This window comes from Stenotrophomonas sp. GSD10, assembly GCF_056172695.1.
The window spans coordinates 3,316,227-3,431,569 of the sequence record NZ_JAOCMC010000002.1; the positions used below are offsets into that span (position 1 = coordinate 3,316,227).

A 115,343-nucleotide genomic window follows, 5' to 3' on the forward strand; every position below is an offset into this window, starting at 1 on the left:
CGGGCAGAACGACCGACTTATCGCCGGCGTTGAGCGTGACCTGATCAAGATCGGACACTGTGTGCGCTCCTTCATGGGAAGGCGCCTGCCCAAGCGCATTGGTCAGGCACGTGAATGACGTCCACGACCTGTGTCGTGGATCACGCCATTATCGCACAGCAGCATTTGCCCGGCGCTAGACAGAAGTCGTAGACGACAGGCGGCCAGAACCCGGCCGTCGAGCGGCCCGGATCGGCAAAAGCGCTGTCACACGGACGCAGTGTTCCGTCCATCCAAACGCCCGTTGGGCAGGCGTTGGGGAAAAACAAACGGCCGCGCAGAGCGCGGCCGTCGGTTCCAAGCGGGATCGACAGATCAGCGCGCGTAGCGCTTCTGGAACTTGTCGATACGGCCCGAGGTGTCGATGACCTTGTGCTTGCCCGTGTAGAACGGGTGCGAAGCCGAGGAAATTTCAACCTTGACCAGCGGGTATTCGTTGCCGTCTTCCCACTGGATGGTTTCCTTCGTCGCCATGGTCGAGCGGGTCAGGATCTTGAAATCGGAGGTGACGTCATGGAAGACGACGTCGCGGTAGTTCGGATGGATATCGGCCTTCATGGGCTCACACCGTAAATGGGCTGGTGGTCAAGAGCGGCATTATAAGCACCGGTTGCCGCCTGGGGCAACCGGTGCCGGCAGATCGACGTCAGTCGGCGCCCAGGGCCTGGCGCACCAGGGCCTCGAAACGCCCCTGGTCGTAGGCCATCAGCAGATCGCAGTTGTCCGGCTGGCCGGTCTGGCGGTTCCAGTCGACGATGGTGGCGCCGCGGCTGAACGTACCGTTCAGTTCCACGTTCAGCGGCCGCGATTCAACCTGCAGCTGCCCTTCCGGGTTCAGCGCCCAAGCCATGGCCACGGCATCGGCGGTGTACCAGCGGCCGCCCTTGGCGTCTTCCGACAGCGCGCGGGTCTTGCGCGAGATCAGCTCGTAGAAGCGGGCGCGATCGGAATCGGCCTGCAGCCACTGCTCGGCCTGCTCCAGCGGCAGGCCGTGGGCGACGGTGGCCTCCCAGTCCGACACCAGCAGGTGCTTGAACGAGGTGAACACCACGTGCGCCGCTTCCGGGTCGAAGGCGATGTTGAATTCGGCCGCCGGGGTGATGTTGCCGTGGCAGGTGACCGCCCCGCCCATCACCACGATGCGCTTGATGCGCTGGGGCAGGGTCGGGTCCAGCTTCAGCGCCAGCGCCAGGTTGGTCAGCGGGCCGAGCATCACCAGCATCAGTTCGCCGGCGTGTTCGTGCGACAGGCGCAGGATGGCCAGCGCGGCATGCTCGGCCTCGGCCTGGCGGCTGGGCGGCGGCAGGTCCACGTCACCATAGCCATCACGGCCATGCACGTGGGCGGCGTCGACGGAGGGATGCAACAGCGGATCCGGGCTGCCGGCGAACACCGGCACGTCGGTGCGGCCGACGATGTCGCAGAGCTTGAGGGCGTTGCGGACGGTGTATTCAAGGCCGACATTGCCGGCGGCGATGGTCAGGGCGACCACGTCATGCCGTTCATCGGCAAAGGCCATCAGCAGGGCCAGGGCGTCGTCCACACCGGGGTCGGTGTCGATCAACAGGGGGATCTTGTGGGTCATCGTTGCCGTCTTCAGATCGGCAACGAAGTGTGGACCGGGATGATGACCGTTGCAAGTACGGGGGTTCTGGCAGGGCGGCGCCCTGCACCCGCCGAATCAACGGCACACGCCAGAGCAACGGCAGAAGCTGGTTTCCAGGGGGATGGCGGGGTGGATCCGGTTGCGGGGGACGCCGCAAGTACGTCCCTGTAGGCTTGGCCGCGGCATCCATGCTGCGGACACCCCCGCAACCGGACCCACCCCGCCTTCGAAGGTTTCCGCGGCTGTTGGCGGGTGTCGACCTTGGTCGACACATCCAGGCAATGCGTGGATGAACATGGAAATGATCGAAAAGACTTTCTGTAGCGTCGAGCCATGCTCGACTCCCGCGCGCAGCGCGAACGGCAGCCGAGCGCAGGCTCGGCTCTACAGTAGATCCATGCAATGCGTGGATGAGCATGCCGGGAATGGGGTCAGAGCCCTTTGCTGCGCATAGGAATCCGACCCCGAGCCTTACGCCGAGGCGTAACGCACGGCGGTGCCGATCCAGCGCTGCACCACGCGGTCGGCCAGCGCCGGTTGCTGGGCCAGCAGCCGTTCGGCCAGGTCGTGCACGCCGGGCAGCAGGCCGGCGTCGCGGGCCAGGTCGGCAATGCGGAAGCCGGCCAGGCCGGTCTGCCGCGTACCCAGCAGTTCGCCGGGGCCGCGCAGTTCCAGATCCTTTTCGGCGATGACGAAGCCATCGTTGGTTTCGCGCATGGTCTGCAACCGCTCGCGCGCCATCTGCGAAAGCGGCGCCTGGTACAGCAGCACGCAGCGCGACACCGCCGAACCACGGCCCACGCGGCCGCGCAGCTGGTGCAGCTGGGCCAAGCCGAGGCGCTCGGCGTTCTCGATCACCATCAGCGAGGCATTCGGTACGTCCACGCCCACTTCAATGACCGTGGTCGCGACCAGCAGGTCGATCTCGCCGGCCTTGAACGCCACCATCGTCGCCAGCTTCTCCGCAGCCTTCAGGCGGCCATGCACCAGGCCCACACGCACGCCCGGCAGCAGCGCCTGCAGCGATTCGTAGGTGGCCTGCGCCGGCGTGGCATCCAGTTCTTCGCTTTCCTCGATGAGCGTGCACACCCAGTACACCTGCCGGCCTTCCTGGCAGGCCAAGGCGATGCGCTCGATCAGCTCCGGGCGGCGGTCGTTGTTCAGCGCCACGGTCTGCACCGGGGTACGCCCCGGCGGCAGTTCGTCGATGGCCGAGACATCCAGGTCTGCGTACTCGGACATCGCCAGCGTGCGCGGAATCGGCGTGGCGGTCATCACCAGCTGGTGCGGCACGCTGTTGCCACCTGCGCCCTTGTCGCGCAGGGCCAACCGCTGATGCACGCCGAAGCGGTGCTGCTCGTCGACGATGGCCAGGGCCAGGTCCTGGAACACCACCGCCTCCTGCATCAGCGCGTGGGTGCCGACCACCACCTGCGCTTCGCCGCTGGCAACCTGTTCCATCACCTTGGCGCGCGCCTTGCCGGTGACCTTGCCGGCCAGCCACGCGATGCGCACGCCCAACGGTTCCAGCCAGCCGCGCAGGTTGTTGAGATGTTGTTCGGCCAGCAGCTCGGTGGGCGCGGCCAACGCGACCTGCTTGCCCTGTTCCACCGCCAGCATGGCAGCCAGCGCGGCGACCACGGTCTTGCCCGAACCGACGTCGCCCTGCACCAGCCGCAGCATCGGGCTGGGGCGGGCGAGGTCTTCGCGGATCTGCTTGAACACGCGCGTCTGTGCGCCGGTCAGCGCGAACGGCAGCTGCTTCAGCAGCGCCTTGGCCAGCTTGCCCGGACCGGCCAACGGCGGTGCATGGTGCGCCTGCAACGCGATGCGCTGGCGACGCAGGCTGAGGTGGTGGGCCAGCAGTTCTTCCATCGCCAGGCGGCGCTGCGCGGGGTGCGTGCCGCCGGCCAGCGCGGCCAGATCGGCATCCGGTGGCGGCCGGTGCACGGTCAGCAGCGCGCTGCGCAGCGACGGCAGGCCGAGGCCATCAAGCCAGCCGCTGGGCAGCAGTTCCAGCGTGCTTTCCTCGGGCAGCCGGTCCAGCGCCTGGCCGATCAGTTTGCGCATGGTCATCGGGCCGACGCCTTCGACGGTGGGATACACCGGGTCGAGGCGATCGCCGAGTTCGGGATCGTCGTTGCGGCCCAGCACCTGGTAGCTGGGGTGGACGATTTCCAGGCCCAGATGGCCCGGCTTGGGCGTGCCGAAGCAGCGCAGCCGGTTGCCGACCGCGAACTGGCCGACCTGCTGCTGGCGGAAGTGGAAGAAGCGCAGCACCAGCGTGCCCTGCCCTTCATCTTCCACCGCCACCTTCAGCATCGGCCGGTAGCGCATGCCGCGCTCGACCGCGACCACCCGTACTTCCACCTGCGCCGGAACGCCGTTGCGCAGGTCCTCGATGCGGGTCAGCCGGGTGCGGTCTTCATAGCGCAGCGGCAGGTGCAGCCAGAGATCCTGCAGGGTGGCCAGGCCACGCGCCTGCAGTTTGGCGGCCACGGCCGGGCCCACGCCAGCGAGCATCGCCAGGGATGCTTCGCCGGACGGTGACAGGACCGGGGTGACCGCCGCCTTGCGTGCCACGTGGCGGTCAGTCGATGACCATCACCGCGTCGACCTCGAAGTTGGCGCCCTTCGGCAGGCCCGAGACTTCGATGGTGGAACGGGCCGGGTACGGAGCCTGGAAGTAGTCCTGCATGACCGCATTGACCTTGGCGAACTCGCCCAGATCGGTCAGGTACAGGCCCAGGCGCACGACCTTGTCCAGCGAGCCGCCAGCCGCTTCGGCCACCGCCTTGAGGTTGTCGAAGGCGCGACGGGCCTGCGCTTCGACGTCGCCAGCGCCGACGATGTCGCCGGTGGCCGGGTCGAGCGGGATCTGGCCAGAGAAGTACACGGTGTTGCCGGCGCGCACGGCCTGCGAGTACGGGCCGATGGCGGCGGGAGCCTTTTCGGTGTTGATGATCTGGCGGGACATGGGTCGCTCCGGTGCGTTGGGGGAAACAGAGCGGTGATTGTACCGGCTGGGCGCGATGTCGGCTGGGGTCGCGTGCGCGGAACATCAGCCACGCATGGCGTGGATCTACCGCTGCATGAACCGCACGATGGCTCGGTAGTGCCGGCCGCTGGCCGGCAACCTCATGAACGTCGGAAGCACCGCGACGTTGCCGGCCAGCGGCCGGCACTACCGGTTGTGCGCAGGATCTACTGGCGGCGCACCGACTGCACGACCGACAGGCGGCGCAGGCGCCGCATCACTTCGGCCAGGTGGTTGCGGTCGCGTACCTGGATGTTGAACGCCAGCACGGCAGCGTTGAAGTCGCGGTCAAGGTAGTCCACGCGTTCGATGTTGGAGTGGCTCTGCGCGATGGCGGCGGCCAGCTGCGCCAGCACGCCGGTGCCGTTCTCCACTTCCACCACCAGCGAGGTGTCGTAGTCGCCGGAGACGGTGGTGTCCCAGCCGATCGGCACCCAGCGCTCGGGTGACTTGCGCAGCTCGGCCAGGTTCGGGCAGTCCATGCGGTGCACCACGATGCCCTTGCCGGCGGTGTGGTAGCCCATGATCTCGTCACCGGGAATCGGCTGGCAGCAGCCGGCGAAGGTGACCACGCCACGCTCGCTGCCATTGATGAGGATCTTTTCCTGCGAGTGGTGGCGCGAATGCGGGCCACCGCGCAGTTCGGCGTAGGCCATCAATGCCTGCGCGGCCTGGGTCGGCATCCAGTTGCCCAGCGCGACCTCGGCCAGCAGTGCCTCCAGGCGCGGGAAGCGGTGTTCGGTGAGGAACGCATCCAGGCGCCCCTTGGGCAGCCGCTCCAGCGATGAATCCATCGCTTCCAGCGCACGGTCGAGCATGCGGTGGCCCAGCTGCACGGCGTCTTCGTGCTCCAGCTGCTTGAGCTGGTGGCGGATGGCGGTGCGCGCCTTGCTGGTGACCACGAATTCCAGCCACTGCGGTTTCGGCGTGGCCGAACGCGCGGTGATGATCTCCACCGACTGCCCCGACACCAGCTTGGTGCGCAGCGGCACCAGCTTCTTGTCCACGCGCGAGGCCACCGCCATGTTGCCGACGTCGGTATGCACGGCGTAGGCAAAGTCGAGCGCGGTGGAGTTGCGCGGCAGGGCCAGGATCTTGCCCTTCGGGGTGAACAGGTAGACCTCGTCCGGGAACAGATCGACCTTGACGTTGTCGAGGAACTCCAGCGAGGAACCGGCGGCGCGCTGCGAATCGATCAGCTCGACGATCCAGGCGTGGGCGCGGCTCTGCGCGCTGTTGGGCGAATCACCACCGAACTTGTAGGTCCAGTGCGCGGCCACGCCACGCTCGGCGATCAGGTCCATTTCCTCGGTGCGGATCTGCACTTCGATGGGCGAACCGTAGGGCCCGAACAGCACGGTGTGCAGCGACTGGTAACCGTTGGCCTTGGGAATGGCGATGAAATCGCGGAAGCGGCCGTCCAGTGGCTTGAAGGTGGCGTGCACCGAACCCAGCGCGTGGTAGCAGCTGGGCACGCTGCGCACGACCAGGCGGAAGCCGAACACGTCCATCACCTGGTCGAAGGATTTGTTCTCGTCGCGCATCTTGTTGTAGATGCTCCACGGGGTCTTGATGCGGCTGACCAGGCGGTGCTCGATGCCCTCCTTGGCCAGGCGCTGCGACAGCTGCACTTCCACCTGCGCCATCGCCTCGCGGCGGACCACCGGCTGGCTGCGGATGTGTTTTTCGATGATGGCGTGGCGCCACGGGTACAGCGCCTTGAAGCCGAGGTTCTGCAGCTCGCTCTTGACCAGGCTCATGCCCAGGCGCTGGGCGATGGGCGCGTAGATCTCCAGCGTCTCGCGGGCGATGCGGCCGCGTGCTTCGCGGCTCTGCGCGCCCAGCGTGCGCATGTTGTGCAGGCGGTCGGCCAGCTTGATCATGATCACGCGCAGGTCGCGTGACATCGCCAGCAGCATCTTGCGGAAACTCTCGGCGGCCGCTTCCTGGCGGTCTCGGAACTTCAGCTTGTCCAGCTTGGTCACGCCGTCGACCAGTTCGGCCACGGCCTCGCCAAACTCGGCGGCCAGCGCCTCGCGGGTCAGCGGGGTGTCTTCGATGGTGTCGTGCAGGATCGCGGCGATCAGCGCTTCCACGTCCAGGCCCAGCTCGGCCAGCACCTGCGCCACCGCCACCGGATGGGTGATATAGGGCTCGCCCGACTTGCGCGTCTGCCCGGCATGCGCGGCGGCTCCGACTTCCCAGGCGCGGCGCAGCAGCGGCAGCTGCTCCGGCGGCAGGTAGTGGGCGGCGCGTTCAAGCTGGAGGACGTAGTCGGGTACGGCGGCAGCGGGGACTGCGGCGACCTTGGCAGTGGGGCCTGGGTTCATGCCCGAAGCCTATTCCAGCGCGACGTTTACGGCAAATCCTGAATGCGAAACAGCCCGCACGGGGCGGGCTGTTCGGCGATCCAGCAATGACGTTGATCGATGCGATCAATCGTCGTTCTTGGACATGTCTTCGTCGGCGACCACTTCGGCGGCGGCCCACTCCAGCGCTTCGCGCTCGGCGCGCTCACGCTCGGCCTTCTCGACTTCGTCGATCAGCGCGTTGTCGATCTTGCGGGCGGCGATTTCGCGCAGCGCCAGCACGGTCGGCTTGTCCTCGGTCTCGCTGTTGTCCAGCGTGGCCTGCACGCCGTTGGCGAGCTGGCGGGCACGCTTGGAAGCCATCATGACCAGTTCGAAACGGTTGTTAACGACTTCCAGGCAATCTTCTACGGTGATGCGGGCCATACGGGCTCCCGGCGACCGGTCGGCCGCTCAGTCGAATGAGGGAAAGGGGACGGAGTGTACTGGCAGGGGCTGGACAAAATCAAGCCAACCCCCACCCGATTCTTTTGGAATCAGTCAGTTGCACCCGGATCGGGGGTCAACAGCGCCTGGATCAGGCCGGCATGGCGGACCTTCTGGGCCTCCCGGCGCAGGCGGCTGGCGGTGAAGATGGCGCACAGCTCGTCCACCGCGGTGTCGAACACCTCGTTGACGATGACGTAGTCGAACTCGTTGAAGTGCAGCATTTCATCGCGGGCCGCGCCCAGGCGCTGGGCGATGACCGCCTCGCTGTCCTGGCCACGCTTGCGCATGCGGTCCTGCAGCGCCTGCTTGGACGGCGGCAGGATGAACACGGTGACCGTACCCGGCACCAGCTGGCGCACCTGCTGGGCGCCCTGCCAATCGATCTCCAGCAGCACGTCCTGGCCGGCGGCCAGCTGCGGCTCCACCGACTGCCGGGCGGTGCCCTTCCAGTCGCCGTGCACCCAGGCATGCTCGAAGAAGTCGCCGTCGGCGATCATTTCCTCGAACTTCTCCGCAGAGACGAAATGGTAGTGCTGGCCGTTCACTTCACCGGGGCGCATCGCGCGCGAGGTGAAGGAGATCGACAGGGCGATCTGCGGATCACGCGCCAGGGTGGCGTTGACGATGCTGCTCTTGCCGGCGCCGGACGGGGCGGCAACGATGTACAGCGTGCCGCGCGCGATGGCGGCCGACGGATTCGACGGGGCGCTCATGCGGGGGATCCAACGGGTTGATTTCGCAAAGTTTTTCCTCGGTGTTCCAGATCCGGCGCGGAGGATCGCGCCAGGATGGCGGGGGCTGCGCGGAACATCCTGGAACCAGGCCCCGCAGACGCTTCCCCGGGGTGCGGGCACGCAACTTTACCAGAGCGGCCCCTTCCCGCGCCCGTCCTGCGGGCGCCGGCCCTTGTGCCACATGGGCATCCGGGGGCCTGTGCTATAACCGGGCCGTACCTACCGACAGCCGGGTGGTCTGCGTGCCGCCCCGCCATCCAAGGAGAACGGCATGCCCTCGATGAGTCGCCGCCAGTTCCTGAAGGTCACCGGGACAACCCTGGTGGGCTCCAGCCTGGCCCTGATGGGCTTCGCGCCCGGCATCGCGCTCGCGGAGGTCAGGCAGTACAAGCTGACCCGCGCGACCGAGACCCGCAACACCTGCACGTACTGCTCGGTGGCCTGCGGCATCCTGATGTACAGCCTCGGCGATGGCGCCAAGAACGCCGAGCCGAGCATCTTCCATATCGAGGGCGACCCGGACCATCCGGTGAACCGCGGCACGCTGTGCCCGAAGGGTGCCGGCTTGGCCGACATCATCCACAGCAAATCGCGCCTGCTCTACCCCGAGTACCGCGCACCGGGCTCGAACGAGTGGAAGCGGCTGAGCTGGGACGATGCACTGGACCGTATCGCGCGGCTGATGAAGGAAGACCGCGACGCCAACTTCGTGCAGAAGAACGAGGCCGGGCAGACGGTCAACCGCTGGCTGACCACCGGCATGCTGGCGGCCTCGGCCACCAGCAATGAAACGGCGGTGCTGACCCACAAGGTCGTGCGCTCCCTCGGCATGCTGGCATTCGACAACCAGGCACGTGTCTGACACGGCCCGACGGTGGCAGGTCTTGCCCCGACGCTAGGCCGTGGTGCGATGACGAATCACTGGGTCGACATCAAGAATGCCGACCTGATCCTGATCATGGGTGGCAATGCCGCCGAGGCGCATCCGTGCGGGTTCAAATGGGTAACCGAGGCCAAGGCACACAACAAGGCTCGCCTGATCGTGGTCGACCCCGTTTCAACCGCTCGGCCGCGGTGGCCGACGTGTACGCGCCGATCCGTACCGGCACCGACATCGTGTTCCTGGGCGGCCTGATCAACTACCTGTTGACCGAGGACCGCATCCAGCACGAGTACGTGCTGAACTACACCGACATGTCGTTCCTGGTGAAGGACGAATTCGCCTTCAAGGACGGCCTGTATTCGGGCTACAACGCCGAGAAGCGCAGCTACGACCGTTCCAGCTGGGACTACGTGTACGGCGATGATGGCTTCGTGCGCAGCGACCCGACGCTGAAGGACCCGCGCTGCGTCTACACCCTGCTCAAGCAGCACTATGCGCGCTACACCGTGGAGATGGTCGAGCGCATCTGCGGTACGCCGGCCGACAGCATCCGCCAGATCTGGGACATGATCGCGTCCACCGCCGGCAAGGACAAGGCGATGACCATCCTGTACGCGCTGGGCTGGACGCAGCACTCGATCGGTGCGCAGAACGTGCGTGCCGGCACCATGGTGCAGCTGCTGCTGGGCAACATCGGCGTGGCCGGTGGCGGCATGAACGCACTGCGCGGGCATTCCAACATCCAGGGCCTGACCGACATCGGCCTGATGTCCGACCTGCTGCCCGGCTACCTGACGTTGCCGAAACAGGACGAGCAGGACTATGACGCCTACATCGCCAAGCGCACGCAGAAGCCGCTGCGCGCCAACCAGATGTCGTTCTGGCAGAACTACCCCAAGTTCCACGTCAGCCTGATGAAGTCGTGGTGGGGTGATGCCGCCACCGCCGACAACAACTGGTGCTTCGATTACCTGCCCAAGCTCGACAAGCCGTACGACATGCTGCAGGCGTACGAGCTGATGAACGAAGGCAAGATCCACGGCTACATCTGCCAGGGCTTCAATCCACTGGCTTCGGCGCCGAACAAGGGCAAGCTGATCAGCGCGTTCTCCAAGCTGAAGTTCATGGTCAGCATGGACCCGCTGGAAACCGAGACCATCGCGTTCTGGCAGAACCACGGTGCGCTGAACGATGTCGACCCGAGCGCGATCCAGACCGAGGTGTTCCGCCTGCCGACCACCTCGTTCGCCGAGGAGAACGGCGCGGTGGTGAATTCCTCGCGCTGGCTGCAGTGGCACTGGAAGGGCGCCAACCCGCCGGGCGAAGCGCGCAGCGACATCGAGATCATGTCCGAGCTGTTCCATCGCATCAAGGCGCTGTACCAGAAGGACGGCGGCGCCTGGTGGGAGCCGGTGCGCGACCTGGCCTGGAAGTACGCCAACCCCGAGGTACCGACGCCGGAAGAGCTGGCGATGGAGTACAACGGCAAGGCGCTGGTGGATGTATTCGACCCGAAGGACCCGACCAAGCTGGTGCGCAAGGCCGGCGAGCAGCTGGCCGCGTTCGGCGACCTGCGCGACGACGGCAGCACGTCCTCCGGCTGCTGGATCTACATCGGTGCCTGGGGCCCGACCGGCAACATGATGGCGCGGCGTGACAACAGTGACCCGACTGGCATCGGCAATACTCTCGGCTGGGCCTGGGCATGGCCGGCCAACCGGCGCGTCATGTACAACCGCGCTTCGTGCGACGTGGCCGGGCGGCCGTTCGATCCGCGGCGCACCCTGCTGGCCTGGAACGGCAAGAACTGGGGCAGCGTGGACGTACCGGACTTCAAGGCCGACGAGGACCCGGCCGGTGGCATGGGCCCATTCATCATGAACCCGGAAGGCATCGCCCGCTTCTTCGCCAAGGCCGGCATGGCCGAAGGCCCGTTCCCGGAGCACTACGAGCCGTTCGACACCCCGCTGCGCAGCAACCCGCTCAGCCCCGGCCAGGCACAGACGCTGAACAACCCGGCCGCCCGCGTGTTCGCCAGCGACCGTGCGCAGATCGGTTCGCCGGACGAGTTCCCGCATGTGGCCACCACTTACCGCCTGACCGAGCATTTCCACTTCTGGACCAAGCACGGCAAGCTCAACGCCATCATCCAGCCCGAGCAGTTCGTCGAGATCGGCGCCGCCCTGGCCGACGAGCTGGGCATCAACAACGGCAGCCGCGTGCGCGTGAGCTCCAAGCGCGGCCATATCGAAGCCGTGGCGATGGTGACCAAGCGCATCAAGGCCCTGCAGATCGATGGCAAGACCGTGCACCAGGTGGGTATACCGATCCACTGGGGTTTCCTCGGTGCAGCCAAGCCCGGCTACATCGCCAATACGCTGACCAACGCCATCGGTGACGGCAACTCGCAGACGCCCGAATCGAAGTGCATCCTGGTCAAGGTCGAGAAGGTGTAGGAGACACGCCATGTCACTGCAATCGCTGGACATCATCCGCCGCTCGGCCACCACCACGCCCTCGCCACAGGCGCGCAGCGCCCACACCGGGCAGGTCGCCAAGCTGATCGACGTGAGCAAGTGCATCGGCTGCAAGGCCTGCCAGGTCGCCTGCATGGAGTGGAACGACCTGCGCGACGAGGTCGGCAGCTGCGTCGGCAGCTATGACAACCCACCGGACCTGAGCGACCAGTCGTGGACGGTGATGAAGTTCCGCGAGTACGAGGATGAGAAGGGCAAGCTGGAGTGGCTGATCCGCAAGGAAGGCTGCATGCACTGCAGCGATCCCGGCTGCCTGAAGGCCTGCCCATCACCCGGCGCGATCATCCAGTATGCCAACGGCATCGTCGACTTCCAGGAAGAGCACTGCATCGGCTGCGGCTACTGCGTGACCGGCTGCCCGTTCGATGTGCCGCGCATCTCCAAGAAGGACCACAAGGCCTACAAGTGCACGCTGTGCTCGGACCGGGTGGCGGTCGGCCAGGAACCGGCCTGCGTGAAGACCTGCCCGACCGGCGCGATCACCTTCGGCAGCAAGCAGGCGATGACCGAGCATGCCGCCGGCCGCGTCGAAGACCTGAAATCGCGCGGTTACGAGAACGCCGGCCTGTACGACCCGCAGGGCGTCGGCGGCACCCACGTGATGTACGTGCTGCAGCACGTGGACAAACCGGAACTGTACGCCGACCTGCCCAAGGACCCGCGGATCAGCCCGATGGTGGAGATCTGGAAAGGCGTGGCCAAGCCGCTGGGCGTGCTGGCGATCGCTGCCACCGCCTTTGCCGGCTTCCTGCATTACATCGGCATCGGCCGCAATACGGTCAATGACGAGGAAGAAGAGGAAGCCGAACACGAGGCGAAGAAGATCGAAGAGGAGCAGCGGCCATGAAGTACGCACCGCACCCGCGGCAGATCATCCGCTACCGCGCGCCAACCCGCATCAACCACTGGATCGTGGCGATCTGCTTCGTGCTGACGGCACTGTCCGGGCTGGCCCTGTTCCACCCTGCCCTGTTTCCGTTGACCCAACTGTTCGGCGGCGGACCGTGGACGCGCATCCTGCACCCGTTCGTCGGCCTGGCCATGGTGGTGGGCTTTGCCCTGCTGGCCTTGCGCATGTGGCGCGACAACTTCCTCAGCGCCGATGACCGCGCGTGGATGCGCGGCATGCGCGACGTGTTGCGCAACGAGGACGAGAAGCTGCCACCGGTGGGCCGCTTCAATGCCGGGCAGAAGCTGCTGTTCTGGGCCATCATCGGCTGCCTGTCGGCGCTGCTGTTGACCGGCTTTGTGATCTGGCGGCAGTACTTCAGCCACTTCTTCCCGATCGGGGTGATCCGCTTCTCGGTGCTTGCCCACGCGCTGTTCGGCTGGGTGCTGATCTGCGCGATCGTGGTGCACATCTATGCGGCGATCTGGATCAAGGGCTCGGTGCGGGCGATGACCCAGGGCAAAGTGACCTACGGCTGGGCGTACAAGCACCACCGGCAGTGGTTCCGCGACATCCTGCGCGGGCGCCGGGAACAGGGTTAGCAGCAGGGCCTGCGGCCCTGCACCTGCTTCAAGCCAAGGCAACAGCAGCTATCCGTGCGATGGCGGGGTCTAATGGTGGGTGCCGACCATTGGTCGGCACTGATCGAATCCCGACCAACGGTCGGGATCCACCTCTGTAGAGTCGAGCCATGCTCGACTGCTTTGGCATTGGCACGCTGGACGCCAGCGCCGACAACGGCGAGGATGGAGCCTGGTTCTTCCGGCTGGCCCTGCATGGCGCAACGCATCCTTGAACCCGGTGAGATCGAGACGCTCGCCTCGCGCGACGTCCCCCGCATCATCCTGCCCGATCCGGCATCGCTGTTCACCGATCGCGCGGCACGCCTGCGCAGCCTGGCCGAGCACAGTGCCATCGGCGGTTACCTGCAGCTGCTGGCGGCGCTGGCCGATGCCCAGCAGGCCCTGCTGGTTGAAGTGACGCCACAGCAGCGCGAGGCATTGCAGGCACAGGCGCGCGCACAACAGTCAAGCGCCGCCGCCGGCGCCGGCATGCCGTTGCGGCCGGCCAATACACTTCAGCTCGATGATGGCTGGCGTGACTGGCTGCGCACGCTGTGCCAGCACTGCGCCGATGAAGCCGGGCTGCCGGCAGAAACTCGGCAGGAGCTGCAGCGTGTCGCCGCTGCCGATGACCGCTGGCTCGATGCGCAGGCCCATGCGGTGCTGGAGCGGGATGACGCACCGTCGGTGGATGCGGTGGCTGCGTTGCTGGTGATGAATGCACTGCAGGTGTACTGGGCCGTGCTGGCCGCCAGCTTCCGCGCCACCGATCTGAAACCACTGGCCGACGCGCCCGGCCTGTGCCCGCTGTGCGGCACCCTGCCGGTGGCCAGCATGGTGCAGGCACGCCCGCCCTACGCGTCCTACCGCTACCTGTCATGCTCGCTGTGCGCCTGCCAGTGGCACTACGTGCGAGTGCAGTGCAGCCAGTGTGGTGCCGCCGGCAAGGACATCGCCTATCGCGCGCTGGCCGATGTGGACGGCGACAGCGGCGAGGCTGTGCGTGAGAGCGCGGTTCGCGCCGAGACCTGCGACCACTGCCACAGTTACCGCAAGATCCTGTATCTGGAGAAGGACCCGCAGCTGGACCCGGTGGCAGACGACCTGGCGACGCTGGCGCTGGATATCCTGCTGGGCGAGGAAGGCTATGCGCGTGCCAGCCAGAACCCGCTGCTGTGGCAGGCCGACGGCGACTGAACCGATGCCACGCACCCGCCCTGCCCCGGCATCCTCGGCCGCGCTGCCTTCACTGGATCGGCTGCTGCGCCTGCCGGCGCTGTCGGCACTGATCGATGGCCACGGCCGCAGCCGCATCACCCAGCTGCTGCGCTCGCAGGTGCAGACGCTGCGCGAACGCATCAGCGCCGGTGCGCTTTCGGCCGAGCAACTGCAGCAGGCAACCGAGGGCCCGGCACTGGTGGCGGCGCTCGAGGCGGTACTGGCTGCCGATGCACGCCAGGGCCTGCAGCCGATGTTCAACCTGACCGGCACCGTGCTGCATACCAACCTGGGTCGCGCCCTGCTGCCGGAGGTCGCGGTGCACGCGGTCACCCGCGCAATGACCGCGCCGGTCGATCTTGAGTTCGACCTCGACCGCGGCCGCCGTGGCGACCGCGATGCACGGGTGCAGGCACTGATCTGCGAACTCACCGGCGCTGAAGCCGCCACCGTGGTCAACAACAATGCCGCGGCGGTATTGCTGCTGCTCAACAGCCTGGCCAACCGCCGCGAAGTGGTGGTGTCACGCGGTGAACTGGTGGAGATCGGCGGTGCCTTCCGTATCCCCGATGTGATGCGCAGTGCCGGTGCACGGCTGCGCGAAGTGGGCACCACCAACCGTACCCACCCGGCCGATTTCGCCGGCGCCATCAACGCGCGTACCGCGCTGCTGATGGAGGTGCATGCCAGCAACTACGCCATCACCGGGTTCACTGCCAAGGTCGACACTGCGGCGATGGCCACCATTGCCCACGGGCACGGCCTGCCGCTGGTGGTGGATCTGGGCAGTGGCAGCCTGTGCGACCTGGCCGCCTTCGGCCTGCCATCCGAACCGACGGTGCAGGACGCGCTGGCCGCCGGTGCCGATCTGGTCTCGTTCAGCGGCGACAAGCTGCTGGGCGGGCCGCAGGCGGGCATCATCGCCGGCCGCGCCGACCTGATCGCGCGGATCAACCGCAACCCGCTCAAGCGCGCACTGCGAATGGACAAGATGAGCCTGGCTGCGCTGGAAGCGGTGCTGGCGCTGTACCGCGAACCTGAGCACCTGGCGCAGCGCCTGCCGACCCTGCGGACGCTGGCGCGCACGCAGCCGGACATCGATGCGCAGGCACAACGCCTGCTGCCATCAATGCGCACAGCGCTGCCAGCCGGCTACTGCATCGAAGCGGCGCCGATGCACAGCCAGATCGGCAGCGGCGCGCAGCCGCTGGCGCAGCTGGCCAGCGCGGGATTGCGCATCACCTGTACGCGACGCGGAGGACTGGACCGTTTCGCCAAGCACCTGCGCCAACTACCGCAGCCGGTGCTGGGCCGCATCGCCGATGACGCGCTGTGGCTGGATCTGCGCTGCCTGGAGGACGCAGAAGAAGCCGATTTCCTCGCCCAGTGGAGCGCGCTGCAGGCATGATCGTCGGCACTGCCGGGCACATCGACCATGGCAAGACCCGCCTGGTACGGGCATTGACCGGCATCGAGACCGATCGCCTGCCGGACGAACGCACGCGCGGCGTTTCCATTGAGCTCGGCTACGCCTATGTGCCGGTCGATGCGACCGCCACACTGGGCTTCGTCGACGTCCCGGGCCATGAGCGCTTCGTGCACACCATGGTGGCCGGCGCCACCGGCATCGACGTTGCCCTGCTGGTGGTCGCCGCCGACGACGGCGTGATGCCGCAGACCCGTGAGCACCTCGCGATCCTGCAGATGCTGGGCGTGGATCGCGGTGCGGTGGCACTGACCAAGATCGACCGGGTGGATGCGGCGCGCATTGCCCAGGTGGAGATCCAGATCGCGGCACTGCTGGCGCGTACGCCACTGCAGGCTGCACCCATGTTCGCCTGCAACAGCCTGGATGCCGATGATGCGGGTGTCGCGGCACTGCGCTCCCACCTGCACGCGTGGGCCGCTGGCACCGACAGCGCGCACCCGGCTGAACGGCAAGGCGAACTGTTCCGCATGCCGGTGGACCGCGTGTTCTCGCTGGCGGGCCACGGCACGCTGGTGACCGGTGCGGTGCACGGCGGTGTGACCGGGGTCGGCGCACACCTGCAGCTGATGCCGGCCGGCAACGAGGTTCGCGTACGCAGCATCCATGCGCAGAACCAGGCCAGTGAACAGGCCATGGCGGGGCAACGCTGCGCATTGAACCTGGCGTCCATCGCCCGCGATGCGATCGACCGCGGCGACTGGATCGCCGATCCGCGCGCGCTGCTGGCCACCACCCGCGTCGATGTGCGCCTGCGGCTGCCTGCGCGGGCGGCGCCGTTGCGCGATTGGACACCGTTGCACATCCATTGGGGAACGATGCACCGGCAGGCCCATGTGGTGCTGCTGGAAGACGACGATCACGGCAACGGGCAGCTCGTGCAGCTGGTGTTCGACGCGCCGGTCTGCGCGATGTGCGGTGATCGCTTCATTGCCCGTGATTCAGCCGCCACCCGCACGCTGGGCGGTGGCATCGTGCTCGATCCGGATCCGCCACTACGGCGCCGGCGAAGCCCCGCGCGGCTGGCCTGGTTGGGGGCGCTGGAGCAGCTGGCGGCCGGGGCCGGCATCGGCCCGCTGCTGCTGCAGGCGCCCGCCGGTGTTTCCGTCGCCGCCCTGCAACGCTACTGCCGGCGTGCGATCGAGCAGATCGAACTGCCCGGGGACGCACGGCGCATTGCGACCCGCGAGGACACCGTCATCATTCTTGCCGCGCACTGGCAGACGCTGCGCGATCAGGTGGTCAGCTCGCTGCGCGATTGGCATGAACGGCGCCCGGACGAGCCCGGTGTCGACAGCGGCCGCCTGCAGCGCAGCACCCTGCCCGCGCTGGCGGTGAGCCTCTGGAACGCGCTGCTGCAGGACCTGCTCGACGATGGCAGCGTGCAGCGCGTGGGCGCCTGGTGGCGCCTGCCCGGGCACGACCATGCGCCACCGGAGCGCGAACGTGTACTGCTGCAACGGGTGCTGCCGCGGCTGCATGCCGGCGGCTTCGATCCGCCCTGGGTGCGTACCGTGGCCACTGATCTCGGCCTCGCCGAGGATGAGCTGCGCGCCGTTCTGCGCCGGGCGGCGGCACGCGGCGACCTGTTCCAGATCGTGCCGGACCTGTTCTATGCACCGGCGCGTATCGCCGAACTGGCCGCCATCCTCGCGCAGCTGTCGCACGCCACCGGCACGGTGGACGCGGCGGCGTTCCGCGATGCCATCGGCCTGGGTCGCAAGCGCAGCATCCAGATCTTGGAGTTCTTCAATCGCGTTGGCTACACTCGACGCGTCGGTGACCACCATCGGCCGCGCGGCGACCTGCAGTGGAACGCCCCGCACGGTTGAGCGCAGCGGCATCGCCGTACTTTCGGAAGGCATGCGCATCCGGGCATGCGGCTGGGCTTCAAACCCAGTAGGGGGCGTCGATCGCTCCCTGGTAGGTTCGACTCCTGCTGCCTTCCGCCATTCGTGTTTCCGCAGGAGATGCCGGCATGGCCACGCATGCGCAGTCCCCCACCGCTTCCACGGCCGAGGCCCCGCCGCGCCTGACCGCGCTGGCCCATGGCGGCGGCTGCGGCTGCAAGATCGCACCGGGCGTGCTGTCTGAACTGCTGCGCGGTGTTCCAGCACTTCCCGCACCGGCTGAACTGCTGGTCGGCCGTGAGACCAGCGATGACGCAGCGGTGTACCGGCTGAATGACGGCCAGGCGATCGTCGCCACCACCGATTTCTTCATGCCGATTGTCGATGACCCGTTCGACTTCGGCCGCATCGCCGCCACCAACGCGCTGTCGGACCTGTACGCGATGGGTGCGCGCCCGTTGTTCGCGCTGGCCATCGTCGGCATGCCGATCAACACGCTGCCGCAGGACACCATCCGCGCCATCCTGCAGGGCGGGGAACGCGCCTGCGCCGACGCCGGCATCGTGGTCGCCGGCGGCCACAGCATCGACGCGGTGGAACCCATCTACGGCCTGGCCGCGATCGGTGTGCTCGATCCGCAGCGACTCAAGCGCAATGCCGATGCCCGCGCCGGCGATGTACTGGTGCTGGGCAAGCCGCTGGGCGTGGGCGTGTACTCGTCGGCGCTGAAGAAGGAACGGCTCGATGCCGAGGGCTATCGGCAGATGCTTGATTCGACCACACGGCTCAACACCGTCGGCGTAGCGCTGGCGGCGCTGGACGGCGTGCGCGCGATGACCGACGTGACCGGCTTCGGCCTGCTCGGGCACCTGCTGGAAGTGTGTCGCGCCAGTGGTGTTTCCGCTGACGTGGACAGTGCCCAGGTGCCGCTGCTGCCACAGACCCTGGAGTTGCTGCAGCGCGGCTGCGTAACCGGTGCCTCCAGCCGCAACTGGGCCTCGTATGGCGCCGACGTGCGCTTCGCCGAGGGCCTGGCCGCCCATTGGCAGCCGCTGCTGACCGACCCGCAGACCAGCGGCGGCCTGCTGGTGTCGTGCGCCCCGGAGGCGGTGGATGCGGTGCTGGCCTGCTTCCACGAAGCGGGGTTCGGCCAGGCGGCCGTAGTCGGGCGGTTGAGCGAAGGAACGCCGGGCGTCCGCGTGGTCTGAAGCGAGGAAGGGCGCCCCAAGGCGCCCCTCCAGCATCACTCGATGTTCTGCACCTGCTCGCGGATCTGGTCGATCAGCACCTTCAGCTCCACCGCGGCATTGGAGGTACGGCTGTCCACCGACTTCGAGCCCAGCGTGTTGGCTTCGCGGTTGAACTCCTGCAGCAGGAAGTCCAGGCGGCGGCCGACCGGCTCGCGCTGCTTGAGCACGCGGCGGATCTCGGCGATGTGGCTGCCGAGGCGGTCCAGTTCTTCATCCACGTCCAGCTTCTGCAGCCACAGCACCAGCTCCTGCTCGGCGCGGCCGGGATCGACCGGGTGCGGCAGATCGGCCAGGCGGGCGGCCAGCTTGGCGCGCTGGCCGTCGCGAATGGCCGGAATCAGCGTGCGCACTTCGGTGGCGATGCGTTCGATGCCGTCCACGCGTTCGGCGATGGCGGCGGCCAGCTTGCCGCCTTCGCGTTCACGCGCCTCGATGAAGCCATCCAGCACCTGGTCCATCAGGGCCAGGGCCTCGGCCTGCAGGGCGGGCGCATCGGTGGCCTCGCCGCGGGTCACGCCCGGCAGCTGGAGCAGATCGGTGAAGCTGACCTGCAGGTTGGGGAAATCGGAGGTCAGGCGGTGCGCCAGGCGCCCCAGCTGGCCGAGCAGGGCCTCGTCCACCTGCAGGTTGGCAGCGGCCTCCGGTGCGCGCAGGCGCATCACCAGATCCAGCTTGCCGCGGCTCAGGCGTGCCGCGATGCGCTCGCGCAGCTGCGGCTCCAGCGCCCGCAGTTCCTCGGGCAGGCGGGTGCCGACCTCCAGGAAGCGGTGGTTGACCGAGCGCAGCTCGCAGCCCAGCGTGCCCCACGGGGTGACGCGCTCGCCGCCGGCATAGGCGGTCATGCTTCGAATCATGGAATGTGTCCGGTGCGTGCAAAGGGGAATGGTACCCTAGCGCCCTCACCTGAGCCCCCTTGCCCGCCCCGTGAAGGCCGCGGGCATGGCGGCGTACTCCCCTGCCCTTACGGAACCCGCACCATGTCCGATTCCCGCCCCAGCGGCCGCCAGCCCGACCAGCTCCGCCCGGTCGTCATCCAACGCGGCTTCACCCGCCACGCCGAAGGTTCGGTGCTGGTGTGCTTCGGTGAAACCCGCGTGCTGTGCACCGCCAGCGTCGAGAACCGCGTGCCGGGCTTCCTGCGTGGCAAGGGCGAAGGCTGGGTGACCGCCGAGTACGGCATGCTGCCGCGCGCCACCCACACCCGCAGCGACCGTGAAGCGGCCCGCGGCAAGCAGGGCGGCCGTACGCTGGAAATCCAGCGTCTGATCGGCCGCAGCCTGCGCGCCTGCGTGGACCGCAATGCCCTGGGCGAACGCACCATCACCCTGGACTGCGACGTGCTGCAGGCCGACGGTGGCACCCGCACCGCCGCCATCACCGGCGCCTACGTGGCCCTGGTCGATGCGGTGAACGTGCTGATCAAGCGCGGCGAGATCAAGCGCAACCCGATCCTGGGTGCGGTGGCGGCGGTGTCGGTGGGCGTGTACCGCGGCACTCCGGTGCTGGACCTGGACTACGCCGAAGACAGCGACTGCGACACCGACATGAACGTGGTGATGAACGACGGCGGCGGCTTCATCGAACTGCAGGGCACCGCTGAAGGCCACGCCTTCCGTCGCGACGAGCTGGACGCGCTGCTGGGCCTGGCCGAAAAGGGCGTAGCCGAACTGCTGGCCGCACAGCAGGCGGCGCTGTCGGCATGAACCGCCGCATCGCCCTGACCACCCTGGTGGTGGCCGACTATGACGAAGCGATCGCCTGGTACACCGGCAAGCTCGGCTTCACGCTGCTGGAAGACCTCGACCAGGGCACCAAGCGCTGGGTGGTGGTCGGCCCAACCGATGGCAGCGCGGCCGCCCTGCTGCTGGCGCGCGCCAGCAACGACGAACAGCGCAGCCGCATCGGCAACCAGACCGGTGGCCGCGTCGGCTTCTTCCTCAACACCGACGACTTCCACCGCGACCACGCGGCGATGCAGGCTGCCGGGATCGAGTTCCTGGAAGCGCCGCGCGAAGAGCCCTACGCCACGGTCGCGGTGTTCCGCGATCTGTATGGCAACACCTGGGACCTGCTGGAGCCCCGCACATGAAGAAACTGGTTCTGGCCAGCCACAACGCCGGCAAGCTGGTGGAGATGCAGGAGATCCTCGCCGACCTGCCGCTGCAGATCACCTCGGCTGCCGAACTGGGCCTGGGCGATGTCGAGGAAACCGGCCTGACCTTCGTCGAGAACGCGCTGCTGAAGGCGCGCGCGGCCTGCGAAGCGACCGGCCTGCCGGCGCTGGCCGATGATTCGGGCCTGATCGTCGATGCCCTCGGCGGCGCACCGGGCCTGTACAGCGCGCGCTATGCCGGCCACCCGACCAATGCCGCAGCCAACAACGCCAAGCTGCTCGATGCCATGGCCGAGGTGCCCGATGGCCAGCGCAGCGCGCGCTTCTATGCGGTCATCGTGCTGCTGCGCCACGCCACCGACCCGCAGCCGCTGATCTGCGAAGGCCGTTGGGAAGGCCAGATCATCCGCGAGCTGCGCGGCACGAATGGTTTCGGCTACAACCCGGTGTTTCTGGACACCACCCACGGCCTGACCGCCGCGGAAATGGAGCCGGCGCTGAAGAACGCCATCAGCCACCGTGCCCTCGCCCTGCAGCAGCTCAAGCAGCAGCTGGCGACGCTGTACTGACGCCACCTGATCGAACCAGGGAAGCCGGCCAGCGGCCGGCACTACCGATGAAGCCCATGCCGCACGCCCACGACCACTGCAACCACCTGCCCGGCGAAGCCTGCTCCGCTGACCACGACACGCCGCCGCGGCTGGTGCCGCCACCGCTGTCGCTGTACGTGCACCTGCCGTGGTGCGTGCGCAAATGCCCGTACTGCGATTTCAATTCGCACCAGGCCAAGGGCGAACTGCCGTTCGACGCCTACATCGACGCGTTGCTGCGCGACCTCGACCAGGACCTGCCACTGGTCTGGGGCCGGGTGGTGCACAGCGTGTTCTTCGGTGGCGGCACGCCCAGCCTGTTCCCGCCCGAAGCGATCGATCGCTTCCTGCAGCAGGCCAGTGCGCGCCTGCGCTTCGCGCCCAATGCCGAGATCACTCTGGAGACCAACCCGGGCACCGCCGAGCACGGTCGCTTCGACCGCTACCGTGCGGCCGGCGTGAACCGCCTCAGCTTCGGCATCCAGAGTTTCGACGACGCGATGCTCAAGCGCCTGGGCCGCATCCACGACAGCGGCGAAGCCGAGCGCGCAGTGAAGATGGCGCAGGACGCGGGCTACGACAACTTCAACATCGACCTGATGTACGCGCTGCCGGAACAGACCCTGGCCGGTGCCGAGGCCGACCTGGAGCGCGCCTTCGCGCTGCAACCCGCACACATCTCGCATTACCAGCTGACCCTGGAACCGAACACGGTGTTCTTCGCACGGCCGCCGCAGGGCATTCCCGATGAAGACAACGCCTGGGACATGCAGGAACACTGCCAGGCGCTGCTGGCCCAGGCCGGTTTCAGCCAGTACGAGGTCAGCGCCTATGCCCGCCCCGGCCGGCAGAGCGCGCACAACCTGAACTACTGGCGCTTTGGCGATTACCTGGGCATCGGTGCCGGCGCGCACGGCAAGATCAGTTCCGGCGCCGAGGAACACGTGCTGCGGCGCTGGAAGCTGAAGCACCCGCAGGCCTACCTGGACAGCGCCGGCACGCCCGCCTCGTTCGGCGGCGATGACGTGATCGCGCCCGCGCGACTGCCGTTCGAGTACATGCTGAATCTGCTGCGCCTGCACGAAGGCTTCAGCCTGCGCGATTTCGAGTCGCGTACCGGCCTGCCACGCAGCGTGCTGAACACAGCGCTGGCCGAGGCTGTTCAGCGCGGGTGGCTGGAGGTGACCGATGGCCATGTACAGCCGACCGAACTGGGCCGCCGCTTCACCAACGACGTGGTGAGCCTGTTCCTGGAGGAATGAGCCCTCGCCGTAACGGGTCGTGCCGGCCGCTGGCCGGCAATCGCGCATCCGAAGACCGTTCACGTTCACCCTAAAGTAGCGCCGGCCTCGGCCGACACGGTAGATTCACCAGATCGATCCGCGGGAATCCGGGTACCGCCTGCCGATGTCAGCTGTCTTCTCCCTTACCTCCGCCGACAAGAACCGCCTGGCCGCCGCCGAGCTGCCACCGCGGGTGCGCGATCTGCTGGGCGCGCTGATCGGCCTGTGCCGGCAGGCACTGGCCGCGCCCCTGATCCTGACCGTCGAAGCATTGGAACAGACCCTGCTGCACGACGCCGACCGCGCCCGCAATCCGGCGCAGCAGGCCGACCTGATGGCCCAGCGCGGCCAGCTGCACGCCTTCGCCGGCCACTTCCCGGATCGCGTGCTGGATGCCCTGGCCGAATCGCTGGCACGGCTGCGCGAGCCGGCCCGCGCCGTCGCGGCTGCCACGCCCGCGCCGGCACTGCCAGGCATGCAGGGCCTGTCGCTGGTCGCCGAGCACGATGTGGATCGCGACCTGCTGCTGACCGAAATGGTACGCCGTGAAACCCAGCGCTCGACCAACGCGCTGAATCTGCTGGGCCAACGCCTGGGCGTGCTGGCTGCCGCACCGGCATTCGAAACGGACACCTTGCCGCTGGCACCGCAGGCGCTGTGCCTGATCGTGCGCCGGCTGGCCGAACAGGATGCGCTTGGCGCGGAGATCCAGCTGGCGCTGTACCGAAGCTTCGAGCGCCAGGTGCTGGAGCGCCTGGGCGATGTGCTGGATCGCGCCAACGCCCTGCTGGCCCAGCACGGCATCCTGCCGGGGCTGGTCTACACCCCTTATCTGGCGCGCTCCTCCAGCACACGGCGGATCATCACCCAGTCGGTGGGCGGCGGTCGCGCCACGCAGCCGGCCCGGCAAGCGGCCGCACCGCTGACCGGCTGGAACGGCTCCGCCCCGGCCGGCTCGTGGTCGCATCTGGTACAGGACACCGTCAACGACGCTGGCGGTGCCGCTGCCGTCGGCCTGACCGCCTCCACCGGCGGTGCCCTGCATGAGCTGTTGCAGCAGGCCCGCCACGCAACGGCCGCCCCGATTGAAACCGGGGCCGTTCCCAGCGCCGCCGTCGACGCGGTGCTCGCTCGCCTGCAGGCGCAGTCCAGTGCCGCCACCGGCGTGGCCGACCTGCAGGCAGCGGTGGTCGCCCAGCTGCGCAGCGAGCATGGCGCCCAGGCCCAGCTGGGCAGCCACGACCGCGACAACCTCGACCTGCTGCGCATGCTGATGCAGCAGGTGCAGCAGCGGCAGCGCCCCGACCCGGTACCGGCCGCCCTGCTGGCGCGCCTGCAGGTTCCGCTGGCCCGGGCGGCAATGGCCGACCCCGGCTTCTTCGTGCGCGACGAACACCCCGCGCGCGAACTGCTCAACCAGATCGCCGAAGTCGGTGCGCACTGGCTGGCCGACGATGACGTCGACCCACAGCTGCTGCAACGCATGGCGCAGAGCGTGCAGGGTCTGCTCGCCCAGGATGCGCGATCGCCGGAGGCATTCGCCGCTGCCAACGAAGACGTGCAGCAGCACCAGCGCGCCGCAGCGCACCGCGCCGAGCTGGCCGAGCGCCGCCATGTCGAAGCGGCCCGCGGCAAGGAACGCCTGGAGCTGGCACGCCGCCAGGCCAACGCACAGATCGACCAGTGCTGTGATGCACAGCAGCCCCCTCGTTTCGTGCAGTCCCTGCTGCGCCAGGCCTGGGCCGATGCGCTGACCCTGACCCGCCTGCGGCATGGCGACGATTCGCCGCAGTGGCAGGAACGCCTGCAACAGACCGAACGCATCGCGGCGGTCACCGCCCAGGCCGTCGATGCCGCCGATGGCACCGATGCCGCGCTGGCCGCCGATGTGGAAGCCGCACTGGTCCAGGTCGGGTACCACGCCGAGGAGGCGGCCGCCGTTGCACGGCGCCTGGCCACACCCGGCGGCGAAGACGAAACGACCTCACGCACCGAACTCAGTGCCCGCCTGAAGGCGCGTGCGCGCCTGGGCGAGCACGCCGCCGGTACTGACCATGTCGCCAACCCACCACCGCTTCCCCGCAGCAGCGCGGAAGAAGCGGCCTACCAGCAGCTCTCCAGCCTGCCGTTCGGCAGCTGGTTCGACATCGATAGCGGCGACGGCAGCGTGCGACGGCAGCGCCTGTCCTGGTACAGCCTGCTGACCGGCCATGCCCTGTTCGTCAATCCGCGCGGACAGAAGATCGCCGAGACCGACCTGGACACACTCGCGCGGCAGCTCAGCGCCGGCCACGCACAGCTGGTGACCGAAGACCGTGGCCGGCTGGTGGACCGTGCCTGGCAGGCCAGCCTCAGCGCCCTGCGCGCGCTGGCTGGCGGCCGCCGCAAGGAGACGCACGCATGAACCCGCTGCCACAGGACACCCGTCGCGCCCCGCGCCGCCAGGTCTCGGATCTGGTGCCGGTCACCGACCAGATGCGCGACTGCGTGGTGGGCCGGCTTGGCAATGTTTCCGAGACCGGCATGCTGATGCTGGCCAGTACGCCATTGCGCGAGGACGCGCTGTACCAGCTGCGCTTCCCGCTGCCGATGGGCGACGGTCGCCATGAAGCCATCGACGTGGGCGTGCACCTGCTGTGGAGCGAACCGGCACATGCGCCGGGTCAAAGCTGGACCGGCTTCCGCTTCCTCACCCTGTCGCGCGAGCATCGGCAGCTGCTGCGCCAGTGGGTGGGCGAGGACAGCGACGAAGGGCCGCTTTCGACGGCCTGAGTGCCGGTTCCGGCACAGCGGTTTTTCGCGGTATGCGGCAGAATCTAGGGCCGTTTTCCGTGTCGAGCCACCGCAATGATCCAGCAAGACCCCGGCGCCCTGTATCCCGACCACCTGGCCGTGCTGTGCCGACGCGCCGAACAGGCGCTGGCCCGCGGCGGATTCGATCACCTGGTGGTGCCCAGCGGCACCCTGCACTACCAGGTGTTCGACGATCGCGATTATCCGTATGCGGTGAACCCGCAGTTCAAGGCCTGGCTGCCGCTCACCCGCGTGCCCAACAGCTGGATCGTGTTCACCCCGGGCAAGCGTCCGGCAGTGATCTTCCACCAGCCCTTCGACTACTGGCACGTGGTGCCGGACGCGCCCAGCGGCTGGTGGGTGGACCACTTCGACATCCACATCATCCGCAAGCCCGAAGAGGCGCTGGCGTTGCTGCCGGCCGATCCGGCGCGCTGCGCGATCCTCGGCGAACCGCAGAGCGCGCTGGGTGCGTTCGTGCCCAACAACCCTGCGCCGGTGGTGAACTACCTGGAATGGCACCGCGCCTGCAAGACGCCGTATGAAATCGCGCTGATGCGCCAGGCACAGGTGCTGGGCGTGCGCGGCCACCGCGCCGCCGAGGCCGCCTTCCGCAATGGCGCCGACGAGTTCAGCATCCACATGGCGTACTGCCAGGCCGTGGGCCAGGATGCCAATGAGCTGCCGTACGGCAACATCGTCGCACTGAACGAACACGCCGCGGTGCTGCATTACACCGAACTGGGCCGCAAGGCGCCGCAGCCGCTGCGCAGTTTCCTGATCGACGCCGGCGCCAGCGCCCACGGTTACGCCAGCGACATCACCCGCACCTATGCCGCACAGGGTCACGACGAGTTTGCTGCGATGATCGCCGCCGTCGATGCCGCCCAGCAGCAGATGTGCACCGCGGTGCGCCCGGGCTTCGACTACAAGCAGCTGCATGTGGATGCACATCTTTCGCTGATGGGCGTGCTGAAGGACTTCGGCGTGATCAACGTCTCGCCGCAGACCGCGCTGGAGACCGGCGTCAGTGCCGCATTCTTCCCGCACGGCATCGGCCACCTGATCGGCCTGCAGGTACATGACGTGGCAGGCTTTGCGGCCAGCGACGAAGGTGGCCGCATCGAGCGCCCGGCCGGCCACCCGTACCTGCGCCTGACCCGCGTGCTGGAGCCGGGCATGGTGGTGACCATCGAACCGGGCCTGTACTTCATCGACATGCTGTTGAACGAAGTGAAGGACGCCGGTCATGGCGATGCGATCAACTGGGACCGCGTGGACTTCTTCCGTCCCTACGGCGGCATCCGCATCGAAGACGAAGTGCTGTGCACCGAAGGCGAAGCGGACAACCTGACCCGGCCGGTGTTTGCTGCGGCGAACGGCTGAGCCCCTCGTGGTTGGATGCTGAATTCAGAATGCCGCGCTTGGCGGGGCGGGTGGGCCATGCAGGGGACGCTGCAAGTACGTCCCTGTAAGCTCGATGGCGCCAGCCATGGCGCCAACGCCCCTGCATGGCCCACCCGCCCCACCTTTGACAGTTTCCTGCCGCGTCCAACCACGGAAAAGAAAAAGAAAAGCAAAAGCGGATCGCTTGCTGCGCTCGCTCCGTGTCGACCAAGGTCGACACCTACCAACAGCCGCGCGTCCCAACAACCGCCGTTACCAACAGCGGCGTGAACCTGTCGAAGGCGGGGCACTGTGGGTTTGCGGGGTGTGAGCCGCATGGATGCGGCGACCAAGCCTACAGGGACGTACTTGCGGCGTCCCCGCAAACCCACAGTGCCCCGCCACCCCACGGATAGCCCGTTGTTGTTGTTGTTGCTGTTGCTCTGGCGTGCAGCGGGTGCAGGGCTGCAAGCCCTGCAGAACACCCTTACTCCGCCATCACCGCTTCGATCTCATCGGCGCTGCGCGCCAGCCCTCGGTCAGCACCCGATGGCCATCATCGGTAATCAGCACGTCATCCTCAGTGCGGATGCCGATACCGCGCCAGCGCGGTTCCACCGTCGTGTCATCCACGCCGATGTACAGCCCCGGCTCGATGGTGAAGGCCATGCCCGGCTCCAGCAGACGCGAATCACCGGCCAGGCGGTAGTCGCCCACGTCGTGCACGTCCATGCCGATCCAGTGCCCGGTCTTGTGCCGATAGAAGCGCTGGTACAGGCCTTCGGACAGGTTCTTTTCCAGCGTGCCCTTCAGCAGGCCCAGCCGCAGCAGCCCCTCGGTGAGCGTCTGCACGGCGGCCAGGTGACCGGCCTCGTACGCCACCCCGGCTTGGCCTGGGCCAGCGCCGCGGCCTGCGCGTCACCGACCAGATCGTGCAGCGCGCGCTGTTCGGCACTGAAGCGGCCGTTCACCGGGAAGGTGCGGGTGATGTCGCTGGCGTAGCCACGGTACTCGGCACCGGCATCGATCAGCACCAGTTCGCCATCACGCGAACGCGCGTTGTTGTCGCGGTAATGCAGGATGCAGGCGTTGCGGCCGGCGCCGACAATGCTGCAGTAAGCGGGCACCGCATCGTTGGCGCGGAACACGCGCTCCAGCTCGGCCTGCAGTTCGTATTCGTGAATGCCCGCCTTCGCCGCCTTCATCGCCGCCAGATGCGCGCGTACGCTGATCTGCGCGGCGTGCTGCATCAGCGCCACTTCCGCGCCGGACTTGAACAGGCGCTGCTCGTGCAGCAGGTGGCCCAGCTCCAGGAACTCGTGCGGCGGCTGCGCACCGTGGCGCACCTGCGAACGCACGCGGTTGACCCAGCCGATCAGCTTCAGGTCGAAGTCGGCATCGCGGCCGAAGTGGTAGTAGACCCGCGAACGGCCCTCCAGCAGGCCCGGCAGGATGTCGTCCAGATCGTCGATCGGGTAGGCATCGTCCATGCCGTACTGCGCCACCGCGCCCTCCTGGCCTGCGCGGCTGCCATCCCAGGCCTCGCGCTCGGCATCCCGCTCGCGGCAGAACAGGATGGCCTCGCCGTGGCGGCGGCCGGGAATCAGCACCAGCACCGCTTCCGGTTCCGGGAAGCCGCTCAGGTACTGGAAGTCCGAATCCTGCCGGTACGGGAAATGGGTATCCAGGCTGCGCACCTTCTCGGCCGCGGCCGGCAGCACCAGGATCGCGTCCTCGCCAGCCATGTCCATCAGCTGGCGGCGGCGACGCTTGTACTCGCCGGCCGCGATGCCGGTGCGCTGCTTGATATCCATCAGTTCAGGCGCTGCCGATGGCGCGCGGCCAGCACCACATCGCCGTGCAGCAGCAGCACCGCCACGCGGATGAATTCCTCGATCTCCGACAGGGCTTCGTCGTCATCCTCGCCACCGGCCTCGAAATCCTCGCTGGAGGCACGCGCCAGGCTGGCCATGTCGGTCAGCGCTTCCTCGCCCTCTTCGGACAGGGTCGGGCGGTTGCCACCACTGCCCAGGCCGAAGCCGCCGAGGAACGAACGGGTCCAGCTGAACATGGCATCGGCCTGCGCGGACACGTCATCGTTGTCGGTCAGCAGCAGCTCGAAGGCGAAATCGCGGTCTTCCAGCTGCTTGATGGTGGCCTGCAGCAGCTGCCCCAGCACGCTGTCGGCGGCCACCGGCGGCAGGTTGTCGTCGGCCAGCACCCGCGCCGGCCAGTCGTTGCCGGGGGCACCACCGGCGGCCAGCCAGCCGCACAGTGCGCCATGCAGTTCGGCAGCAGTGGCGCCCAGGCCCAGTTCCTGGCTGGCGCGGGAAACGTCGTCGACGGAGGGAAGTTCGGTCATCGTGCGGCTCGTTCGGAAAGGAAACCCGGAGCGCGCACGCGCGCGCCCGTCAGACCCGGTAGTGTAGCAACCCGACGGCATCCTCCCCGTGGCCGTCCAGCCTTGCTGCGACAGCGCTTGACCGCCCTCACCCCGCTTGCCTATCGTGCCCGCATGGAACCCGCCGATCCCCTCGCCCAGCTGCAGGACTTCGCCGCCCGCGTGGAAGCGTTGCTTGAACGCAACCAGCGCCTGGCCGAGGAGAACCGCAGCCTGCGCCACCAGCAGGAACAGCTGGTGGCCGAGCGTTCGACGCTGCTGGCCAAGAACGAACAGGCGCGCTCGCGGGTGGAAGCGATGATCAGCCGGCTCAAATCCCTGGAGCAGCACACATGAGCGCCGAACCGGTCAGTGTCCGCATCCTCGATCGTGAATACACGGTGGGCGTCGGCAGCGATGAACGCGACAGTCTGATGGCCGCCGCGCGCCTGCTCGATGCGCGCATGCGCGAGATCCGTGGCAGCAACCGCATGGCTGCCGTCGATCGCGTCGCCGTTCTGGCTGCATTGAACCTGGCCCACGAACTGCAACTGCTGCGCGACGAGAACGCCCGCCAGGCGGTGGCCCTGCAGCAGACCCTGGCCGACCTGAACCGGCGCCTGGACCGCGCCATCGACGGCACCCCTAGAACAGGGGACGGAGGGGATTAGGGCGCATTCGCCCCTTCCGTGCTGAAAACGCCTTGATTCCCTCCGTCCCCTTTTCTGAATTGGCACGCACTGTTGCCGACGAACGGCCTATCCAGAATCTGCGCGCTGGCTATAATGGCCACGCGTTCTCTGCGGTACTCGACGGCATGTGCAAACATTCGCCTTGTCCCTTAAGAACGACACCGGGAGCGCGACAGCGCCGGGAGTGCAGGTCCGCCTTGTAGCGGGAAGCCCGATGGTTCTCCAGCGTTCCCACTTGAGCCCCCGGGTTCAAGGTCGTTTCGCATGCATCGACATTGCGGAGAATGCAATATTCCAACAAGGGCGGCGTCTTCGGGCGTCGCCCTTGTTCTTTGCGGCACAATGGTGGCTGTTCCTTGCCGCACGCTGCCATGACCGACCCGCGCCAGGCCCTGCGCCACGACCTGCGGCAACGCCGCCGTGACCTCTCCGCCGGCGAGCGTATCGCCGCCGCCGAATCCCTTGCCGATGCCCTGCTGGCGCTGCCATTCGCCCCGCGCGAAGGCGCCGTCGCCGGCTACTGGGCGCTGGATGGCGAAATCGCCCTGCACCGCTGGCAGCTGCAGTTGCCCGAAGGCGTCAGCTACTGCCTGCCGGTGCTGGCCGGCGACGTGCTGCGCTTCGCGCCGTGGCGGCCCGGGCAGCCGCTGACCAGCAACCGCTATGGCATTCCCGAACCGGACGTGGCGCTGGCAGACACCCTGGAACCGGCACAGATGGCCCTGGTGGTGACCCCGCTGGTGGGCTTCGACGCGCAGTGCCGGCGGCTGGGCATGGGGGGCGGCTGGTATGATCGCAGCTTCGCCTTCCGCCACGATCGGCCGGCACCGCCCTGGCTGGTCGGTGCTGCCTTCGCGGTGCAGCAGGTCGAGTCCTTGCCGGTGGCGTCGTGGGACGTGCCGGTGGATGCGATCTGCACCGAAGACGGCACCCTGCTCCCCTCCGCTGCCCCCGTGAACGCATGACCGCCCGCAAGCGCTACTGGCTGATGAAGTCCGAACCGGACGCCTTCTCCATCGATGACCTGGCCAAGGTCAAGGTCGAACCCTGGAACGGGGTGCGCAACTACCAGGCGCGCAATTTCATGCGCGACGGCATGCAGGTCGGCGACGGTATCCTGTTCTACCACTCCAATACCAAGGTGCCGGGCATCGTCGGCCTGGCCACGGTGGCCAGCACGGCCTATCCCGACGATACCCAGTTCGACCCGACATCCGACTACCACGACCCCAAGAGCACGCGCGAGAACCCGCGCTGGATGCTGGTGGACGTGGCCTTCGACCGCAAGCTCAAGCAGGTGATCGCGCTGGACGAGATCAAGCTGCACGCCGACGAACTGGGCGAAGGCTTCCCGCTGGTTGCCAAGGGCAACCGCCTGTCGGTGTTCCCGGTGACCGCCGCGCAGTGGAAGCTGCTGCTGTCGCTGGAAAAGAAATCCTGATTCCCTGCCTGAGAGTTCTTCCCATGTCCGAAGCCAAGCGCCTGGCCGCCGAGAAAGCCATCGAGTACGTCGAAGACGGCATGATCGTCGGTGTCGGCACCGGTTCCACCGTGGCCTATTTCATCGATGCCCTGGCCCGTATCCAGCATCGCATCAAGGGAGCGGTGTCCAGCTCCGAGCAGAGCACCGCGCGCCTGAAGCAGCACGGTATCGAGGTGATCGAGTTGAACCACAGCGGCAACCTGTCGCTGTACGTGGACGGCGCCGACGAGTGCGATCCGGCCAAGTGCCTGATCAAGGGTGGCGGCGCCGCGCTGACCCGCGAGAAGATCATCGCCGAGGCCAGCGAGCGCTTCATCTGCATCGTCGACCCGAGCAAGCAGGTGCCGGTGCTGGGCAAGTTCCCGCTGCCGGTGGAAGTGATCCCGATGGCACGCAGCCTGGTCGCACGCCAGATCCGCGACATGACCGGCGGCCAGCCGACCTGGCGCGAAGGCGTGGTCACCGACAACGGCAACCAGATCCTGGATATCCACAATCTGGAAATCACCGACCCGGAAAAGCTGGAGCGCGAGCTCAACCAGCTGCCGGGCGTGGTCTGCGTCGGCCTGTTCGCGCGTCGCCGCGCCGATGTGGTGATCGTCGGCGGCGAGCCGCCGATCGTGCTCTGACCCTTCTGAAGGATCCTGACGATGTCGCTGTTGCGTTCGCTGCTGATGCTTCCATTGCTGGCGCTGGCCGGCTGCGCCACCGATGCAGCCCGCCACTGGGTCGAGCTCGATGGCGCCCGTTACCAGGTCGAGCTGGCCACCAATGACGAGACCCGCGCGCGCGGGCTGATGTTCCGCGACCAGATGGCGGCCGACCACGGCATGCTGTTCATCCACGACCGCGAGGAAATGCAGGCGTACTGGATGAAGAACACCAAGATCGCGCTGGACATCCTGTACTTCGACAACGAACGCAAGCTGGTCAGCCAGCAGCGCGACGTGCCACCCTGCTCTGCCGGCGACATGTGCCCGCCCTACCCCAGCGGCGGCCCGGCGCGGTACGTGCTGGAGCTCAACGCCGGCCAGGCCGAGAAGCTCAAGCTCAAGGACGGCACCGCGTTGACCTTCGGCCCGGGCATCGAGTAACAGGGTTCTGCCGGGCTGCGCCCGGCACCCGTGGTAGTGCCGGCCGCTGGCCGGCAATCCAACCCGACCGGGGTCAGATCCCTTTCGCAAGCGAAAGGGATCTGACCCTGAATTTTTCACGCGACACTGCTTGAAACCGTCTGCGAATGACGCCAGTCTGTGGTCATGCAGGACCGGATCACACTCCCCGACTGGGATGCACTGGCCGACCTCGAAGACGAGGCGCTGCCGTTGTTGCCGACCGCGCTGCTGATCGCGCGCGATGAATACCCCGATCTGCAGCCGTCCACCTACGACGCGCTGATCCAGAGCCATGTCGATCACCTCCGCTCGGAAGTGGAGAGCATCGACAACAGTCCGTTGAAGATGGCCGCGATCAACCGCCACCTGTTTGACGAACTGGGCTACAGCGGCGACCACGACGAGTACTACGACCCGCGCAACAGCTACCTCAACCAGGTGTTCGAACGACGCCTGGGCAACCCGATCTCGCTGGCACTGGTGCAGATGGAAGTGTCGCGACGGCTGGGCATCCCGCTCGATGGCGTGTCTTTCCCCGGCCATTTCCTGGTGCGCCTGCCGGTCGACGACGGCGTGCTGGTGATGGACCCGTTCAACGGTGGCCGCCCCCTGGATGTGGACGAACTGCGCGAGCGGGCCAAGTCACACCTGGGCGGGCAGATGCCCGATGACCAGGTGCTGGCGCAGATCCTCGACCCGGCTCCCTCACGCGCGATCCTGATGCGCATGCTGCGCAACCTGCACGGCGTGTATGCCGAAGCGGGAGAATGGGACCGCGCCGCGCGCAGTGCCGACCGCCTGCTGAAGCTGGCCCCGGACCAGCACGACGCCCTGCGCGACCGCGGCCTGGCCTACCTGCAGCTGGAGTACCTGGCCGGCGCCCGCCATGACCTGGGGCAGTACCTCAAGCGCAATCCCGAGGCCAGCGACGCGCAGTGGCTGCGCGAGAAGCTGATCGACCTCGGCGGACCGATGCCGCGGCTGCATTGATTTACCGGTGTGCGGACCAACGGTCCACACCGGCGTTGAGTAGAGTCGAGCTTGCTCGACTGACGTGCCTCAATCGACCTCGACCATCTCGAAATCGGCCTTGCTCACCCCACAATCGGGGCAGGTCCAGGTCTCGGGAATGTCCTCCCAGCGCGTGCCCGGCGCGATGCCCTCTTCCGGCAGGCCGTCCGCTTCGCGGTACAGAAAGCCGCAGACCACGCACATCCAGGTACGCAAGGTGGTGGGGGTGGCATCGCTCATCGGATAATCGGGGCTGGATTCACGGGCCGCCATTGTCCCATCGCGGCCCACGCACCGGTAGCCATCGATGACTTCTGCTTCCCCGGCGCCCCGCGGCGTCTACCTGATCACCCCGGACGAGCCGGATACCGCGCGCCTGCTGGCCCGCACCGCGCCGCTGCTGGCCGCCGGCGCCACCTGGCTGCAGTACCGCAACAAGACCGCCAGCGATGCCCTGCGGCAGGAACAGGCGACGGCGCTGCAAGGCCTGTGCGCACACTACGGCGCGCCGCTGATCATCAACGACGACCCGGCGCTGGCCCAGGCCGTGGGCGCGGCTGGCGTGCATCTGGGCGGCACCGACGGCGACATTCCCAGCGCGCGCGCCCTGCTCGGGCCCGACGCCATCATCGGCGCCTCCTGCTACGACCAGCTGGCCAATGCCGAAAGGGCCGTGGCCGCCGGTGCCAGCTACGTGGCCTTCGGCGCGTTCTTCCCGACCACCACCAAGGTCACCACCAGCCGTGCCCATACCGATCTGCTGCGGCAAAGCGCCGCACTGGGCGTGCCGCGGGTGGCGATCGGCGGGCTGACCCCGGACAATGTCGGTCCCATCATCGAAGCCGGCGCCGACCTGGTGGCCGTGGTCAGCGGCATCTACGCCGCACCGGACCCGGTCGCAACGCAGTGCGCCTTCCTCACCCAGTTCGCGTAATGCCCAGGAAAGCCCCATGAACCACGACCAGTCCCACGCCCTGTTCTCCCGCGCCCAGCAGCTGCTGCCCGGCGGCGTCAATTCCCCGGTGCGCGCGTTCAAGTCGGTGGGCGGTGAGCCGTTCTTCGTCGAGCGCGCCGACGGTGCCTACCTGTACGACGTCGACGGCAACCGCTACATCGACTACGTGGGTTCCTGGGGCCCGATGATCGTCGGCCACAACCACCCGGCCGTGCGCCAGGCGGTGAAGAAGGCGATCGACAACGGCCTGTCCTTCGGCGCGCCGTGCGCGGCCGAAGTGACCATGGCCGAGACCATTACCCGGCTGGTGCCATCGTGCGAAATGGTACGCATGGTCAATTCGGGCACCGAAGCCACGCTGTCGGCGATCCGCCTGGCGCGCGGTGCCACCGGCCGCAACCGCATCGTCAAGTTCGAAGGCTGCTACCACGGCCACGGCGACTCGTTCCTGGTCAAGGCTGGCAGCGGCATGCTGACCCTGGGCGTGCCGACCTCGCCGGGTGTGCCGGCCGGCCTGAGCGAACTGACCCTGACCCTGCCCTACAACGATTTCGAAGCGGCCACTGCACTGTTCGAGCAACAGGGCGAGGACATCGCCGGCCTGATCATCGAACCGGTGGTCGGCAACGCCAACTGCATTCCGCCGCGCGAAGGCTACCTGCAGCACCTGCGTGAACTGTGCACGAAGCACGGCGCGCTGCTGATCTTCGACGAAGTGATGACCGGCTTCCGCGTGGCTCTGGGCGGCGCGCAGGCGCACTACGGCATCACCCCGGACCTGACCACCTTCGGCAAGATCATCGGCGGCGGCATGCCGGTGGGTGCCTATGGCGGCCGCCGCGAACTGATGCAGCAGATCGCCCCGGCCGGCCCGATCTACCAGGCCGGCACGCTGAGCGGCAATCCGGTGGCGATGGCCGCCGGCCTGGCGATGCTGGAGCTGATCCAGCAGCCAGGCTTCCACGCCGATCTGGCCGAGCGCACCGCGCGCCTGTGTGCGGGCCTGGAAGCGGCTGCCGCCGACGCTGGCGTGGCGGTGACCACCACCCGCGTGGGCGCGATGTTCGGCCTGTTCTTCACCAGTGAAAAGGTGGAGACCTATGCGCAGGCCACCGCCTGTGACATTCCCGCCTTCAACCGCTTCTTCCACGCCATGCTGGAACAGGGCGTGTTCCTGGCACCGTCGGCGTACGAGGCCGGCTTCCTGTCCAGCGCACACGACGATGCGGTGATCGAAGCCACGCTGACCGCTGCGCGCGTCGCCTTCAAGGCTGCCAAGGGCTGAGCCCACGCCCGGTAGGTGCCAACCTTGGTTGGCACTGCCGCATCTGGTAGGTGCCAACCTTGGTTGGCACTGCCGCATCTGGTAGGTGCCAACCTTGGTTGGCACTGCCGCATCTGGTAGGTGCCAACCTTGGTTGGCACAGAGCCGTCGAGCATGGCTCGACGCTACAAACGGCATCAACCGAAGACGAACTTGCCCTTCATCATTGCGAAGTGGCCGGGGAACGAGCAGAAGAAGGTGTAATCCCCGCCCTTCTGCAGACCCTGCGTAGAGAAGCGCACGCGCGTGGTCTCGCCACCACCAATCACCCTGGTGTGCGCCAGCACGCGCTTGTCGGCCTTCGGCAGATAGCTGTCGGCCAGGGTCATGCGCATGCCGGCCATCGCCACCGGCTGGTAATCGGCAGTGCGGGTCAGCACCCAGTTGTGCCCCATCGCGGTGGCGGCCAGCTTGCCGGTGTGGCGCAGGGTCAGGTCCACCGCCGTGCAATCGGCGGCAACCTTGATCTCGCGGCTGCTGAAACTCATCTGGTCAGTGCTGTCGATGCTCACCGCACACACCCGCGCCAGCGCCGACGGCGCCAGCATCAGCGCGCCCAGTCCCACTGCGATCATCCAAGCCTTCATCGTTGTATCTCCTGCCGGTTCAAGCGCCATTCTAGGCAGGTGCCCGCAACCTGCGCTGCGACCGTCTGTCGCACGCCCGCTCCAGGGTTTCCGCGCCCGCATGCCGATGGCATGCTCGGCCAATGCAGATCGATCTGTTGCTGCTGGATGTGGATGGCGTGCTGGTGCGGTACCAGCGCGCGCAGCGCGTGCTGCAGCTTGCGCACGCGCTGGACGTGCCGACGCAGGCGGTGCAGGCCGCGCTCTACGACAGTGGGCTGGAGGCCGCGCATGACGACGGCACGCTGGATGGCCCCGCCTATCTGGAGCGGCTGGGCCAACAACTGGGCAGGAGCGTGGATGTGCCCGCCTGGATCGCCGCCCGCCAGGCCGCCAGCCACCCGCAGCAGGCGGTGCTGCACCGGCTGGAACGACTGCCGCTGCCGATGGCGGTGCTGACCAACAACGGCGCGTTGATGAAACAGGCGTTGCCCGCCCTGCTGCCGGAGCTGTTCCCTGCCCTGCAGGACCGCGTGTTCTGCAGTGCCGATTTCGGCCTGCGCAAGCCGGTACCGGAGGTGTTCCTGCGCACGCTGGAAACACTGGGCGTGGCGCCTGCACACACGCTGTTCGTCGATGACCTGTTTGCCAACGTGCGCGGCGCACGTGCCGCCGGCCTGCACGCGGAAACCGTGCGCGACGGCCGTGGGCTGGGCAAGGTGTTGAAGCGCTATCGGATTGCGTGAACCACTGTAGAGCCGAGCCCATGCTCGGCTGCTGTTGCCTGACGTCGCGATGAGCCGAGCATGGGCTCGGCGCTACAGCGATACCGCGGCAACGAGGTCAGAGCCCTCTCCGCAGGAGAGGGCTCCGACCCCAGCACCAGGGCTTCAGCGCGCCGCGACGAACGCGGCAATCGCCGCGCGCAGGCGCTTGAGGCCTTCGGCCACTTCTTCGTCGGTGATGTTCAGCGAGGGCACGAAGCGCAGCACGTCCGGGCCGGCCTGCAGGGTCAGCAGGCCCTGCTCGGCCGCCTGGTCGAGGATCGCACCGGCCTGGCCGGCGAAGTCCTTGCTCAGCACCGCACCCAGCATCAGGCCGCGACCACGCACCTCGCTGAACACGCCGAACTCGTCGTTGATGCGCGCGAAGCCATCGCGCAGTGCCTTCGACTGGCGGCTGACGTTGGCGGCGATCTCCGCCGAGGCCAGCTTGCGCAGCGCCACGCGGGCCACCGCAGCGGCCAGCGGGTTGCCGCCGAAGGTGGTGCCGTGCGCGCCGAACTGCATGGTCTCGGCCACCTTCGGGCCGGCCAGCATCGCGCCGATCGGGAAGCCACCGCCGAGCGCCTTGGCCAGGGTGACCATGTCCGGCACCACGTCATCCTGCCAGTGCGCGAACAGCGTGCCGGTACGGCCCATGCCGGCCTGGATCTCGTCCAGCACCAGCAGCGCGTTGTGCTGGTCGCACAGCTCGCGCACGCGCTTGAGGAAACCGGACTTGGCCGGCATCACGCCGCCCTCGCCCTGGATCGGCTCCAGCATCACCGCCGCCACGTCGCCGGCGGCCATCGCGGTTTCCAGCTGCACTTCATCGTTGAAATCGATGTAGCGGAAGCCACCGGGCAGCGGCTCGTAGCCTTCCTGATACTTCGGCTGGGCAGTGGCGGTCACCGCGCCCATCGTGCGGCCGTGGAAGCTGCCGCGGAAGGTGATGATGACGCGCTTGTCGGCCGGGCGGCCCTGGCTGGAGGCCCACTTGCGGACCATCTTGATCGCCACTTCGTTGGCTTCGGCGCCGGAATTGCACAGGAACACGCGCTCGGCGAAACGGCTGGCCTTGACCAGCTCCTCGGCCAAGTGCAGCGGCGGTGCGCTGTAGAACACGTTGCTGGTGTGCCAGAGCTTGCCGGCCTGTTCGACCAGCGCGGCCACCAGGTCCGGATCGTTGTGACCCAGGCCGCACACGGCGATGCCGGCGGCCAGGTCGATGAATTCACGGCCCTGGCTGTCCCACACGCGGGCGCCCTGGCCTCGCTCCAGAACCACCTGGCGGGGCTTGTAGACCGGCAGGTAGTAGTGCGAAAGGGAGATCAGCGGATCGGTCGCGGCGGTCATGGCAGTCGGCAAGGTTCAGGAATGCCCATTCTCGCGCCGGAACCCCTGCGGCACAATGCGCCCATGCGACCGTTTTCCGCCCCCAGCTGAACCCCGCCACCGAGACCGGCTGGCGCCGTCGGTGGTTCGACATCATCTACCGCCATGACTCGCGGCCCTCGCGCAATTTCGACCTGATCCTGGTGGTGGCCATCGTCGCCAGCATCCTGGTGGTGATGATCGACAGCGTGCAGCACCTGCATGCCGAATGGTCCACCGGGCTGTACATCCTGGAATGGGGCTTCACGATCATCTTCACCGCCGAGTACCTGCTGCGGCTGGCGGTGGTCCGGCGACCGCTGCGCTATGCGGTGAGCATCTGGGGCATCATCGATCTGCTGTCGATCCTGCCCGCCTACCTGTCGTTGTTCGTGCCCGGCGCGCAGAGCCTGCTGGTGGTGCGCGCGCTGCGCATCCTGCGCGTGTTCCGCATCCTCAAGCTGACCCGCTACATCGAAGAAAGCGGCGTGCTGATGACCTCGCTGTGGCGCAGCCGACGCAAGGTGCTGGTGTTTCTGTTCACGGTGATCACCATCACCATCATCGCCGGTGCGCTGATGTATGTGATCGAAGGGCCAGAGCACGGCTTCACCAATATTCCGGCCAGCATGTACTGGGCGGTGGTGACCATGGCCACGGTCGGCTTCGGCGACATCGTGCCGCAGACCGTGCTCGGCCGCTTCGTCACCTCGGTGCTGATCCTGATCGGCTACAGCATCATCGCCGTACCCACGGGCATCTACACCGCCGAACTGGCCAGCACCATGCGCGAAGCCGAGCTGGCCGCGCGCCGTGATGCTCGCGGCTGCCCGCATTGCGGGCTGGAAGGCCACGAGCCGGACGCACGGCATTGCCGCAAATGTGGCGGCCAGCTACCGGACCCGTTCAACCATTGAGGCGCATGCCGGCCAGTGGCCGGCACTACCCCTGATGGATCCACGCAGTGCGTGGAGGGCTGCCACCGCTCAACGCAGGCGGTTGCTGGTGGACACCAGATCGTTGTAGGCGTCCAGCAGGGTGGATTGCGCACCTTCCGGAGCCGAGGTGTCCCAGCTGCCGGAGGCCTTGCGCTCGGCAGCCAGCCCTTCGGCGGTGATCGGCTTGCCCTGCTGCAGGCGCTCCACGCCGCGTCCGGCCGTGCGCACCAGCTTGTCCGCTGAACGCTGCACGTGGCCCCACATCGGGTCGTCCTTGCCCACCCCGGAGTTCTGGATTTCCGTCACCAGCGCCTGGTAATCGGCCAGCTGCGTGCGCAGCGCCGCCAGGTCCGGTGCGTCGCCCTGGAAGGCCATGGCCAGCTGCTTGCCATCGCCCAGCAGGCGCAGGTGGTAGTAGGCCAGCGAACGGCCTTCGCTCTGCTCGATCTGCTTCAGCTGTTCCGCGCGACGATCGTTCTCGTTCTTCTCCAGTGCCGCATCCAGTGCCTCGCTGGCCTTGAAGAACCCGGCATAGGCCTGCATCAACGGCGCGTGCTGGCTGCGCAGGCCCTCACCGCCATCGCGGCGATAGTCCTCACGGGTGAAGTAGCCGTCGGCGCGTTCGATCAGCGCGTACAGCGACTGGAACGCCTGCTGGTAGTCACGCGCCGGTGCATCCAGCGCGGTAGATGGAGTCTTTGCCAGCGCATCGGTCAGCGCCTGGCCGCAGTATTCCACGCGGTGCGACAGCACCTTTCCCGGTGAGCGCGGCTGCGTTTCCTTGCCGGTCGGACCGGCTTCGGGATCCTTCATCCAGCCGGTGTAGGTCTGGAAGCCTTCGTGGATGGGCTGTTCAACGCCGTTGTAGCACTCGATGTAGGCGTTGACCTTCTCCAGGCCAGGATCGGCCGCCGCCCGTCCCGGCACTTTGTCACAACCGGCCATACCGGCCAGCGTGCCGAGCAGAAGAAGGGGAAGCAGGCGTGCAGAAGCGTTCAAATCGATTCCTTGCAGAAAGAGGCGGCAGATATCCTCGCGCATGACGTAAGCACCCGCATCGGCGGCCTGGGGAAGGCCTCGCCGTTCGGGAGTGTGCGATGCGATGCGTCGCAATCGACCTGTTCGATTGCGACACAAATGACGCGATGGAGGCTGCGGTTACTGGCGGTTGCTCTGGAAGACCAGCGTGTTGTACTCCTGCATCAGCTTGCTGGCCGAACCGCGCGGGGCCATCGAAGGCGAGTCCAGCATGCGCCGCTCGAAATCGCTGTAGGGCGTCTTGCTGCTGACCCGCTGCAGGCGCTCCTTGCCTTCCCGACGGAAGTTCTCGGCTTCGCGCTCGAAGCTGTTCCAGTCCAGCTTGCCCGGTTCCTGATCGGCCACCTTGGCATGCGCTTCGTCGGAAATGCGGTTGAATGCGTCCAGTCGTTCACGGGCCTTGGCCGGATCAAAGTCGTCCTCGCTCATCAGCTCCACGATCGCCTTCGCTTCCAGCATCATCGCCAGGCGGTAGTACTCGCGCGTGCGCCCCTCGGCCTGTTCCAGCACCTTGAGCTGCTCGCGCTGGGCCGCGTCGTTCTGGCGCTCCAGCTCGGCATTGAACGCTTCGCTGGCGACCGCGAACGCCTTGAAGGCCGCCATCAACGGCGCGTGCATCTGCTTGCCCTTGGCAAACTGGTCGTCCTCGTAGTCCTGCCGATCGTAATAGTCGTGGGCGTCCTTGCTGACCGGCACCAGCGCCTTCAGCGACTGCTGATAGCGGCCCGCGGCCGCATCGAGATCGGCCAGTGCCGGCTTGGCCGCAATCGCCTCGGTCACCGGGGCGTCGCAGCGCTTCATGTCGTAATCGCTGATCTCCGACGGGCCGTAGACCTGCGTCTCGCGCCCGGTCGGGCCGGCATCGACATCCTTGATCCAGCGCGTGTACGACTCGATGCTGCGGTGCGTCTTCGAATCGAGTGCGTTGAAGCACTCGATGTAGGCGTTGAGTTTGGCGGTCAGCTGCTGCTGCGTATCGGACGGCGTCGCGCCGGTGTCCGGCTTGGCGGCCGGTCCGCTTTCACCCGCCGTTGCGGGCGACTTGCCGCCGCAGGCGGTCAGGATCAACGACAGCGAAGCGGCCAGCGCCGCGGTGGAAAGCGTACGTGTCATGTGCTCACATCCTTGTTGAAAACGGTTACATCCAAACATTCTAGCGCAGCGGGCCGAAGGCCGCAGCCCTCGGCCCGTGTTCAACGCTGCGCTCAGTCCAGGAACAGGTCCGGCAGCAATGGCCGCGACGGATCCACCGCATAGCCGGCAAGATCGGTGATGCCGGCCTGCGCCAGCACGTCATCGTCGATCAGGAACTGGCCGTGGAAGCCCGCCGCCTCGCGCACCAGCACTGCATGTGCGGCGTCGGCCATGATCTGCGGCGTACGGCAACCGGCCGCGTCCACGCCGGGAATCATGTTGATCGCATCGGTTGCAATCACCGTGCGCGGCCACAATGCGTTGACCGCCACGCCCTGCGGGCCGAATTCCGCGGCCAGGCCCAGGGTGACGAAGCTCATGCCCATCTTGGCCAGCGTGTAGCCGGTGTGCGGCGCCCACCACTTCGGTTCCAGGCTGGGCGGCGGTGCCAGGGTGAGGATGTGCGGGTTCGGCGCCTGCAGCAGATACGGCAGGCAGGCCTGCGCGCACAGGAAGCTGCCACGCGCGTTGACCTGCTGCATCAGGTCGAAGCGCTTCATCGGCGTTTCCAGCGTGCCGCGCAGCCAGATGGCACTGGCGTTGTTGACCAGGATGTCGATGCCGCCAAAGGTATCCACGGTGGCCGCCACCGCCGCCTGCACCTGCTCTTCCTCGCGGATGTCGCACTTCAGGGCCAGACCCTGGCCACCGGCGGCCGTCACGGCTTCGGCCGCGCTATGGATGGTGCCGGGCAGCTTCGGATTGGGCACCGACGACTTCGCCGCGATGGCGACGTTGGCGCCGTCGCGCGCAGCGCGCAACGCGATGGCCAGGCCGATGCCACGCGAGGCACCGGTGATGAAAAGGGTTTTGCCCTGCAGACTGCCCACGTTCCACACTCCAGCGTATGCAATGAGCCGCTAGTATGCCGCGCCGACGCGGAGTTCACCCGGCGTTGACGATACTCGGGCCTCCCGTCAACGCACGAGGTCCACGCCATGCGCCGTTCCCGCCTGCTGCTGCCTGCCCTGGGGCTTGCCCTGCTGACCGCCTGCCAGGGCCGTTCGCCGGAACCTGGCAAGGAGCCGCCCGCCGGTGACGCCTCCAGCGCGCAGCAGGCTGCCGCCGACGGCAAGATGCGCTGGAGCGAAGCGGTGGTGTGGGATGGCGACCTCAATGCCTGCCGCCAGGGCGAGAGCGCAGCCACCCGCGACTGCCTGCGTGATGCGATGCGTGCCGGTGGCGCCAGCGCCGAAGCGATCACCGCCGCCGAGCAGCTGTCCAGTGGCGGCGAACTGGCCTATGTGACTGCCTGGCACGAGAACGAAGGGCTGGGCGTGGCCACCGTGGAGTATCCGTTCCGCGCCAACACCAACGAAGGCACGCGCCTGGTCGATGCCGGCGGCAAGCGCATCGATGTGGATGCCGTGCAGCTGGACGACACCCTGCGTGCCGACCCGGGCGTGCAGGAACTGCTGAAGGCCAACCCGCAGGCCACACCGTTCGCGCCGGCCCAGTCGGCGGGGGCAACACCGCTGGAGAACGGCGGCATCCGCCTGCTGTACCGCACCCCGCTGCGCGATTGCCACGCCTGCCCGGATGTGGGCCAGTTGCAGATCGCCTACGACTTCGATGCCAAGCGCAACTTCATCGGCCAGCAGGTGGTGCCGGCGACGCCGTAAGGTCACCGGCCACGTCGTAGCGTCGAGCTTGCTCGACGGCCTCGGGCATTCGTCGAGCAAGCTCGACGCTACCAAGCCAAGGGCACGTGGTGCCGGCGACGCCGTAAGGTCACCGGCCTCTGTAGAGCCGAGCCATGCTCGGCTCATTGAATGCAGCCGAGCATGGCTCGGCTCTACAACACGGTGCTGCCCCGCGCATCCACGCATGGCGTGGATCTACCGATAGCTGCGCACCTGCTTCTGCAGCAGATGCGGCACGATCAACCGGTGTACCGGGGCGACGGGCAACATGTACACGCGCCCGAATGCATTGTGGGTATGCACCACCGTCGCCACTTCCAGCACGTCGCCCTGCCATTGCAGTGCCAGCTGCACGCGCAGATGGCGATCATCGTCTTCCAGCACGATGGCATCGACGTCCAGCGACTGCAGGGTGAAGATGCCCAGCCGCTGACCGGGTTGAGGATCGGCAACAACCTGCACCGCACGCAACGAGCCCAGATGCTTCATGCCCAGCAGCCGCATGCCGTGGTTGCGCAGCGCCATCAATCCGTCGAACCAGCCGGGAATGGTCGCCGCCATATCGCGATAGGCCTGCAATGCCGTGCGTCCATCGCGCCGCGTCGTCGCCTGGCAGGCGTGCACGAAGTCGGCGCCGGCCAGCTGTGGGCGCAGCACGCTGCCCGCACTCGGCGAGCCAGTCACCACCTGCGCATGGCTCACGGCTTCGGCCCCTGACCTTCGTTGTCTTCCCAATGCAGGATGCGCCGGGTCACAAAGCGGTAGACCGGCTTGCCCGTGGCGAACCACAGCTCGCGCACCCACGAGGTGCGCTTGAGCACGCGCTTTTCCACCGGCGTGAGTGATTCGCGGCAGTACATGCGCTTGTGCTTGAGCAGGTGGCGCAGGTCCTCGCGGGCCAGCAGGCGCATCCAGCGCGAACGCGGATGGCCGATCACCGCCAGCTGGAAATCGATCAGCGCTGGACGACCGTCTTCGGTGACCAGCCAGTTGGCTTCCTTGGCCAGGTCGTTGTGCGCCACACCGCGCCGATGCAGTTGCTGCAGCAGCCGACGTGCGGAACGGAACCAGGCCAGGTCGCCGCGCGGCGGGCGCTGGTACATGGCATCGCCGGCCATGAAGCTGCGGTCCAGGTGGCGGCCATCCCAGGCCAGCAGTTGTGGCACGTCGGCCATGCCGTGGATATGGCGCAGCGCGCGGGCCTCACGACGCGCCAGCCACCAGGCTGGCAGCCGCAGCCACAGCGGGGTGGCGCCCAGATCACGACGTACGAAGGGGCCTTCAGTCCCGTTCACAAGCAGGATGCGACCGAAGCTGTCGGCCTTCAGGGCGTGCGGTGGCGTGTCTGGCGAATGCGGCATGTGCCCATTCTAGGCGATGGCGCTGGTTGCAAACGGTCACGAAGGGGCTGGGAACCAGTCACCTTTGCGCCCCTATAATCGGGCAATGGACTCTTCATGGATCGACGCCACGCTCGCGTGGATTGCCGCTCACCCCGTATTGGCGGGTGCTGTCATCTTCCTCATCGCCTTCTGCGATGCGGTCATCATTCTCGGCGCCATCGTGCCGGCGCTGCCGTTGCTGTTCGCGGTGGGCGTGTTCATCGGCCTGGGCCAGATCTCCGGGCCGTATGCGGTGGCCGCAGCAGCGCTGGGCGCCTTTGCCGGCGACGGTATCAGTTACTGGATCGGCCGCCGCTGGGGCGACCGCCTGCGTGGCGTGTGGCCGTTCAGCCGCTACCCGCAGCTGCTCGACCGCGGCGAGAACCTGTTCCGCCGCAATGCCTTCAAGAGCATCCTGGTGGCGCGCTATGTCGGCGCGATCCGACCGTTCGTACCGGCCATCGCCGGCATGATGAAGATGCCGGCCAGCCGCTACGTGCAGGCCAGCGGCATTGCCAGCATTTCCTGGGCGGTGCTGTTCCTGGCGCCGGGCTGGATCCTCGGCGAGGCGTATGATGCGGTCGCCGCCGTCGCCGGGCGGCTGGTGGTGGTGGTCGGCCTGCTGGTGGTGATCCTGGGCCTGGTCTGGGCCATCGTGCTGTACGGCTACCGCTGGTCGGCCGCGCGCATGGACAACTGGCTGGCGCGCCTGCTGGACTGGTCCAACCGCCACCCGACACTGGGCCGCTACACGGTGGGCGTGCTGGACCCGAAACGCCGCGAGTCGGTGCCGCTGGCGATGCTGGCGCTGATGCTGCTGTTGCTGGGCTGGGGCTGGTTCGCGCTGCTGACCGTGGTGGTCGCGCACGGTGAACCGTTGGCGGTCGATCTGCTGGTGCACCAGGCCATGCTGGCGCTGCGCAACCCGCTGGCCGATTACCCGATGGCCGCGCTGGCGTCACTGGGTGCCTGGCAGGTACTGCTGCCGGCCACGGCGGCAGCGATGGGCTACCTGATCTGGCGCCGGCGCTGGATGGCGGCCGCGCATTGGCTGGCCGCGCTTGCCTTCGGCCTGGCGCTGACCATGCTGCTGGGTGCCACCGTGGACGTGGTGCGCCCGCTCGATGCCAGCAGCGGCTTCGGCTTCCCGTCGGTGTCGGTGACCATGGCCACCATCACCTTCGGCTTCTTCGCGGTGCTGATCGCGCGCGAGATGCCCGGTCGTACCCGCGTCTGGCCGTACCTGGTGTCGGGCATCGTGGTCAGCCTGATCGGCTTCGCCCGCCTGTACCTGGGCGCGCACTGGCTGAGCGATGTGATCGGCGGCATGCTGTTCGGCACGTTCTGGCTGCTGGTGCTGGGCATCGCCTACCGCCGCCGCTTCAACCGCTCGTTCTGGGTGAAGCCGGTCGCGTGGCTGTTCTACGGCGTCTTTGCGGTGGCGGCGATGTGGTACGCACCGCGCAACATCCCGGTGAAGCTGGAACGCTTCGAGCCGACCCTGCCGGCCCCGCAGGCGGTTGACCTGCAGGCGTGGTGGCAACGCGACTGGGCGCAGCTGCCGGCGCGCCGCAACGAGTTCGACGATGACCAGCGCTGGCCGCTGGACGTGCAGGTGGCCGGCCCGCTGGCCCCGTTGCAGGCGCAGCTGGAAGCGCGCGGCTGGAAGCGGCAGGAACAGGCCGGCTGGCAGGAAGCGCTGCTGATGCTGGACAAGAACACCGGCGCCGACGAACTGCCGGTATTGCCGGCCACGCTGGACACCCGTGTGGAAGCACTGCTGATGGTGCGCCAGGGCGCCAGGCCGGACGAACGTTATGTGCTGCGCCTGTGGCCGGCCCCGGTGCAGCTGCAGCCGGGCGCCACACCGTTGTGGCTGGGCAGCGCGCAGACGCTGCGCTACGAGCGTCACTTCCAGTGGATCGGCATGTGGCACCCGGTGCGCGGCGTGGATCCGGCGATGAACGCGGTGAAGGAGGCTGTGCAGGGCCTGCCGCAGCGCGAGGACGTGCACAGCGAAACCGGCTTGCCGGTGCTTCGCTTGAAGACCACACCGCCCTGATGATGCCGTGCTCTGGTCATCGCCAACCTTGGTTGGCGTTCACCGGTTACGGCATCCAGCCCAGCAACTGCTGCAGACGCTGGTGCGGGTCATCCAGCTGCAGCAGCTGCAACCGCTGCTGCTCGCTCAGCGGCAGCAGTTCGGCCAACCGCCAGCCGACCCAGCTGGCCTGGTCCAGCAGCGCCGGGGTGGCCGGCGCATAGGCCTCGCCGGCCTGTTCGATGATGTGCCCCAGCACCGTGGCCAGCAGCGCATGCTGCGGTCGCAGTTCGTCGTCAGGGTCCTGCTCGCACCACCGCACGTCGGCCACCACCAGCCCGTTGTCGCGCACGCGGGTACGTTCGACGTGGAAACGACGCGTACCACGCAGGCGCAACTGCAGCACGCCATCGGCACCGACATCGAAATCTTCGATGCGCACCTGCACGCCGTAGGCCGCCGGCGTTGCCGGAGCCCCTGCTTCCTGGCCGTCGAGGATCAGGCAGACGCCAAAGCCTTCGCCGCTGCGGCCGCTGTCGCGGACCAGATCCAGATAGCGCCGCTCGAACACGCGCAGGCCCACCACCGCCCCCGGTACCAGCGTGGTGTGCAGCGGAAACAGCGGCAGCGATCCGTCGGTGCTCATCGGGCCTGCAGCGCCGCCAGGAAGCGGCGCGGTGCGCCGTCGAAGCCGCCGTTGGACATGAACACCACATGGTCGCCGCGGCGTGCGCTCGATTGCAGCTGCGCCAGCAGCGCGTCGGTATCCGGCACCGCATGGGCTTGGCCGCGTACCGCTGCGATCACCGCCGCCGCATCCCAGGCCAATTCCGGACGGTGCAGGAACACCACTTCGTCGGCCAGCGCCAGCGACGGCGCCAGCGCCTGCGCATGCGCGCCCAGCCGCATCGAATTGCTGCGCGGCTCCATCGCGACCACGATGCGCGCATCGCCGACCTTGGCACGCAGGCCTTCCAGCGTGGTGGCAATCGCGGTCGGGTGATGGGCGAAATCGTCGTAGACGGTGATGCCGTCATGGCTGCCGATCACTTCCATGCGCCGCTTGACGCTGCGGAAGCGTGCCAACGCCGGGATCACCTCGGCCGGCGCCACCCCCACCGCATGCGCGGCAGCCAGCGCAGCCAGGCCGTTGAGCACATTGTGCCGGCCCAGCAGTGACCACTGCACGTCACCCAGCGCCTGCCCACGATGGTGCACGCGGAATGCGCTGCCATCGGCGGCCAGCAGTTCGGCATGCCATTCCAGCGACGGGTCGAAGCCGAAACGCTCGACCGGGGTCCAGCAGCCCATCGCCAGCACCTCGGCCAAGTGCGGGTCCTCACCGTTGACGATCAGGCGGCCACGCGCCGGCACCGTGCGCACCAGATGATGGAACTGGCGCTGGATCGCGGCCACGTCCGGGAAGATGTCGGCGTGGTCGTACTCAAGGTTGTTGAGGATCGCCACCAGCGGCCGGTAGTGCACGAACTTGCTGCGCTTGTCGAAGAAGGCGGTGTCGTATTCATCGGCCTCGACCACGAACTCGCGCCCCTGGCCCAGGCGTGCGGAAACGCCGAAGTCCTCGGCCACGCCGCCGATCAGGAAGCCCGGCGAACGCCCGGCGCTTTCCAGCAGCCAGGTGAGGATGGTGGTGGTGGTGGTCTTGCCGTGGGTGCCGGCCACGGCCAAGGTGTCGCGGCCCGGCAGCACCTGTTCGGACAGCCACTGCGCACCGGAAATATAGCGCTGGCCGGCGTCGAGCACCGCTTCCACGGCCGGATTGCCGCGCGACAGTGCGTTGCCGATCACCACCTGGTCGGTCCCGGCCGGCACGCTGTCGGCGCGGTAGCCCTGGTCCAGGCTGATGCCCAGCTGCTCCAGCTGGGTCGACATCGGCGGATAGATGGCCTGGTCGCTGCCACTGACCGGATGGCCCAGTTCCCGCGCCAGGGCGGCCACGCCACCCATGAAGGTGCCGGCGATTGCAAGGATATGTACGCTGCTCATGACCGAGGATTGTGACCGATGACGGCTGTATAGGGCCAATGTCTGCTCAGGGGTAAGACAACCCCTACAACGGATGTGAGAAAACTCCAATCTTCTGTCAGGGAATTCCCGATAGCGATGTTCTGTGAACCCGGACACAATTCGAACTGCCAGCCGCAGTACCCGAACCGGTCCTACTCCCCAAGAGGCCATCCCCAAGGGAGCTCATGCTGCGGGGCCCTGAGCAAGCCCTTCGCTGGCGCCTATGAAACGACACAGGCCTGATCCTCGCGGACCAGGCCTGTGTTTTTGCGCCCGAGGGGCCGGCAGCGTGTGCCGGCCCGGCCGGATCAGGCCTTGATCGCCGCCAGGATGCGGGCTTCGATCTCGTCCAGTTCGCCCACGCCATCGACGCGGGCCAGGGTGCCACGGCCGGCATAGAAATCGACCACCGGGGCGGTCTGGTCGTTGTAGACCTGCAGGCGCTGACGCACCGATTCCGGATTGTCGTCTGCGCGGCCCTGCTCCTTGGCGCGACCGGCGATGCGGTCGACCAGCAGCTCGGTGGCCACGTCCAGCTGCACCACCGCGTCCAGCGGCTGGCCGATCTTGGCCAGCAGGCCGTCCATCGCATTGGCCTGGGCCACATTGCGCGGGTAGCCATCGAGGATGAAGCCCTTGGCGACATCGGCCTGGGTCAGGCGCGACTCCAGCATGCCCAGCAGGATGTCATCGGACACCAGGTTGCCGGCATCCATCACCGTCTTGGCCTGCTTGCCCAGCTCCGTGCCCGCGGCGATTTCCGCGCGCAGCATGTCACCGGTCGAAATGTGGGCGATCCCCAGCTTTTCCTTCAGGCGCGTCGCCTGTGTCCCCTTGCCCGAACCGGGCGGTCCCAACAGAACCAATCGCATTGACCTGACTCCAACATGTTGAAAACAAAGAAGGTTCGCGTCCCGGACGGACCGGTATCGCTGCACCGCAATAGCGCCACTTTACCGCATCCGGGTAATGTCCCTGCAATGTCCCCTCCCCGAGCAGGTAGAAGCATGCGCAACGGTACTCTTCTCTACGCCCAGTCCGGCGGTGTCACCGCGGTCATCAACGCCACCGCAGCGGCAGTGATCGAGCAGGCCCGGGCCAAGGGCATCAAGGTGCTGGCCGCCCGCAACGGCATTCTCGGCGCGCTGCGCGAGGAGCTGATCGACACCAGCAGGGAGAGCGCCGCCGCGATCCGCGCCCTGGCCCATACCCCGGGCGGCGCGTTCGGCTCGTGCCGGGTCAAGCTGAAATCGCTGGACGCCGACCGCGCCCGCTACGACCGCCTGCTGGAGGTGCTGCGCGCGCATGACGTGCGCTGGTTCCTCTACAACGGTGGCAACGACTCGGCCGACACCGCGCTGAAAGTCTCGCAGCTGGCCAAGGCCTCCGGCTACGACCTGACCTGCATCGGCGTACCCAAGACCATCGACAACGACCTGGCAGTGACCGACACCTGCCCCGGCTTCGGCTCGGCGGCCAAGTACACCGCCGTGTCGGTGCGCGAGGCGGCGCTGGATGTGGCGGCGATGGCCGAAACCTCCACCCGCGTCTTCATCTACGAGGCAATGGGCCGCCACGCCGGCTGGCTGGCCGCGGCCGCCGGCCTGGCCGGCAATGGCGACGACGAAGCCCCGCACATCATCCTGTTGCCCGAGCGCGCCTACGACGAGGCGGTGTTCCTGGCCAAGGTGAAGACGGTGGTCGAGCGCGTCGGCTACTGCGTGGTGGTGGCCTCGGAGGGCATCGCCACTGCCGATGGCCGCTTCGTCGCCGACGCCGGCGGCGGCAAGGACTCGTTCGGCCACTCGCAGCTGGGTGGCGTGGCCGCGCACCTGGCCGGCCGGGTCAAGGATCAGCTGGGCCTGAAGGTACATTGGGCCCTGCCCGATTACCTGCAGCGCTCGGCCCGTCACCTGGCCAGCAGGACCGACTGGGAACAGGCGCAGGCGGTGGGCAAGGCCGCCGTGCAGCTGGCGCTGAAGGGCCAGAACGGGGTGATGCCGGTGATCGTGCGCAGCAGTGATGCACCGTACCGCTGGAAGATCGAAGCGGCGCCGCTGTCGAAGATCGCCAACCACGAGAAGAAGATGCCGGCCGGCTTCATCCGCCGCGATGGCTTCGGCATCACCGCCAAGGCCCGTGCCTACCTCTCACCGCTGATCAAGGGCGAAGCCCCGCTGCCCTATGGCGCCGACGGCCTGCCCAAGTACGTCACGCTGAAGAACGTGGCCGTGAAGCAGAAGCTGCCACCGTTCGAGGGCTGACCCGAAAAGGGGGACGGAGGAACATCATGGCACTGCGTGTTGTTCGACTCGGTACGCCGCGCGCCGCTGACGAGGGCCTGCGCATCGGCACGGTGCGGCGGCCGCCACGTGGCGTGCCGCGCAGCGAGTTCGCCCGGCAGGACTGGTACGACGTCTGGTTCCCGACCCTGTCACCCAGCGTGGAACTGGTGAAGCAGGCGCAGGCGGCGCAAAGCGCGGCCCAGTGGGACGCCTTCTTCCGACGCTACAAGACCGAAATGAAGGCGCCGGCTGCGGCGCACGCGCTGGACCTGCTGGCCGCACTGTCGCAGCACAGCGACCTCAGTGTGGGGTGCTACTGTGAGGATGAGGCGCACTGCCACCGCAAGGCGCTGCGCGAGCTGCTGGTCGCACGTGGGGCGACGCTGGTCGAATGATGGCAGGGTTGCCGGCCAGCGACCGGCACCACCCGGTGCCGTGCCCGATGGCCTCAATTGCAGGCCTTGCCTTCCACCTGCAACTGCGCGGCGAACATCGTCACCTTCGGGATCTGGCCGGCCGCCGCCTGCTTCTTTGCTTCTTCCAGGTAGATCCGCGACTGGCCCTGGCCGTCCAGGGCCTGGCTGTTGTTCACCGGCAGGCGCCAGACGCGCACCACGGCCTGCTGTGCCGGGCACGCAGCGTTGGGCACACGGATCACGTCATTGAGCTTCCAGCCCTTGTCGGCGCTCGGCTGTGCCTTGGCGTAGTCGACGAAGCGTGCGCGCGGCTGGCACTGTTCACTGGTGCGCACGGCAGAGAAGCGATAGGGCTCGGCGGCTTGGCCGGTGAACGCCCCTTCCAGGCGGGCGCAGGCCTCGGGAATCTGCCGCAGGGTGTGCACCGCGCCCACCGCCTGCGGTGCACCGACGGCACGTTGCAGTTCCGGGGTTTCGGCCGCCAGCGCCGGCAATGCAGGGGCCAGCACGGCGATCATCAACAGGGGAAGGCGCATGGGAGTTCTCCTACGGGACTGTGCGCAGGCTTGCAGAGCGTGGCTTAACGGGGTGCAAAGGCGGGCGTCACGCTTGGCAGCAATGAGCAGTCGAGCAAGCTCGACTCTACGGGGCGGTGAACGCATACTGCGGGCACCAGGGAATGCTGAACACCGCCATACGTCGGACGACCGCCAAGGTCGGTACGGGTTGGTTCCAAGCTGCAGCCCGTCGTCCCCCTCGTGGTGCCGTTCATCGCCACTGGATGCCTACATCCATTCTGCGGAGGGGTCTAATGCTGGAACGTCACGGGCTGTCACTGGCGCTGGGCTGCGCCATCCTCGCAATCCTGTTCGGAATCGTCTCGGCGCGCTGGATCCTGCGCCAACCCACCGGCAATGAACGCATGGTCGCCATCGCCACCGCGATCCAGGAAGGTGCGCGTGCCTACCTCAACCGCCAGTACCTGACCATCGGCGTGGCCGGCGTGGTGCTGTTCGTGCTGGTCGGCATCTTCCTGAGCTGGTACACCGCGATTGGTTTTGCGGTCGGCGCGGTGCTGTCCGGCGCGGCCGGCTACATCGGCATGAATGTCTCGGTACGCGCCAACGTGCGCACCGCCGAGGCCGCGCGCAACGGCATCAGCGCGGCAATGGACGTGGCGTTCCGCGGCGGCGCGATCACCGGCATGCTGGTGGTCGGGCTGGGCCTGCTGGGCGTGGCCGGTTACTACGCGCTGCTGCTGCGCATGGGCCTGCCGATGGAACAGGCATTGCACGCGCTGGTCGGGCTGGCCTTCGGTTCATCGCTGATCTCGATCTTCGCGCGTCTGGGCGGTGGCATCTTCACCAAGGGCGCCGATGTGGGCGCCGACCTGGTCGGCAAGGTCGAAGCCGGCATTCCCGAGGATGATCCGCGCAACCCGGCGGTGATCGCCGACAACGTCGGTGACAACGTCGGCGACTGCGCCGGCATGGCCGCCGATCTGTTCGAGACCTATGCGGTCACCGTCATCGCAACGATGCTGCTGGGCAGCCTGATGCTGGCCGAAGCCGGTGCCAATGCGGTGCTGTATCCGCTGGTGCTGGGCGGGGTCTCGATCATCGCCTCGATCATCGGCGCGCTGTTCGTCAAGGTGCAGCCGGGCGGCTCGATCATGGGCGCGCTGTACAAGGGCGTGATCGTCTCCGGCGTTCTGGCCGCCATCGCGTTCTACCCGATCACCACCGGGCTGATGAGCGACAACGTGCACGGGCCGATGGCGCTGTACGGCTGCGCGCTGATCGGCCTGGTACTGACCGGCCTGATCGTGTGGATCACCGAGTACTACACCGGCACCCAGTACAAGCCGGTGCAGCACGTGGCGCAGGCCTCGACCACCGGTCACGGCACCAACATCATCGCCGGCCTCGGCATCTCGATGAAGTCCACCGCGCTGCCGGTGGTGGCGGTGTGCGCGGCGATCTGGGGTGCATTCGCGCTGGGTGGCCTGTACGGCATCGCCATTGCCGCCACCGCAATGCTGTCGATGGCCGGCATGATCGTTGCCCTCGATGCGTATGGGCCGATCACCGACAACGCCGGTGGCATCGCCGAGATGGCCGAGCTGCCCTCGGAGATCCGCGACATCACCGACCCGCTCGATGCGGTGGGCAACACCACCAAGGCGGTCACCAAGGGCTATGCGATCGGCTCGGCGGCGCTGGCCGCGCTGGTGCTGTTCGCCGACTACACCCACAACCTGCAGGCCGCGCACCCGGGCCAGGAGTTCCGCTTCGACCTCAGCGACCATACGGTGATCATCGGCCTGCTGATCGGCGGCCTGATTCCCTATCTGTTCGGTGCGATGGCGATGGAAGCGGTCGGCCGCGCCGCAGGTGCGGTGGTGGAGGAAGTGCGCCGCCAGTTCCGCGAGATCCCCGGCATCATGCAGGGCACCGGCAAGCCGCAGTACGACAAGGCGGTGGACATGCTGACCCGCTCGGCGATCCGCGAAATGATCGTGCCCTCGCTGCTGCCGGTGGCGGTGCCGGTGGTGGTCGGCCTGCTGCTGGGGCCACGTGCACTCGGCGGCCTGCTGATCGGCACCATCGTCACCGGCCTGTTCGTGGCCATTTCGATGACCACCGGCGGCGGCGCCTGGGACAACGCCAAGAAGTACATCGAGGATGGCCACTTCGGCGGCAAGGGCAGCGAGGCGCACAAGGCCGCGGTGACCGGCGATACCGTCGGTGACCCGTACAAGGACACGGCCGGCCCGGCGATCAACCCGCTGATCAAGATCATCAACATCGTGGCGCTGCTGCTGGTGCCGCTGCTGTAATCCACGGCATGCGCAAACCCGTAGAGTCGAGCTTGCTCGACTGCTTCTGGCCCGCACCGCAAGAGCAGTCGAGCAAGCTCGACTCTACGGCTTCGGCCGGTCACCTGCCGCGCAGGAAAAACGACACCGGCACCATCACTTCCACCGGGTCGCCGGCCACTTCGGCCGGCGGCGCCGGCACCGGGTTGGCGCGCTGCACGGTGTCCAGCGTCTCCTGGTCAAGCAGCGCGAAGCCGCTGCTCCGGCCCAGCGTCAAGGCGGAGACCACGCCATCTCGCGCCACCGCAAAGCGCACGTAGACCACACCCTGCTGGCGCAGCCGCTCGGCCTGGCGCGGATAGCGGCGATGCTTCTGCAGATGCCCCAGCAGGCGGCCTTCCCAGGTCGCCTCGGCACGGCTGCGCTCGCCGGCCGTGGTCTGCGGCGCGGTATAGCGCGTAGCCACATCGGCGGCGACCTGCGGCGGCGCGCTGGTCTGCGCGACATTGGCCTCGGCGGTGTCCGGCGAAGGCACCGGCTCAGGCGTACGCGGCGGCGCCAGTTCGCCCTGTGGCTGCACAGGTACCTTGGGCTGTTCGCGCGGTGCCGGCGTGGGCGCCTGCCGCTGCTGTTGCTGCTGCAGCGGCCCGGTCGCCACCTCGCGCGGCGGCACCGGCGGCGCCTGTGCCATCGGTGCCAACTCCAGCATCAATGCAGCGGGCGGCGCGGCCGCAGCCGGCGCAGGCGCACGTGCCGCCCACCAGCATGCCGCACCAATCAACAGCGCATGCACCAGCAGCACGATCGCCAGGCTGGTCGCCCAGCGCCGCAGTCCGCTCATCGTGTGCCCTGCTCCAGGCCGACCAGCGCCACCTTCAGGTAGCCGGCCGCGCGCAGCGCATCCAACGTGGCCATCAGCTCACCGTAAGGCACGCGGGTATCGGCGCGCAGGAACAGGCGCTGTGCGGTATCGCCATGGGTAGCGGCCTGCAACGCCGCCGCCAGCCCGTCGCGCGCCACCGCCTGCTCGCCCACGCGCAGCGACAGATCGGCCTGCACGGTCACATACACCGGCGCCTGCTCCGGCGGCGTGGCGCTGGCGCTGCTGGCCGGCAGCTGCACCGGCACTGACACCGTGGCCAGCGGCGCAGCCACCATGAAGATGATCAGAAGCACCAGCATCACGTCGATGAAGGGCGTGACGTTGATCTCGTGGGCTTCTTCCGGCGTGTCGTCGCGGTCCGATGCAGTCCTGATCGCCATTGTCGCGCCTCAGTGCACCGCACGCAGCGGTGTCGCTGCGCTACGCGGAATGGCACGATCAAGATCGCGCGAGACCAGCTGCTGTACCGCGGCCGACAGATCGCCGAGCAGGCCACGCAGACCGGCCAGCACGCGGCTGAAGTGGTTGTAGACCAGCACCGCCGGAATCGCTGCGACCAGGCCCAGCGCGGTCGCCAGCAGGGCCTCGGCAATGCCCGGCGCAACCACGGCGAGGTTGGTGGTGTTGCTGTGGGCAATGCCGATGAAGCTGTTCATGATGCCCCAGACCGTGCCGAACAGGCCGACGAACGGGGCCACCGCACCGATGCTGGCGAGCACACCGATGCCGCGCCGCTGTACGCGTGCGGTTTCCAGTTCGATGCGGTCCAGGCGGGAGGCCACGCGCTCCTTGATGCCCTCGCAACTGTCCAGCCCCTGCGACAGGCGCAGTTCGCTACGCGCTGCCTCCAGCATCGCCAGCGCGCTGCCCTGCTGCAGGCTTGCCGCTTCGCTCTGTACCGGCAACTGTGCGGACTGCAGCAACAGCGCGCGCGCCGCACGCAACTGCCGCGCCTGCCGGGCCAGATCCCAGCCCTTGGCCAGCAGCACGGTCCAGGTGGCCAGCGATGCCAGCGCGAGGGCGATCATCACCGCCTTCACCACCACGTCGGCGGCCAGGTACATGCCCCACGGGGTCAGTGCGGGGGCGGCCACGGGGGCCAGGTCAGCAGGCAGCATCATCTCGGGTTCCATCAGCATCAGGGGATGCGCCACGGCGACGGGCCGCGCGCGCATCGTTGAGATCGTCCACTTCCACCAGCGGCGTGGGTTCAACGCGCGGTGCAGGGCGACTGAGCACATAGCCGGCGCTGACCGCGAAGAACAGGCCCACGCCCAGCAGCAGGCGCCACGACGGATGCGCGCCCCAGCAGAACAGGGCGAAGCCCACCGCCATGCCGGCGCTGGCGAACGCCTTGCCCTTGCGCGACACCGCGCCCTGTTCGCGCCACAGCCGCAGCGACGGGCCGTAGCGCGGATGCGCCAGCAGGCGCTGCTCGAACTTCGGCGAACTGCGCGCGAAGCAGCCCACCGCCAGGATCAGGAAGATCGTGGTGGGCATCACCGGCAGCAGTGCGCCGATCACGCCGAGGCCGACCATCACCCAGCCCAGTGCGAACCAGAGCCAGCGCATCAGCGGCGCGCCTGCACGCGACGGGCGTGCATCAGTCGAACTCGACTTCAACGTGACCGTGCACACTCCGGAAGGCGGCATCGGCGGCCTCGATCACCTGCTGCTCCTGCTCGGCGTCCAGCGGCACGGCATCCAGCGCGGCGGTGAACTCACGCCAGTGGCGTGCGGCGCCATCCGGATGAGCAGCAAGGTGGCGTGCGCCGAAATCGCGGTCCAGGCCGAGCTTGTTGGCCATCTTGTACAGCACGGTGCCGCCAAGATTGGAGCCTTCGGCCACGTACAACCAGCCCAGGGCGGCCGGCAACGGCAGGTCAGTGGGCAGGGCGGTGATATCCGCGCCCGGCACGGTCTGCTCCAGGTCCTGCAGGTCGCGCGCGACCTGGGTCAGGCGACGGCGCTCGGCCAGGTCCGGCAGCAGGGCATCCAGTGCCGGGTTGGCATACAGCGCGTCGATGCTGCGGTGGAAGCGGTACTGCACGCGCAGGAAACGGGCGAAGTTGCTGCGGTCGGCGAAGATGTCGCCGGCCATGATGCGCTTGTCCAGCGCACCGTGGCTGTCGCGGGTGGCGGCCTTGAGCCGCAGGCTGCGGCTGTCTTCGGGAGCGATATGTGCGTTCATGGGGGAATGCCAGGAGGGTCGTCCTGCTGTAGACGTTCCGCGTGGGGCTTTCCCCAAGGCCGTGTGCGCCGATAATGGGCACCCCCTTCTTCCGCCAGGAACCGATGATGATCACCACCGAACCGCGCATGACCAACCTGTTCCTGCAGCTGGGTCTGGATGCCAGTGCCGAGGGCATCGCCCGTTTCATCGGCGAACACCAGCTGGCCACCGATGTGGAGGTGGTCGAGGCCCCCTACTGGAACGATGCCCAGCGCCAGTTCCTGTCTGAATCGCTGCAGGCCGATGCGGCGTGGAGCACCGTGGTGGATGAGCTGAACGAGGCGCTGCACGAAGATGCGGTGAAGGCCGCGACCGGGTTGTGACCCGATGGGGTCAGAGCCCTTTCCCGTGGAAAGGGATCCGACCCCACCGCTCATCCGCGACCGATCAGTACTTCCAGGTCAGTGCCAGGCGCGCGGTGCGGCCCGGTGCCGGCATCACGCCCAGGGCGAGCGGATCCAGGTAGTAGCGGTCAGTCAGGTTGTCCACGCCCGCTTCCACCGACCACTGGTCGTTGAAGTTCCAGCTGGCGAACAGGTCGACCAGCGTGTTCGGACGGTACAGCTGCTGGATCGCCGACAGGCCCACGTTCCATTCCTTGTCCAGCTTGCTGATCGGGCCTGCGTTGTGGACCACGCGGGTACCGAAGGTCAGGCGCTCGTCGAACAGGCGCGCGCCCAGGGTCAGGTTGACCATGTAGCGCGGCGGGTTCTGCGTGTTGGTGTACGAGCCCTCGAAGCCGCCATCCACGCAGTTGGGCGTGTTGGCCAGCTCCGCGTTCCTGCGCTCCACGCCATAGGCTCGGCGCTCGGCAGCGATGTCCGGCGCGCAGGTCTTGGCCTTGAAGTAGTAGTGCGCGGACAGATCGGCGAACAGCTTTCCGCTGTCATAGCTGGACTGGAACTCCATGCCCGAGACCTTGAACCGATCGACGTTGCGGATCAGGCCGGCCGACAGCGTGCGGTAGTCGCGGGTGATCAGATCGTCGATACGGGTATCGAAGTAGGCCAGCTTCAAGGCCAGGCGGTCGCCTGCGGTGAACAGGTCGTAGCGGATCGTGCTGGCACCGATCTCCCAGCTGTGCGCGGTTTCCGGCTTCAGTTCGCCCACCGGCTTGGCGGCGGTGAACAGGCCCAGCGTGGTCTCGAACAGGCTCGGCAGCTTGGTGCCTTCGGCGTACTTCACGTAGACCATGGTGTCTTCGCTGAAGCGGTAGGCCACGCTGGCGGTCGGTGAGAAGGCGCTGTCGCGACGCCGGATCGGCTGCGACCAGGTCCAGCTGACCGGCACTTCCAGATCCTGCGGCGCATCGGCATCGAAGAAGTTCCAGCCGCCGATGTCGGCCACCGTGCCCTTCTTGTACGGCGAAGCCAGCAGCGATTGCTGGGTGAAGTTGCCGTTGGCGTCCGGGTACCAGTTCAGCAGCGCGATGCGCTTGGCCCGCCATGACGGCAGCGCCGGATTGCCATTGAGCAGCTCGGTGTAGCGGTACTGGCCCTGCACGGCGAACGCATCGGCAGTGGCCAGGCGGTTGCGGTCGTGCACGTCCACGCGGTTCCAGCGGCCACCGGCCAGCAGCTCCCAGTGTTCGTCAGGCTGCCACTTCAGCGAAGCCACCGCGCTGTATTCCTTGCGTTCGGCGTTGCGCAGGAAACGGTTGTTGACCAGATCATCGTGCATGACCGGGCCGGAACGGCCGGGTGCGATGTCCTCGTCGCTGTAGGACAGGCCGTAGTCCAGCGTGAACGCACCGGCACGGGTATCGAACCGCGAGGTGTTGCTGGCATCCACGCCGAAGCGCTTCTGCCGCAGCGGGTTGCGGTAGGCGTCCTTGTAACCGGGGTCGCCACTGAAGCTGGGGGCGTCGTACCACTCGGTGCGGCGGTCGAAGTACCACGGGGTGATGCCGGTGAGGCTGTTGTACATCACGCTGTCGGCATCGGTGTACCAGGCATTGACGCGCAGATCGACCCACTCGCTGTCCGGATTGAAGCGATAGCGCAGGCTGTAGCTGTCCATGTCGACATGGCCCGGATCCCACTGCGGGATGCGGTCGCGGTCGACGCGGATGATCTGCGAGGCCATGATCTCGCCGGCCGTGCCTTCATAGCGGCGATAGCCCGCCTCCAGGGTCTGCGCGTCATCGATGCGCCAGGTGCCCTTGAGCAGCGTCGACTTCGAGCGCGAGGAGGTGTTGAACACTTCGGTGCGCGGCGGATTCAGTGGCGCCAGCGTGCGCCGCGTCTGCGGGAAGTCGTCGTAGCCGTGCTTGCCCGAGAAATAGTTGCCGTTGTCGCGGTAAGCGTAGGCGGCGACCAGATCGAAACGGTCCCAATGCCCGGCGCCGGCCACGTTGAAGAACTGGCTGCCGGTGGCGCTGCGATCGCTGCGCGGCGCGGCACTGTAGTCCGGCAGGTTGTTGGCACTGGCGTTGGCCAGGCCACCGCGCACGCGCACGCCGAAATCGCGGCCTTCGCGCAGCACGTCACCTACCTTGAGCGTTTCCATCTCCACGACACCACCGATGCCGCCGGAGGCGTTGGCCTGCAGGCTCGGGCCCTTGGTGATGGTCAGGCTGGAGATCAGGTCCGGATCGAGGTAGCTGCGCTGGGATTGGCCGGCATAGCCGCGATAGGTATCCATGCTGGACTGGCCGCCGTCGATGATCACCGGTACGCGGCTCTGGCCCTGGATGCCACGGATGTTGACGTCGAAGCCGTTGCCCACGCGCGGATCGCCGGCGGTGACACCGGCCACGCCCTTGATGATGTCGCCGTTGGAGGTGCCGCGGAAACGCTCCAGCTGCGTGCGGTTGAGCGTGGTGGTGGAACCGACGCTGCGGTAGCTGTCGAGCAGGCGTGCCTCGTCGCTGCCGGTGCCGGGATCGACGCGGTCGCCGGCGACGCTCAACGTATCGGTCACGATCACGCCGCTGTCGGCCTGCACCGGCGTCGCCGCTTCCAAGGTGACCGCGTCTGCGCTGACCCGGCGCACCGCCAGGCCACTCCCCTGCAGCAGCTGCTGCAGCGCCGCGCTGGCCGACAGGCTGCCACTGACTGCCCGCGAGGTCACGCCTGCGGCCAGGGTGGCCGGATATACGACCTGCACGCCGGACTGGCGCATGTAGCTGCGCAGCGCCTCATCCAACGGCTGCGCCGGAATCTCGAAACGCTGCACGGCAGCGTGCTCGCCGGTAGCGCTCTGCGCCCACACCGACGGTGCGGCGCTGGCAAGGCCGGCGGCGAGCAGGGCAATGCACAGGCGGGACGGGCGCAGCGCGCGGCCCGGACGATGGGAATCGAACATGGGGGAACCTGTCAGGTAATCGGTGCCGCAGGCGCGGCGTCATCCGCAGGAAGTGCGGACACGGCGACGTACGTGGCGGCGGCGGGTACGTTCGCGGGGTAAGACGGGTGGACCGGCCAGAACCCCAAGAGGAATTTCCGATCGCGGTGGGTGCCGACCGTTGGTCGGCACAATGGGATCACCGCGATGATCATCCACGCATGGCGCGGATCTACTGGACGATGGCGACACCGAACGGCAAGCGGGTGACCTGCAACCCGGCGGTTGCTGCCAGCGCATCCAGCGCCTGTTCCGGGCGATCGATGCGCAGCGCGGCACTCACCGCCGGCAGCCGCGACAGATCGCCGCGCACGAAGGTCGGGCCGGCACGGTAGCGGCCGACCTGTTGCACAGCGTCGGCGACACTGGCCTGCTCCAGCAGCAGCTCGCCCTGCCGCCACGCACCCACGCTGTCAGCCGCCACGTCGGCCAGGCGCGTCACTGCGCTGTGCTCGCCATAGGCCGCACGCTGGCCCGCCTTCAGATAGGTCCAGCCGCCATCGGCCGGGCTGGCCACGCGCACCCTGCCCTGCCCGACCTGGGTTTCCACCCGATCATCGCCGCGGGCCACGCTGAAGGCGGTGGAAATGTCTTCAACCACGCCGTTGCCGGCCTGCACGCTGAATCGCCGCTGCGCATCCGGACTGACCTCGAACCAGACACGACCGCGCAGCAGCTCCACCTGCCGCGCACCTGCATCGAAGCGCACGGCGATCGCGCTGTCGGCATCGAGTACCGCGCGGCTGCCGTCGGGCAGCTGCACGCTCTGTACGACGTGCGTGCTGCGATGGTCGGCCTGCAGGCGCAACCAGGCTTCCGGCCAGGCCACCAGCATCGCCAGCGCGGCCGCCGCCGCCATCGCCCAGCGCAGGCGTTGCGGCCGACGCCGCACGGGGGCCGCCCGCGGGCGCGGGCCGACACTGCGCCACAGCGCGCGTTCGTGCTCGAACGCGCGGCGATGGCCCGGCTGTGCCAGCCAGCGCTCGAACGCCTGCATGCGCGCATCGCTGTGGTCGCCCGAGGCCAACCACGCGATCCACTCCCGGGCCTGTTCGGCCAGGACATCATCATTGGCGGCGGGCAGCGTGTTCGGCGGGCTCATCGGCTGGCGGACAGGCGCATTCAAGCGCGGGCGGGAGAACTAGACCGCATCCACGGTCCAGTGATCAAGACGTTTCAGCGAGGCCCAGCCCCAAGCCGGGGCGATCATCGACCGCTGCGTGCCCACGCCAGTCGTTGCAGCGCGGTGCGTACATGGTTTTCGATCGTGGTCACCGACACACCCAGGCGGCGTGCGATCTCGGCCTGGGTCAGGCCCTGCAGGCGGTTGAGCCGGAAGATGGTGCGGGTGGGTTCGGGCAGATGGCTGGCGGCATCCAGCACACGCTGCAGCTCGTCCTGGGCCATGGCCTGCTCCTCGGTCGAGATCACCTCGTCCGGGCCCCACAGGTAGTGGTCGGCCAGCAGTCGATTGCGGCGGGTGGATTCGCGGCCGTGGTCGGTGGCCAGATTGGCCGCCAGCCGGTACAGATAGGCGCGTGGATTGTCGATGGCCTGGCTGTCGTCGACCCCGCGGGCCTTGAACCAGACCGCCTGGATCACGTCCTCGGCGCCGTTGTCGCCGCCGAGGATCCGCTGAACGCGGCGCAGCAACGCCGGCCGCTCGCGGATCAGCAGTTCGGTGAGGGTGACGGCATTGGAGGACATGCGCGGAGCCGGGGACGGACGGGAGGCGCCGCGCATGCTACTCCGTTAATGCGAATCAGTCACGTTTGCATTGACGCCACAGACGCTACAGGCAATCGACCAGCGCGTCGTATGCGTTCTGCCCGGTACCCGGCAATGACGCATGCAGGGCGTCATCCGCGGAACCCGCCTCCCACACCTCCAGCAGCTGGCTCAGCGGGGTTCCGGGCGCCACCGGCAGCACACAGGCATAGCTGCCCAGATCGACGTCGATCCGGCCGATGTTGCGCACCCAGGTATCACTGCCGGCAAAGGTCCAGACGCAGCTGCCGACCACGCCGGTATCGCGCTGCACCGAGCAGCGCAGGCGCATCGCCCACAGGTTGTAGTACTGCCCCTCGCAGAAGGTGTCGCCGCAGACATTGTCGAAGCCGTGCACCAGGCGACGCTCGGCGGCCAGAAAACGCTCATGGCCCATGGCAGAGGTGGGGTAATCACGCGCGTCCACGAACCCAGGACCCGCCTGCGCAGCCCCGGCGACCAGAAGCAGCAGCGCGACCCGCAGGGTTGATTCGAGGATGATCCGCATCAGCCTGCCCTCCCCTGCGGCCGCAGGCAGCCGGGCAGCACCTCGAACAGCCCGTGGTCGAGGCCGGGCAGCGGTGCGGTCAGGCCGCCGGGGGCCTCCAGCGCGGCATGGAACGCCTCGACGGGCACGCCGGGCTGCAATGCCAACTGACAGGTCCAGCGCCCGTTGTCGACCTGTATCTGCCCGCTGTCGGCGTGCACCGAAAGCTCGCTGGCGGCGATCACCCAGACGCAGCGCTGCACGGTGCCGCGATGGGCCAGCACGGCGCAGCGGAACTCCATCACCCGGTAGTTGCTGTAGTCGCCCTCGCACCAGGTATCGGCGCAGATCGCGTTGAACTCGCGTGTCAGGGCCGCTTCCAGACCGTAGGCCCGGTCCCAGTTGGCCTCCGGCTGCGGGTAGTCGATCAGGTCCACATGTGGCCCGCGTGCGAGGCCGGGTAACGGGACAAGCAGTGCGATGGCGGCACAGCACAAGGTCTTCCAGCGCATGACAGGACTCCTTGGGGATGAGTCATCAGCCTGCGCCGCGCCATCCGGCATCCCCATCGGGAAAGCCCCTGCCGACCGGTGGTCCAGCACCGCGACGGGCGGTGGGTACACTGCCCCTGCACGGCGCCCGGCAAAGGCATAAAATGGGGGCTATCCGTCTATATCCCCACCTGGAGCACACCATGGGCCTGGAACTCGTCTCGCCCGGCAAGAACCCGCCGGAAGAAATCAACGTCATCATCGAGATCCCGAAGGACTCGGAGCCGGTGAAGTACGAAGTGGACAAGGAAACCGGCGCGATCTTCGTCGACCGCATCCTGTCCACCCCGATGCGCTACCCGTGCAACTACGGCTATGTGCCGAGCACCCTGTGTGGCGACGGTGACCCGGCCGACGTGCTGGTGGTGCTGCCGCTGCCGCTGGTGCCGGGTTCGGTGGTGCGCTGCCGTCCGGTCGGCGTGCTGAAGATGAGCGACGAGGCCGGCAGCGACGAGAAGATCCTGGCGGTGCCGGTGTCGAAGATCTTCAGTGGCTACGCCCACGTCGAAGACATCGCCCAGGTCTCCAGCCACTGGCTGGAGCGCATCGGCCACTTCTTCGAGCACTACAAGGACCTGGAAAAGGGCAAGTGGGTGAAGCTCGATGGTTGGGGCGGCGCCGCCGAGGCCAAGCAGATCCTGGTCGAGGCGCACCAGCGCCATCTGGACAGCAAGGCCTGAGCCTGAACCGGATCGCTCCGGCAGGCCCTGCCGGAGCGATGCGGGTCACGTTTCATGACGACGGCACATCACTCTTGCCGCCGTATTAGGTAAATTGCGTCACTTCACACGTCGTCGACATCCATCGTCGAGACAGCCAGGGGAATGTGTCGTGCGTATTCTGCTTGTTGGGGATGCAGCCAGCCTGCCGGCTGAGCTGACCGAATTCATTGCCGATCTTGGGGAAGACTGGCAACCGCTGACCGCCACCGATGGCCACAGCGCGATGAGCGTGGTGGCTGCACAGGGCGTTGACGCGGTGATCGTCTGCCCGCAGCTGCCCGATCTCAATGCCACCACGCTGCTGGGCCAGATCCGGACCTTGCGCCCGGAGACCATCCGCATCGCGCTGATCGATGCCCAGCACGGCAACCGGCCACCGCCGGCACGCCTGATCGGCGTCGCCCACCGCTTCCTGCCGCTGCCGCTGGCGCCGGAAGTGCTGCTGGAAGCACTGACCAGCCTGGAAGAACTGCGCGAAGTGCTGGACAGCCCGCGCCTGCGCGATGCCATCGGTCGCATCGAGAAGCTGCCCTCGCCGCCGCACCTGTACCTGAGCCTGACCCAGGCGCTGGAACATGACGACGATGCCGACAGCGCCGACGTGGCCAAGCTGGTCGCTGCCGATCCGGCGATCGCGGCCAAGGTGCTGCAGCTGTCCAATTCGGCGTTCTTCAGCCAGGGCCGCACCATCGCCGACCTGCGTACCGCGGTGACCCGCCTGGGCCTGTCCACCCTGCGCGACCTGGTCCTGGCCAGCGAAGTATTCTCGGCACCGACGCTGTCAGCGGCCGAGCGCAATTCGTTGCAGCAGCGTGCCCTGCTCGCCTCGCGGCTGGCGGCACGGTTGCTGCCCGAATCCAGCGCCGAGCTGGGCGCGACCGCCGCGCTGCTGGCCGACATCGGCCTGCTGCTGCCGGGCGTGCGCAACGAGCGCAGCGAACCCTCGCTGGCCGGCGATACCCGCCCCGGACACGCCGAGGCCGGCGCCTACCTGCTGGGCCTGTGGGGCCTGCCGATGCCGATCATCGAAGCGGTGGCATTCCATCTGCAGCCGCAGCGCGCCAACACGCGCAGCTTCTGGGTGACCGGCGCGGTTCACGTGGCGCTGGCGCTGGTCAACGGCGATCCGGTGGATGAGGACTACCTGCAGCGCGCAGGCGTACTGAACCGGCTGCCACAGTGGCGCGAGCATGCCAACGCGCTGATGGGCCTGGTGCCCAGCGACGCCTGAGCGGCGGCCCAACCGGCACGGACAATCGCAGGGCGCATCCGTCGGGTGCGCCCTTTTTGTGGCCCGCGCACGCGCAATCCTGCAAAGAAAGAGGGCGGACCTTGCGGTCCGCCCTCCTTGTGTTGCTACCGCACTTCGATGGATCAGAAGCGCTGGGTGTACTTCATGTACAGGAAGCGACCCACATCGAAGCCGCCGTAGTAGGCGAACGCCGAGTTCGGAGCCGAGTACTGCAGCGAACCCTTGTGGTCGAACACATTGTTCGCGCCCAGGGCGACAGTTGCATCCCACGGCGCCTTCCAGCTGACCTGCAGGTCGTGGAAGGTGTTGGAACCGGTGTGACGCAGCGGATCGCTCTCGCCGTTGGCCATGTGGTTCGGGGCATCGCACCAGCCGTCGTCCAGCGAGATGCAGCTTTCCTTCATGCCGGAGTAGTAGCGCGCGGTGTAGTTGACACCGAAGTCGCCGTACTGCCAGTTCACGCCCAGGTTCGAACGGACGCGGAACAGGCCCGGCTCGCTGACGCGGCCGATCATGATGTTGTTGCCGGCGCTGTTCTGGCCCTGCTCGTCGTACTTGGAGGTGTAGCTGGTGGTCCAGTCGATGCTGAACTGACCGATGGCCAGTTCCGGCAGGCGGTACTTGACGCCCAGGTCGTAACCTTCGGTCTTCATCTTGCCGAGGTTGGCGGTACCGTAGGTGATCGCACTGACGTGGCCGTCAGCCGCACGGGTCACGCTCGAGCAGCGATCGGCGTTGCCCAGCACGTAGCAGTCACGCAGGATGCGGTCGACGCTGTCAGCGATGATCATGTCGCTGATTTCGTACTTGTACCAATCCAGCGACAGGTCCAGGCCCTGCACCCAACGCGGGCTCCACACCAGGCCGAAGGTGGTGCTCTTGGAGGTTTCCGGCTTCAGGTTCGGGTTGGCACCGGAGATGAACTGGTCACCCGACTGGCACGGCAGGGTCGAGCATTCCTTGCCACCCTGGCCCAGCTGCACGTAGTTGGCCGGCACGCCTGCGCCGGAGCACGCGGCGTTGCCTGCAACGCTGCCCGGAGCCTTCACGCCGCACGGATCGATGTACGACTCGAAGCTCGAGCTCAGGCCACCGTACAGGTCGCTGATGGTCGGGGCACGGAAGCCCTCGGCGTAGGTACCGCGGACCAGCAGTTCATCCATCGGGCGCCAGGTCAGGCCGAACTTGCTGTTGGTGGTGCCACCGAAGTTGCTGTAGTCCGAATAACGGCTGGCAACGTTCAGGGTCAGTTCCTTGGCGAAGGCCATGTCGGCCAGCAGCGGCACGTTCAGTTCGAGGTAGACCTCGTTCAGATCGTACTCACCACGGGTCGGCTTCTGGCCCAGGCCGGTGGACTGGCCCGACTGCGCGAAGGCGTCCGGCACGTAGCTGCCTTCTTCCTTGCGGTGCTCGACACCCAGGGCGAAGCCCAGGTCACCGGCCGGCAGGGTCACGATCGCGCCCGACAGGTTGGCGGTGAAGCTGGTGGTCTTGGTCACACCACGGGTGGTGAAGGTCGGGAACAGGAAGTCCTGCAGCTCCTGGTTCGCCAGCGAACCCTGACCGTCAACGCCGTACGGCAGCAGCGGGTTCCACGGACGGCAGTCGCCCAGGATCGGGTTGGCCGCGGTACCGCAACGGGCAACGCCGCCGGCATCGATGAACGACGGGCCCAGGGCCTGGCGTGCACCGATCAGGCTCATGTCACCACGGTTGCTCTTGATCGACTCGTTGCGGTTCCACAGCGCGCCGACATCCCAATCGAAGGTCTTGCCGCCCAGCTCGAAGAAGCCGGTCAGGGTCGGGGCGAAGCGCAGGGTCTTCAGCTGGCTGTCAGTGGTACGCGGCACTTCCCACAGGCGACGGCGGAAGCTGAGGTCCTGGCCGACCGGGTTGAAGGCGCTGGCGGCCGACAACGGGGTCTTGATCGAATTGGACGCGGACTGGTACGGGTAACCGGCGATCTGCTGGAACGTCTGACGCTCGTTGTAGAGCACGTCGGTGTTCAGGCTGATCGAATCGGTGAAGTCGTAGGTGCCGTTGATGTAGACCGACTTGCGCTTCACACCGGTGAGCAGGGTCATCTGCTCGTTCGAGTTGGCGAACTCGTCTTCGGTGATGGCGTGGTAGTCGTTCGGGTTCTTCGGATTGCCACCCGGGTTCAGGGTCTGCCACACGGCGCTCGACTTGGTGCAGTCGTACAGCTTCGGGTTGCACCAGCTGCCGTTCTGGCTGATCGGGCTCCAGTCAGCCGAGGTCGAGTTCGGACCCAGCGAGCCGTCACGGCTGTACCAGCGGTCCTTGGCCCACACCGGGTCCTGCTTGGAGTACTCGGCCGACAGGGTCAGGCTGCCGCGCTCGCCGCGGGCACCGAGGGTCATCGAGTAGGTTTCGGTGTCGCCGTCGCCCTTGCCGTACTGGCCGACGTAGACGTTGGCTTCGCCGCCGTCGAAGTTCTTGCGGGTGATCACGTTGACCACGCCGGCAATGGCGTCGGAACCGTAGATCGACGAAGCGCCGTCCTTCAGGATCTCGATGCGCTCAACGGCCGACATCGGGATCTGGCTCAGGTCCTGCAGGCCCGAGGTCGAAGCGCCCAGGCGCTTGCCGTTCATCAGCACCAGGGTGCGCTCGGCGCCCAGGTTGCGGATGTCGACGTAGTAGCCGCCCACGTTCTCGCCCGAAGCCAGCGATTCCGAACGCGAGATGGCCGGGGAGCCGGCCGAGGTCAGGTTGTTCAGCACGTCGGCGACGCTCGAGAAGCCCTGCTTTTCCAGGGATTCACGGGTCATCGTCAGGATCGGCTGCTGGGTTTCCACCGAGGCGCCGCGGATGCGCGAGCCGGTGACCGAAATACGGTCCAGATCGGTGGTGCCCTTTGCTTCCTGGGCGGAAGCAAAGGCCGGCGCCAGCGCCAGCGCAATGCCGGCCGGCAGCAAGCCGAACCGCACTGCGGGATTACGAACGTTCATCAATCTCTCCAAGGTACGTGTTAGCAGCGTGTTAAAACACCCCAGCACGTTACGATTGCGTTGCAGCGCTGTATTTGCGCGAACCAACCAGAGACTTTGCAGATTGTGGCGGGAGCAAGCCGCCGTTCTCCCTGAAGCGCGATGCGGACTGCCCGTAGCGGGCGCGGAACGCACGCGCGAAGCTGCAGCAGTTGTCGAAACCGCTGGCGGCAGCGACCTCGCCGACCATCATGTCGGTGTCACGCAGCAGATCGGCGGCGCGCTCAAGGCGCAACCGTGCCGAAAGCGACTGCGGGCTTTCCTCGTACAGGCTCTGGAACGTCTTGGAGAGATACCAGCTGGAGAAGTTGGTCAGCTCGGCCAGTTCGCCGATGCGCACCACGCGGTGACTGTTGCCCTCCAGGTACAGGCGGGCGCGCTGCATGCGGCCGAACACCTGCCGCTTGCGGCTGCGCGAGCGCCCCGGGCAACGCTGCACGTTGTCGGCCAGGCCACGCTGCAGGCCAGCCAGATGCAGCAGCAACGGGCGCAGTGCCTGTGCCGGCATGCCGCTGGCCAGCGCATCGCGCCACAGCCGCAGCGCCACGCGGGCATCACTGCGGTCCATGCGACCGCGACCGGCATACAGACCGCAGTCGGCCATCTCGGCCAGCACCCGAAGCGCCTCGACGTTCAGGTTCAGGCCGATGCACAGCCCATTGCGACCGGCCTGCACCAACGGACGTGATTCCTTCTCGAAGGCGATCCACTCGCCCTGGCGCAGGCGGAAACGTCCCTCCTTGGCCTCGACCCACGAACTGCCGCGCACCTGCATCCAGACAGTGAAGCTGGTGCCGGCGGTCTGCAGGCTGCCCAGTCGGGCCACGCCCAGGCAGGTCGGCGCGGCATCGTCGAGCGCGCGGTCCAGGGAGACGGTTTGGCCACGATCGGCCAGCGAGAGTTGACGCATGGGGGCACCACGGATTTGCCTAGTACAGGCCTCCGTTTTGCCAAATCAGGCGGGTCCGCGTCAGGAAAGTCGGACGAGATCGCCACGAATTCGCGACGAGATCGCGACGAAGAAATTACGAAGGTCCATTTCCCTTGAACAACAACAACTTGGAGAAGGCAGGAAACAGCGCCGGGGCACGTTCGGGCAAACGCATCACGCCGATGTCGGCGCCGTCACTGACCGCCATCGCCACAAACAGGTCATGTCCGTCAGCGCTGGCGCTGAGCCCGTTGCCTGCGCTGAGCCGCTGCGTGTCCAGGCAGTGCTCGGGTTGCTCGTGACCGGCCTGGATCCGTATCAACGTGGTGCCACAGGCAGTGGACGTGCCGAGATAGCCGATCGCATTGCTGCCGGCCACCGTCCAGGCCCGGTAGCGCCAGCGGCTGGGCCGGTCATCACTGATCTGCTGCACGCTGGCTGGCGACAACGCCGCATCGGCCGACCACAGGCCACTGGCGGCCAGGCGGGTGAACAGCACCCGTCCGGTGCTGCGGTCGAAGCGCGCCTGCGAAACGCCATCGACACTGCCCAGGCGGCGCCATGGCTGCACGCTGCGGTCGTACAGGCTCAGCCGGATGCGGCGGTCGGCATCGCGTTCGACCACCAGCAGCTGCTCCGGCGTCGCGCCATACAGGGCCTGCAGCGGCTGCTCGCCGGGCACCGGCAACGGCTGCAGGCGTTCGTCGCGCGGGGCGATCTCGTAGACCACGGTCCTGCCGTGCTCATCGCGGCCCACCACCAGCAACTGGCGGCTGTCGGCCGACCAGTCCGGTGCCTGCCGCGCTTCCGGACGCAGCCCTTCGATCGGTCGCAGCGAGTCGGGGCGCTGCATGTCGGCCCACCACAGGGCGAAGCTGCCGGAACGATCGGAGGTGAACACCAGCTGGCGCCCGTCCGGTGCCGCCATCGGCTGGCCATCGCGGCCGCTGGAGGCGAACAGGCGTTCGGGTTCGCCATTGCCCTGCATCGGCACCTTGAACACGCCGAACTGCGCGCGGCGGTGAACGAAGGCGAGCATGCCGCCACGGCGCGACACGGCCGGCCACTGCGCATCATCCAGGCCCGCATCGCGCAGCGTGCGGCGCTCCACATCCAGGTAATAGAGCCGGGCTTCGCTGTCGACGCGGCGGCCAAACACGATGGTGCGGCCATCGTCCAGCCAGGCCCACCCGCGCAGCTCGGCCGCTTCGTTGGTGAGGCGCTCGGGTGTTCCGCCATTGGCCGGCACGCGCCACAGATCGCCCAGCTGCGGGTTGCGCACGAACACCAGCCACTGCCCGTCCGGCGAATAGCGTGGCGCGTAGTCGAAATCATCCTGGTCCACGCCGTAGTCCAGCGCGCGCCACTGCCCGCTGCCAAGGTCCAGCACGCGGATGCCACGATGCGCATAGCGCCCGACCATGCTGCCGAACACCAGGCCACGGCCATCGGGCGTCCAGTCGAAGCTGAGCAGTTCGGTGCCATCGCAGCGCGTGGCCTGGCGCAGTGCGCCACCGGTGGCGCTGGCTACCAGCACCTGGCAGCCGCCATCGGCGGAGAACCGCGCAAAGGCGATCTCACGCCCATCCGGCGACCAGTTCGGGAAACGATCGACCGCGCCGGCCGGCGGCACCAGCAGCTGGCGTGCGGGTGCATTGCCCGAAGTCTGCACCTTGATCGCACCGCCGCCATTGCCGTCTTCGTTGGCGCCTTCGTAGGCCACCAGCGAGCCGTCGGGCGACAGCGTGGGATAGGTTTCAAAGCCACTTGTCGCGGTGATCAGCCGATAGGGACGCTGCGGGCTGCCGATCACCCGCGTGCCGTTCTCCACGGCGGCGTCCACCGGCGAACTGCTGGCCGGCGTGCGCCGCAACAGCAGCGCGGTCATTACCACCAGCGCCACCAGCATCACCACGCCCAGCGCCAGCAGCACACGACGACGCACATGGCGCCAGCGGCGGCGCGACACCTCTGCCGGCATGGCAGCGGCGGTGATCACTGCCGGCGCGTCCTCCGCCTCGTCATCAGCCAGCGCCGGCGCCGGCGTCTGGACGTCGTCCAGCACCTGCACCGGCATCAGCAGGCGATAGCCGGTCTTGGCGATGGTCTCGATGTAGGCCTGGCCGTTGTCTTCGTCGTGGCTGAACGCTTTGCGCAGCTGGGTAACGGCCTGGGTCAGCACGTCGTTGGTCGGCAGCGTGTCCGGCCACACCTCGGCGAACAGTTCATCGCGGGTGACCACACGGCCCGGCTGCCGCAGCAGCACGCGCAGTACGCCCAGCGCCTTCGGCGTGAGCCGACGCGGCCGGCGTGCGCCGACCACCTCAACCTCACGCGAGGACAGAGTGACGATGCACTCGCCTATCCGGATCCGATCGAATCCGGGGGCTGGATTTCGCTGCTGTTCATTTTCTGCTACACAGTAGAGACAGGTTCCGGGCAGCGTTTGCCTTTGAAACCGCTCCCGTTCCGGGAACAGCGAAAAGCCAGACTCCGCACAAAGCATCGGCGCATACCGCAAAAACAATTGAGCGCGCGAATACTAGCCTATGCCGGTTACCTCGCCTATCGCGTGGTCGACATCAGGCTCTCTCTCGCCGACGCATTCACATAATTTGCAGCACCATTCGCGCCCTTCCGGGCGCGAAATTTTTATCTGGCGTTCATTTTCAGACACGCCTCAGCATGGTCAGTCCGACCAGTCGCGAAACCACCAAAGCTACGTACATCACGCCTGAAAACTGCTCCAGCATGACCAGCGCGCGGGCCTGTGGATGCAGCGGCACGACATCGCTCAACCCCACTCCAGACAACAAGCTGAAGCTCAGATAAAGCAACTCCATCCAGCTGCGCTGCGGACCCTCGCTGGCACCGTGGAAGCTGCCCGGGTACCACTGCTGGCAGACCGAAAACGAAAACGCGAAGGCCCAGGCCAACAGGGTGAAGGTGGCCCCGGCAGCGAACAGTTCATCGCGGGTGACCTTGTGGTCCTGCAGCATGTACGCAATGAGCGCACCTGCCGTATAGAAATACAGCAGGCTTTCCAGCAGCTGGGCGGTGGTCACCAGCGCGCTGCGCTCCAGCAGCGCCCCCGCCAACGAAAACACCACGGCGGGGATCGCCAGCAGCAGGGCCAGCCAGCTTCCCAACGGGCTGCGCTGCACCACCCACAGCGCCAGGCCCAGCACCGCCATGCCGAACATGCCCAGCGCGGCACGTCCGCCGGCGGTGTCGTCCAGCGCCGGATACAGCACCACCGCCAGCAGTTGCGCCGCCAGCAGCCAGGCCGAAGGGTGGCGGCGGGCAATGGCCAGCCAACGCGTGGTCACGGCAACAGGCATGGCGTCCTTTCCTCTGGCAACGATGGGCCGAGCATAGCGGTGACCGGCGTGAGGAACGGTCATGCCGGCCAGTGGCCGACACGACCGGCCACGCGTCAGCCCTGGTGGTAGACCTCGGCGCCCGAAGCGCGGAACTCGGCGGACTTTTCCTTCATGCCGGCCTCGGCGTAGTCGCGCACATCCTGGGTGATCTTCATCGAGCAGAAGTGCGGGCCGCACATCGAACAGAAGTGGGCCAGCTTGTGCGCATCCTTGGGCAGGGTCTCGTCATGGAACTCCTTGGCCTTCTCCGGATCCAGGCCAAGGTGGAACTGGTCCTCCCAACGGAACTCGAAGCGTGCCTTGCTCAGGGCGTTGTCGCGCACCTGTGCGCCCGGGTGGCCCTTGGCCAGATCCGCCGCGTGCGCGGCAATGCGGTAGGCCATGATGCCGTCGCGCACATCCTGGCGGTTGGGCAGGCCCAGGTGCTCCTTCGGCGTGACGTAGCAGAGCATGGCGGTGCCGAACCAGCCGATCATCGCCGCACCGATCGCACTGGTGATGTGGTCATAGCCGGGCGCGATATCGGTGGTCAGTGGACCGAGCGTGTAGAACGGCGCTTCGCCGCACTCGCGCAGCTGCTTGTCCATGTTCTCCTTGATCAACTGCATCGGCACGTGGCCGGGGCCTTCGATCATGGTCTGCACATCGTGCTTCCAGGCGATCTTCGTCAATTCGCCCAGCGTCTCCAGCTCGCCGAACTGTGCTGCGTCGTTGGCATCGGCAATGCAGCCCGGGCGCAGGCCGTCGCCCAGCGAGAAGGTCACGTCATAGGCCTTCATGATTTCGCAGATCTCTTCGAAATGCGTGTAGAGGAAGTTCTCCTTGTGGTGCGCCAGGCACCACTTGGCCATGATCGAACCGCCGCGGCTGACGATGCCGGTCACGCGCTTGGCGGTGAGCGGCACATAGCGCAGTAGCACGCCGGCGTGGATGGTGAAGTAGTCCACGCCCTGCTCGGCCTGCTCGATCAGGGTGTCGCGGAAGATCTCCCAGGTCAGCGCTTCGGCGCGGCCATCGACCTTCTCCAGCGCCTGGTAGATCGGCACGGTGCCGATCGCCACCGGCGAGTTGCGGATGATCCATTCGCGCGTTTCGTGGATGTGCCTGCCGGTGGACAGGTCCATCACCGTGTCGCCACCCCAGCGGATCGCCCACACCAGTTTCTCCACTTCCTCGGCAATGCCCGAGGACACGGCGCTGTTGCCGATGTTGGCGTTGATCTTGGTGAGGAAGTTGCGGCCGATGATCATCGGCTCGCTTTCCGGATGGTTGATGTTGTTGGGCAGCACCGCGCGGCCGCGTGCGATCTCGTCGCGCACGAATTCGGGGGTGATGATCTTCTGGATCGACGCACCGAAGGCCTCGCCCGGGTGCTGCTGCAGCAGGGCTGCATCACGGATCGCGTCCAGGCGCTGGTTCTCGCGGATGGCGACGAACTCCATTTCCGGGGTGATGATGCCGCGCCGCGCATAGTGCATCTGGGTGACGTTGGCGCCGGCACGCGCACGTCGCGGCAGGCTGCGCGCGGGGAAGCGCACGGCATCGAGCTTCGGGTCGTGTTCGCGATCGCGCCCGAAAGAAGAGCTGAGGCCATCGAGCTGTTCGGTGTCCCCGCGTTCCTCGATCCACGCACGGCGCACTGCCGGCAGGCCCGCGGAAAGATCGATGCGGGCCTGCGGATCGGTGTACGGGCCCGAGGTGTCGTAGACGGTGACCGGTGCATTCTCTTCGCCGCCGAACAGCGTGGGCGTGCGGGTCAGCGCGATCTCGCGCATCGGCACCTGCAGGTCCGGGCGCGAACCGGGCACATGGATCTTGCGCGAACCGGGGATGGGCCGGGTCACGGATTCGGAGAGTTGCTGGGCCTGTTGCTGCAGGGCGGAGAGCTGTGCGTTCATCGGGCATCGTCCAGGAAGGTCAGGGACGAAGCGGCGGCGCACTGCGCGCGCGCACGGACGGTCCTTGGGCGGAGTCCGGGCACGGCTGCATTGCAAAGCTTCCCTACGCCGGTATGAGCCGGATCAGGTTCCAAGGGACTGTCTCAACCGTGGCCACAAGGCCCGGTACCCCCGCTTCTTGCTGCGCATTAGAGCATAGACCGCCCGCCTCCGGGTTCAGATCCGCTTTCCGGCGGAAAGCGGATCTGACCCCAATCGTCATTCGTTAACAGAACCGTGACGTCGCGTTCAGTAACGTGCACGCCCATCGCGTCGCTGAGATCGATGCGTTCCACGCCGCCTTCGCGGCCCCTGCCCGGCGCGTGCTGCATGCCGCCGGCCATTCGCTGCAAGCTCTGCTCGCTCCCCTCAATCCCCTTGATCGGAGAAGCTCCTTCATGGTGTTTCGCGTTTCCATCGCACTGGTTCTGCTGCTGGTGCTGCTGGCCGGCATCGCGCCCGGCCCCTTCAATACCGTTGTGCAGTCCATGCTGGCCGAGGTCATCCGCAGTGTCGGCTGGCTGTACCTGCTGGTGGTGTTCCTGGCACTGGTGTTCCTGATGTACCTGGCCTTCGGCCGCTTCGGCAACCTGCGCATCGGCGGCGAAGACGCCGAACCCGAATTCTCGCGTGCCAGCTGGATGTCGATGCTGTTCGCGGCCGGCATGGGCATCGGCCTGGTGTTCTGGGGCGCAGCCGAGCCGATCTCGCATTTCAGCAAACCACCGGAAGGACTGGCACCGGAAAGCATGGACGCCGCGCGCGCCTCGATGCGCTACGCGTTCTTCCACTGGGGCCTGCATCCGTGGGCGATCTATGCGCTGATCGGCCTGGCGATGGCGTGGTTCCAGTTCAACCGCAATGGCCGCGGCCTGGTCAGTGACATGCTGCAGCCGATCATCGGCCGCCACCATCGCGGCTGGATCGGGCGCGTGGTCAACATCGCCGCGGTGGTTGCCACCGCGATCGGTGTCGCCACCACGCTCGGCTTCGGCACCATCCAGATTGCCGCCGGCATGGAGCGTGTGTTCGGCCTGCACGCAGGGCCGCCACTGCAGCTGGTGATCATCGCGGTGGCATTCGTGCTGTACATGGCGTCCACGCTCAGCGGCGTCGACCGCGGCGTCAAATGGTTGTCCAACGTCAACCTGGCATTGGCCGCCGTACTGTTGCTGCTGGTGCTGGTGCTCGGCCCGACCGGCGCGATCTTCAACACCTTCACCACCACGCTGGGCTCCTACCTCAACCAGCTGGTGACGATGAGCCTGCGCATGTCGCCGTTCTCGTCCAGCACCTGGGTGGCCGACTGGACGATCTTCTACTGGGCCTGGTGGATTTCCTGGGCCCCGTTTGTCGGTTCGTTCATCGCGCGCATCTCGCGCGGACGCAGCGTGCGCGAGTTCGTCATCGGCGTGGTGCTGGCGCCGACCCTGCTGGGCTTCTTCTGGTTCTCGGTGTTCGGTGGCACGGCCATCTGGATGCAGATCTTCGGCCACGCCGATCTGGTGCAGGCGTTGGGCAACGGCTACGAGACGGTGTTGTTCACGCTGTTCGACAGCATGCCGCTGCCGTTGCTGCTGTCGTCCATCGCACTGGTGCTGCTGATGATCTTCTTCGTGACCTCGGCCGATTCGGCGGTGCTGGTGTTGGCCAGCATGTCCACCGACGAGGCGGGTGATCCTCCACCCAGGCGCAAGCTGGCCTGGGGCGTGGGCGTGGCGTTGATCGCCGGCGCATTGCTGCTGGCCGGCGGGCTGGACGCGTTGCAGGGCATGATCACGATTGCAGCACTACCGTTTGCGTTGCTGATGGTGCTGGTGATGGTGTCGCTGTACCGAGTGCTGGACCAGGAGTACACGCGCGAGCGGCGGCAGGCACAGCGCCAGCGGCACATGATCGATGCGTGGATCGCGCGCGAGATGGCGGCGCAGGAAGAGACCCAGGCGGAGGCGGCGCGCGCGCAGGATCGGGATTGAGGGTGTTTTGCAGCCTGCGGCTGCACCGCTTTTTTCAGGCAAGTGCAACGACAAGAGCAGAAGCGGCTCTGGGTTTCAGCTGGTTGGGCGGGACGGTGTGGGTGGGCAGGACACGCCGTAAACCCATCCATGGGGGCTCGTTGGCGCCATCCATGGCGCCAACGGTCCTGCCCACCCACACCGCCCCACCCCCGACAGATTCCCGGTGACGGTTGGTCCATCCACGCAATGCGTGGATGAGGTGTATCGGAAAACAAGAAGGGGTCGGATCCGTTTTCCTTCGGAAAACGGATCCGACCCCAACCCACAGCGCGCGGCTGTTGCTGTTGCTGTTGCTTTTGATCTTCTTCTTTCTCTTCCTGCGGTGGCGGCCGCAGGAAACTGTCAGGGGCCGGGCGGGTGGGCTGGGCGGGGGTGTCAGCCGCATGGATGCGGCTGCCAAGCCTCCAGGGACGGATTCACGGCGTCCCCCGCACAGCCCACCCGCCCGGCCCAATCACATGATCCCGCTTTCCGGAACCCACCGCAGAGGGGGCTCAGCCCGGTGGCCGGGAAACTCAGTACCCCGCCGCCTGCCCATCCTTGCGGCTCTCCGACGCGCCGTAATACACGCCCGTCTCCGGATCACGCATGATCGCCTGGTACCCGCCATACGGGCCGTCGGCGAACACGATGCGATGCCCCTTGCGCATCAGCGCACGCACCGTCTCATACGGGAAGCCGGTTTCCAGATTCACTTCGCCACCGTCGGTCATCGCCGTGGCCTGCCCGGTCGGTTCGGTGGAACCTTCATGCTGGATGCGCGGCGCATCGCCGGCTTCCTGCAGGTTCATGCCGAAATCCACCAGGTTCATCACGATCTGCGCATGCCCCTGCGGCTGCATCGCACCGCCCATCACGCCGAAGCTGGCGTACGGCTTGCCGCCCTTGGTGATGAACGCCGGGATGATGGTCTGGAACGGGCGCTTGCCCGGCGCGTAGCCGTTGGGATGGTTCTTCTGCAGCACGAACATCTCGCCGCGGTCCTGCAGGATGAAACCCAGTCCCGGCGGCGCCATGCCGCTGCCCATGCCACGGTAGTTGGACTGGATCAGCGACACCATCATGCCGTCGGCGTCGGCCACGGTCATGTAGATCGTGTCGCCCTCTTCCAGCTGTTTCGGCGTGCCCGGCTGCACTTCCTTCAACGCCTTGTCCATCGAGATCAGCGCGCGACGCTGCGCCGCGTACTCTTTGGAAATCAGTTTCTGCACCGGCGCCGGCTGGAACGCCATGTCGGCGTAGAAGCGCGCGCGGTCGGCGAACGCCAGCTTCTTCGCTTCCACGAACAGGTGCACGTGCTCGGGTGAGCCGAATGGAATCTTCGAGAAGTCGTAGCCTTCCAGCACATTGAGGATCTGCAGCGCGGCGATGCCCTGGCTGTTCGGTGGCAGTTCCCACACGTCGTAGCCACGATAGTTGCTGCTGACCGGCTCCACCCACTCACCGTGGTGGTCGACCATGTCCTGGTAACTCAGGTAACCGCCGTTGGCCTTGAAGTAGTCGCCGATGGTGTGGGCGATATCGCCCTTGTAGAAGGCGTCGCGGCCGCCGTCGGCGATCTTCTGCAGCGTGCTGGCCAGGTTCGGGTTCTTCCACATCTCGCCCTTGCGCGGGGCGTGGCCGTTGATCGTGAACTGTTCCTTGAAGCCCGGGTACTGCGACAGCTTGGGCACCGAGCGGTCCCAGTAGTAGGCGATCACCTCGGCCACCGGGTGGCCTTCGCGGGCGTAGCGGATGGCCGGCGCAAGGTTGTCGGCCATCGGCTTGCGGCCGAAACGCTCGTGCAGTGCGAACCAGCCATCGACCGCGCCGGGCACCGACACCGGCAGCGGGCCGGTGGCCGGGATCTCCTTCAGGCCACGGCGCTGGAACTCGGCCAGGGTCAGCGACTTCGGCGAGCGGCCCGAGCCGTTGTAGCCGTAGAGCTTCTGCGTCTTCGGGTCCCACACGATGGCGAACAGATCGCCGCCGATGCCATTGCCGGTCGGCTCCATCAGGCCCAGCGCGGCGTTGGCGGCGATCGCTGCGTCGACCGCCGAGCCACCGCCCTTCATTACGTCCAGTGCGATCTGGGTGGCCAGCGGCTGCGAGGTGGCGGCCATTGCATGCGGGGCGATCACCTCCGAGCGGGTGGCAAAGGTCTGGCCGGTGATGCGGTCTGCGGCGAAGGACAGCGCCGGCAGGGCAACGAGCACGGCGGCGGCGAGCAGGGAACGGGCAAGGCGACGGGACACGGCAGGTTCCGATGGAAGGGTGGTCCCCGATCTTCGCCGCTGCGGCTGCCACGCGGTATCGGGCAGAGGTCATGGGCGAGGGTCTTTCGCTGGATGCGGACCAAGGTCCGCATCCACCAAGGCGAGAACCACCCAAAATTCGCGCAAAAAGCACCCGGGAAAGACTGAATTCGGGTTCACCGAAACAATTTCAGCGGCAACCATCCTTGTGCCGCAGGCGATTTCGCCGGATGCACGCGAAACCGTAAAAATTTCCTCGACAAGGGTTGACACCGGCGAAATGGCTGTGTTTCTCTCGATCACATGTTGCATCACAACACGCCACCGCGAACCCACACCGAAGCCGCCGACACCGGCGCCGCCTCGCTGCGTTCGATTCTTGTGCTCGTACTTATTACCCAACCTACAGGTGCGGGACGAGCCAGCGTGTAAGCAACAAACACACCGGAACTCATCAAAAACCCGCACCCGCCCCGGTGCGGGTTTTTTCATTTCAGGACCTGGTTTCAGACGCAACCACCATGCACACCGCCCCTCGCAAAACCCGGACCCCCACCGCCACGATGCCTCGTGGTGCCTGTGCCTGTGCGATGCGCGGCGCCTCCTCCACCGCTTTCCCTGACCGGCCGGCACGTCACCTCGACGACCGGCCGTTCTTTTTCTTCCCACCGCAAGGAACCTCCCCCATGAGCACCAACGACCTGCCCCAGACCAAGATCGCCGTCATCGGCTACGGCAGCCAGGGCCGCGCCCACGCACTGAACCTGCGCGAATCCGGCTTCGACGTGGTGGTAGGCCTGCGTCCGGGCGGCCCCACCGAGGTCAAGGCGCAGGCCGATGGCTTCACCGTCAAGGCCCCGGCCGACGCAGTGAAGGATGCCGACCTGGTTGCCGTGCTGACCCCGGACATGGTGCAGAAGAAGCTGTACGACGACGTGCTGGCGCCGAACATGAAGCAGGGCGCGGTGCTGCTGTTCGCGCACGGCCTGAACGTGCACTTCGACATGATCAAGCCGCGCGAAGATCTCGACGTGGTACTGGTCGCACCGAAGGGGCCGGGCGCGCTGGTCCGCCGCGAGTATGAAATCGGCCGCGGCGTGCCGTGCATCTGGGCGGTCTACCAGGACAAGAGTGGCAAGGCGGCCGACTACGCCCTGGCCTATGCCGGTGGCCTCGGCGGCGCCCGCGCCAACCTGATCCAGACCACCTTCAAGGAAGAAACCGAAACCGATCTGTTCGGCGAGCAGGCGGTGCTGTGCGGCGGCGCTTCGGCGCTTGTGCAGGCCGGTTTCGAGACCCTGGTCGAAGCGGGCTACCAGCCGGAGATCGCCTACTACGAAGTGCTGCACGAACTGAAGCTGATCGTGGACCTGTTCTACGAAGGCGGCATCTCGCGCATGCTGGAATTCATCTCCGAAACCGCGCAGTACGGTGACTACGTGAGCGGCCCGCGGGTGATCGACGCCGGCACCAAGGCGCGCATGAAGGAAGTCCTGAAGGACATCCAGGACGGCACCTTCACCAAGAACTGGGTGGCCGAATACGAAGCGGGCCTGCCGAACTACAACAAGTTCAAGCAGGCCGACCTGGAACACCCGATCGAGAAGGTAGGCAAGGAACTGCGCGCCAAGATGGTCTGGTTGCAAGGACAGGCCGCGTAACCACGCGGCCTCCCCCACCCGCTCTGCAAGGTTCCCCCCATGAACTCTTCCACACACCGCAGCGCGCCGCCCAACGGCGCGCGCTGGCTGACCCAGGCGCTGGAGGCCGAGGGTGTCCGTACGCTGTTCGGCTATCCCGGCGGCACCATCATGCCGTTCTACGACGCGCTGGTGGATTCGTCGCTGAAGCACATCCTGGTGCGCCACGAGCAGGGTGCAGCGCTGGCGGCCAATGGCTTCGCCCGCGCCAGCAACCAGGTGGGCGTCTGCGTGGCCACCTCCGGCCCGGGCGCCTCCAATCTGGTGACCGGCATTGCCGATGCGATGCTGGATTCGGTGCCGATGGTCTGCATCACCGGCCAGGTCGGCACCCCGCTGCTGGGCACCGATGCCTTCCAGGAGCTGGATGTGTTCGGCCTGACGATGCCGATCGTCAAGCACAGCTGGCTGGTGCGCAGCGTCGATGACCTGCCGCGCGTGGTGGCCGATGCCTTCCGCATCGCCCGCGAAGGCCGCCCCGGCCCGGTGCTGATCGATCTGCCCAAGGACGTGCAGCTGGCCGATGCCAGCCATCTGCCAGCACACGTGCCGAGCAGCGTCGAACCGCCGCCGGCGCCGGCCGACAACGCCATCGCCGACGCCATCGCCGCACTGGCCGCAGCCGAAAAGCCGGTGGTCTACGCCGGTGGTGGCATCGCGCTGGGTGATGCGGTGCAGGACCTGCGTGACTTCGTTGAAGCCAGCGCCATCCCCACCGTGATGACCCTGCGTGGCCTGGGTGCACTGCCCCCGCAGCACCCGCAGTCGCTGGGCATGCTGGGCATGCACGGCACCCGCGCGGCCAACATGGCGGTGCAGGAAAGCGATCTGCTGCTGGTGCTGGGTGCGCGCTTCGATGACCGTGCCACCGGCAAGCTGGCCGAGTTCGCACCGTTCGCCCGCGTCGTCCACATCGACGCCGACGCCTACGAGATCTCCAAGCTGCGCAGCGCCGATGTCGCCGTGCCCGGCAATGTCGGCCATGCCATCCGCGCCCTGCGTGCGGCCTTCCCCTCCCCAAGGCTCACCAGGACGCATGGCGCAGGCGCTGTGCGCAACATCGCGATCGCTTCGCCGCCCGCTACGACGCACCGGGCCAGCACATCTACGCGCCGGCCCTGCTGAAGCGCCTGAGCGAGCTGGCTCCGGCCGATGCAGTGATCGCCTGCGATGTCGGCCAGCACCAGATGTGGGTGGCCCAGCATTGCCGCTTCAACCACCCGCGCAACCATCTGACCAGCGGCGCGCTGGGCACCATGGGCTTCGGCCTGCCGGCGGCGATGGGTGCGCAGTTCGCCTGCCCCGACCGCACCGTGGTGCTGGTGTCCGGCGATGGCAGCTTCATGATGAACGTGCAGGAGCTGGCGACCATCGCCCGCTGCCGCCTGCCGGTGAAGATCGTGCTGCTGGACAACAGTTCGCTGGGCATGGTGCGGCAGTGGCAGGAACTGTTCTTTGCCGAGCGCTACAGCGAGATCGACCTGTCCGACAACCCGGACTTCGTGGCATTGGCGCAGGTGTTCGGCATTGCCGCCACCCGCATCGAGGCACGCGATGACGTGGAGGGTGGACTGGCCGCGCTGCTGGCCGAACCGGGCCCGGCGCTGCTGCACGTGGCCATCGACGCCCGCGCCAACGTGTGGCCGCTGGTGCCGCCCAACACAGCCAACAGCACCATGCTGGAAAGCAACCCTGCCCATGCCCGCCAGGAGACCCCCAATGCAATACCGGCTTGACCTGGTGCTGCACCCTGCCGAAGGCGCGCTGCTGCGCGTGATCGGCATGGCCGAGCGTCGCGGCTTCGCGCCGCGCGCGATCAGCGGCGCGCCGGTAGCCGCCGACGATGGCCGCTGGCACCTGCAGCTGGTGGTGGATGGCCAGCGCCCGGCTGAAACGCTGTGCCGGCAGATCGAGAAGATCTACGACTGCGTGTCCGTGCAGGTCACCGCGGTGGAAGGAGTATCGCCATGAACACCCGTACCGTAATGACCACGGTGCCGGTACGGAGGCGTCTTCTTCGCCGCCCGTGCCCGCATGCGGTGGTCGCCCGCACCCCGCCGGTGGCCCATGCCGGCCGCTGATACCAGCCAGGAAAGCGATGTCGGCGACGTAAGCGTCGCCGATGTCCTGGCCGCGCAGGCCCGCCTGCGCCGCTTCCTGCCGCCCACCCCGCTGCACCATGCCGAGCGTTTCGGCACCTGGCTGAAGCTGGAGAACCTGCAGCGCACCGGTTCCTACAAGGTGCGCGGCGCGCTGAACGCACTGCTGGCCGGCCGCGAGCGCGGCGACACCCGGCCGGTGATCTGCGCCTCGGCCGGCAACCACGCCCAGGGCGTGGCCTGGTCCGCCTACCGCCTGGATGTGCCGGCCATCACCGTGATGCCGCATGGCGCGCCGGCCACCAAGATCGCCGGCGTTGCCCACTGGGGCGCCACCGTACGCCAGCACGGCAACAGCTATGACGAGGCCTATGCCTTCGCCGTGGAACTGGCACAGCGCCATGGCTACCGTTTCCTGTCCGCGTTCGACGATGCCGATGTGATCGCCGGCCAGGGCACGGTCGGCATCGAGCTGGCCGCGCACGCCCCGGACGTGGTGATCGTGCCGATCGGCGGCGGCGGACTGGCCTCCGGCGTCGCGCTGGCACTGAAATCGCAGGGTGTGCGCGTGATCGGTGCACAGGTGGAAGGCGTCGACTCGATGGCGCGCGCGATCCGCGGTGATCTGCGCGACATTGCCCCCGCAGCCTCGCTGGCCGACGGCGTGCGGGTAAAGATTCCCGGCTTCCTGACCCGCCGTCTATGCAGCTCGCTGCTGGACGATGTGGTGATCGTGCGCGAAGCCGAATTGCGCGAAACCCTGGTCCGGCTGGCGCTGGAAGAACACATCATCGCCGAGGGCGCCGGTGCGCTGGCGCTGGCGGCCGGCCGTCGCGTTGCCGGCCGGCGCAAATGCGCGGTGGTATCCGGCGGCAACATCGATGCCGGCGTACTGGCCGGCCTGCTCACCGATATCCGTCCGCGCCCGCCGCGCAAACCGCGGCGACGGCGCAGTGAAACTCCGCGCTCGCCCGGCAAGGCCAGCGCCGCTGCTTCCCCCACGTCTTCCCCTTCCCCCTGCAAGCCGCAACGCCCGCTGTCGAGGAGATTTCCCTGTGACCACCATCGAACGAATTACCACCCCGCGCATCCGCATCTTCGACACCACCCTGCGTGACGGCGAGCAGTCCCCCGGCTGCAGCATGAGCCCGCCGCAGAAGCTGGTGATGGCGCGTGCGCTGGACGAACTGGGCGTGGACATCATCGAGACCGGCTTCCCGGCCAGCTCGCAGTCCGACCGCGAAGCGATGGCCCTGATCGGCCGTGAGCTGCGCCGCCCCAGCCTGAGCCTGGCGGTGCTGTCGCGCTGCCTGCAGGCCGACATCGAAACCTCGGCGCGTGCCCTGGAAGCCGCAGCCAACCCGCGCCTGCACGTGTTCCTGTCCACCAGCCCGCTGCACCGCGAACACAAGCTGCGCATGACCCGCGAGCAGGTACTGGAGTCGGTACGCAAGCACGTCACCCTGGCGCGCTCGTACATCGATGACGTGGAGTTCTCGGCCGAAGACGCCACCCGCACCGAGCTGGACTACCTGATCGAAGTTTCGCGCGTGGCAATCGCCGCCGGCGCCACCACCATCAATCTGCCCGACACCGTGGGCTTCACCACGCCGGAAGAGATCCGCGCGATGTTCCAGCAGGTCATCGCTGGCGTGGCCGATGTGCCCAACGCAGCCAACGTGATCTTCAGTGCGCACTGCCACAACGACCTGGGCCTGGCCGTGGCCAACTCGCTGGCCGCCATCGAAGGCGGTGCACGCCAGGTCGAGTGCACCGTCAACGGCATCGGTGAGCGCGCCGGCAACTGCTCGCTGGAAGAAATCGCGATGGTGCTGAAGGTCCGCCAGGCCTTCTACGAGCAGGACAGCGCGATCAACACCCCGCGCATCGTCGGCACCTCGCAGCTGCTGCAGCGCCTGGTCGGCATGCCGGTCCAGCGCAACAAGGCCATCGTCGGCGCCAATGCGTTCGCCCATGAATCGGGCATCCACCAGCACGGCATGCTGCGTCACCGCGGCACCTACGAAATCATGCGCCCGGAAGATGTGGGCTGGGAGGACTCGCAGATGGTGCTGGGCCGCCACAGCGGTCGCGCCGCCGTCGAAGCCCGCCTGCGCGCGCTGGGCTTCTGGCTGGAAGAAGACGAACTGAAGCTGGTGTTCGAGCAGTTCAAGGGCCTGTGCGAACAGCAGCGCGTGGTCACCGATGCCGACCTGCAGACGCTGATGCAGGGCGGCTCCAATGCGCAGGGCTACCGCCTGGCCTCGATGACCATCAGCGATGTCGGCAGCCGCGCCAACGCCCTGGTGGAGCTGTCCGATCCGGAAGGCAACCGCGTGGCCGAAACCGCACAGGGCGACGGCCCGGTCGATGCGCTGTTCGGCGCACTGTCGGCCGCCACCGGCGTGCAGCTGATGCTGGACAGCTACCACGTGCACAGCGTCGGCATCGGCGCCGATGCGCGCGGCGAAGCCAACCTGAGCGTGCGCCACGAAGGCGTGGAGTACGACGGCACCGGCACCAGCAAGGACATCATCGAAGCCTCCGCGCTGGCCTGGCTGGACGTAGCCAACCGCCTGCTGCGCCAGCGCCAGGCCACCGCTCACAGCAGCACCGACGTTGCCACCCCCGCCACCGCTTGAGGAAGCCGAGATGAGCGCCTTCGACACCCCCACCCCGACCAGCGCCGCTGGCCAGCAGTGGAACGCCCAGGACTATGCGATCGACGCCGGCTTCGTGCCGCTGCTCGGCGGCGCGGTCGCGCGCCTGCTCGACCCGCGCGCCGGTGAACGCATCCTCGACCTGGGTTGTGGCGATGGCGTGCTCAGCACCGAGCTGGCGCTGAGTGGTGCACGCATCCACGGCGTGGATGCGTCGCCGGAACTGGTGGTGGCCGCCGCGCGCGCGGCGTCGATGCGCAGGTGATGGATGGCCACGCACTGACCTTCGACAGCGAGTTCGATGCGGTGTTCAGCAACGCGGCGTTGCACTGGATGGGCAATCCCGACCAGGTGCTGGAAGGCGTGCGCCGGGCACTGCGTCCGGGCGGCCGCTTTGTCGCCGAGTTCGGCGGCCACGGCAACGTCGCTGCGATCATTGCTGCGGTACAGGCTGCGCGCGTGGCCCACGGCCACGGTGCCAGCACCTTCCAGTGGTATTTCCCTCGGCCGATGCCTACGCCGATCGCCTGCGCCAGCATGGCTTCCACGTGCAGCTGATCGAGTGCACGCCGCGCCCGACCGCGCTGCCGACCGGCGTGGCCGGCTGGCTGCGCGTATTCGCCGCGCCGCTGCTGGATGACCTGCCCGCTGATGCCCGTGCAACCGTGCGCGAGGCCGCGGCCACTTTGCTGGCCGAGCTGCCGTGCAATGCCACCGGCCAGCCACTGGCCGACTACGTGCGGCTGCGCGTGCTCGCCCGTCGCCGCTGACTCAACCTTTTCGCTATCTTTCCTGATGTCCGCACTTTCGTACTTCTGCCAGGCACACGCATGACTTCCGCACCCCGCACCCTGTACGACAAACTGTGGGACGCCCACGTGGTGGTTCCCGAATCCGACAGCGCGCCTGCCGTGCTGTACATCGACCTGCACCTGATCCACGAGGTCACCTCGCCACAGGCGTTCACCGAGCTGCGCGAGCGTGGCCTGTCGCCGCGCCGCCCGGACCGCACCAAGGCGACGATGGACCATTCCACGCCGACCCTGCCGGCCGCCGCCGACGGCACGCTGCCCTACGCCAGCGCCGCCTCCGAAGCCCAGGTCGCCACGCTGGCGCGCAACTGCGCCGAGCACGGTATCGAACTGTTCGACATGGCCTCGGACAACCGCGGCATCGTCCACGTGATCGCGCCCGAGCAGGGCTTTACCCAGCCCGGCATGACCATCGTCTGCGGCGACAGCCATACCTCCACCCATGGTGCGTTCGGCTCACTGGCGTTCGGCATCGGCACCAGCGAAGTCGGCCACGTGCTGGCCACGCAGTGCCTGCTGCAGCGCAAGGCCAAGACGTTCGCCATCACCGTCGATGGCGCGCTGGCACCGGGCGTCGGCGCCAAGGACGTGGTCCTGCACATCATCGGCGTGATCGGTGTCAACGGCGGCACCGGCCATGTGATCGAATTCCGTGGCAGCACCATCACGGCGATGGACATGGAACAGCGCATGACCCTGTGCAACATGTCGATCGAAGCCGGCGCGCGTGCCGGCATGGTGGCGCCAGACCAGGTCACCTTCGACTTCGTGGCCAATACCCCGCGCGGCCCCAAGGGCGCCGCGTTCGACGCCGCCGTCGCGCGCTGGCAGCAGCTGCGCAGCGATGACGGTGCGCGCTTCGACAGCGAAGTACACATCGATGCCGCCGACATCCGCCCGACCCTGACCTGGGGCACGCATCCGGGCACCGCCATCGCAGTGGATGCACCGATTCCCGCCGCCAACGATGCCGCCGCGCAGAAGGGCCTGGACTACATGCACTTCCAGGCCGGCAAGGCGCTGGCTGGAACGCCGGTGGATGTGGTGTTCGTCGGCTCGTGCACCAACGGCCGCCTGAGCGACATGCGTGAAGTGGCGCAGGTCCTGCGCGGTCGTCGCGTCGCTGAGCGGGTGCGCATGCTGGTGGTGCCGGGCTCGGAGATCGTCAAGCGCGAGGCCGAGGCCGAAGGCATCCATGAGATCGTGCGCGCGGCCGGGGCCGAGTGGCGCGAGCCGGGCTGCTCGATGTGCATCGCCATGAACGGCGATCTGGTTGCACCGGGCCAGCTGGCCGTCAGCACCAGCAACCGTAATTTCGAAGGCCGCCAGGGCCCCGGTTCGCGCACGCTGCTGGCCTCGCCGATGAGCGCCGCCTGGGCCGCAGTGAATGGGCACGTTGCCGATACCCGCGAACTGTTCGCACAGGAGGTGGCGTGATGGCCGGTTTCCGCACCCTGACCTCGGCCAGCGTGGTGCTGCGCCAGACCAACATCGACACCGACCAGATCATTCCGGCACGGTTCCTGTCCACCACCGAACGCGCCGGCCTGGGCCGCAACGCGTTCAATGACTGGCGCTGGCAGGCCGACGGCTCGCCAGTGGCCGAATTCGCCTTCAACCAGCCGCACAATGCTGGCCGCAGCATCCTGCTGGCCGGTCGCAACTTCGGCTGCGGCTCCTCGCGCGAGCATGCGCCGTGGGCGCTGACCGACCTGGGCCTGCGTGCCATCGTCAGCAGCGAGATCGCCGACATCTTCCGTGGCAATTCGCTGAAGAACGGCCTGCTGCCGATCGTGCTGGACGAAGCCAATGTGCAGGCGCTGATGCAGCGCCCGGACGATGAGCTGACCATCGATGTGGCCGCGCGCGAGCTGCGTACGCCCGATGGCCGCGTGTATTCCTTCCCGCTGGATGGCTTCTCGCAGACCTGCCTGCTGGAAGGCGTGGATCAGTTGGGTTATCTGTTGGGCCGTGTCCCTGAAATCGAACGTTACGAGAGTGAGCATGCACGCTGAGATTGTTGTCCTGCCCGGTGATGGCATCGGCCCGGAAGTGGCCGCCGCCGCCGTTGCCGTCCTGAAGTCCGTCGCCGAACGCTTCAACCACACCTTCACCTTCAGCGAGCACGATATCGGTGGCATCGCCATCGACCGCCATGGCGAGCCGCTGCCGGCGTCGACCCTGGCCGCCTGCCAGGCCGCCAATGCGGTGCTGCTGGGCGCGGTCGGCGGCCCGAAGTGGTCCGACCCGAATGCCAAGGTGCGCCCGGAACAGGGCCTGCTGGCGATCCGCAAGGCGCTGGGCCTGTACGCCAACCTGCGCCCGGTGCGTACCCACGAGGCCGCGCTGCACGCCTCACCGATCAAGGCCGAACTGCTGCAGGGCGTGGACTTCGTGGTGGTGCGCGAGCTGACCGGCGGCATCTACTTCGGCGACAAGACCCGCGATGCCGACAGTGCCAGCGATCTGTGCCGCTACACCGTGACCGAGATCGAGCGTGTGCTGCGCAGCGCCTTCCGCCTGGCCCAGCAGCGTCGCGGCAAGGTCACCTCGGTGGACAAGGCCAACGTACTGGAGACCTCGCGCCTGTGGCGTGACGTGGCCGCACGCATCGGCCGCGAGGAGTTCCCGGACGTTGCGCTGGAGCATCAGCTGGTCGACTCGATGGCCATGCACCTGCTGGCCAAGCCGCGCGAGTACGACGTGATCGTGACCGAGAACATGTTCGGCGACATCCTCACCGATGAGGCCTCGATGCTGGCCGGTTCGCTGGGCCTGCTGCCGTCGGCCTCGCTGGGCGAGCCGGGTGCGGTCGGCATCTACGAACCGATCCATGGTTCGGCACCGGACATTGCCGGCCAGGGCATCGCCAATCCCTACGCGACGATCTTCAGCGCGGCGATGCTGCTGCGCCATTCGCTGGGACTGGAAGCAGAAGCCGCCGCCGTCGAAGCGGCCGTGCATGCGGCGCTGGACGACGGCGTGTTCACCGCCGACCTGGCCGCCAGGGGCCAGGCGGTGAGCACCGCCGCGGCAACCGATGCGGTGCTGGCAAAGCTGGCCTGACCCATCGGGCAACACCTGTAGAGCCGAGCCATGCTCGGCTCATTCAACAGCAGTCGAGCATGGCTCGACGCTACAGGTAGCAGGCAGCCACGCCATGCGTGGCTCCCTTACTTGGTGGTGTACCCACCATTGACCAGAATCGTCTGCCCGGTCATCCACCAGCCGTCAGTGACCAGGAAACGGATCCACGGCACGATGTCGGCAATATCAGTCAGGCCGGTGCGGGTGAACGCCGACAGCGCCGCTGCAGTCTTGTGATACGCCTGCGCATCGGCACTCTCGGCCGGGTAGAAGAACGGCGTGTCCATCGGACCGGGGCCGATCGCGGTCACCGAGATGCCACGTTCGCCGAACTCCTTCGACGCGGCGCGGGTGAAATGCTCGACCGGCGCCTTGGTGCCGGCGTAGCTGGAATAGAACGGCGTGTAGGCGCCCAGCAGCGAGGTCACCAGGGTGCAGATGCGACCGCCGTCGTTGACGTGGCGGCCGGCTTCCTTGAGGAAGAAGAACGCCACCTTCGCGTTGACCGCGCTCATCTCGTCGTACTCGGCTTCACTGATTTCCAGCAGCGGCTTCTTCAGCACCTTGCCCACGGTGTTGATGGCAATGTCGGGACGGCCAACCGCGGCCACGGCGTCGGCGAACAAGCGCTCCATCGCTGCCGCCGAGGTCAGTTCGCCCTGCAGGGCCACCGCCTTGCTGCCGGCCGCCTGCACCGCAGCGACGGTGGCTTCGGCGTCGGCCTGGGTGGCAGCACTGTTGTAGTGGATGACGATGGCTTTGGCGCCCTGTGCGGCGAAGTCGCGGGCGATCAGGCCGCCCAGGTTCTTGGCGCCACCAGCGATCAGCACGGTCTTGCCCTTGAGGGAATGGTCGGTCATGGCTTGGGTCTCGGGGAGGAGGCTGCCCGGGGTGGCAACCCTGCCCTGACGACGATATCGTGCAGAAAAAGCGGATAAAGCCCGCCACATTGACTTAACTTTCCAGAGTCAGCGAACAATGGACCGGATCGACCGCTTCCGCATCTTCACCCGGGTCGTGGAGTGCGCCAGCTTCACCCGCGCTGCCGACCAGCTCGGCCTGCCCCGCTCGACGGTCTCGGCGGCGGTGGCCGAACTGGAACAGCGGCTCGGCACCCGCCTGCTGCAGCGCTCGACCCGCCGCGTCTCCACCACCCACGATGGCGACGTGTTCCATGCGCGCTGCCTGCGCCTGATCGCCGAAGTCGAAGACGCCGAGTCGCTGTTCCGCCAGGACGACGCGCAGCCGGTGGGCCTGCTGAAGATCGACGTGCCCAGCCGCATCGGCCGCCGCATCATCGCCTCCGCCCTGCCCGACTTCTTCGCCCGCCATCCGCAGGTGGAGGTGGACCTGGGCATGACCGACCGCGCGGTGAACCTGATCGAGGACGGTTGCGATGCGGTGCTGCGGGTCGGTCATCTGGGCGATTCCAGCTTGGTGGCGCGCACGCTGGGCGAGCTGGATTTCGTCAACGTTGCGGCGCCGGCATACCTGCGCGAACACGGCGTGCCGCAGCAGCCTGCCGACCTGCAGCAGCATCGTGCGGTGAACTATGCGTCGCCGACCACGGCACGGGTGGAACCGTGGGAATGGCAGGACGGTGCGCAGCTGCGCACGCTGCCGATACCCGGCTGGGTGCGGGTGAACAGCGCCGAGGCGTCGATCGCATGCTGTGTGGCCGGGCTGGGGCTGTTGCAGATTCCGCGCTACGACGTGCAGGCCGAGCTGCAATCCGGCGAACTGGTGCAGGTGATGCCGCAGTACGTGGCACAACCGCTGCCGGTGACCCTGCTGCTGCCGCATCGGCAGCACCGCGCACAACGCGTACAGGTATTCATCGAGTGGTTGTTGCCGGTGCTTCGAACCGGCCTGCAATTGCGGTAGATCCGGGCCGTGCCTGGATGATGCAAGATGGTGATAGCGAACCAGAGCGCTACAGCCAGGGAGCCCGGCCGTGTTTCACTCCGATCTGATCAACGGTATCGCGGCAGGCATGGCCCTGCTGCTTTCTGTCATCGCCGCCTGGACGATGCACCGACGGCTGCGCACGCGCAGCAGTGCCGGGTTCGCTTGGTCCACCACGGCCATGTGCCTGTGGCCCTTCTTGTCGTCCCCTGCCATGGCCCTGGTGATCTACTATTCCGGCAACCCGTTGCCCGAACCCTGGGCCAACGCTCTGGGCGTGGCCATCGATTCGCTCATCCCGATGCTGCTGACCCTGGCATCCGCCATGCTCTTCCTGCTGGCGGTGCGCGGCATCGAGCACCACAAGACACCTTCGGTCTGAACGAGAGAGGCATCGAACCATCTCCTGCAGCCACCCATGGGGTGGCTCTACTGAAGGCGTGGGGGATTGGCGGCATCCGTGCCAACCAAGGTTGGCACCTACCACGTCATGGGTGGGGTCAGAGCCCTTTCCCGGAGGGAAGGGATCCGACCCCGGCCGGGTATTACGCCCTGGATTCGTCCGGCTTGACCCGGAACCACGCCGCGTACAGCGCCGGCAGGAACACCAGGGTCAGCACCGTGCCCACGATCAGGCCACCCATGATCGAAATCGCCATCGAGCCGTAGAACGCACTGCGCGACAGCGGAATCATCGCCAGCACTGCGGCGAGCGCGGTCAGCACGATCGGGCGGAAGCGGCGCACGGTGGCATCGATGATCGAATGCCAACGGTCATGCCCGGCGTCGATGTCCTGCTGGATCTGGTCGATCAGGATCACCGAGTTGCGCATGATCATGCCGGCCAGCGCGATCGTGCCCAGCAAGGCTACGAACCCGAACGGTACGCGGAACAGCAGCAGGAACAAGGTCGCACCGATGATGCCCAGCGGTGCGGTCACCAGCACCATCGCCGCACGCGAGAAGCTGCGCAGCTGCAGCATCAGCAGGGTGGCCACCACCACCAGGAACAGCGGCATGCCGGCCTTGATCGAGTTCTGGCCACGTGCCGAATCCTCCACGGTGCCGCCGGTCTCCAGCAGATAGCCACTGGGCAGCTCGGCACGAATGCCGTCCAGCGTCGGCAGGATCTGGTGCACCACGTCCAGCGGTTGCATGCCATCACCGATGTCGGCACGCACGGTCACCGTCGGCAGGCGGTTGCGATGCCAGATGATGCCGTCCTCGAAGCCGTACTCCATCGTCGCCACCTGCGACAGCGTGATGCTGCCGCCGTTGGCAGTCGGCATCGACAGGCTCGACAGCAGCTCCAGCTGGTTGCGCTCGTCGGCCGGGCCACGCAGCAGCATCTCGATCTGGCGGTTGCCTTCGCGGTACACGCTCACCGACTGCCCGGCCAGCGAGCTGGACAGGAACTGGCTGACCTGCGCGCTGCTCACGCCCAGCGCGCGGGCGCGTTCCTGGTCGATCACCAGGCGCACCACCTTGCTCGGCTCGCTCCAGTCCAGGTTGACGTTGATCACGTGCGGGTTCTGGCGCACCTTGGCCTCGACCTGGCGGGCGATCGCCTGCACCCGCTCGATGTGCTCGCCGGAGATGCGCATCTGCACCGGGTAACCGACCGGGGGCCGTTCTCCAGGCGGGTCACGCGCATCTGCACATCCGGGAACTGCGGGATGACTTCCTTCAGCAGCCAGCTGCGGGCGGTTTCACGCGCCTTGGTGTCCTTGGCCAGGATCACGAACTGGGCAAAGTTGGTGGCCGGCAGCTGCTGGTCCAGCGGCAGGTAGAAGCGCGGCGAGCCGGTGCCCACATAGGACACGTAGTTGGCGATGTCCTGGCGACCCTGCAGCAGCTTTTCCAGCTTCTCGGCCTGCGCCTGGGTCGAGCGCAGCGACGCGCCCTCGGCCAGCTCGATGTCCACCATCAGTTCCGGCCGGGTCGAGTCCGGGAAGAACTGCTGCGGCACGAAGCGGAACATCATCAGCGAGAACACGAACAGCGCGATGGTCGCGGCGATCACCCACCAGCGACGGCGCAGGCAGGCGTCGAGGAAGCGGCGGAAGCTGCGGTAGAACGGGCGCTGGTACGGGTCATGGTCGTGCCCGTGCTGCGGCGGCGCGATCAGGTTGGCCAGTGCCGGGTAGCGGTCGGCCCATTGCTGACGCTTGGCATGCCAGCGCGCGGACAGGCTGCCCGGCTTCGGCGGCTGCGGATTGAACAGGTCCGGCAGCATCTTGTCGCCCAGGTACGGGATGAACAGCACTGCGGCAATCCACGACACCACCAGCGCGATGGTCACCACCTGGAACAGCGAACGGGTGTATTCACCGGTGCTCGATGCCGCCGTTGCAATGGGCAGGAACCCGGCCGCGGTGATCAGCGTGCCGGTCAGCATCGGGAACGCGGTCGACTCCCAGGCGAAACTGGCCGCGCGCAGGCGGTCGTAGCCCTGCTCCATCTTGGTGGCCATCATCTCCACTGCGATGATCGCATCGTCCACCAGCAGACCCAGCGCCAGCACCAGCGCACCGAGCGAGATCTTGTGCAGGCCGATGTCGAAGTAGTGCATGACGAAGAACGTCATCGCCAGCACCAGCGGGATGGTCACGCCCACCACCAGGCCGGTACGCAGGCCCAGCGAGAAGAAGCTGACCAGCAGCACGATCACCACCGCCTCGGTCAGCACCTGCACGAACTCGCCGACCGACTCCTCCACCGACTGCGGCTGGTCGGAGACCTTGCGCAGCTGCATGCCCGCCGGCAGGGTCTTCTGCAGGCGCTGGAACTCGGCATCGAGGTTGGCACCGAGCTTGAGGATGTCACCGCCATCCTTCATCGCCACCGCCAGGCCGATCGCCTCTTCACCCATGAAGCGCATCTTCGGCGACGCCGGATCGGCAAAGCCGCGTTTGACCTCGGCGATGTCACCCAGGTGCACGGTGCGGTCACCGGCGCGGATCGGGAACTGGCGGATCGCTTCGATATCGTTGAACTGGCCGGTCACGCGCAGCTGCACGCGGTCGGTGGCGGTCTCGAAGAAGCTGGTGCCGCTTACCGCATTCTGGTCGGCCAGCGCCTGCTGCACCTGCTGCATCGACACGCCCAGCGTGGCCAGGCGGATGTTGGACAGCTCGATCCACACCTTCTCGTCCTGCAGCCCAACCAGGTCGATCTTGCCGACGTCGGGCACGCGCTGCAGTTCCAGCTGGATGCGGTCGGCGTAATCGCGCATCACCGCATAGTCGAAGCCCTTGCCGGTCAACGCATAGATGTTGCCGTAGGTATCGCCGAACTCATCGTTGAAGAACGGGCCGACAATCTCGCGCGGCAGCGTCGCGCGGATGTCGCCCACGCGCTTGCGCACCTGGTACCACAGGTCCGGAATCTGCTTGGAACGCAGGCTGTCGCGGGCCATGAAGATCACCTGCGATTCGCCCGGGCGCGAGTACGAGCGGATGAACTCGTACTCGCCGGTGTTCATCAGCGCCTTCTCGATCGGCTCGGTCACCTGCCGCGAGACCTGCTCGGCGGTGGCGCCCGGCCACAACGTGCGCACCACCATCGCCTTGAAGGTGAACGGCGGATCTTCGGATTGGCCCAGATGCTTGTACGACCACGCACCGATCAGGGCGAAGGCAAGCATCGCAAACAGCACCAGTGGTCGATTGGCCAGCGCCCACTCGGAAAGATTGAAGCGGCGCACCGGCTTACTCCTTGGCCTTGGCGGCAGCAGGCGGTGCGGCCGGCTTCAGCACCGGGCGGTTCTGCCGGTCCACCGCGATCACCGGCTGGCCGGCGCGCAGCAGATGGCCGCCGGCGGCGACCACCCAGTCAGCGGCGCCAACGCCGGACAGCACCGGCACCGTCTCGCTGCCATAGGCACCGGTGGTGACCGACGCCGCCTTCAGCGTGCTGTTGGCCGGATCGACCACCCACACGCTGGCCGCACCGTTGGCGCCGCGTTGCAGCGCGCCCAGCGGCAACTGCAGCGTGCCGTGGCGGCCGGCGCTGCTGTAGACGCGCGCGCTCTGCCCCAGTTCCACATCGGCCAGCGCATCGGCGGCCAGGCTGACGCGGGTGGCATAGGTACGCGCCTGCGGATCGGCGGCGGCGGCGATCTCGCGGATCGTGCCCGGCAGGCGCTGGCCCGGGCGGTTCCACAGTTCCACCTCGACCGGCTGGCCCACCGCGTAGTCGCGGATGGTGGCTTCGGGCAGGTCGATCAGCACTTCGCGGCCACCGTCGGCGGCCAGGTTGAAGATGGTCTGGCCGGCGGATACCACCTGCCCGGCTTCGGCCTCGCGGCTGGCGATCACACCATCAGCCGGTGCGCGCAGCTGCGCGTAGTCAGCCTGGTTGCGCAGTACATCGAGGTTGGCGCGGGCGGCGTTGGCCTGGCCCTGTGCGGCCTTGAAGGCGGCCGATTGCTGGTCCAGCTGCGAGCGGCTGACCAGCTGCTGGTCGGCCAGCACCTGATAGCGCTTGAGGTCGTCGCGGGCGCGTACCAGATCGGCTTCGGCCGCGGCCAGCTGGGCCTGCGAGGCACGCGCCTGCAGCGCGAAGTCGGCCACGTCCAGCTCGGCCAGCACCTCACCCTTCTTCACCCGCTGGCCGGCATCGACATGACGCTTGACCAGGTTGCCGCCCACGCGGAACGACAGCGGGCTTTCCTGGCGGGCACGCACCGTGCCCGGGAACGCCGCCGGCGCCTGCCCGGCCTGTTCGCCGGGATGCACCACCAGCACCGGCACGGCCGCCTGCGGCGCCTGCTCCTGTCCCGAACAGGCTGCCAGCGCAGCCACCCACACCATACCGCCCATCCAGCGCACGATCTTCATCGGTCAACGTCCTGAAAACGCAGGGTTGCAACAAGGGGGCCACGACTGCCGGCCCAATTTAATAAACCGGCCGGTATAGTATAAATATCGAACCGCTTGGTCTAGTATTGTTGCGATGAGTTCTTCCACTTCCCGCAAGCCGTCGGCCAAGCCCGCTGCCAAGGCCGCCGGACCCGGGCGCCCCAAGGATCTGGGCAAGCGCGCGGCGATCCTTGAAGCAGCCAAGGCACTGTTCATCGAACAGGGCTATACCGGCGTGAGCATGGACGCCATCGCTGCCCAGGCCGGCGTCTCGAAGCTGACCGTATACAGCCATTTCGGCGACAAGGAGACTCTGTTCTCCGAGGCCGTGCAGTCCAAGTGCATTGAAATGCTGCCCGATGCGCTGTTCGTGGCCGATGCGGAGGGTCCTCTGCGCGACCAGTTGATCGGTATCGGTCTGGCCTTCTTCGAGCTGATCACCTCCGACGCGGCGATCTCGATCCAGCGCATGATGATGGCGCCGGAGACCGACGAGCGCCTGCGCGAGCTGTTCTGGCAGGCCGGCCCGGAGCGCACCTGCGAGGCCCTGGCCGACTTCCTGCGTGCCCGCGGCGAACGCGGCGAGCTGGACATCCCCGACTACTACCTGGCCGGCCAGCAGTTCCTGACCCTGGTGAAGGGCGAAGTGCACATGCATATGATGTGCGGCATGCCACTGTCACCGGTGGAGTGCGACCCTCTTGCCCACGTGACCGCCAGCATCGACTTTTTCCTGCGCGCCTATGCGCCGCGAAGGGCCGGAACCGGCTGAAACGGCAAACCTGAATGAACCGGAGGTCGCGATGACTTCCGGCACTGCGACCCCGGCCCCCGGCAGCTGATGCTCTGGGCGCGCCGCCGGCCTCCGGCACCGGTAAAATGGCCGGCCCACTGCGCTGGATTTGAACCTCATGACGATTGATTACGCCCACGCCCGCGAACTGATGGTGGAACAGCAGATCCGTCCCTGGGACGTGCTGGACATCAAGGTGCTCGACGTCCTGGCCCGCCTGCCGCGCGAGGCCTTTGTCGCCGATGCACACCGGGCGCTGGCCTACGCCGATGTTGAACTGCCGATCGGCAACGGCCAGAAGATGATGAAGCCGGTCATCGAGGGCCGTACCCTGCAGGCGCTGGACCTGCAGCCGGGTGACGAAGTACTGGAAATCGGCACCGGCAGCGGTTTCCTGGCCGCCTGCATCGGCGCGCTGGCGCGCGACGTGCTGAGCCTGGAGATCGATGCGGAACTGGCCGCTGCCGCGCGCGCGCGCCTGGACGCTTCCGGCCTGGGCAGCAACATCCGCGTCGAAGTGGCCGATGCCCTGACCTGGCAGACCGAACGCCGCTTTGACGTGATCTGTGTCACTGGTGCGGTCGACGTGGTGCCGTCACAGTTTGCTTCGTGGCTGCGTCCGGGTGGCCGCCTGTTCGTGATCCACGGCCGCTCGCCGGCGATGGAGGCCCTGCTGGTCAAGGCCGACGGCAGCACCGAGTCCCTGTTCGAGACCGATATCGATTACCTGCGCGGTGCCGCCCCGGCACCCCAGTTCCACCTCTGAGTCCAAGGAAGCCGCAATGATCCGCCGATCCCTCGCTGTTGCGCTGGCCACTGCCCTGCTGCCGTTGTCCGCCCATGCCGCCGACCTGCTGCAGGTCTACGAAATGGCCCGCAACGGCGATCCGCAGCTGTCTGCCGCCGAATCGACCCGGCTGTACGACAAGGAAGGCGCCGTGCAGGCGCGCGCCGCCCTGCTGCCGCAGATCAACGGCCAGGCCACGCTGAACCGTTCGCGCAGCGAAGCCAATGCCGATGCCAACTCCGGTTCGGTCACCAGCAAGCGCCGCAACTACACGATCGAGGGCAGTCAGACGCTGTTCAACTGGACCCAGATCAACAACCTGCGCTCGCAGCGCGAGCTGAGCAAGGCGGCGGACTTCACCCTCGATTCGGCCAACGACAGCCTGATCGTGCGCACCTCGGCGGCCTACTTCAATGTACTGGTGGCGATCGAATCGCTGAACGCCGCACAGACCAACGAAGCGGCCGCGAAGAAGCAGTTCGACTTCGCCGACAAGCGCCTGGAAGTGGGCCTGGCGCCGATCACCGACGTGCACGAAGCCCGCGCCCAGTACGACCAGGCGCGCGCCAACACCATCGTTGCGCAGAACACCCTGGCCGATAACTACCAGGCGCTGACCGAACTGACCGGCCAGCCGGTGGTCAACCTGCGCGGCCTGCCGGCCGATTTCCGCCCGGAAGTGCCGGCCAACCGCGGCAACATCGATGAACTGGTGCAGCAGGCCAGCACCCAGAACCCGGCGCTGAAGGCGCAGGAACTGAAGGTCAGCGCCGCCGAAGCCGGCGTACAGGCGGCCCGTGGTGGCCACTACCCGACCCTGTCGCTGGGCGGCAGCTGGGGCAAGTCCGCCACCTGGGGTGACAGCACCGGTGCCGGCTCGCTGTCGCCCGACGCGCGTACCAACAGCATCGGCCTGACCCTGAGCGTGCCGATCTTCTCCGGCGGCGCCACCCAGTCCGGCGTGCGCCAGGCGCTGGCCCAGCGCGACATCGCCCAGGACGGCTACGAGCAGCAGAAGCGTGCCCTGGACCGCAACACACGCAATGCCTACCAGACCCTGGTGCAGGGCATCAGCGAAGTCGAAGCGCGCCGCCTGGCGGTCGTCTCGGCGCAGAGCGCGTACGACGCGTCGCAGGTCGGCCTGGAAGTCGGTACCCGCACTGTGCTGGACGTGATCCAGAACCAGCGCATCCTGTTCTCGGCGCAGCTGGACTATGCCAACGCGCGTTACACCTTCCTGCAGAACCGCCTGCTGCTGAGCCAGTCGCTGGGCGCACTGGACGTGGCCGAACTGCAGGACGTCAACCGCCTGTTGACCCAGGATGCCGGCAATCCGGCCACGACCACGCGCTGAGTCGAGGCCCCCGCCCGCAACGAAGAAGCCACCCGCAAGGGTGGCTTTTTTTGGGGCGATAGCGCGGACGCCTGCGCGCAAGGCGCAGCCTCTGCTCAGCCCGGCCACGCCCGCAGCCGTGCCAGTGCCGCCAGCAGGCACAGGACCGCCGCCATCGGCGCCAGCAACGGCATCATCCGGGCCGGCCAGCGCAACGGACCCTGCCCGGCCGCATGCGGGCGTGGGCGCAGCACCGCCAGGCACAGCATGCCCATCACCAGCAGCGCGGCTGCGCCCGGCAGCGCCGGCAACGCCCCCGCCGGTATCCACAACGCCAGCAACGTCGCCGACACCACCACCGCCACCAGCCGTGGCCGCCACGCAGCGGCGTGCGGCGCAGGCCGCAGTGCCATCGCCAGCCGCACCGCCAGCGTCAGCAGCACCACCTGCAATGCGGCAAGGCCGGCGGCGCCGGCCAACGGCAGCAGCGGCAACATCCACTGCAACGGCGGATGGCTCTGCAGGGCCACCGACAGCGGCCGCGTGCTGGCCAGCGCCGGAAACTCGATCAGGCCGGCCTGCAACGCAGCCAGCAGGATCAGCCACAGCATCGCCAGCAACGACGCCAGCGCCAGTACGCTGGGTTGCCGACGCCGGTGTTGCCGCCGCAGCGCGGGAAAGCCCAGCGCCAGCCCGACACTGGCAAACACGCCCAGCAGCGGCACCGCAGCGGCCAGCACGCCGCCCAGACCGAAGCGATACGGTGCGGTGGCGTCCGGCAGCCACGGAACCCAGTGCGCGTAGTGCACATACCGCGCCGCCAGCGTGAGCAGCAGCAGCCCGGTGCCGATCTTCACCGTCAGCAGTGCACAGGCCACCAGCGCCACCACCCGCGCGGGCAGCAGCGCGGTCGCACCCAGCATCAGCAATCCCACCGCGGCGGTCAGCTGCACCGGTACCGTGTGATCGGCCTGGACCCCGTACAGGGCCAGCACCGCGTGCAGGTGGCTGGCGGAGGACTGCGCCGCACCCGCCGCGGTCACCAGCAGCTCCAGCAGCAGCACAGCGCCCAGCACGCCGGCCACCCGCGGCCCCCAGCCGGCCACCAGCAACCCGTGCAGGCCCGGCGCGTCGGGTTGCCGCACCACCAGATCACGCAGGCAACACAGCACCAGACCGGCCCCGAGCGCGGCCAGCAGCAGGCTCAGCACGATCGCCGGGCCGGCCTGCGCGGCCGTGTGCTGCCCGACCAGCGCGATCACGCTGCCACCGACCAGCAGCGTCAATGCCACCACTGCCAGGTGGTCCAATCCCGGCCGATCGTCATTGATGCCGTCCCTGCCGCCGTTGCCGTCCATCCCAAGTTCCCTTGATATCCGCCCAAGCGCGGTGGACATCAGGCTGGCAGGCTGCAGCAGCGGCGCGATATCGGAATCTGTAGCGCATGCGCCATGTTGTGATCACAGGCACGCTGCAAGCGGCGGAGTCGGTCCAACCGCGACAGGCCACGCATCGCTAAGTGGATTTGATGAAGTCGATCACGACAGTGCGCCGCCAGATCACGGCAGCGCAGAGATCACTCGCGTGGTGGCGGCAGATGCGGTGCCACCAGCGCCAGGGTCCGCTGCAGCGCGCCACGGCCATTGCTGACCAGCGTGCACCCGGCGCGGGCCATGTCCTGGCGGGCCTGGGCGTTGTCGAGCAGATGCTGCAGCAGGTCGCCAACGGCCTGTGCGTCCTCGCCGATCAGCAGCGCGCCGGCCTCGCGCATGCGCCGGGAGATCTCGGCGAAGTTGTGCAGGTGCGGGCCGGTCACCGAGGCGGTGCCCATGGCCGCAGGCTCCAGCAGGTTGTGGCCACCGATGGCCTGCAGGCTGCCGCCGACGAAGGCGACCTGGGCGCACGCGTAGAACGGCATCAGTTCGCCCAAGGTATCGATGACGAACACATCGGTGCCGCCCTGCGGCCACTGCTCCAGCCGGCGGGTGGCCACATTCCAGCCCTGTTCGCGCGCCAGCGCTTCCACCTTCGGGAACCGTTCGGGGTGGCGCGGCGCCCACAGCAGCAGCAGGTCCGGGTGCTGCTGGCGCAGGCGCCGGTGCAGCTCGACCACCGCCTGCTCTTCGCCCTCGTGGGTGCTGGCGGCGATCCACACCGGCCGCCCGGCCGGGACGCGGGCATGGAACTGCCCGACAAAGCCCTGCACGTCCGGGGTGGTGATGTCGAATTTCAGATTGCCCAGCGGCTGCACCTGCTCCGGCGCAGCCCCCAGCTGCACGAACCGCTCGGCGTCATCCTGCGACTGTGCGGCCACGCAGGTGACCGTACGCAGTGCGCGCCGGATCAGCGCCGCCAGCAGCCGGTAGCCGCGCAACGAGCGCGCCGACAGACGTGCGTTGAGGATGTAGACCGGAATGCCACGGTCACGGCAGCCGAACAGCATGTTCGGCCACAGCTCGGTTTCCAGGATCAGCGCCAGGCTGGGCTGGAAATGGCCCAGAAAGCGATTGACGCTGCCCGGCACGTCGTAGGGCAGATAGACGTGATCCAGGGCATCGCCCCACAGCGCGCGCACGCGCTCGGAGCCGGTCGGGGTGATGGTGGTGATGACCCAGCGGATGTCGGGGCGCTGCTCACGCAACGCATTGACCAGCGGCGCGGCGGCATTGACCTCGCCCACCGAGACCGCATGCAGCCAGACCCGCGGCTGGCCGCTGGGCTGCGGATAGGAGGCATAGCGCTCGTCCCAGCGCCGGAAGTACTCGCGGACCCGGAAACCGCGCCAGACCAGGTGGTACACGGTGATCGGCAGCAGGATGTAGAGCACGACCGAGTACAGGCCACGCAGGATCCATTCGACAGGGTCTTTACGCATGCGGCAAGGATACGGGAGCCCCCGGGAAAGACACGCGGCCGGGTTGGTAGAATGGGGCAATGTCCGATGCCACCACCGCCATCCGCCCGTCGCTGCGCGATCCCCGCAACTGGCCGATGTTTGCCGCCATGTTCGGCGCCTTCGCCCTCGCCCGCCTGCCGTGGTTGCTGCAGCGGGCGCTCGGCCGCGGTGTCGGCTGGATCAGCTGGCGCCTGCTCGGCAGCCGCCGCCGCGCCGCCGAGGTCAACCTGAAGCTGTGCTTCCCGGAAAAGGACGACGCCTGGCGCCAGCGCCTGGTGCGAGACAGTTTCGATGCGCTGGGCGTGGGCGTGTTCGAGTGCATCCGCGCCTGGTGGGGCAGCATCGACAGCCTGCGCCCGCAGGTACGGATCGAAGGGCTGGAACACCTGCGGCAGATGCAGGCTGAGGGCCGTGGTGTGCTGCTGGTGTCCGGCCACTTCATGACCCTGGAAATGTGCGGGCGCCTGCTGTGCGACTACGTTGATCTGTCCGGCATGTACCGCAGGCACAAGAACCCGGTGTACGAATGGGCGGTGAAGTTCGGTCGCCTGCGCTACGCCAAGGCGATGTTCGCCAACGAAGACATCCGCGCCACCGTGCGCCACCTGAAGAAGGGTGGCTTCCTCTGGTATGCGCCGGACCAGGACATGCGTGGCAAGGACACCGTGTTCGTGCCGTTCTTCGGCCACACCGCCTCGACCATCACCGCCACCCACCAGCTGGCGCGGATGACCGGGTGCGCGGTGATTCCGTATTTCCATCGCCGCGAAGGCGGGAAGTATTTCCTGAAGATCGGCGCACCGCTGGAGAACTTCCCCAGCGAAGATGTGGAAGCCGATACCACGCGGGTCAACCAGGCCATCGAAGAGATGGTGCGCGAGGCCCCCGACCAGTACCTGTGGATCCACCGCAGGTTCAAGCGCCAACCGGGTGGACGGAGCGATTTTTACAAGTAACGGTGGGACCGGGGCTCCATCCACGCCACGCGTGGGTGTCGTGTCCACAAGCATCGCAATGCCGGCAGATCCGCGCCATGCGGGGATACGCCGTTACTTCAGCGCCGCTGATTCATCTGCATCGCGCGCCAACAGGCTGCCGGCGAACAACGCCGCCAACAGCACGGTCAGCCCGCCCCAGAACGCCGAATAGAACGCCAGGTGGGTGTTGAGCGGAAACACGGTGACCGCCAGGGCCAGCATCGCCGGTCGCGCCCGCTCACGTGCGGCGGCCGGGGCGTAGCGCCAGGCACGCCAGGCCTGGGCCACCGCCGCCAGCCACAGCAGCAGGCCCAGTACACCGGTTTCGGCCAGGATCTCCAGCACGATCTGATGGGCATGCAGCGCCGGCAGGTCCCCCCACACCGCGGGCCCTCCTCGGCCACACAGGCCGGGTAGGCATCGCGGAAACCGCGTGCGCCGACGCCGTTGAACGGGTGCTCTTCAATCATGCAGGCGGCCGCTTCCCAGATCCGCGCACGCCCGGACAGCGCCTCGTCGACACCACGTTCGCCACCGTCCCAGGCCATGGCCGTGCGCGCAACGCGTTCGCGCAGCTGCGGCACGCCGGCGGTCAACGCAGCGGCGCCGAGCAGGGCAATCAACGCCAGCAGCGCCAATCGCTTCCAACCCAACTGGCGCATGCCGCTGTAGGCCAGCACCAGCGCGAAGGTGATCCACGATGCCCGCGAACCGGCCAACAGCAGTACGCAGCCCAGCGCGGCGGCCGCCAGCAGCCATCCCAGGTTGCCGAAGCGACGCGCCACCGGCAGCAGCAGGAACGGTGACAGGCTGGCCAGCACCTGGCCGAACTTCAGGTTGCACGGTCCCAGCGCACCACTGAGGCGGTCGACCAGGGCCGCTTCGCCGGCCGGGCACAAGGCGTGACCACTCACCGCCAGCTTCAGCTGATCCAGCGACCAGAACCATGGGCTGGTGCCGGCCACCGCCTGCACCAGCGCATCCAGCGTCCAGGCGCCCGTGATCAGCGCCAGGCCCGCGAAGGTCAGCCGTCGCCGTTCCGGCGTGGCCACCGCGATCGCCACCAGCCACATGAACGGCAGGTAGCGCAGGCCGGCGGCGGCCTTGGTCCACGAGGCCGCCGGGTCGATGGCATCGAACGCGGAGAACGCCTGCGGCAGCCAATAGCCCAGGAACAGGATCGAGGTCAGCGCCCAGGCGGCCGTGCTCAGCAGATGCGGCCGGCGCTGGAGGCGGCGCGTGACCATGCGCGCGGCGGCATACAGCGCGCCGAGCCCAAGCACGGTTTCGGCGATGCCCGGCAACGGCCACAGTGCCACGTATGCCAGCACCCACCAGGGCGCCCAGCGCCCGGCACGGTCCTCGCGCACGATGGCAGTGGGATCAGCCGGCGAGGTCGGCATAGAGGCGGAGGGTGTCACGCTGCATGGCCTGCAGGGTAAACGGGATGCGGGTCGGTAAGGACGGAGGCTGCGCCAGCAGGGCCAGCGCACGTTCACCCAGCGCGCGCGCATCGCCGAGCGGCACTGCGCCGCTGGGCTGCAGCTGCCGCAGCAGTTCGCCCACACCGCCATGGTCCCAGCCCAGCACCGGACGCCCCACCGACAGCGCTTCGACCACGGTGCGGCCGAACGCTTCGGGCTTGTCCGACAACTGCAGTACCAGATCGCTGGCTGCATAGGCCTGGGCAATGCGCGCGGTGGGCGTGCTGATCTGCACGGCCTCGGCCACGCCCAGCGCGGCGGCCTGTCGGCGCAGGTCGGCCACATAGGCGTCGCGCCCGGGTTCATCGGTGCCCAGCATCCACAGCTGCGCCGGCACACCGGCGGCGCGCACATCGGCCAGCAGCTGCAACGCGTGGATGTGGCCCTTCAGTCGGGTGCCGCGCCCCGGCAGCAGCAGCAACGGGCCGTCGACCTGGGCCAGCCACGGATAGTCGGCGGCCAGCGCCAGGCGCGGGCGGCGGTCGGCACGTGCTACACGCGGGAACTGGCCGACATCGACGCCGCGCGGAATCACCTGCAGCCGGGCGTCGGGTACGGTCGGGTAATGCCGCTGCACGTAATCGCGCACGGTGTTGGACACGCAGATCACGCGTTCACCACTGGTCATCACCGCGCTGTAGCGACTGGGCGAATTCAGACCGTGCACGGTGGTCACCCAGTGCGGGCGCTGCGCGGCGGGCATGGCGCGGATCGCGTACAGGCCCAGCCAGGCCGGCAGCCGCGAGCGGGCATGCACGATGTCGGCCCCCACTTCGGCGAACAGCCGGCGCAGGGTCGGCAGATGCCGCAGCGTGAGCAGCGACTTGCGGCCGATATCGAGGGTGAGGTGCTCGGCACCGCTATCGAGCAGCGGCTGCACCAGGCGGCCACCGGCGGACACCACCAGCGCGCGATGGCCGGCAGCGACCAGGGCCGCAGCGATTTCCAGGGTCGAGCGCTCGACACCGCCGGAGTGCAGCGCCGGCAGCAACTGCACCACGGTCAATCGGCGCATCGAAGGGGCGGCCGCTTAGTCGGCCAGCACGAACACGGAACCGCAGTACGGGCACTGCGCTTCGCCGTTGGGCTCGTCTTCGATCGGCAGGTACACGCGCGGATGCGAATTCCACAGCGCCATTTCCGGGGTCGGGCAGCTCAGCGGCAGCTCGCTGCGGTGCACGGTGTAGCGCTTCTCGGCGTTGGCGGGCGCGGTGGCGGTATGGCTCATGGCGGATGTCGATGGACGGGTTGCGAGGGCTGTGATTCTAGCATCCGGGCCGCCCGGACATTGCGCCGCAGCAGGCGGTTGGAGGTGCCGGCAGGCGTGCACGGGGAAAATGCCTGCGTTGATCCGCCCCGTTCCTCGCGCAAACCGGGGCTTGAGCAGATTTCCCGCATTTGGATCGAACTAAATGGCACTTGTCAGGCTGCGGCGGCTGTTGCAGGATCGGCCCAGGTCAGCACTCGACCTGCCCAATCCGACCCGATCGCATGGCCCGCCCCCACCGGACCGGCATCGCCTCTTCCGCCGCGAACGTGGCGGGTGGCGTGATGCTGTCCGTGGTGTCCGCCGATGCGGGTTCTACCCGCCGCCAGCCCTTCCGGGAGACCCCTGCATGACCCTGTCCGATCCTCGCCGCGCCCTGCTTCCGCTCGCCCTGGCCCTGGCCTGTGCGACCACTGCGACGCCGGTGCTGGCACAGGGGCTGCAGACCTCGTTCGAACCTGGAGAGCCAGCCCCGGCTGCGGCCGCCGGTGCCTTGCAGGTCACCCTCGGCAACGGCCCGGACGCGCCCTACACGGCCAAGCGCAATGCCGGCTACAGCGGCCTGCATGCCCTGCGCTACAGCAGCCAAGGCGGCATCGCGCGGCGCGAACTGTTCAGGACCGACCTGCCGATCGAGGCCGACACCACGTTGTCATGGCTGGTGCTGCCGGAGATCGTGGGCAAGGACACCGTGGCTTCGACCTATGTCTCGCTGGATCTGCGGCTGGACGATGGCAGCCGCGTTTCGGCCGGTGCCGCGCGCGACCAGCACGGCGTGGCGATCGGCGCACGCGCGCAGGGCGAGTCGAAGACGCTGTACCCGCAGCAGTGGGCACGCAAGGCGGTGCGGCTGGGCGATGTGCCGGCATTGAAGGGCCGTCGCGTGGTGGCGATCGAACTGGATGTGGCCAGCGCCGACGGTGCGCCGGTGTCCGGCTGGATCGACGACGTGCGCCTGGACGCCCAGCCGCAACAACAGCCGCAGCGTGCTTCGGACTGGGTGCTGACCACCCGCGGCACCCAGGCCAATGGCACCTTCTCGCGCGGCAACAACTTCCCGGCCACGGCGGTGCCACATGGCTTCAACTTCTGGACCCCGGTGACCGATGCCGGCGCGCTGAACTGGCTGTACCGCTGGAACGAGCAGAACGACGCGCAGAATCGCCCGCAACTGCAGGCGCTCGCGCTGAGCCACCAGCCCAGCCCGTGGATGGGCGACCGCCAGACCTTCCAGGTGATGCCCTCGGCCAGCCAGGGCGTGCCGGAGGCCGACCGCCGCAAGCGCGCGCTGTCGTTCGACCGCAGCCACGAAAGCGCCCGCCCCTATCGCTATGACGTGCGCTTCGACAACGGCATCGCCGCCGCGATCGCACCGACCGACCATGCCGCGCTGTTCCGCTTCGATTTCCCCGAGGGCGGCGACGCCAACCTGCTGTTCGACAACGTCGATGCACGGGGCGGCCTGGCCCTGGACGCGGCCACGCAGACGCTGTCCGGCTACACCGATACGCGCAGCGGCCTGTCCAACGGCGCCAGCCGCATGTACGTGGTGGCCAGCTTCGACAAGCCCTGGCGCAACAGCGGCCGCCTCGACACCGGTCGCCCGACCGGCTACATCAAGTTCGATGCCGGCAGCGAGCGACGGGTGACCATGCGCATCGCCACTTCGCTGATCTCGCTGGAGCAGGCGCGGCACAACCTCGCGCTGGAAATCGCCGCCGCCGACACGCTGGAGAGCGTGGCCGGCCGCGCACAGGACGCGTGGGACGCGCGCCTGGCCCGCTTCGATATCGGCGATGCCAGCGACGACCAGAAGACCACGCTGTACTCCAGCCTGTACCGGCTGTACCTGTACCCGAACTCCGGCCACGAGAACGCCGGCACTGCGGCGGCCCCGGACTGGCGCTACGCCAACCAGGCCAGCGCCAGCGATGACAACACCGACGGCAGCGCCAGCCGCAGCTTCACCGGCGTGCGCGATGGCAAGGTATTCGTCAACAACGGCTTCTGGGACACCTTCCGCACCACCTGGCCGGCCTATGCACTGTTCACCCCCGACGATGCGGGGCAACTGGTGCAGGGTTTCATCGAGCAGTACCGCGCCGGCGGCTGGATCGCGCGCTGGTCGTCGCCGGGTTACGCCGACCTGATGGTCGGCACCAGCTCGGACGTGGCCTTCGCCGATGCGTGGCTGAAGGGCATCGGTGGCTTCGATCCGGCCGAGGCCTACGCGGCCGCGCTGAAGAACGCGACCGTGGTACCGCCCGACCGCCATGTCGGCCGCAAGGGCATGGACCGTTCGACCTTCCGTGGCTACGCCAGTGCCGACGTGCACGAGGGCATGTCGTGGACGATGGAAGGCGCGCTCAACGACTTCGGCATCGCCAACATGGCCGACGCCCTGGCCAAGCGTGCGACCACGTCAGCGCTGCGCGAGCGCTACCGCACCGAGGCCGACTACTTCCGCTATCGCGCCGCCAGCTACACGACGATGTTCGATCCGGCCGCCGGCTTCTTCCAGGGCCGCAGCGCCGATGGCCGCTGGCGCGTGGACAGCACGCACTACGACCCGCGCGTGTGGGGCCACGACTACACCGAATCCAACGGCTGGACCTTCGCCTTCACCGCCGCGCATGACGGCGAGGGCCTGGCCGCGCTGTACGGGGGCCGCGACAAGCTGGCCGCCAAGCTGGATGCCTTCTTCGCCACCCCGGAGACCGCCGACCCGGCGCTGGCCGGCTCCTATGGCGGCACCATCCACGAGATGACCGAAGCGCGCGACGTGCGCATGGGCATGTACGCGCACAGCAACCAGCCGGCGCATCATATTCCGTGGATGTACCTGTACGCCGGGCAGCCGTGGAAGACCCAGCAGCACGTGCGCGAGATCCTGTCGCGGCTGTACGTGGGTAGCGAGATCGGCCAGGGTTACCCGGGCGATGAGGACAACGGCGAGACCTCGGCGTGGTATGTGCTGGCCTCGCTGGGCCTGTACCCACTGCGCATGGGCGCGCCGGAGTACGTGATCGGCTCACCCGCGTTCCGGCATGCCCGCGTTGAACTGCAGGGCGGCGCGGTGCTGACCGTGAACGCGGAGAACAACTCACGCGAGAACGTCTACGTGCAGTCACTGACGATCAACGGCACGCCGTGGACGAAAACCTGGGTGCCGCACGAGGTGATCGCCAAGGGCGCCACGCTGGACTTCGTGATGGGCCCGCAGCCCTCGCGCTGGGGCAGTGGCGTGGACGATGTGCCGCGCTCGCTGACCGCGCGTGGCCAGCGTCCGCAGCTGCTGCACGATCTGCTGGGGCACACCGCGAAGGCGACGCTGGCCGATGGTCGCGCGCTGCCGGCGCTGGTCGATGACGATGCCGGTACCACGGTGGGGCTGGGTGGTGGCGCGACCATCGCGTTGAGCGGTCTGACCGATGGCACACCGACGCTGTACACGCTGACCAGCGGTGACGGCAGCATCCGTGGTGGTGCATGGACACTGGAGGCACGCACTGGCGGCGGCGCCTGGATCACGCTCGACCAGCGCAGCGCCGAGGACTTCGAATCGGCACGGCAGACCCGTCCATTCCGCATCGCAAAGCCGGGCCGCTACAGCGAGTACCGCCTGCGCCTGACGGCGCCAGGACGGCTGCCGCTGGCGGAGATTGAACTGCTGGCACCGACCCCGGTGCAATGAGCCGCCGTGGGGGCGCGGCCTCAGCGTGACTGCACGAAGCCGGCGTACAGCGCGAACAGCTGCCGGAAGTACCGCCGCGTCACTCGATTGCGCATGACACCCTCGCCGAAGAAAAGTGGGTCGGGCCCAGGGTGGGAAGGCCGGTCCGGTCCCTTCCCACGGCCGGGCCGCGTGGGCGTATTGGGCCGTAACGGCGTTGCAGGGCGATGACCAGGTGGCGTCGCGCATGTGGCAGACATCCCTACGGTAGTGCCGGCCGCTGGCCGGCTGTCATTGCCGGCCAGCGGCCGGCACTACCCGTTTCCGCGTTGCGGAAACAGAAACGCGCCCCGTGGGGCGCGTTTCTGCAGCTGTCGCTGGAAAGAAGGCTTACGCCTTCTTTTCCGCTTCCAGCTGCTTCCTGATCTGCGCATCGACCGCAGCAATCGCGGTCATGTTCAGGATCCGGCGCGAGGTCGCGCTGGTGGTCAGGATGTGCACCGGCTTGTTCACGCCCATCAGGATCGGACCGATCGCCACGCCGTCGGTGAACACGCGTACCAGGTTGTAGGCGATGTTGGCCGCTTCCAGGTTCGGCAGCACGAACAGGTTGGCGCGGCCCTGCAGGGTCGAACCCGGCAGCAGCTTCTGCCGCAGCGCTTCATCCCATGCGGTGTCGCCCTGCATCTCGCCATCCACGTTCAGACGCGGGTTGCGCTTGAGCAGCAGCTCGCGCACCTGGCGCATCTTCAGCGCATCCTTCGAGTCGTGGCTGCCGAAGTTGGAGTGCGACAGCAGCGCCACCTTCGGCTCGATGCCGAACAGCTTCATGCGGTAGGCCGCCTGCAGCGTGGCTTCGCACAGCTGCTCGGCAGTCGGGTCTTCCTGCACGTGGGTATCGACGAAGAAGAACACGCCCTGCTGGTTGATCACGCCGGTCATCGCCGAGGTCGAGGTGACCTTCGGCTCCAGCGGCAGCACGCTGCGCACGTAACCCAGCTTCTTGTGGAAGCGGCCGACGATGCCGGTCAGCATCGCATCGGCTTCGCCACGGGCCACCATCACCGCTGCGATCAGGGTCGGGCGCGAACGCATCAGGTTCTTCGCCGCGGCCACGGTCACGCCACGACGGCCGGTCAGGCCGTGGTAGTACTGCCAGTACTCGTTGAAGCGCGGGTCGTCGTTGATGTTGGTGACTTCAACGTTCTCGCCGATCTTCAGGCGCAGGCCGAGGCGCTCGATGCGCGATTCGATCACTTCCGGGCGGCCGATCAGGATCGGGTGCGCCAGGCCGTCATCGACCACGTTCTGCACCGCCTGCAGCACCACTTCCTCTTCACCTTCGGCGTACACCACGCGCTGCTTGTCGCTGCGCGCGCGGTCGTAGACCGGCTTCATCATCAGGCTGGTGCGGTAGACGAACTGGGCCAGCTTGTCGCGGTAGGCGCCCATGTCGGCGATCGGACGCGCGGCCACGCCCGAATCCATCGCGGCCTGGGCCACGGCGGCCGACAGCTCCACCAGCAGGCGGCGGTCGAACGGGCGCGGGATCAGGTATTCACGGCCGAAGCTCGGGGTTTCACCGCCGTAGGCCGAGCCCATGTCGGTGGCGGCACGGCGCGCCAGTGCGGCGATGGCGCGCACGCAGGCGATCTTCATTTCTTCGTTGATCGCGGTCGCGCCCACGTCCAGCGCACCGCGGAACAGGTACGGGAAGCACAGCACGTTGTTGACCTGGTTCGGGTAGTCCGAACGGCCGGTGCCGATGATCGCGTCCGGACGCGCAGCGCGCGCCACTTCCGGCATGATTTCCGGGGTCGGGTTGGCCAGCGCGAAGATCACCGGGTCCGGCGCCATCGTCTTGACCATCTCGGCGGTCAGGATGCCCGGCGCCGACAGGCCCAGGAAGATGTCCGCGCCGTCGACGATCTCGGCCAGGGTGCGCTTGTCGGTGTCGCGTGCATAGCGCTGCTTTTCCGGGTCCAGGTCGGTACGGCCGGTGTGGATCACGCCCTCGCGGTCGAAGGCCAGGATGTTCTCCGGCTTCAGGCCCAGCTGCACCAGCATGTTCACGCAGGAAATGCCGGCCGCGCCCATGCCCGTGGTCGCCAGCTTCACCTCTTCGATCTTCTTGCCGGTGATCGCCATGGCATTGAGCACCGCCGCGCCGACGATGATCGCCGTGCCGTGCTGGTCGTCATGGAACACCGGGATCTTCATGCGCTCGCGCAGCTTACGCTCGACCACGAAGCATTCCGGCGCCTTGATGTCTTCCAGGTTGATGCCGCCGAAGGTCGGCTCCAGCGAGGCGATGATGTCGACCAGCTTGTCCGGGTCGGTCTCATCCACTTCGATGTCGAACACATCGATGCCGGCGAACTTCTGGAACAGCACGCCCTTGCCTTCCATCACCGGCTTGCCGGCCAGTGCGCCGATGTTGCCCAGGCCCAGCACCGCGGTGCCGTTGGAGATCACCGCCACCAGGTTGCCGCGGGCGGTCAGCTCGCTGGCCTGCTGCGGGTCGGCCTTGATCGCTTCACAGGCGTACGCCACGCCCGGCGAATACGCCAGCGACAGGTCGCGCTGGGTCAGCATGGGCTTGGTAGCGGAAACCTTGATCTTTCCCGGCGGGGACATCCGGTGGTAATCGAGGGCGGCCTGTTTGAAATCTTCGTTGGACATCGATGTGGGTTACATGAATGGGCAGAAGGGACAGGGGATGATACCCCCGTTGGAGCGTCCGGACCTGTCGCTATCCTGTCGCAGCCATGCTGCGACCGCACAATTCCGTGCCGTATGCGACGGTACCGGGATACCAGCTTCGGCGCAGCCCATGACAGCCATGGGACGCCCTGAAACGCCGCGGGCCGCACCACTGTCGTGATCGGCCCCGCGGTACCACACACCTGGGTCAGCCCTTGGCCGGCAGCGCCTCGGGCAGCGCATCGACCGGCGGCGGCAGCTCGCTTTCACGACCGTCCAGCGCCAGCTGCAGGCGGTTGCGGTCCAGCGCGCCTTCCCAGCGCGAAACCACCACGGTGGCCACGGCATTGCCGATGAAGTTGGTCAGCGAGCGGCATTCGCTCATGAAGCGGTCCACACCCAGGATCAGCGCCATGCCGGCCACCGGCACTTCCGGCACCACGGCCAGGGTGGCGGCCAGGGTGATGAAACCAGCGCCGGTGACGCCGGCCGCACCCTTGGAGCTGAGCATGGCAACCAGAAGCAGGGCGATCTGGTGGCCCAGGGTCAGTTCGGTGTTGGTGGCCTGGGCGATGAACAGCGCGGCCAGGGTCATGTAGATGTTGGTGCCGTCCAGGTTGAACGAGTAGCCGGTCGGGACCACCAGGCCCACCACCGACTTGCTGCAGCCGGCACGCTCCATCTTCTCCATCAGCGACGGCAGCGCCGACTCCGACGACGACGTGCCCAGCACCAGCAGCAGCTCGGCCTTCAGGTAGCGCGCCAGCTTGAACACCGAGAACCCGCACAGACGGCAGACCAGGCCCAGGATGACCGCCACGAACAGGAAGGCGGTGAGGTAGAACGAGCCCACCAGCCAGGCCAGGTTGATCAGCGAGCCGACGCCGTACTTGCCGATGGTGAAGGCGATCGCACCGAAGGCACCGATCGGGGCGGCCTTCATCAGGATGTGCACCAGCTTGAACACCGGGGCGACCAGCGCCTCCAGGAAGTTCAGCACCGGCTTGCCCTTCTCGCCCACCATCGCCAGTGCGATGCCGAACAGCACGGCCACGAACAGCACCTGCAGGATGTTGCCGTCGACGAAGGCGCTGAGCAGCGTCTTCGGGATGATGTCCATCAGGAAGCCGACCAGGGTCAGGTCGTGCGACTTCTCGACGTAGCTGTGCACCGCGGTCTGGTCCAGCTCGGCCGGGTTGATGTTCATGCCGGCGCCGGGCTGCACCACGTGCGCCACGATCATGCCGACGATCAGTGCCAGCGTGGAGAAGAACAGGAAGTAGGCCATCGCCTTGGCAAACACCCGGCCCACCGTGCGCAGGTGGGTCATGCTGGCGATGCCGGTGACGATGGTCAGGAAGATCACCGGCGCGATGATCATCTTCACCAGGTTGATGAAGGCATCGCCGAGCGGCTTCATCTTCTCGCCGATCAGCGGCTCGTAGTGGCCGAGAATGGCGCCCAGGACGATCGCCACGATCACCTGGAAATACAGCTGGCGGTAGATCGGCAGCGGCTTGGCAGGCGCCGGGGCTGCGGTCGGGATGTGCATGGCGGACTCCGGAAGGGGCGTTTTCAGGCACGTACGGGCCCGGGACTGCACGGGAACCGTTACCGTGGAAACTGCTCGCAGGCCCTGCGCAGCACGCGCAGGGTGCGACCAATGGACGCCTTTGTACGCGCCGGGCACGCCGGCGCAGATAACCTATTGGTACTAGCCCCCGGTTCAGCTGGCAGTGATGCCTACACTGGCGCCGCACCGCCGCTCCCGGGGAGACCGGTGGCCCGTGCTGAACGGCCGGGCATGTCTTTGCGAAAGTTCTGGCCCTTGCGGCCGTTGTTGTCCTGTCCACACGCAATCTGAGAGAGCCGCACCCAACATGCGCCCGATTCCCACCTTGCTGGCCCTGTCCCTGGCCGCCCTTCCCGCCTTCGCTTCGGCCGCGGATTTCGACAACTGGCCGACCAAGTACACCTTCGGCGACGGCACCGAGCTGGCGGCCACCGCCAACATCGCCTACGACTACAACGATTTTTCCTCGGGCAGCGGCCTTGAGGACGACGACGCCGTGCGCCGCAAGGAATTCGGCGCGACCCTGAAGAAGAAGGGCGTCTATGACGCGATGGTGTACTACGACTTCCAGGCCGACACGTGGCTGGACGTGTTCGTGCGCTTGGAGAGCAAGGCCTTCTTCGGCCGTGACGTCGGCCGCTTCCGCTTCGGCTACATGAAGACCCCGGTCGGCCTGGACGCGAATACCTCTTCGCGCGCCGGCAGCTTCCTGGAAACCGCGCTGCCGGTGCAGGCCTTCTACGCCGGCCGTCGCACCGGTGTGGAATGGGTGCTGGAGCGTCCGCAGTACCTGCTGCAGGCCGGCGCCTATGGCGGCAAGGATCTGCAGGGCGACAACCCCGGCACCACCCAGGCGGTGCGTGCGGTGTGGACGCCGGTGAAGGCACCGGGTGATGTGATTCACCTGGGCGTGGCCTACTCGCAGGAAAATCCGCGCGGATACAGTGATGGCCGTGACGTGCACCACGAGGCCAGCGCGCGCCTGCGTGCACGCCCGGAAGCCGGACTGACCGACATCCGCTACGTCGATTCCGGCGCACTGGTCACCGCCGACCAGATCCGTCGTACCGGCCTGGAAGGCATCTGGATCCGCGGCCCGTTCTCGCTGCAGGCCGAAGCCCTGCAGGCCACCGTCACCCGCAAGGGCCTGCCCGACTACACCGGCAGTGGCCAGTACGCGATGGCCAGCTGGGTGCTGACCGGCGAATCGCGCCCGTACAACGCCGGCGCGGTGGCCAACATCAAGCCGGCGCATGACTACGGCGCGGTGGAACTGGTGGCCCGTTACAGCCGCCTGGACCTGGACGACGGCAGCATCCTCGGTGGCCGCCAGCACGACCTGACCCTGGGTGCGAACTGGTACCTGACCAGCCACTTCAAGTTCCAGGCCAACTACGTGAAGGTCGACGCCAGCCGTCG

94 protein-coding genes, 1 tRNA gene, 1 other RNA gene, 7 pseudogenes and 1 riboswitch (2 of these 104 cut by a window edge) are annotated in these 115,343 nt (G+C 67.5%); of the genes and pseudogenes, 53 read left to right on the top strand and 50 right to left on the bottom strand.

What is annotated here, in order from left to right; all coding sequences use genetic code 11:
* From N4G47_RS15525 to gmk, 8 genes are all read right to left on the bottom strand, one after another.
* Positions 1-58: the beginning of a citrate synthase gene (locus tag N4G47_RS15525; protein ID WP_475288460.1), read on the bottom strand. 1,220 nt of this gene lie to the left of the window's left edge; the window shows 58 of its 1,278 coding nt (coding positions 1-58); the start codon lies at positions 56-58; its stop codon lies off the left edge, out of view.
* Between the two features lie 296 nt (positions 59-354).
* Positions 355-597, bottom strand: coding sequence for a type B 50S ribosomal protein L31 (locus N4G47_RS15530; RefSeq protein WP_005410871.1), 243 nt, complete (start codon positions 595-597; stop codon positions 355-357).
* Positions 598-685: 88 nt separating this feature from the next.
* Positions 686-1,624, bottom strand: coding sequence for a nucleoside hydrolase (locus N4G47_RS15535; protein ID WP_475288464.1), 939 nt, complete (start codon positions 1,622-1,624; stop codon positions 686-688).
* A gap of 492 nt (positions 1,625-2,116) precedes the next feature.
* Entirely contained in the window at positions 2,117-4,228 is a 2,112-nt protein-coding gene (recG, locus tag N4G47_RS15540; RefSeq protein WP_475288467.1) for an ATP-dependent DNA helicase RecG, read from the bottom strand.
* 7 nt (positions 4,229-4,235) lie between these two features.
* Entirely contained in the window at positions 4,236-4,622 is a 387-nt protein-coding gene (locus tag N4G47_RS15545) for a RidA family protein (RefSeq protein WP_005410875.1), read from the bottom strand.
* A 227-nt stretch (positions 4,623-4,849) separates the two neighbouring features.
* The gene (locus N4G47_RS15550) at positions 4,850-7,012 is read right to left on the bottom strand and encodes a RelA/SpoT family protein (RefSeq protein ID WP_107231655.1); all 2,163 of its coding nucleotides are present in this window, start codon (positions 7,010-7,012) and stop codon (positions 4,850-4,852) included.
* 105 nt (positions 7,013-7,117) lie between these two features.
* A complete protein-coding gene (gene rpoZ / locus N4G47_RS15555; RefSeq protein ID WP_005410877.1) occupies positions 7,118-7,417 on the bottom strand; it encodes a DNA-directed RNA polymerase subunit omega in 300 nt (99 codons plus the stop codon).
* A 110-nt stretch (positions 7,418-7,527) separates the two neighbouring features.
* Complete coding sequence (gene gmk, locus N4G47_RS15560; RefSeq protein WP_475288472.1) at positions 7,528-8,193, bottom strand: guanylate kinase; 666 nt, start codon at positions 8,191-8,193, stop codon at positions 7,528-7,530.
* A gap of 292 nt (positions 8,194-8,485) precedes the next feature.
* On the opposite strand from gmk, the pseudogene fdnG reads away from it, so the two are divergent.
* The 8 genes and pseudogenes from fdnG (at position 8,486) to selD (ending at position 18,908) form a co-directional block, all read left to right on the top strand.
* A pseudogene (gene fdnG, locus N4G47_RS15565) lies at positions 8,486-11,553 on the top strand (formate dehydrogenase-N subunit alpha).
* Between the two features lie 10 nt (positions 11,554-11,563).
* A complete protein-coding gene (gene fdxH / locus N4G47_RS15570; RefSeq protein ID WP_107231652.1) occupies positions 11,564-12,481 on the top strand; it encodes a formate dehydrogenase subunit beta in 918 nt (305 codons plus the stop codon).
* Complete coding sequence (locus N4G47_RS15575) at positions 12,478-13,125, top strand: formate dehydrogenase subunit gamma (protein WP_107231651.1); 648 nt, start codon at positions 12,478-12,480, stop codon at positions 13,123-13,125. Before fdxH ends, N4G47_RS15575 begins: the two co-directional genes overlap by 4 nt.
* Before the next feature lie 234 nt (positions 13,126-13,359).
* Positions 13,360-14,343: a formate dehydrogenase accessory protein FdhE gene (fdhE, locus tag N4G47_RS15580; RefSeq protein WP_475288482.1), complete on the top strand. Its 984-nt coding sequence runs from the start codon at positions 13,360-13,362 to the stop codon at positions 14,341-14,343.
* 4 nt (positions 14,344-14,347) lie between these two features.
* Positions 14,348-15,772, top strand: coding sequence for an L-seryl-tRNA(Sec) selenium transferase (gene selA / locus N4G47_RS15585; RefSeq protein ID WP_475288485.1), 1,425 nt, complete (start codon positions 14,348-14,350; stop codon positions 15,770-15,772).
* The gene (gene selB, locus N4G47_RS15590) at positions 15,769-17,682 is read left to right on the top strand and encodes a selenocysteine-specific translation elongation factor (protein ID WP_475288487.1); all 1,914 of its coding nucleotides are present in this window, start codon (positions 15,769-15,771) and stop codon (positions 17,680-17,682) included. The genes selA and selB overlap by 4 nt, the downstream gene beginning before the upstream one ends.
* A 24-nt stretch (positions 17,683-17,706) precedes the next feature.
* A tRNA-Sec gene (locus N4G47_RS15595) sits at positions 17,707-17,802 on the top strand.
* A 26-nt stretch (positions 17,803-17,828) separates the two neighbouring features.
* Positions 17,829-18,908: a selenide, water dikinase SelD gene (gene selD, locus N4G47_RS15600; RefSeq protein WP_475288490.1), complete on the top strand. Its 1,080-nt coding sequence runs from the start codon at positions 17,829-17,831 to the stop codon at positions 18,906-18,908.
* A gap of 35 nt (positions 18,909-18,943) precedes the next feature.
* Here the strand turns inward: selD and N4G47_RS15605 are convergent, their stop codons facing one another.
* Entirely contained in the window at positions 18,944-19,804 is an 861-nt protein-coding gene (locus N4G47_RS15605) for a YicC/YloC family endoribonuclease (RefSeq protein WP_057498412.1), read from the bottom strand.
* Between the two features lie 123 nt (positions 19,805-19,927).
* On the opposite strand from N4G47_RS15605, the gene rph reads away from it, so the two are divergent.
* From rph to pepQ, 7 genes are all read left to right on the top strand, one after another.
* Entirely contained in the window at positions 19,928-20,653 is a 726-nt protein-coding gene (rph, locus tag N4G47_RS15610; protein ID WP_475288494.1) for a ribonuclease PH, read from the top strand.
* On the top strand, positions 20,650-21,039 hold the full coding sequence (locus N4G47_RS15615) for a VOC family protein (RefSeq protein ID WP_475288498.1): 390 nt from the start codon (positions 20,650-20,652) through the stop codon (positions 21,037-21,039). The genes rph and N4G47_RS15615 overlap by 4 nt, the downstream gene beginning before the upstream one ends.
* Entirely contained in the window at positions 21,036-21,632 is a 597-nt protein-coding gene (rdgB, locus tag N4G47_RS15620) for an RdgB/HAM1 family non-canonical purine NTP pyrophosphatase (protein ID WP_249842969.1), read from the top strand. Before N4G47_RS15615 ends, rdgB begins: the two co-directional genes overlap by 4 nt.
* Positions 21,633-21,688: 56 nt before the next feature.
* A complete protein-coding gene (gene hemW / locus N4G47_RS15625; RefSeq protein ID WP_475288499.1) occupies positions 21,689-22,915 on the top strand; it encodes a radical SAM family heme chaperone HemW in 1,227 nt (408 codons plus the stop codon).
* Between the two features lie 145 nt (positions 22,916-23,060).
* Positions 23,061-25,340, top strand: a complete 2,280-nt coding sequence (locus N4G47_RS15630; protein ID WP_475288500.1) for a DUF1631 family protein — start codon at positions 23,061-23,063, stop codon at positions 25,338-25,340.
* Between the two features lie 5 nt (positions 25,341-25,345).
* Positions 25,346-25,708, top strand: coding sequence for a PilZ domain-containing protein (locus tag N4G47_RS15635; RefSeq protein WP_057498843.1), 363 nt, complete (start codon positions 25,346-25,348; stop codon positions 25,706-25,708).
* A 75-nt stretch (positions 25,709-25,783) separates the two neighbouring features.
* Entirely contained in the window at positions 25,784-27,115 is a 1,332-nt protein-coding gene (pepQ, locus tag N4G47_RS15640; protein WP_475288501.1) for a Xaa-Pro dipeptidase, read from the top strand.
* Between the two features lie 487 nt (positions 27,116-27,602).
* Here pepQ and N4G47_RS15645 read toward each other — a convergent pair.
* Positions 27,603-28,923: pseudogene (locus N4G47_RS15645) on the bottom strand (aminopeptidase P N-terminal domain-containing protein).
* 5 nt (positions 28,924-28,928) lie between these two features.
* On the bottom strand, positions 28,929-29,477 hold the full coding sequence (locus tag N4G47_RS15650; RefSeq protein ID WP_107231641.1) for a YecA/YgfB family protein: 549 nt from the start codon (positions 29,475-29,477) through the stop codon (positions 28,929-28,931).
* A 153-nt stretch (positions 29,478-29,630) separates the two neighbouring features.
* On the opposite strand from N4G47_RS15650, the gene N4G47_RS15655 reads away from it, so the two are divergent.
* The 8 genes from N4G47_RS15655 to N4G47_RS15690 all read left to right on the top strand — a co-directional run bounded on the left by N4G47_RS15655 (position 29,631) and on the right by N4G47_RS15690 (position 33,775).
* A complete protein-coding gene (locus N4G47_RS15655; protein WP_005410898.1) occupies positions 29,631-29,852 on the top strand; it encodes a TIGR02449 family protein in 222 nt (73 codons plus the stop codon).
* Positions 29,849-30,166, top strand: coding sequence for a cell division protein ZapA (locus N4G47_RS15660; protein WP_475288502.1), 318 nt, complete (start codon positions 29,849-29,851; stop codon positions 30,164-30,166). Before N4G47_RS15655 ends, N4G47_RS15660 begins: the two co-directional genes overlap by 4 nt.
* A gap of 123 nt (positions 30,167-30,289) precedes the next feature.
* Positions 30,290-30,475, top strand: a non-coding RNA gene (gene ssrS, locus N4G47_RS15665) — 6S RNA.
* An 83-nt stretch (positions 30,476-30,558) separates the two neighbouring features.
* Positions 30,559-31,152 carry a 5-formyltetrahydrofolate cyclo-ligase gene (locus tag N4G47_RS15670; RefSeq protein WP_475288503.1) on the top strand — a complete coding sequence of 198 codons (594 nt, stop codon included), beginning with the start codon at positions 30,559-30,561 and terminating at the stop codon, positions 31,150-31,152.
* Complete coding sequence (locus N4G47_RS15675; RefSeq protein WP_100473809.1) at positions 31,149-31,628, top strand: EVE domain-containing protein; 480 nt, start codon at positions 31,149-31,151, stop codon at positions 31,626-31,628. Before N4G47_RS15670 ends, N4G47_RS15675 begins: the two co-directional genes overlap by 4 nt.
* A 23-nt stretch (positions 31,629-31,651) precedes the next feature.
* Positions 31,652-32,299, top strand: a complete 648-nt coding sequence (rpiA, locus tag N4G47_RS15680) for a ribose-5-phosphate isomerase RpiA (RefSeq protein ID WP_475288504.1) — start codon at positions 31,652-31,654, stop codon at positions 32,297-32,299.
* Between the two features lie 21 nt (positions 32,300-32,320).
* Positions 32,321-32,764, top strand: coding sequence for a DUF192 domain-containing protein (locus tag N4G47_RS15685; protein WP_249842960.1), 444 nt, complete (start codon positions 32,321-32,323; stop codon positions 32,762-32,764).
* Between the two features lie 165 nt (positions 32,765-32,929).
* Positions 32,930-33,775 carry a SirB1 family protein gene (locus N4G47_RS15690; protein WP_475288505.1) on the top strand — a complete coding sequence of 282 codons (846 nt, stop codon included), beginning with the start codon at positions 32,930-32,932 and terminating at the stop codon, positions 33,773-33,775.
* Between the two features lie 69 nt (positions 33,776-33,844).
* On the opposite strand, the gene N4G47_RS15695 is transcribed toward N4G47_RS15690, so the two are convergent.
* On the bottom strand, positions 33,845-34,069 hold the full coding sequence (locus N4G47_RS15695) for a rubredoxin (RefSeq protein WP_057497622.1): 225 nt from the start codon (positions 34,067-34,069) through the stop codon (positions 33,845-33,847).
* Positions 34,070-34,103: 34 nt separating this feature from the next.
* On the opposite strand from N4G47_RS15695, the gene thiE reads away from it, so the two are divergent.
* On the top strand, positions 34,104-34,730 hold the full coding sequence (thiE, locus tag N4G47_RS15700; RefSeq protein ID WP_475288506.1) for a thiamine phosphate synthase: 627 nt from the start codon (positions 34,104-34,106) through the stop codon (positions 34,728-34,730).
* Positions 34,731-34,746: 16 nt separating this feature from the next.
* Positions 34,747-36,036: a glutamate-1-semialdehyde 2,1-aminomutase gene (hemL, locus tag N4G47_RS15705; RefSeq protein ID WP_475288507.1), complete on the top strand. Its 1,290-nt coding sequence runs from the start codon at positions 34,747-34,749 to the stop codon at positions 36,034-36,036.
* A gap of 176 nt (positions 36,037-36,212) precedes the next feature.
* On the opposite strand, the gene azu is transcribed toward hemL, so the two are convergent.
* The gene (azu, locus tag N4G47_RS15710; RefSeq protein ID WP_475288508.1) at positions 36,213-36,662 is read right to left on the bottom strand and encodes an azurin; all 450 of its coding nucleotides are present in this window, start codon (positions 36,660-36,662) and stop codon (positions 36,213-36,215) included.
* Between the two features lie 122 nt (positions 36,663-36,784).
* On the opposite strand from azu, the gene N4G47_RS15715 reads away from it, so the two are divergent.
* A complete protein-coding gene (locus N4G47_RS15715; protein WP_475288509.1) occupies positions 36,785-37,387 on the top strand; it encodes an HAD-IA family hydrolase in 603 nt (200 codons plus the stop codon).
* Between the two features lie 144 nt (positions 37,388-37,531).
* Here the strand turns inward: N4G47_RS15715 and N4G47_RS15720 are convergent, their stop codons facing one another.
* Positions 37,532-38,758, bottom strand: coding sequence for an acetylornithine transaminase (locus N4G47_RS15720; RefSeq protein WP_107231631.1), 1,227 nt, complete (start codon positions 38,756-38,758; stop codon positions 37,532-37,534).
* Positions 38,759-38,821: 63 nt separating this feature from the next.
* Between N4G47_RS15720 and N4G47_RS15725 the strand changes: the two are divergent.
* A pseudogene (locus N4G47_RS15725) lies at positions 38,822-39,693 on the top strand (ion transporter).
* A gap of 69 nt (positions 39,694-39,762) precedes the next feature.
* Here the strand turns inward: N4G47_RS15725 and N4G47_RS15730 are convergent.
* The 3 genes from N4G47_RS15730 to N4G47_RS15740 all read right to left on the bottom strand — a co-directional run bounded on the left by N4G47_RS15730 (position 39,763) and on the right by N4G47_RS15740 (position 42,776).
* Positions 39,763-40,713, bottom strand: coding sequence for a YiiG family protein (locus N4G47_RS15730; protein WP_475288510.1), 951 nt, complete (start codon positions 40,711-40,713; stop codon positions 39,763-39,765).
* Between the two features lie 159 nt (positions 40,714-40,872).
* Positions 40,873-41,865: a YiiG family protein gene (locus N4G47_RS15735; RefSeq protein WP_475288511.1), complete on the bottom strand. Its 993-nt coding sequence runs from the start codon at positions 41,863-41,865 to the stop codon at positions 40,873-40,875.
* Between the two features lie 92 nt (positions 41,866-41,957).
* On the bottom strand, positions 41,958-42,776 hold the full coding sequence (locus N4G47_RS15740) for an SDR family oxidoreductase (RefSeq protein ID WP_475288512.1): 819 nt from the start codon (positions 42,774-42,776) through the stop codon (positions 41,958-41,960).
* A 108-nt stretch (positions 42,777-42,884) separates the two neighbouring features.
* Here N4G47_RS15740 and N4G47_RS15745 point away from each other — a divergent pair, with 108 nt between their 5' ends.
* The gene (locus tag N4G47_RS15745; RefSeq protein ID WP_107231626.1) at positions 42,885-43,568 is read left to right on the top strand and encodes a hypothetical protein; all 684 of its coding nucleotides are present in this window, start codon (positions 42,885-42,887) and stop codon (positions 43,566-43,568) included.
* A gap of 216 nt (positions 43,569-43,784) precedes the next feature.
* Here the strand turns inward: N4G47_RS15745 and N4G47_RS15750 are convergent, their stop codons facing one another.
* Both N4G47_RS15750 and N4G47_RS15755 read right to left on the bottom strand, forming a co-directional pair.
* On the bottom strand, positions 43,785-44,291 hold the full coding sequence (locus N4G47_RS15750) for a DUF2867 domain-containing protein (RefSeq protein ID WP_475288513.1): 507 nt from the start codon (positions 44,289-44,291) through the stop codon (positions 43,785-43,787).
* A complete protein-coding gene (locus N4G47_RS15755; RefSeq protein WP_475288514.1) occupies positions 44,288-44,950 on the bottom strand; it encodes a serine/threonine-protein kinase in 663 nt (220 codons plus the stop codon). The genes N4G47_RS15750 and N4G47_RS15755 overlap by 4 nt, the downstream gene beginning before the upstream one ends.
* An 85-nt stretch (positions 44,951-45,035) precedes the next feature.
* Between N4G47_RS15755 and N4G47_RS15760 the strand changes: the two genes are divergently transcribed.
* A complete protein-coding gene (locus tag N4G47_RS15760; RefSeq protein WP_475288519.1) occupies positions 45,036-47,033 on the top strand; it encodes a bifunctional DedA family/phosphatase PAP2 family protein in 1,998 nt (665 codons plus the stop codon).
* 46 nt (positions 47,034-47,079) lie between these two features.
* Here the strand turns inward: N4G47_RS15760 and N4G47_RS15765 are convergent, their stop codons facing one another.
* The 3 genes from N4G47_RS15765 to N4G47_RS15775 form a co-directional block, all read right to left on the bottom strand.
* Positions 47,080-47,658 (bottom strand): LON peptidase substrate-binding domain-containing protein, encoded by a 579-nt coding sequence (locus N4G47_RS15765; RefSeq protein ID WP_475288522.1) that lies wholly within the window; start codon positions 47,656-47,658, stop codon positions 47,080-47,082.
* Positions 47,655-49,019 carry a UDP-N-acetylmuramate:L-alanyl-gamma-D-glutamyl-meso-diaminopimelate ligase gene (gene mpl / locus N4G47_RS15770; RefSeq protein WP_475288527.1) on the bottom strand — a complete coding sequence of 455 codons (1,365 nt, stop codon included), beginning with the start codon at positions 49,017-49,019 and terminating at the stop codon, positions 47,655-47,657. The genes N4G47_RS15765 and mpl overlap by 4 nt, the downstream gene beginning before the upstream one ends.
* Positions 49,020-49,348: 329 nt before the next feature.
* Positions 49,349-49,912 (bottom strand): adenylate kinase, encoded by a 564-nt coding sequence (locus N4G47_RS15775; protein ID WP_107231620.1) that lies wholly within the window; start codon positions 49,910-49,912, stop codon positions 49,349-49,351.
* Between the two features lie 135 nt (positions 49,913-50,047).
* On the opposite strand from N4G47_RS15775, the gene N4G47_RS15780 reads away from it, so the two are divergent.
* A complete protein-coding gene (locus tag N4G47_RS15780) occupies positions 50,048-51,304 on the top strand; it encodes a 6-phosphofructokinase (protein WP_475288531.1) in 1,257 nt (418 codons plus the stop codon).
* A 26-nt stretch (positions 51,305-51,330) separates the two neighbouring features.
* Positions 51,331-51,720: a DUF488 domain-containing protein gene (locus tag N4G47_RS15785; RefSeq protein ID WP_475288534.1), complete on the top strand. Its 390-nt coding sequence runs from the start codon at positions 51,331-51,333 to the stop codon at positions 51,718-51,720.
* Positions 51,721-51,773: 53 nt separating this feature from the next.
* Here N4G47_RS15785 and N4G47_RS15790 read toward each other — a convergent pair whose 3' ends face one another.
* Positions 51,774-52,277, bottom strand: coding sequence for a hypothetical protein (locus N4G47_RS15790; RefSeq protein WP_475288537.1), 504 nt, complete (start codon positions 52,275-52,277; stop codon positions 51,774-51,776).
* 275 nt (positions 52,278-52,552) lie between these two features.
* Here N4G47_RS15790 and N4G47_RS15795 point away from each other — a divergent pair, with 275 nt between their 5' ends.
* Positions 52,553-54,580 (top strand): sodium-translocating pyrophosphatase, encoded by a 2,028-nt coding sequence (locus tag N4G47_RS15795; protein ID WP_475288541.1) that lies wholly within the window; start codon positions 52,553-52,555, stop codon positions 54,578-54,580.
* Between the two features lie 100 nt (positions 54,581-54,680).
* On the opposite strand, the gene N4G47_RS15800 is transcribed toward N4G47_RS15795, so the two are convergent.
* From N4G47_RS15800 to N4G47_RS15820, 5 genes are read right to left on the bottom strand one after another with little or no spacing between them, the layout of a single operon-like run.
* On the bottom strand, positions 54,681-55,400 hold the full coding sequence (locus N4G47_RS15800) for an energy transducer TonB (protein WP_475288544.1): 720 nt from the start codon (positions 55,398-55,400) through the stop codon (positions 54,681-54,683).
* Positions 55,397-55,822, bottom strand: coding sequence for a TonB system transport protein ExbD (exbD, locus tag N4G47_RS15805; RefSeq protein ID WP_475288548.1), 426 nt, complete (start codon positions 55,820-55,822; stop codon positions 55,397-55,399). The genes N4G47_RS15800 and exbD overlap by 4 nt, the downstream gene beginning before the upstream one ends.
* 9 nt (positions 55,823-55,831) lie before the next feature.
* Entirely contained in the window at positions 55,832-56,560 is a 729-nt protein-coding gene (exbB, locus tag N4G47_RS15810; RefSeq protein ID WP_475289956.1) for a tonB-system energizer ExbB, read from the bottom strand.
* Entirely contained in the window at positions 56,547-57,014 is a 468-nt protein-coding gene (locus tag N4G47_RS15815) for a YbaN family protein (protein WP_475288552.1), read from the bottom strand. Before N4G47_RS15815 ends, exbB begins: the two co-directional genes overlap by 14 nt.
* 31 nt (positions 57,015-57,045) lie before the next feature.
* Positions 57,046-57,633, bottom strand: a complete 588-nt coding sequence (locus tag N4G47_RS15820; protein ID WP_249842935.1) for a biliverdin-producing heme oxygenase — start codon at positions 57,631-57,633, stop codon at positions 57,046-57,048.
* A 107-nt stretch (positions 57,634-57,740) separates the two neighbouring features.
* Between N4G47_RS15820 and N4G47_RS15825 the strand changes: the two genes are divergently transcribed.
* Entirely contained in the window at positions 57,741-57,998 is a 258-nt protein-coding gene (locus N4G47_RS15825; RefSeq protein ID WP_475288556.1) for a DUF2789 domain-containing protein, read from the top strand.
* Positions 57,999-58,062: 64 nt separating this feature from the next.
* Here the strand turns inward: N4G47_RS15825 and N4G47_RS15830 are convergent, their stop codons facing one another.
* The 5 genes from N4G47_RS15830 to N4G47_RS15850 all read right to left on the bottom strand — a co-directional run bounded on the left by N4G47_RS15830 (position 58,063) and on the right by N4G47_RS15850 (position 63,786).
* Positions 58,063-60,981, bottom strand: coding sequence for a TonB-dependent receptor (locus tag N4G47_RS15830; protein ID WP_475288559.1), 2,919 nt, complete (start codon positions 60,979-60,981; stop codon positions 58,063-58,065).
* Positions 60,982-61,192: 211 nt separating this feature from the next.
* Positions 61,193-62,122, bottom strand: a complete 930-nt coding sequence (locus tag N4G47_RS15835; RefSeq protein ID WP_475288562.1) for a FecR family protein — start codon at positions 62,120-62,122, stop codon at positions 61,193-61,195.
* A 104-nt stretch (positions 62,123-62,226) separates the two neighbouring features.
* On the bottom strand, positions 62,227-62,727 hold the full coding sequence (locus tag N4G47_RS15840; protein ID WP_107231608.1) for an RNA polymerase sigma factor: 501 nt from the start codon (positions 62,725-62,727) through the stop codon (positions 62,227-62,229).
* A gap of 85 nt (positions 62,728-62,812) precedes the next feature.
* Positions 62,813-63,295 (bottom strand): hypothetical protein, encoded by a 483-nt coding sequence (locus N4G47_RS15845; protein WP_475288568.1) that lies wholly within the window; start codon positions 63,293-63,295, stop codon positions 62,813-62,815.
* Positions 63,295-63,786, bottom strand: a complete 492-nt coding sequence (locus tag N4G47_RS15850) for a hypothetical protein (protein WP_475288572.1) — start codon at positions 63,784-63,786, stop codon at positions 63,295-63,297. Before N4G47_RS15850 ends, N4G47_RS15845 begins: the two co-directional genes overlap by 1 nt.
* 182 nt (positions 63,787-63,968) lie before the next feature.
* On the opposite strand from N4G47_RS15850, the gene ppa reads away from it, so the two are divergent.
* Both ppa and N4G47_RS15860 read left to right on the top strand, forming a co-directional pair.
* The gene (gene ppa / locus N4G47_RS15855; protein WP_057497596.1) at positions 63,969-64,505 is read left to right on the top strand and encodes an inorganic diphosphatase; all 537 of its coding nucleotides are present in this window, start codon (positions 63,969-63,971) and stop codon (positions 64,503-64,505) included.
* Positions 64,506-64,656: 151 nt separating this feature from the next.
* A complete protein-coding gene (locus tag N4G47_RS15860; protein ID WP_107231605.1) occupies positions 64,657-65,778 on the top strand; it encodes an HDOD domain-containing protein in 1,122 nt (373 codons plus the stop codon).
* Between the two features lie 143 nt (positions 65,779-65,921).
* Here the strand turns inward: N4G47_RS15860 and N4G47_RS15865 are convergent, their stop codons facing one another.
* The 5 genes from N4G47_RS15865 to thiC form a co-directional block, all read right to left on the bottom strand.
* A complete protein-coding gene (locus tag N4G47_RS15865) occupies positions 65,922-68,771 on the bottom strand; it encodes a TonB-dependent receptor (protein ID WP_475288579.1) in 2,850 nt (949 codons plus the stop codon).
* Between the two features lie 49 nt (positions 68,772-68,820).
* Positions 68,821-69,720, bottom strand: coding sequence for a helix-turn-helix transcriptional regulator (locus N4G47_RS15870; RefSeq protein ID WP_475288583.1), 900 nt, complete (start codon positions 69,718-69,720; stop codon positions 68,821-68,823).
* Positions 69,721-69,835: 115 nt separating this feature from the next.
* Entirely contained in the window at positions 69,836-72,064 is a 2,229-nt protein-coding gene (locus N4G47_RS15875) for a winged helix-turn-helix domain-containing protein (RefSeq protein WP_475288587.1), read from the bottom strand.
* 346 nt (positions 72,065-72,410) lie between these two features.
* On the bottom strand, positions 72,411-73,082 hold the full coding sequence (locus N4G47_RS15880; protein WP_475288592.1) for an ion channel: 672 nt from the start codon (positions 73,080-73,082) through the stop codon (positions 72,411-72,413).
* A 95-nt stretch (positions 73,083-73,177) separates the two neighbouring features.
* Complete coding sequence (gene thiC / locus N4G47_RS15885; protein WP_475288595.1) at positions 73,178-75,022, bottom strand: phosphomethylpyrimidine synthase ThiC; 1,845 nt, start codon at positions 75,020-75,022, stop codon at positions 73,178-73,180.
* An 82-nt stretch (positions 75,023-75,104) separates the two neighbouring features.
* Positions 75,105-75,205: riboswitch (TPP riboswitch) on the bottom strand.
* Positions 75,206-75,459: 254 nt separating this feature from the next.
* On the opposite strand from thiC, the gene N4G47_RS15890 reads away from it, so the two are divergent.
* On the top strand, positions 75,460-77,037 hold the full coding sequence (locus N4G47_RS15890; RefSeq protein ID WP_475288599.1) for a BCCT family transporter: 1,578 nt from the start codon (positions 75,460-75,462) through the stop codon (positions 77,035-77,037).
* Positions 77,038-77,594: 557 nt separating this feature from the next.
* Here N4G47_RS15890 and ggt read toward each other — a convergent pair.
* Together ggt and N4G47_RS15900 are read right to left on the bottom strand one after the other, a co-directional pair.
* Positions 77,595-79,313: a gamma-glutamyltransferase gene (gene ggt, locus N4G47_RS15895; protein WP_475288603.1), complete on the bottom strand. Its 1,719-nt coding sequence runs from the start codon at positions 79,311-79,313 to the stop codon at positions 77,595-77,597.
* Between the two features lie 69 nt (positions 79,314-79,382).
* Entirely contained in the window at positions 79,383-79,625 is a 243-nt protein-coding gene (locus N4G47_RS15900) for a hypothetical protein (RefSeq protein ID WP_475288606.1), read from the bottom strand.
* A 374-nt stretch (positions 79,626-79,999) separates the two neighbouring features.
* Between N4G47_RS15900 and ilvC the strand changes: the two genes are divergently transcribed.
* The 9 genes and pseudogenes from ilvC to leuB all read left to right on the top strand — a co-directional run bounded on the left by ilvC (position 80,000) and on the right by leuB (position 89,650).
* Complete coding sequence (gene ilvC, locus N4G47_RS15905) at positions 80,000-80,974, top strand: ketol-acid reductoisomerase (protein WP_197583592.1); 975 nt, start codon at positions 80,000-80,002, stop codon at positions 80,972-80,974.
* A 39-nt stretch (positions 80,975-81,013) separates the two neighbouring features.
* Positions 81,014-82,749: pseudogene (ilvG, locus tag N4G47_RS15910) on the top strand (acetolactate synthase 2 catalytic subunit).
* Positions 82,733-82,984, top strand: coding sequence for an ACT domain-containing protein (locus N4G47_RS15915; RefSeq protein WP_005410947.1), 252 nt, complete (start codon positions 82,733-82,735; stop codon positions 82,982-82,984). Before ilvG ends, N4G47_RS15915 begins: the two are co-directional and overlap by 17 nt.
* 63 nt (positions 82,985-83,047) lie before the next feature.
* Positions 83,048-84,229 (top strand): threonine dehydratase, encoded by a 1,182-nt coding sequence (locus N4G47_RS15920; RefSeq protein WP_475288614.1) that lies wholly within the window; start codon positions 83,048-83,050, stop codon positions 84,227-84,229.
* Positions 84,168-85,754 carry a 2-isopropylmalate synthase gene (locus tag N4G47_RS15925; protein ID WP_475288618.1) on the top strand — a complete coding sequence of 529 codons (1,587 nt, stop codon included), beginning with the start codon at positions 84,168-84,170 and terminating at the stop codon, positions 85,752-85,754. Before N4G47_RS15920 ends, N4G47_RS15925 begins: the two co-directional genes overlap by 62 nt.
* A gap of 10 nt (positions 85,755-85,764) precedes the next feature.
* A pseudogene (locus N4G47_RS15930) lies at positions 85,765-86,542 on the top strand (class I SAM-dependent methyltransferase).
* A 60-nt stretch (positions 86,543-86,602) separates the two neighbouring features.
* Positions 86,603-88,021: a 3-isopropylmalate dehydratase large subunit gene (gene leuC, locus N4G47_RS15935; RefSeq protein ID WP_475288623.1), complete on the top strand. Its 1,419-nt coding sequence runs from the start codon at positions 86,603-86,605 to the stop codon at positions 88,019-88,021.
* On the top strand, positions 88,021-88,599 hold the full coding sequence (gene leuD / locus N4G47_RS15940; protein WP_475288626.1) for a 3-isopropylmalate dehydratase small subunit: 579 nt from the start codon (positions 88,021-88,023) through the stop codon (positions 88,597-88,599). Before leuC ends, leuD begins: the two co-directional genes overlap by 1 nt.
* Positions 88,589-89,650 (top strand): 3-isopropylmalate dehydrogenase, encoded by a 1,062-nt coding sequence (gene leuB / locus N4G47_RS15945; RefSeq protein WP_475288628.1) that lies wholly within the window; start codon positions 88,589-88,591, stop codon positions 89,648-89,650. The genes leuD and leuB overlap by 11 nt, the downstream gene beginning before the upstream one ends.
* Positions 89,651-89,757: 107 nt before the next feature.
* Here the strand turns inward: leuB and N4G47_RS15950 are convergent, their stop codons facing one another.
* Complete coding sequence (locus N4G47_RS15950; protein WP_107231589.1) at positions 89,758-90,531, bottom strand: SDR family oxidoreductase; 774 nt, start codon at positions 90,529-90,531, stop codon at positions 89,758-89,760.
* A 118-nt stretch (positions 90,532-90,649) separates the two neighbouring features.
* Here N4G47_RS15950 and N4G47_RS15955 point away from each other — a divergent pair, with 118 nt between their 5' ends.
* Both N4G47_RS15955 and N4G47_RS15960 read left to right on the top strand, forming a co-directional pair.
* On the top strand, positions 90,650-91,555 hold the full coding sequence (locus N4G47_RS15955; RefSeq protein ID WP_475288630.1) for a LysR family transcriptional regulator: 906 nt from the start codon (positions 90,650-90,652) through the stop codon (positions 91,553-91,555).
* Positions 91,556-91,625: 70 nt separating this feature from the next.
* Positions 91,626-91,958, top strand: coding sequence for a hypothetical protein (locus tag N4G47_RS15960; RefSeq protein WP_475288631.1), 333 nt, complete (start codon positions 91,626-91,628; stop codon positions 91,956-91,958).
* A gap of 163 nt (positions 91,959-92,121) precedes the next feature.
* Here N4G47_RS15960 and N4G47_RS15965 read toward each other — a convergent pair.
* Both N4G47_RS15965 and N4G47_RS15970 read right to left on the bottom strand, forming a co-directional pair.
* Positions 92,122-95,282 (bottom strand): annotated as a pseudogene (locus tag N4G47_RS15965) (efflux RND transporter permease subunit).
* A gap of 4 nt (positions 95,283-95,286) precedes the next feature.
* Positions 95,287-96,417, bottom strand: a complete 1,131-nt coding sequence (locus N4G47_RS15970; protein WP_475288633.1) for an efflux RND transporter periplasmic adaptor subunit — start codon at positions 96,415-96,417, stop codon at positions 95,287-95,289.
* Between the two features lie 115 nt (positions 96,418-96,532).
* Here N4G47_RS15970 and N4G47_RS15975 point away from each other — a divergent pair, with 115 nt between their 5' ends.
* From N4G47_RS15975 to N4G47_RS15985, 3 genes are all read left to right on the top strand, one after another.
* Positions 96,533-97,210, top strand: coding sequence for a TetR/AcrR family transcriptional regulator (locus tag N4G47_RS15975; protein ID WP_475288635.1), 678 nt, complete (start codon positions 96,533-96,535; stop codon positions 97,208-97,210).
* Between the two features lie 139 nt (positions 97,211-97,349).
* A complete protein-coding gene (locus N4G47_RS15980; RefSeq protein ID WP_475288637.1) occupies positions 97,350-97,997 on the top strand; it encodes a protein-L-isoaspartate O-methyltransferase family protein in 648 nt (215 codons plus the stop codon).
* 16 nt (positions 97,998-98,013) lie between these two features.
* Positions 98,014-99,372 (top strand): TolC family outer membrane protein, encoded by a 1,359-nt coding sequence (locus tag N4G47_RS15985; protein ID WP_475288639.1) that lies wholly within the window; start codon positions 98,014-98,016, stop codon positions 99,370-99,372.
* A gap of 95 nt (positions 99,373-99,467) precedes the next feature.
* Here N4G47_RS15985 and N4G47_RS15990 read toward each other — a convergent pair whose 3' ends face one another.
* Both N4G47_RS15990 and waaA read right to left on the bottom strand, forming a co-directional pair.
* Positions 99,468-100,709 (bottom strand): amino acid transporter, encoded by a 1,242-nt coding sequence (locus N4G47_RS15990; RefSeq protein WP_475288641.1) that lies wholly within the window; start codon positions 100,707-100,709, stop codon positions 99,468-99,470.
* Between the two features lie 218 nt (positions 100,710-100,927).
* Positions 100,928-102,226 carry a lipid IV(A) 3-deoxy-D-manno-octulosonic acid transferase gene (waaA, locus tag N4G47_RS15995; protein ID WP_475288643.1) on the bottom strand — a complete coding sequence of 433 codons (1,299 nt, stop codon included), beginning with the start codon at positions 102,224-102,226 and terminating at the stop codon, positions 100,928-100,930.
* A gap of 59 nt (positions 102,227-102,285) precedes the next feature.
* Here waaA and N4G47_RS16000 point away from each other — a divergent pair, with 59 nt between their 5' ends.
* Positions 102,286-103,203, top strand: coding sequence for an LpxL/LpxP family Kdo(2)-lipid IV(A) lauroyl/palmitoleoyl acyltransferase (locus N4G47_RS16000; RefSeq protein WP_107231579.1), 918 nt, complete (start codon positions 102,286-102,288; stop codon positions 103,201-103,203).
* A 93-nt stretch (positions 103,204-103,296) separates the two neighbouring features.
* On the opposite strand, the pseudogene N4G47_RS16005 reads toward N4G47_RS16000, so the two are convergent.
* From N4G47_RS16005 to N4G47_RS16015, 3 genes and pseudogenes are all read right to left on the bottom strand, one after another.
* Positions 103,297-104,627, bottom strand: a pseudogene (locus N4G47_RS16005) (O-antigen ligase family protein).
* Entirely contained in the window at positions 104,608-105,723 is a 1,116-nt protein-coding gene (locus N4G47_RS16010; protein WP_475288645.1) for a glycosyltransferase, read from the bottom strand. Before N4G47_RS16010 ends, N4G47_RS16005 begins: the two are co-directional and overlap by 20 nt.
* Before the next feature lie 15 nt (positions 105,724-105,738).
* Positions 105,739-105,936, bottom strand: a complete 198-nt coding sequence (locus N4G47_RS16015) for a zinc-finger domain-containing protein (RefSeq protein WP_057497568.1) — start codon at positions 105,934-105,936, stop codon at positions 105,739-105,741.
* A gap of 388 nt (positions 105,937-106,324) precedes the next feature.
* Between N4G47_RS16015 and N4G47_RS16020 the strand changes: the two genes are divergently transcribed.
* Positions 106,325-109,669 (top strand): GH92 family glycosyl hydrolase, encoded by a 3,345-nt coding sequence (locus tag N4G47_RS16020; protein WP_475288649.1) that lies wholly within the window; start codon positions 106,325-106,327, stop codon positions 109,667-109,669.
* A 369-nt stretch (positions 109,670-110,038) separates the two neighbouring features.
* On the opposite strand, the gene N4G47_RS16025 is transcribed toward N4G47_RS16020, so the two are convergent.
* Together N4G47_RS16025 and N4G47_RS16030 are read right to left on the bottom strand one after the other, a co-directional pair.
* Positions 110,039-112,330, bottom strand: a complete 2,292-nt coding sequence (locus N4G47_RS16025; RefSeq protein WP_475288651.1) for an NADP-dependent malic enzyme — start codon at positions 112,328-112,330, stop codon at positions 110,039-110,041.
* Positions 112,331-112,559: 229 nt separating this feature from the next.
* Positions 112,560-113,903, bottom strand: coding sequence for a dicarboxylate/amino acid:cation symporter (locus tag N4G47_RS16030; protein WP_006468434.1), 1,344 nt, complete (start codon positions 113,901-113,903; stop codon positions 112,560-112,562).
* Positions 113,904-114,231: 328 nt separating this feature from the next.
* On the opposite strand from N4G47_RS16030, the gene N4G47_RS16035 reads away from it, so the two are divergent.
* A protein-coding gene (locus N4G47_RS16035) for an OprO/OprP family phosphate-selective porin (RefSeq protein WP_475288657.1) crosses the window boundary here: on the top strand, positions 114,232-115,343 show its 5' portion. It continues 55 nt past the right edge of the window; 1,112 of the gene's 1,167 nt are visible here — the first part of the coding sequence; it begins with the start codon at positions 114,232-114,234; its stop codon lies off the right edge, out of view.

Coding starts and splice junctions, on each gene's coding strand:
- leuC (WP_475288623.1), top strand. CDS start 86,603: ATGACTTCCGCACCCCGCACCCTGTACGACAAACTGTGGGACGCCCAC.
- N4G47_RS15830 (WP_475288559.1), bottom strand. CDS start 60,981: ATGTTCGATTCCCATCGTCCGGGCCGCGCGCTGCGCCCGTCCCGCCTG.
- fdhE (WP_475288482.1), top strand. CDS start 13,360: ATGGCGCAACGCATCCTTGAACCCGGTGAGATCGAGACGCTCGCCTCG.
- N4G47_RS15975 (WP_475288635.1), top strand. CDS start 96,533: ATGAGTTCTTCCACTTCCCGCAAGCCGTCGGCCAAGCCCGCTGCCAAG.
- N4G47_RS15785 (WP_475288534.1), top strand. CDS start 51,331: ATGGCACTGCGTGTTGTTCGACTCGGTACGCCGCGCGCCGCTGACGAG.
- N4G47_RS15615 (WP_475288498.1), top strand. CDS start 20,650: ATGAACCGCCGCATCGCCCTGACCACCCTGGTGGTGGCCGACTATGAC.
- N4G47_RS15950 (WP_107231589.1), bottom strand. CDS start 90,531: ATGACCGACCATTCCCTCAAGGGCAAGACCGTGCTGATCGCTGGTGGC.
- N4G47_RS15670 (WP_475288503.1), top strand. CDS start 30,559: ATGACCGACCCGCGCCAGGCCCTGCGCCACGACCTGCGGCAACGCCGC.
- N4G47_RS16020 (WP_475288649.1), top strand. CDS start 106,325: ATGACCCTGTCCGATCCTCGCCGCGCCCTGCTTCCGCTCGCCCTGGCC.
- N4G47_RS15800 (WP_475288544.1), bottom strand. CDS start 55,400: ATGAGCGGACTGCGGCGCTGGGCGACCAGCCTGGCGATCGTGCTGCTG.
- N4G47_RS15820 (WP_249842935.1), bottom strand. CDS start 57,633: ATGAACGCACATATCGCTCCCGAAGACAGCCGCAGCCTGCGGCTCAAG.
- N4G47_RS15790 (WP_475288537.1), bottom strand. CDS start 52,277: ATGCGCCTTCCCCTGTTGATGATCGCCGTGCTGGCCCCTGCATTGCCG.
- exbD (WP_475288548.1), bottom strand. CDS start 55,822: ATGGCGATCAGGACTGCATCGGACCGCGACGACACGCCGGAAGAAGCC.
- N4G47_RS15815 (WP_475288552.1), bottom strand. CDS start 57,014: ATGCGCTGGCTCTGGTTCGCACTGGGCTGGGTGATGGTCGGCCTCGGC.
- N4G47_RS15780 (WP_475288531.1), top strand. CDS start 50,048: ATGCGCAACGGTACTCTTCTCTACGCCCAGTCCGGCGGTGTCACCGCG.
- rdgB (WP_249842969.1), top strand. CDS start 21,036: ATGAAGAAACTGGTTCTGGCCAGCCACAACGCCGGCAAGCTGGTGGAG.
- mpl (WP_475288527.1), bottom strand. CDS start 49,019: ATGAGCAGCGTACATATCCTTGCAATCGCCGGCACCTTCATGGGTGGC.
- N4G47_RS15650 (WP_107231641.1), bottom strand. CDS start 29,477: ATGACCGAACTTCCCTCCGTCGACGACGTTTCCCGCGCCAGCCAGGAA.
- rpiA (WP_475288504.1), top strand. CDS start 31,652: ATGTCCGAAGCCAAGCGCCTGGCCGCCGAGAAAGCCATCGAGTACGTC.
- N4G47_RS15850 (WP_475288572.1), bottom strand. CDS start 63,786: ATGCGCTGGAAGACCTTGTGCTGTGCCGCCATCGCACTGCTTGTCCCG.
- ilvC (WP_197583592.1), top strand. CDS start 80,000: ATGAGCACCAACGACCTGCCCCAGACCAAGATCGCCGTCATCGGCTAC.
- rph (WP_475288494.1), top strand. CDS start 19,928: ATGTCCGATTCCCGCCCCAGCGGCCGCCAGCCCGACCAGCTCCGCCCG.
- selD (WP_475288490.1), top strand. CDS start 17,829: ATGGCCACGCATGCGCAGTCCCCCACCGCTTCCACGGCCGAGGCCCCG.
- N4G47_RS15835 (WP_475288562.1), bottom strand. CDS start 62,122: ATGAGCCCGCCGAACACGCTGCCCGCCGCCAATGATGATGTCCTGGCC.
- N4G47_RS15890 (WP_475288599.1), top strand. CDS start 75,460: ATGGTGTTTCGCGTTTCCATCGCACTGGTTCTGCTGCTGGTGCTGCTG.
- N4G47_RS16030 (WP_006468434.1), bottom strand. CDS start 113,903: ATGCACATCCCGACCGCAGCCCCGGCGCCTGCCAAGCCGCTGCCGATC.
- pepQ (WP_475288501.1), top strand. CDS start 25,784: ATGATCCAGCAAGACCCCGGCGCCCTGTATCCCGACCACCTGGCCGTG.
- N4G47_RS15745 (WP_107231626.1), top strand. CDS start 42,885: ATGCGCCGTTCCCGCCTGCTGCTGCCTGCCCTGGGGCTTGCCCTGCTG.
- ppa (WP_057497596.1), top strand. CDS start 63,969: ATGGGCCTGGAACTCGTCTCGCCCGGCAAGAACCCGCCGGAAGAAATC.
- N4G47_RS15880 (WP_475288592.1), bottom strand. CDS start 73,082: ATGCCTGTTGCCGTGACCACGCGTTGGCTGGCCATTGCCCGCCGCCAC.
- N4G47_RS15840 (WP_107231608.1), bottom strand. CDS start 62,727: ATGTCCTCCAATGCCGTCACCCTCACCGAACTGCTGATCCGCGAGCGG.
- N4G47_RS15530 (WP_005410871.1), bottom strand. CDS start 597: ATGAAGGCCGATATCCATCCGAACTACCGCGACGTCGTCTTCCATGAC.
- N4G47_RS15695 (WP_057497622.1), bottom strand. CDS start 34,069: ATGGCGGCCCGTGAATCCAGCCCCGATTATCCGATGAGCGATGCCACC.
- N4G47_RS15605 (WP_057498412.1), bottom strand. CDS start 19,804: ATGATTCGAAGCATGACCGCCTATGCCGGCGGCGAGCGCGTCACCCCG.
- N4G47_RS15575 (WP_107231651.1), top strand. CDS start 12,478: ATGAAGTACGCACCGCACCCGCGGCAGATCATCCGCTACCGCGCGCCA.
- exbB (WP_475289956.1), bottom strand. CDS start 56,560: ATGCTGCCTGCTGACCTGGCCCCCGTGGCCGCCCCCGCACTGACCCCG.
- N4G47_RS15535 (WP_475288464.1), bottom strand. CDS start 1,624: ATGACCCACAAGATCCCCCTGTTGATCGACACCGACCCCGGTGTGGAC.
- N4G47_RS15715 (WP_475288509.1), top strand. CDS start 36,785: ATGCAGATCGATCTGTTGCTGCTGGATGTGGATGGCGTGCTGGTGCGG.
- N4G47_RS15545 (WP_005410875.1), bottom strand. CDS start 4,622: ATGTCCCGCCAGATCATCAACACCGAAAAGGCTCCCGCCGCCATCGGC.
- azu (WP_475288508.1), bottom strand. CDS start 36,662: ATGAAGGCTTGGATGATCGCAGTGGGACTGGGCGCGCTGATGCTGGCG.
- N4G47_RS15755 (WP_475288514.1), bottom strand. CDS start 44,950: ATGCCGCATTCGCCAGACACGCCACCGCACGCCCTGAAGGCCGACAGC.
- N4G47_RS15685 (WP_249842960.1), top strand. CDS start 32,321: ATGTCGCTGTTGCGTTCGCTGCTGATGCTTCCATTGCTGGCGCTGGCC.
- N4G47_RS15795 (WP_475288541.1), top strand. CDS start 52,553: ATGCTGGAACGTCACGGGCTGTCACTGGCGCTGGGCTGCGCCATCCTC.
- N4G47_RS15760 (WP_475288519.1), top strand. CDS start 45,036: ATGGACTCTTCATGGATCGACGCCACGCTCGCGTGGATTGCCGCTCAC.
- N4G47_RS15985 (WP_475288639.1), top strand. CDS start 98,014: ATGATCCGCCGATCCCTCGCTGTTGCGCTGGCCACTGCCCTGCTGCCG.
- N4G47_RS15775 (WP_107231620.1), bottom strand. CDS start 49,912: ATGCGATTGGTTCTGTTGGGACCGCCCGGTTCGGGCAAGGGGACACAG.
- leuD (WP_475288626.1), top strand. CDS start 88,021: ATGGCCGGTTTCCGCACCCTGACCTCGGCCAGCGTGGTGCTGCGCCAG.
- N4G47_RS15735 (WP_475288511.1), bottom strand. CDS start 41,865: ATGACACGTACGCTTTCCACCGCGGCGCTGGCCGCTTCGCTGTCGTTG.
- selA (WP_475288485.1), top strand. CDS start 14,348: ATGCCACGCACCCGCCCTGCCCCGGCATCCTCGGCCGCGCTGCCTTCA.
- N4G47_RS15900 (WP_475288606.1), bottom strand. CDS start 79,625: ATGCAACATGTGATCGAGAGAAACACAGCCATTTCGCCGGTGTCAACC.
- N4G47_RS15550 (WP_107231655.1), bottom strand. CDS start 7,012: ATGAACCCAGGCCCCACTGCCAAGGTCGCCGCAGTCCCCGCTGCCGCC.
- fdxH (WP_107231652.1), top strand. CDS start 11,564: ATGTCACTGCAATCGCTGGACATCATCCGCCGCTCGGCCACCACCACG.
- N4G47_RS15690 (WP_475288505.1), top strand. CDS start 32,930: ATGCAGGACCGGATCACACTCCCCGACTGGGATGCACTGGCCGACCTC.
- N4G47_RS15915 (WP_005410947.1), top strand. CDS start 82,733: ATGCAATACCGGCTTGACCTGGTGCTGCACCCTGCCGAAGGCGCGCTG.
- gmk (WP_475288472.1), bottom strand. CDS start 8,193: ATGAGCGCCCCGTCGAATCCGTCGGCCGCCATCGCGCGCGGCACGCTG.
- N4G47_RS15980 (WP_475288637.1), top strand. CDS start 97,350: ATGACGATTGATTACGCCCACGCCCGCGAACTGATGGTGGAACAGCAG.
- N4G47_RS15655 (WP_005410898.1), top strand. CDS start 29,631: ATGGAACCCGCCGATCCCCTCGCCCAGCTGCAGGACTTCGCCGCCCGC.
- thiE (WP_475288506.1), top strand. CDS start 34,104: ATGACTTCTGCTTCCCCGGCGCCCCGCGGCGTCTACCTGATCACCCCG.
- N4G47_RS15970 (WP_475288633.1), bottom strand. CDS start 96,417: ATGAAGATCGTGCGCTGGATGGGCGGTATGGTGTGGGTGGCTGCGCTG.
- leuB (WP_475288628.1), top strand. CDS start 88,589: ATGCACGCTGAGATTGTTGTCCTGCCCGGTGATGGCATCGGCCCGGAA.
- N4G47_RS16010 (WP_475288645.1), bottom strand. CDS start 105,723: ATGCGCCGATTGACCGTGGTGCAGTTGCTGCCGGCGCTGCACTCCGGC.
- N4G47_RS15660 (WP_475288502.1), top strand. CDS start 29,849: ATGAGCGCCGAACCGGTCAGTGTCCGCATCCTCGATCGTGAATACACG.
- waaA (WP_475288643.1), bottom strand. CDS start 102,226: ATGCGTAAAGACCCTGTCGAATGGATCCTGCGTGGCCTGTACTCGGTC.
- N4G47_RS15720 (WP_107231631.1), bottom strand. CDS start 38,758: ATGACCGCCGCGACCGATCCGCTGATCTCCCTTTCGCACTACTACCTG.
- N4G47_RS16015 (WP_057497568.1), bottom strand. CDS start 105,936: ATGAGCCATACCGCCACCGCGCCCGCCAACGCCGAGAAGCGCTACACC.
- N4G47_RS15990 (WP_475288641.1), bottom strand. CDS start 100,709: ATGGACGGCAACGGCGGCAGGGACGGCATCAATGACGATCGGCCGGGA.
- N4G47_RS16025 (WP_475288651.1), bottom strand. CDS start 112,330: ATGTCCAACGAAGATTTCAAACAGGCCGCCCTCGATTACCACCGGATG.
- selB (WP_475288487.1), top strand. CDS start 15,769: ATGATCGTCGGCACTGCCGGGCACATCGACCATGGCAAGACCCGCCTG.
- N4G47_RS15845 (WP_475288568.1), bottom strand. CDS start 63,295: ATGCGGATCATCCTCGAATCAACCCTGCGGGTCGCGCTGCTGCTTCTG.
- hemW (WP_475288499.1), top strand. CDS start 21,689: ATGCCGCACGCCCACGACCACTGCAACCACCTGCCCGGCGAAGCCTGC.
- N4G47_RS15825 (WP_475288556.1), top strand. CDS start 57,741: ATGATCACCACCGAACCGCGCATGACCAACCTGTTCCTGCAGCTGGGT.
- N4G47_RS15955 (WP_475288630.1), top strand. CDS start 90,650: ATGGACCGGATCGACCGCTTCCGCATCTTCACCCGGGTCGTGGAGTGC.
- N4G47_RS16000 (WP_107231579.1), top strand. CDS start 102,286: ATGTCCGATGCCACCACCGCCATCCGCCCGTCGCTGCGCGATCCCCGC.
- thiC (WP_475288595.1), bottom strand. CDS start 75,022: ATGAACGCACAGCTCTCCGCCCTGCAGCAACAGGCCCAGCAACTCTCC.
- N4G47_RS15630 (WP_475288500.1), top strand. CDS start 23,061: ATGTCAGCTGTCTTCTCCCTTACCTCCGCCGACAAGAACCGCCTGGCC.
- N4G47_RS15920 (WP_475288614.1), top strand. CDS start 83,048: ATGCGGTGGTCGCCCGCACCCCGCCGGTGGCCCATGCCGGCCGCTGAT.
- N4G47_RS15865 (WP_475288579.1), bottom strand. CDS start 68,771: ATGAACGTTCGTAATCCCGCAGTGCGGTTCGGCTTGCTGCCGGCCGGC.
- rpoZ (WP_005410877.1), bottom strand. CDS start 7,417: ATGGCCCGCATCACCGTAGAAGATTGCCTGGAAGTCGTTAACAACCGT.
- N4G47_RS15675 (WP_100473809.1), top strand. CDS start 31,149: ATGACCGCCCGCAAGCGCTACTGGCTGATGAAGTCCGAACCGGACGCC.
- N4G47_RS15765 (WP_475288522.1), bottom strand. CDS start 47,658: ATGAGCACCGACGGATCGCTGCCGCTGTTTCCGCTGCACACCACGCTG.
- N4G47_RS15870 (WP_475288583.1), bottom strand. CDS start 69,720: ATGCGTCAACTCTCGCTGGCCGATCGTGGCCAAACCGTCTCCCTGGAC.
- hemL (WP_475288507.1), top strand. CDS start 34,747: ATGAACCACGACCAGTCCCACGCCCTGTTCTCCCGCGCCCAGCAGCTG.